The organism is Aminobacterium sp. MB27-C1 (assembly GCF_030908405.1).
GTDB lineage: Bacteria > Synergistota > Synergistia > Synergistales > Aminobacteriaceae > Aminobacterium.
This window is the reverse complement of the sequence record NZ_CP133089.1, coordinates 115,344-230,686: the sequence shown is the minus strand read 5'-3', so window position 1 is coordinate 230,686 and position 115,343 is coordinate 115,344. Positions and strand designations below refer to the sequence as shown.

The 115,343-nt window shown below is 41.2% G+C and carries 108 protein-coding genes and 1 riboswitch (2 of these 109 cut by a window edge); of the genes, 42 read left to right on the top strand and 66 right to left on the bottom strand.

The window, feature by feature from the left end; all coding sequences use genetic code 11:
• The 3 genes in view from RBH88_RS01090 to RBH88_RS01080 are tightly spaced (at most 59 nt apart) and all read left to right on the top strand, a layout consistent with a single transcriptional unit that may run on beyond the window.
• Nucleotides 1–961, top strand: partial view of a methionine ABC transporter ATP-binding protein gene (locus tag RBH88_RS01090; protein ID WP_213701812.1) — the 3' portion only. 53 nt of this gene lie to the left of the window's left edge; the window shows 961 of its 1,014 coding nt (coding positions 54–1,014); the start codon falls outside the window, past its left edge; its stop codon occupies nt 959–961.
• Complete coding sequence (locus RBH88_RS01085; protein ID WP_213699287.1) at nt 954–1,616, top strand: methionine ABC transporter permease; 663 nt, start codon at nt 954–956, stop codon at nt 1,614–1,616. Before RBH88_RS01090 ends, RBH88_RS01085 begins: the two co-directional genes overlap by 8 nt.
• Nucleotides 1,617–1,675: 59 nt before the next feature.
• Complete coding sequence (locus RBH88_RS01080) at nt 1,676–2,476, top strand: MetQ/NlpA family ABC transporter substrate-binding protein (protein WP_307879787.1); 801 nt, start codon at nt 1,676–1,678, stop codon at nt 2,474–2,476.
• Between the two features lie 67 nt (nt 2,477–2,543).
• On the opposite strand, the gene dgoD is transcribed toward RBH88_RS01080, so the two are convergent.
• The 8 genes from dgoD to RBH88_RS01040 form a co-directional block, all read right to left on the bottom strand.
• The gene (gene dgoD, locus RBH88_RS01075; RefSeq protein ID WP_213701815.1) at nt 2,544–3,695 is read right to left on the bottom strand and encodes a galactonate dehydratase; all 1,152 of its coding nucleotides are present in this window, start codon (nt 3,693–3,695) and stop codon (nt 2,544–2,546) included.
• Between the two features lie 15 nt (nt 3,696–3,710).
• Complete coding sequence (locus RBH88_RS01070; protein WP_213691941.1) at nt 3,711–4,739, bottom strand: sugar kinase; 1,029 nt, start codon at nt 4,737–4,739, stop codon at nt 3,711–3,713.
• A gap of 18 nt (nt 4,740–4,757) precedes the next feature.
• Nucleotides 4,758–5,420, bottom strand: a complete 663-nt coding sequence (gene eda, locus RBH88_RS01065) for a bifunctional 4-hydroxy-2-oxoglutarate aldolase/2-dehydro-3-deoxy-phosphogluconate aldolase (RefSeq protein WP_213691942.1) — start codon at nt 5,418–5,420, stop codon at nt 4,758–4,760.
• Entirely contained in the window at nt 5,420–6,208 is a 789-nt protein-coding gene (locus RBH88_RS01060) for an IclR family transcriptional regulator (protein WP_213691943.1), read from the bottom strand. The genes eda and RBH88_RS01060 overlap by 1 nt, the downstream gene beginning before the upstream one ends.
• A 24-nt stretch (nt 6,209–6,232) precedes the next feature.
• On the bottom strand, nt 6,233–7,507 hold the full coding sequence (locus RBH88_RS01055; RefSeq protein WP_213691944.1) for a TRAP transporter large permease: 1,275 nt from the start codon (nt 7,505–7,507) through the stop codon (nt 6,233–6,235).
• A gap of 1 nt (nt 7,508) precedes the next feature.
• Nucleotides 7,509–7,994: a TRAP transporter small permease gene (locus tag RBH88_RS01050; RefSeq protein ID WP_213691945.1), complete on the bottom strand. Its 486-nt coding sequence runs from the start codon at nt 7,992–7,994 to the stop codon at nt 7,509–7,511.
• Nucleotides 7,995–8,100: 106 nt separating this feature from the next.
• A complete protein-coding gene (locus tag RBH88_RS01045) occupies nt 8,101–9,096 on the bottom strand; it encodes a TRAP transporter substrate-binding protein (protein ID WP_307880068.1) in 996 nt (331 codons plus the stop codon).
• Between the two features lie 92 nt (nt 9,097–9,188).
• The gene (locus RBH88_RS01040) at nt 9,189–10,667 is read right to left on the bottom strand and encodes a UxaA family hydrolase (RefSeq protein ID WP_213701816.1); all 1,479 of its coding nucleotides are present in this window, start codon (nt 10,665–10,667) and stop codon (nt 9,189–9,191) included.
• Nucleotides 10,668–10,890: 223 nt separating this feature from the next.
• Here RBH88_RS01040 and RBH88_RS01035 point away from each other — a divergent pair, with 223 nt between their 5' ends.
• The 7 genes from RBH88_RS01035 to RBH88_RS01005 all read left to right on the top strand — a co-directional run bounded on the left by RBH88_RS01035 (nt 10,891) and on the right by RBH88_RS01005 (nt 17,475).
• Complete coding sequence (locus RBH88_RS01035; RefSeq protein ID WP_213691948.1) at nt 10,891–11,700, top strand: phosphate ABC transporter substrate-binding protein; 810 nt, start codon at nt 10,891–10,893, stop codon at nt 11,698–11,700.
• Nucleotides 11,701–11,798: 98 nt separating this feature from the next.
• Nucleotides 11,799–12,668, top strand: coding sequence for a phosphate ABC transporter permease subunit PstC (gene pstC / locus RBH88_RS01030; RefSeq protein WP_213691954.1), 870 nt, complete (start codon nt 11,799–11,801; stop codon nt 12,666–12,668).
• Complete coding sequence (pstA, locus tag RBH88_RS01025) at nt 12,665–13,516, top strand: phosphate ABC transporter permease PstA (protein ID WP_213691949.1); 852 nt, start codon at nt 12,665–12,667, stop codon at nt 13,514–13,516. Before pstC ends, pstA begins: the two co-directional genes overlap by 4 nt.
• A gap of 24 nt (nt 13,517–13,540) precedes the next feature.
• On the top strand, nt 13,541–14,299 hold the full coding sequence (gene pstB / locus RBH88_RS01020) for a phosphate ABC transporter ATP-binding protein PstB (RefSeq protein WP_213691950.1): 759 nt from the start codon (nt 13,541–13,543) through the stop codon (nt 14,297–14,299).
• Between the two features lie 36 nt (nt 14,300–14,335).
• Entirely contained in the window at nt 14,336–15,031 is a 696-nt protein-coding gene (gene phoU / locus RBH88_RS01015; protein ID WP_213691951.1) for a phosphate signaling complex protein PhoU, read from the top strand.
• Nucleotides 15,028–15,720 (top strand): response regulator transcription factor, encoded by a 693-nt coding sequence (locus tag RBH88_RS01010; RefSeq protein ID WP_307879786.1) that lies wholly within the window; start codon nt 15,028–15,030, stop codon nt 15,718–15,720. The genes phoU and RBH88_RS01010 overlap by 4 nt, the downstream gene beginning before the upstream one ends.
• 3 nt (nt 15,721–15,723) lie before the next feature.
• Nucleotides 15,724–17,475: an ATP-binding protein gene (locus tag RBH88_RS01005; RefSeq protein ID WP_213701817.1), complete on the top strand. Its 1,752-nt coding sequence runs from the start codon at nt 15,724–15,726 to the stop codon at nt 17,473–17,475.
• An 81-nt stretch (nt 17,476–17,556) separates the two neighbouring features.
• Here the strand turns inward: RBH88_RS01005 and RBH88_RS01000 are convergent, their stop codons facing one another.
• From RBH88_RS01000 to RBH88_RS00940, 13 genes are all read right to left on the bottom strand, one after another.
• Complete coding sequence (locus tag RBH88_RS01000; RefSeq protein ID WP_213695791.1) at nt 17,557–18,747, bottom strand: M20 family metallopeptidase; 1,191 nt, start codon at nt 18,745–18,747, stop codon at nt 17,557–17,559.
• A gap of 98 nt (nt 18,748–18,845) precedes the next feature.
• The gene (locus RBH88_RS00995) at nt 18,846–20,054 is read right to left on the bottom strand and encodes a M20 family metallopeptidase (protein ID WP_213701853.1); all 1,209 of its coding nucleotides are present in this window, start codon (nt 20,052–20,054) and stop codon (nt 18,846–18,848) included.
• A gap of 140 nt (nt 20,055–20,194) precedes the next feature.
• A complete protein-coding gene (locus tag RBH88_RS00990; RefSeq protein WP_213690257.1) occupies nt 20,195–20,881 on the bottom strand; it encodes a hypothetical protein in 687 nt (228 codons plus the stop codon).
• A gap of 19 nt (nt 20,882–20,900) precedes the next feature.
• Nucleotides 20,901–21,632, bottom strand: a complete 732-nt coding sequence (locus RBH88_RS00985) for a DUF5058 family protein (RefSeq protein WP_213695789.1) — start codon at nt 21,630–21,632, stop codon at nt 20,901–20,903.
• A 624-nt stretch (nt 21,633–22,256) separates the two neighbouring features.
• Complete coding sequence (locus tag RBH88_RS00980; protein WP_213691337.1) at nt 22,257–23,126, bottom strand: acetamidase/formamidase family protein; 870 nt, start codon at nt 23,124–23,126, stop codon at nt 22,257–22,259.
• On the bottom strand, nt 23,101–24,144 hold the full coding sequence (locus tag RBH88_RS00975) for a branched-chain amino acid ABC transporter permease (RefSeq protein ID WP_307879785.1): 1,044 nt from the start codon (nt 24,142–24,144) through the stop codon (nt 23,101–23,103). Before RBH88_RS00975 ends, RBH88_RS00980 begins: the two co-directional genes overlap by 26 nt.
• 12 nt (nt 24,145–24,156) lie before the next feature.
• Nucleotides 24,157–25,059, bottom strand: a complete 903-nt coding sequence (locus RBH88_RS00970; RefSeq protein ID WP_213691335.1) for a branched-chain amino acid ABC transporter permease — start codon at nt 25,057–25,059, stop codon at nt 24,157–24,159.
• Nucleotides 25,060–25,062: 3 nt separating this feature from the next.
• Complete coding sequence (locus tag RBH88_RS00965) at nt 25,063–25,770, bottom strand: ABC transporter ATP-binding protein (protein WP_213691334.1); 708 nt, start codon at nt 25,768–25,770, stop codon at nt 25,063–25,065.
• The gene (locus RBH88_RS00960; protein ID WP_213695788.1) at nt 25,764–26,567 is read right to left on the bottom strand and encodes an ABC transporter ATP-binding protein; all 804 of its coding nucleotides are present in this window, start codon (nt 26,565–26,567) and stop codon (nt 25,764–25,766) included. Before RBH88_RS00960 ends, RBH88_RS00965 begins: the two co-directional genes overlap by 7 nt.
• Before the next feature lie 73 nt (nt 26,568–26,640).
• Nucleotides 26,641–27,864, bottom strand: coding sequence for an ABC transporter substrate-binding protein (locus RBH88_RS00955; RefSeq protein ID WP_213691332.1), 1,224 nt, complete (start codon nt 27,862–27,864; stop codon nt 26,641–26,643).
• Between the two features lie 514 nt (nt 27,865–28,378).
• A complete protein-coding gene (locus RBH88_RS00950; protein ID WP_213695787.1) occupies nt 28,379–28,906 on the bottom strand; it encodes a folate family ECF transporter S component in 528 nt (175 codons plus the stop codon).
• A 68-nt stretch (nt 28,907–28,974) separates the two neighbouring features.
• A riboswitch (THF riboswitch) is annotated at nt 28,975–29,072 on the bottom strand.
• Nucleotides 29,073–29,106: 34 nt separating this feature from the next.
• Nucleotides 29,107–29,811 carry an aspartate/glutamate racemase family protein gene (locus tag RBH88_RS00945; protein ID WP_213691330.1) on the bottom strand — a complete coding sequence of 235 codons (705 nt, stop codon included), beginning with the start codon at nt 29,809–29,811 and terminating at the stop codon, nt 29,107–29,109.
• Between the two features lie 250 nt (nt 29,812–30,061).
• Nucleotides 30,062–31,201: a metallophosphoesterase gene (locus RBH88_RS00940; protein ID WP_213691329.1), complete on the bottom strand. Its 1,140-nt coding sequence runs from the start codon at nt 31,199–31,201 to the stop codon at nt 30,062–30,064.
• Nucleotides 31,202–31,369: 168 nt separating this feature from the next.
• Here RBH88_RS00940 and RBH88_RS00935 point away from each other — a divergent pair, with 168 nt between their 5' ends.
• The 7 genes from RBH88_RS00935 to ortB all read left to right on the top strand — a co-directional run bounded on the left by RBH88_RS00935 (nt 31,370) and on the right by ortB (nt 38,389).
• Nucleotides 31,370–32,164, top strand: coding sequence for an IclR family transcriptional regulator (locus RBH88_RS00935; protein WP_213691328.1), 795 nt, complete (start codon nt 31,370–31,372; stop codon nt 32,162–32,164).
• Nucleotides 32,165–32,183: 19 nt separating this feature from the next.
• On the top strand, nt 32,184–32,786 hold the full coding sequence (locus RBH88_RS00930; protein ID WP_213691327.1) for a TRAP transporter small permease: 603 nt from the start codon (nt 32,184–32,186) through the stop codon (nt 32,784–32,786).
• A complete protein-coding gene (locus tag RBH88_RS00925; protein ID WP_213691326.1) occupies nt 32,786–34,087 on the top strand; it encodes a TRAP transporter large permease in 1,302 nt (433 codons plus the stop codon). The genes RBH88_RS00930 and RBH88_RS00925 overlap by 1 nt, the downstream gene beginning before the upstream one ends.
• 93 nt (nt 34,088–34,180) lie before the next feature.
• Nucleotides 34,181–35,218: a TRAP transporter substrate-binding protein DctP gene (dctP, locus tag RBH88_RS00920; RefSeq protein WP_213691325.1), complete on the top strand. Its 1,038-nt coding sequence runs from the start codon at nt 34,181–34,183 to the stop codon at nt 35,216–35,218.
• 88 nt (nt 35,219–35,306) lie between these two features.
• Nucleotides 35,307–36,662, top strand: coding sequence for an aspartate aminotransferase family protein (locus tag RBH88_RS00915; RefSeq protein ID WP_213695784.1), 1,356 nt, complete (start codon nt 35,307–35,309; stop codon nt 36,660–36,662).
• A gap of 6 nt (nt 36,663–36,668) precedes the next feature.
• On the top strand, nt 36,669–36,986 hold the full coding sequence (ortA, locus tag RBH88_RS00910) for a 2-amino-4-oxopentanoate thiolase subunit OrtA (protein ID WP_307879784.1): 318 nt from the start codon (nt 36,669–36,671) through the stop codon (nt 36,984–36,986).
• Entirely contained in the window at nt 36,983–38,389 is a 1,407-nt protein-coding gene (gene ortB, locus RBH88_RS00905; protein WP_307879783.1) for a 2-amino-4-oxopentanoate thiolase subunit OrtB, read from the top strand. Before ortA ends, ortB begins: the two co-directional genes overlap by 4 nt.
• 107 nt (nt 38,390–38,496) lie before the next feature.
• On the opposite strand, the gene RBH88_RS00900 is transcribed toward ortB, so the two are convergent.
• The 3 genes from RBH88_RS00900 to RBH88_RS00890 are packed head-to-tail and all read right to left on the bottom strand — an operon-like array spanning nt 38,497 to nt 41,947.
• Nucleotides 38,497–40,098 carry an amidohydrolase family protein gene (locus RBH88_RS00900; RefSeq protein WP_307879782.1) on the bottom strand — a complete coding sequence of 534 codons (1,602 nt, stop codon included), beginning with the start codon at nt 40,096–40,098 and terminating at the stop codon, nt 38,497–38,499.
• A 20-nt stretch (nt 40,099–40,118) separates the two neighbouring features.
• Nucleotides 40,119–41,621, bottom strand: coding sequence for a sodium/pantothenate symporter (gene panF, locus RBH88_RS00895; protein WP_307879781.1), 1,503 nt, complete (start codon nt 41,619–41,621; stop codon nt 40,119–40,121).
• 14 nt (nt 41,622–41,635) lie between these two features.
• On the bottom strand, nt 41,636–41,947 hold the full coding sequence (locus RBH88_RS00890; protein ID WP_213691320.1) for a YhdT family protein: 312 nt from the start codon (nt 41,945–41,947) through the stop codon (nt 41,636–41,638).
• Nucleotides 41,948–42,086: 139 nt separating this feature from the next.
• Here RBH88_RS00890 and RBH88_RS00885 point away from each other — a divergent pair, with 139 nt between their 5' ends.
• Nucleotides 42,087–43,700, top strand: coding sequence for a PucR family transcriptional regulator (locus RBH88_RS00885; protein WP_307879780.1), 1,614 nt, complete (start codon nt 42,087–42,089; stop codon nt 43,698–43,700).
• A gap of 46 nt (nt 43,701–43,746) precedes the next feature.
• Here RBH88_RS00885 and RBH88_RS00880 read toward each other — a convergent pair whose 3' ends face one another.
• The 21 genes from RBH88_RS00880 to RBH88_RS00780 form a co-directional block, all read right to left on the bottom strand.
• Nucleotides 43,747–45,351, bottom strand: coding sequence for a gamma-glutamyltransferase family protein (locus RBH88_RS00880; RefSeq protein ID WP_307879779.1), 1,605 nt, complete (start codon nt 45,349–45,351; stop codon nt 43,747–43,749).
• A 36-nt stretch (nt 45,352–45,387) separates the two neighbouring features.
• Nucleotides 45,388–46,110, bottom strand: a complete 723-nt coding sequence (locus RBH88_RS00875; protein WP_213691317.1) for a FadR/GntR family transcriptional regulator — start codon at nt 46,108–46,110, stop codon at nt 45,388–45,390.
• A gap of 162 nt (nt 46,111–46,272) precedes the next feature.
• A complete protein-coding gene (locus tag RBH88_RS00870) occupies nt 46,273–47,268 on the bottom strand; it encodes a C-terminal binding protein (RefSeq protein ID WP_307879778.1) in 996 nt (331 codons plus the stop codon).
• A 31-nt stretch (nt 47,269–47,299) separates the two neighbouring features.
• Entirely contained in the window at nt 47,300–48,583 is a 1,284-nt protein-coding gene (locus RBH88_RS00865; RefSeq protein WP_213691315.1) for a TRAP transporter large permease, read from the bottom strand.
• A gap of 28 nt (nt 48,584–48,611) precedes the next feature.
• Entirely contained in the window at nt 48,612–49,115 is a 504-nt protein-coding gene (locus tag RBH88_RS00860) for a TRAP transporter small permease (RefSeq protein ID WP_213691314.1), read from the bottom strand.
• 95 nt (nt 49,116–49,210) lie between these two features.
• Nucleotides 49,211–50,224 carry a TRAP transporter substrate-binding protein gene (locus RBH88_RS00855; protein WP_307879777.1) on the bottom strand — a complete coding sequence of 338 codons (1,014 nt, stop codon included), beginning with the start codon at nt 50,222–50,224 and terminating at the stop codon, nt 49,211–49,213.
• Between the two features lie 91 nt (nt 50,225–50,315).
• Entirely contained in the window at nt 50,316–51,089 is a 774-nt protein-coding gene (locus RBH88_RS00850; RefSeq protein ID WP_213695621.1) for a glycyl-radical enzyme activating protein, read from the bottom strand.
• 14 nt (nt 51,090–51,103) lie between these two features.
• Nucleotides 51,104–53,527 (bottom strand): formate C-acetyltransferase/glycerol dehydratase family glycyl radical enzyme, encoded by a 2,424-nt coding sequence (locus RBH88_RS00845; RefSeq protein ID WP_213691311.1) that lies wholly within the window; start codon nt 53,525–53,527, stop codon nt 51,104–51,106.
• Between the two features lie 21 nt (nt 53,528–53,548).
• Nucleotides 53,549–54,718 carry a pyridoxal phosphate-dependent aminotransferase gene (locus RBH88_RS00840; protein WP_307879776.1) on the bottom strand — a complete coding sequence of 390 codons (1,170 nt, stop codon included), beginning with the start codon at nt 54,716–54,718 and terminating at the stop codon, nt 53,549–53,551.
• Nucleotides 54,719–54,752: 34 nt separating this feature from the next.
• Nucleotides 54,753–55,994, bottom strand: a complete 1,242-nt coding sequence (locus tag RBH88_RS00835) for a LeuA family protein (protein WP_213691309.1) — start codon at nt 55,992–55,994, stop codon at nt 54,753–54,755.
• Between the two features lie 83 nt (nt 55,995–56,077).
• The gene (locus RBH88_RS00830) at nt 56,078–56,833 is read right to left on the bottom strand and encodes an IclR family transcriptional regulator (RefSeq protein WP_307879775.1); all 756 of its coding nucleotides are present in this window, start codon (nt 56,831–56,833) and stop codon (nt 56,078–56,080) included.
• Between the two features lie 192 nt (nt 56,834–57,025).
• The gene (locus RBH88_RS00825) at nt 57,026–57,898 is read right to left on the bottom strand and encodes an oxaloacetate decarboxylase (protein WP_213695619.1); all 873 of its coding nucleotides are present in this window, start codon (nt 57,896–57,898) and stop codon (nt 57,026–57,028) included.
• Nucleotides 57,876–59,807 (bottom strand): TRAP transporter fused permease subunit, encoded by a 1,932-nt coding sequence (locus RBH88_RS00820; protein ID WP_213701638.1) that lies wholly within the window; start codon nt 59,805–59,807, stop codon nt 57,876–57,878. Before RBH88_RS00820 ends, RBH88_RS00825 begins: the two co-directional genes overlap by 23 nt.
• A gap of 79 nt (nt 59,808–59,886) precedes the next feature.
• Nucleotides 59,887–60,909, bottom strand: a complete 1,023-nt coding sequence (locus RBH88_RS00815; RefSeq protein ID WP_213701637.1) for a TAXI family TRAP transporter solute-binding subunit — start codon at nt 60,907–60,909, stop codon at nt 59,887–59,889.
• Nucleotides 60,910–60,953: 44 nt separating this feature from the next.
• Complete coding sequence (locus RBH88_RS00810; RefSeq protein WP_307879774.1) at nt 60,954–61,490, bottom strand: 3-isopropylmalate dehydratase small subunit; 537 nt, start codon at nt 61,488–61,490, stop codon at nt 60,954–60,956.
• Entirely contained in the window at nt 61,490–62,764 is a 1,275-nt protein-coding gene (locus RBH88_RS00805) for a 3-isopropylmalate dehydratase large subunit (protein WP_307879773.1), read from the bottom strand. The genes RBH88_RS00810 and RBH88_RS00805 overlap by 1 nt, the downstream gene beginning before the upstream one ends.
• A gap of 2 nt (nt 62,765–62,766) precedes the next feature.
• A complete protein-coding gene (locus tag RBH88_RS00800) occupies nt 62,767–64,152 on the bottom strand; it encodes an MmgE/PrpD family protein (protein ID WP_307879772.1) in 1,386 nt (461 codons plus the stop codon).
• A gap of 14 nt (nt 64,153–64,166) precedes the next feature.
• Entirely contained in the window at nt 64,167–65,546 is a 1,380-nt protein-coding gene (locus RBH88_RS00795) for an MmgE/PrpD family protein (RefSeq protein WP_307879771.1), read from the bottom strand.
• Nucleotides 65,539–65,865, bottom strand: coding sequence for a DUF4387 domain-containing protein (locus tag RBH88_RS00790; RefSeq protein ID WP_213691201.1), 327 nt, complete (start codon nt 65,863–65,865; stop codon nt 65,539–65,541). The genes RBH88_RS00795 and RBH88_RS00790 overlap by 8 nt, the downstream gene beginning before the upstream one ends.
• Nucleotides 65,862–67,262, bottom strand: a complete 1,401-nt coding sequence (locus RBH88_RS00785) for an MmgE/PrpD family protein (protein WP_307879770.1) — start codon at nt 67,260–67,262, stop codon at nt 65,862–65,864. Before RBH88_RS00785 ends, RBH88_RS00790 begins: the two co-directional genes overlap by 4 nt.
• Complete coding sequence (locus RBH88_RS00780; protein WP_213691199.1) at nt 67,262–68,650, bottom strand: acyclic terpene utilization AtuA family protein; 1,389 nt, start codon at nt 68,648–68,650, stop codon at nt 67,262–67,264. Before RBH88_RS00780 ends, RBH88_RS00785 begins: the two co-directional genes overlap by 1 nt.
• A 229-nt stretch (nt 68,651–68,879) precedes the next feature.
• Between RBH88_RS00780 and RBH88_RS00775 the strand changes: the two genes are divergently transcribed.
• The gene (locus RBH88_RS00775; protein WP_307879769.1) at nt 68,880–69,872 is read left to right on the top strand and encodes a DUF128 domain-containing protein; all 993 of its coding nucleotides are present in this window, start codon (nt 68,880–68,882) and stop codon (nt 69,870–69,872) included.
• 79 nt (nt 69,873–69,951) lie between these two features.
• Here the strand turns inward: RBH88_RS00775 and RBH88_RS00770 are convergent, their stop codons facing one another.
• Nucleotides 69,952–71,967 carry a methyl-accepting chemotaxis protein gene (locus tag RBH88_RS00770; RefSeq protein ID WP_307879768.1) on the bottom strand — a complete coding sequence of 672 codons (2,016 nt, stop codon included), beginning with the start codon at nt 71,965–71,967 and terminating at the stop codon, nt 69,952–69,954.
• Nucleotides 71,968–72,213: 246 nt separating this feature from the next.
• On the opposite strand from RBH88_RS00770, the gene RBH88_RS00765 reads away from it, so the two are divergent.
• Genes RBH88_RS00765 through RBH88_RS00710 form a run of 12 tightly spaced genes read left to right on the top strand, consistent with a single transcriptional unit; the run spans nt 72,214 to nt 85,441 of the window.
• Nucleotides 72,214–73,227 carry a Wzz/FepE/Etk N-terminal domain-containing protein gene (locus tag RBH88_RS00765; protein WP_307879767.1) on the top strand — a complete coding sequence of 338 codons (1,014 nt, stop codon included), beginning with the start codon at nt 72,214–72,216 and terminating at the stop codon, nt 73,225–73,227.
• 10 nt (nt 73,228–73,237) lie between these two features.
• Entirely contained in the window at nt 73,238–75,106 is a 1,869-nt protein-coding gene (locus tag RBH88_RS00760; RefSeq protein WP_307879766.1) for a nucleoside-diphosphate sugar epimerase/dehydratase, read from the top strand.
• Nucleotides 75,087–76,211 (top strand): DegT/DnrJ/EryC1/StrS aminotransferase family protein, encoded by a 1,125-nt coding sequence (locus RBH88_RS00755; protein WP_307879765.1) that lies wholly within the window; start codon nt 75,087–75,089, stop codon nt 76,209–76,211. Before RBH88_RS00760 ends, RBH88_RS00755 begins: the two co-directional genes overlap by 20 nt.
• 5 nt (nt 76,212–76,216) lie before the next feature.
• Nucleotides 76,217–76,879, top strand: coding sequence for a sugar transferase (locus tag RBH88_RS00750; RefSeq protein ID WP_213701630.1), 663 nt, complete (start codon nt 76,217–76,219; stop codon nt 76,877–76,879).
• Nucleotides 76,872–77,507, top strand: a complete 636-nt coding sequence (locus RBH88_RS00745; RefSeq protein ID WP_213699558.1) for an acetyltransferase — start codon at nt 76,872–76,874, stop codon at nt 77,505–77,507. Before RBH88_RS00750 ends, RBH88_RS00745 begins: the two co-directional genes overlap by 8 nt.
• A 12-nt stretch (nt 77,508–77,519) precedes the next feature.
• Nucleotides 77,520–78,746, top strand: a complete 1,227-nt coding sequence (locus RBH88_RS00740; RefSeq protein WP_307879764.1) for a glycosyltransferase family 4 protein — start codon at nt 77,520–77,522, stop codon at nt 78,744–78,746.
• 56 nt (nt 78,747–78,802) lie between these two features.
• Nucleotides 78,803–79,891: a non-hydrolyzing UDP-N-acetylglucosamine 2-epimerase gene (gene wecB, locus RBH88_RS00735; protein ID WP_307879763.1), complete on the top strand. Its 1,089-nt coding sequence runs from the start codon at nt 78,803–78,805 to the stop codon at nt 79,889–79,891.
• Between the two features lie 14 nt (nt 79,892–79,905).
• Complete coding sequence (locus tag RBH88_RS00730; protein WP_307879762.1) at nt 79,906–81,027, top strand: glycosyltransferase family 4 protein; 1,122 nt, start codon at nt 79,906–79,908, stop codon at nt 81,025–81,027.
• Between the two features lie 3 nt (nt 81,028–81,030).
• Complete coding sequence (locus RBH88_RS00725) at nt 81,031–81,804, top strand: acyltransferase (protein ID WP_307879761.1); 774 nt, start codon at nt 81,031–81,033, stop codon at nt 81,802–81,804.
• Nucleotides 81,805–81,838: 34 nt separating this feature from the next.
• Nucleotides 81,839–83,158 (top strand): nucleotide sugar dehydrogenase, encoded by a 1,320-nt coding sequence (locus RBH88_RS00720; RefSeq protein WP_307879760.1) that lies wholly within the window; start codon nt 81,839–81,841, stop codon nt 83,156–83,158.
• Nucleotides 83,159–83,174: 16 nt separating this feature from the next.
• Nucleotides 83,175–84,173: a Gfo/Idh/MocA family protein gene (locus tag RBH88_RS00715; protein ID WP_307879759.1), complete on the top strand. Its 999-nt coding sequence runs from the start codon at nt 83,175–83,177 to the stop codon at nt 84,171–84,173.
• 23 nt (nt 84,174–84,196) lie between these two features.
• Nucleotides 84,197–85,441 carry an O-antigen ligase gene (locus tag RBH88_RS00710; protein ID WP_307879758.1) on the top strand — a complete coding sequence of 415 codons (1,245 nt, stop codon included), beginning with the start codon at nt 84,197–84,199 and terminating at the stop codon, nt 85,439–85,441.
• A 2-nt stretch (nt 85,442–85,443) separates the two neighbouring features.
• On the opposite strand, the gene RBH88_RS00705 is transcribed toward RBH88_RS00710, so the two are convergent.
• From RBH88_RS00705 to gcvPA, 16 genes are all read right to left on the bottom strand, one after another.
• On the bottom strand, nt 85,444–86,580 hold the full coding sequence (locus RBH88_RS00705) for a glycosyltransferase (protein WP_307879757.1): 1,137 nt from the start codon (nt 86,578–86,580) through the stop codon (nt 85,444–85,446).
• Nucleotides 86,581–86,631: 51 nt separating this feature from the next.
• Entirely contained in the window at nt 86,632–87,738 is a 1,107-nt protein-coding gene (locus RBH88_RS00700) for an N-acetyl sugar amidotransferase (protein ID WP_307879756.1), read from the bottom strand.
• Between the two features lie 112 nt (nt 87,739–87,850).
• Nucleotides 87,851–89,182, bottom strand: a complete 1,332-nt coding sequence (locus RBH88_RS00695; protein ID WP_307879755.1) for a Coenzyme F420 hydrogenase/dehydrogenase, beta subunit C-terminal domain — start codon at nt 89,180–89,182, stop codon at nt 87,851–87,853.
• 29 nt (nt 89,183–89,211) lie between these two features.
• Nucleotides 89,212–90,399 carry a polysaccharide pyruvyl transferase family protein gene (locus tag RBH88_RS00690; protein ID WP_307879754.1) on the bottom strand — a complete coding sequence of 396 codons (1,188 nt, stop codon included), beginning with the start codon at nt 90,397–90,399 and terminating at the stop codon, nt 89,212–89,214.
• Between the two features lie 57 nt (nt 90,400–90,456).
• Complete coding sequence (locus RBH88_RS00685; RefSeq protein ID WP_307879753.1) at nt 90,457–91,911, bottom strand: oligosaccharide flippase family protein; 1,455 nt, start codon at nt 91,909–91,911, stop codon at nt 90,457–90,459.
• Between the two features lie 11 nt (nt 91,912–91,922).
• Entirely contained in the window at nt 91,923–93,167 is a 1,245-nt protein-coding gene (locus RBH88_RS00680; RefSeq protein WP_307879752.1) for a glycosyltransferase family 4 protein, read from the bottom strand.
• A gap of 25 nt (nt 93,168–93,192) precedes the next feature.
• Nucleotides 93,193–93,720 (bottom strand): ArsR family transcriptional regulator, encoded by a 528-nt coding sequence (locus RBH88_RS00675; RefSeq protein ID WP_307879751.1) that lies wholly within the window; start codon nt 93,718–93,720, stop codon nt 93,193–93,195.
• A 102-nt stretch (nt 93,721–93,822) separates the two neighbouring features.
• Nucleotides 93,823–94,758 (bottom strand): DMT family transporter, encoded by a 936-nt coding sequence (locus tag RBH88_RS00670; RefSeq protein WP_213690465.1) that lies wholly within the window; start codon nt 94,756–94,758, stop codon nt 93,823–93,825.
• 107 nt (nt 94,759–94,865) lie between these two features.
• Complete coding sequence (locus RBH88_RS00665) at nt 94,866–95,366, bottom strand: sigma-70 family RNA polymerase sigma factor (RefSeq protein WP_213695489.1); 501 nt, start codon at nt 95,364–95,366, stop codon at nt 94,866–94,868.
• Complete coding sequence (locus RBH88_RS00660; protein ID WP_213690467.1) at nt 95,363–95,731, bottom strand: D-Ala-D-Ala carboxypeptidase family metallohydrolase; 369 nt, start codon at nt 95,729–95,731, stop codon at nt 95,363–95,365. The genes RBH88_RS00665 and RBH88_RS00660 overlap by 4 nt, the downstream gene beginning before the upstream one ends.
• Nucleotides 95,688–95,885 carry a YvrJ family protein gene (locus RBH88_RS00655; protein WP_213690468.1) on the bottom strand — a complete coding sequence of 66 codons (198 nt, stop codon included), beginning with the start codon at nt 95,883–95,885 and terminating at the stop codon, nt 95,688–95,690. Before RBH88_RS00655 ends, RBH88_RS00660 begins: the two co-directional genes overlap by 44 nt.
• Before the next feature lie 70 nt (nt 95,886–95,955).
• Nucleotides 95,956–96,162: a DUF2922 domain-containing protein gene (locus RBH88_RS00650; RefSeq protein ID WP_213690469.1), complete on the bottom strand. Its 207-nt coding sequence runs from the start codon at nt 96,160–96,162 to the stop codon at nt 95,956–95,958.
• A gap of 82 nt (nt 96,163–96,244) precedes the next feature.
• Complete coding sequence (locus RBH88_RS00645; protein WP_213690470.1) at nt 96,245–96,460, bottom strand: DUF1659 domain-containing protein; 216 nt, start codon at nt 96,458–96,460, stop codon at nt 96,245–96,247.
• A 129-nt stretch (nt 96,461–96,589) separates the two neighbouring features.
• A complete protein-coding gene (locus RBH88_RS00640) occupies nt 96,590–97,720 on the bottom strand; it encodes an ATP-NAD kinase family protein (protein WP_307879750.1) in 1,131 nt (376 codons plus the stop codon).
• Nucleotides 97,721–97,726: 6 nt separating this feature from the next.
• Nucleotides 97,727–99,313 (bottom strand): aminomethyl-transferring glycine dehydrogenase subunit GcvPB, encoded by a 1,587-nt coding sequence (gene gcvPB / locus RBH88_RS00635; RefSeq protein WP_307879749.1) that lies wholly within the window; start codon nt 99,311–99,313, stop codon nt 97,727–97,729.
• 16 nt (nt 99,314–99,329) lie between these two features.
• On the bottom strand, nt 99,330–100,721 hold the full coding sequence (gcvPA, locus tag RBH88_RS00630; protein WP_307879748.1) for an aminomethyl-transferring glycine dehydrogenase subunit GcvPA: 1,392 nt from the start codon (nt 100,719–100,721) through the stop codon (nt 99,330–99,332).
• 206 nt (nt 100,722–100,927) lie between these two features.
• Between gcvPA and RBH88_RS00625 the strand changes: the two genes are divergently transcribed.
• From RBH88_RS00625 to arsM, 11 genes are all read left to right on the top strand, one after another.
• Nucleotides 100,928–101,593, top strand: a complete 666-nt coding sequence (locus RBH88_RS00625; RefSeq protein WP_213690473.1) for a GntR family transcriptional regulator — start codon at nt 100,928–100,930, stop codon at nt 101,591–101,593.
• A 246-nt stretch (nt 101,594–101,839) separates the two neighbouring features.
• Nucleotides 101,840–103,018: a saccharopine dehydrogenase family protein gene (locus RBH88_RS00620; RefSeq protein ID WP_213690474.1), complete on the top strand. Its 1,179-nt coding sequence runs from the start codon at nt 101,840–101,842 to the stop codon at nt 103,016–103,018.
• A gap of 175 nt (nt 103,019–103,193) precedes the next feature.
• Nucleotides 103,194–104,672, top strand: a complete 1,479-nt coding sequence (locus tag RBH88_RS00615; RefSeq protein WP_213695492.1) for a sodium:alanine symporter family protein — start codon at nt 103,194–103,196, stop codon at nt 104,670–104,672.
• A 22-nt stretch (nt 104,673–104,694) separates the two neighbouring features.
• Complete coding sequence (locus RBH88_RS00610; RefSeq protein ID WP_213690476.1) at nt 104,695–105,009, top strand: pyrimidine/purine nucleoside phosphorylase; 315 nt, start codon at nt 104,695–104,697, stop codon at nt 105,007–105,009.
• Nucleotides 105,010–105,092: 83 nt separating this feature from the next.
• Nucleotides 105,093–106,499, top strand: coding sequence for a Sapep family Mn(2+)-dependent dipeptidase (locus RBH88_RS00605; protein WP_213699165.1), 1,407 nt, complete (start codon nt 105,093–105,095; stop codon nt 106,497–106,499).
• 59 nt (nt 106,500–106,558) lie between these two features.
• Nucleotides 106,559–107,686: an MFS transporter gene (locus RBH88_RS00600; protein WP_213695495.1), complete on the top strand. Its 1,128-nt coding sequence runs from the start codon at nt 106,559–106,561 to the stop codon at nt 107,684–107,686.
• Between the two features lie 4 nt (nt 107,687–107,690).
• The gene (locus RBH88_RS00595) at nt 107,691–108,512 is read left to right on the top strand and encodes a pyrroline-5-carboxylate reductase (RefSeq protein ID WP_307879747.1); all 822 of its coding nucleotides are present in this window, start codon (nt 107,691–107,693) and stop codon (nt 108,510–108,512) included.
• Between the two features lie 42 nt (nt 108,513–108,554).
• Nucleotides 108,555–109,436 (top strand): DMT family transporter, encoded by an 882-nt coding sequence (locus tag RBH88_RS00590; RefSeq protein WP_213690480.1) that lies wholly within the window; start codon nt 108,555–108,557, stop codon nt 109,434–109,436.
• Between the two features lie 125 nt (nt 109,437–109,561).
• Complete coding sequence (locus RBH88_RS00585; RefSeq protein WP_213695497.1) at nt 109,562–110,635, top strand: AI-2E family transporter; 1,074 nt, start codon at nt 109,562–109,564, stop codon at nt 110,633–110,635.
• Between the two features lie 86 nt (nt 110,636–110,721).
• A complete protein-coding gene (locus RBH88_RS00580; protein ID WP_307879746.1) occupies nt 110,722–111,165 on the top strand; it encodes a MarR family winged helix-turn-helix transcriptional regulator in 444 nt (147 codons plus the stop codon).
• Between the two features lie 92 nt (nt 111,166–111,257).
• Complete coding sequence (gene arsM, locus RBH88_RS00575) at nt 111,258–112,070, top strand: arsenite methyltransferase (RefSeq protein WP_213695498.1); 813 nt, start codon at nt 111,258–111,260, stop codon at nt 112,068–112,070.
• Between the two features lie 63 nt (nt 112,071–112,133).
• Here arsM and RBH88_RS00570 read toward each other — a convergent pair whose 3' ends face one another.
• The 4 genes in view from RBH88_RS00570 to RBH88_RS00555 are tightly spaced (at most 14 nt apart) and all read right to left on the bottom strand, a layout consistent with a single transcriptional unit that may run on beyond the window.
• Nucleotides 112,134–113,219 carry an NAD/NADP octopine/nopaline dehydrogenase family protein gene (locus tag RBH88_RS00570; RefSeq protein WP_213690484.1) on the bottom strand — a complete coding sequence of 362 codons (1,086 nt, stop codon included), beginning with the start codon at nt 113,217–113,219 and terminating at the stop codon, nt 112,134–112,136.
• Nucleotides 113,220–113,233: 14 nt separating this feature from the next.
• Nucleotides 113,234–113,578, bottom strand: coding sequence for a GrdX family protein (locus RBH88_RS00565; RefSeq protein WP_307879745.1), 345 nt, complete (start codon nt 113,576–113,578; stop codon nt 113,234–113,236).
• A gap of 2 nt (nt 113,579–113,580) precedes the next feature.
• Entirely contained in the window at nt 113,581–114,891 is a 1,311-nt protein-coding gene (locus tag RBH88_RS00560) for a glycine/betaine/sarcosine/D-proline family reductase selenoprotein B (RefSeq protein ID WP_213695499.1), read from the bottom strand.
• A gap of 11 nt (nt 114,892–114,902) precedes the next feature.
• Nucleotides 114,903–115,343, bottom strand: partial view of a glycine/sarcosine/betaine reductase component B subunit gene (locus RBH88_RS00555; protein WP_213690487.1) — the 3' end only. 852 nt of this gene lie beyond the right edge of the window; only the last 441 of its 1,293 coding nucleotides appear in the window; its start codon lies off the right edge, out of view; its stop codon occupies nt 114,903–114,905.

Sequence of the window (115,343 nt, the reverse complement as noted above, 5' to 3'; positions counted from 1 at the left end):
TGAAGCTTTACGCAATATAACTCTCACTATTCAAAAAGGAGAAATATTCGGCATTATCGGTTTAAGTGGGGCAGGAAAATCAACATTACTTCGCACACTTAACAGACTTGAAGAGCCCAGTTCGGGAAATATCTTCATAGAAGGCACTGATATTACATGTCTTTCAACCCCTGAACTCCGCAAACTTCGACGTCATGTAGGAATGATTTTTCAGCATTTCAACTTGCTTACATCACGTACAGTTTCTCAAAATGTAGCATTTCCACTTGAAATAGAAAAATGGTCTTCTGATGCTATCTCTAAAAGAGTAACTGAAATGCTTGACATTGTTGACCTTTCAGACAAGGCAGAAAGCTACCCATCGCAACTCAGCGGGGGACAAAAGCAACGGGTTGGTATTGCCAGAGCATTAGCAAACAATCCAAGTGTTTTACTCTGCGATGAAGCAACAAGTGCTCTTGATCCCAAAACGACTCAATCCATACTCAGCCTTCTTGATGAAATTAATCGTAAGCTCGGCATAACTATTGTTCTCGTTACTCACGAAATGGGCGTCATTCGTCAAATTTGCCATAGGGTCGCCGTATTAGAACAGGGAGAAGTTGTGGAATTAGGAACGGTAAAAGATGTCTTTATGAAGCCGCAGTCTAAAACTGCCCGGGAATTTTTAAGTCACCTTCCGCGCACAACATACGATCATGAAAAACTTCCTCATGAAGCTGGGAAACCGGTCTTGACCTTCTCTTTCAATGGAGAGACGGCAAATCACCCCGTTATCTCTCAAGCCATAAAACAAAGCGGCGTTGAAATCAATATTTTATCGGGAGAGATTGATCATCTGCATAGCAGCAGAATTGGAAATCTTACTGTTCAGCTTTCAGGAACCCCCTCTGAAATTAACAACGCACTCTCTTTCATTCAATCTAAAAGTGTAGAAGTGGATGTGGTTTGGAATGGATAAAATTTTAGCTCTTACACACCTTATTGCTTCTCCAACATTAGAAACAATTTACATGGTTCTCTTCTCTACTCTTTTTGCCACTCTATTAGGTTTCCCCTTAGGGGTAGCCCTTGTTGTCACCGAAAAAGGAGGATTATTAGAGAATGAAACTATTTATCGCACCCTCGACAGCATCGTAAACATATGTCGTTCATTCCCATTCATTATTCTTATGATTGTTCTCTTTCCACTCTCTCGAATTATTGTGGGAACCACCATTGGAACAACAGCATCTATTGTTCCTCTTTCAATAGGAGCTGCGCCTTTTGTTGGACGAGTTGTGGAAAGCTCTCTAAAAGAAGTTGAAAAAGGACTTGTAGAAGCAGCGGTTTCTATGGGGACTCATCCTAAGGATATTATTTTAAAAGTTATGATACCCGAAGCTCTTCCCTCTCTCATACTGGGAGAAACTCTTACTATTATCAATATCATCGGCTATTCGGCCATGGCTGGTGCTATTGGAGGCGGCGGGCTGGGCGATCTGGCCATTCGTTACGGATTCCACCGCTTTCAAACAGATGTACTTGTGGCAGCTGTCATAGTAATTATTCTGCTGGTTCAAGTGATTCAGGGAGCAGGCAATAAAATAGCCCAACATGTAGCCCGTCATCGCTAGATCAGCAAACTGCGCGCGCAAAAAATTTTATAACAACATACAAAATGGAGGAATGGAACGTGAAAAAACATATTGGTATTCTTCTTTTAACAGTACTCTTTTCTTTATGCGTAACTCTCGCACCTACAGCCGTATCTGCAGAGGAAGTTATTAAAATCGGAGCAACACCCCTTCCCCATGCGGAAATATTGAATGTTATTAAAGATGATATTGCAAAAGAAGGGATAAAGCTTGAAATCATCGAATTTACTGATTATGTAAAGCCCAACCTCGCTCTTGATGACGGAGAGATCGACGCTAACTTTTATCAGCATCTACCTTATCTCGAAAGTTTTAATGCCTCTCATGGAACTAAACTGGCTTCAATTGGGGCAGTACACGTAGAACCCTTAGGGCTCTATTCAGAAAAAATAAAAGCTATTGAAAATCTTAAAGAAAAAGCACTTATCGCCATACCCAGCGACAGCGTAAACGGGGGGAGAGCATTGCTGCTTCTTCAGTCACACGGGCTTATTAAGCTCTCTGATAAAGCAGGCTTAGAAGCTACTGAACTCGACATTGTTGAAAACAGCAAGAAACTTCGTTTCAAAGCCATAGAGGCAGCACAGCTTCCACGAGTTCTTCCTGACGTAGATGGAGCTATCATTAATGGTAATTATGCTCTGGAGGCCGGTCTCAATCCGACAAAAGACGCACTTCTAATAGAGGGGAGCGAATCTCCTTACGTTAATATAGTAGCTGTACGGGAAGATCACAAAAATGATAAAAAATTTGAGGTTCTTATCAAATATCTACGCTCGGAAAAAGTCGCTGAATTTATTCTTTCAAAATACAATGGCGGAGTCGTTCCAACTTTCTAAAAGAGAAAAGAGCGAGGTGCCTCAAATGGGTGCCTCGCTCTGCAAATACAACATAGTTAATATAAATTTACCATTCGGCAATAGTACCGTCTTCAAGTCTCCAGATCGGATTTTTCCAAGCGAGAGCCTCGTCAGCTCGTTTTCGAACAACATCTTCGTTAATCTCTATTCCCAAACCTGGAGCCGTAAGAAGTTTTACATATCCATTCTCATACTCAAAGAGAGCTGGGTTTTCAAGATAATCGAGCAAATCAGCTCCCACATTATAATGAATGCTTAAGCTCTGTTCCTGAATAACAGCATTCGGCGTGCAGAAATCCACTTGTAAGCACGCTGCCAATGCAATGGGGCCCAACGGACAATGAGGAGCCAGAGCAACATCATACGCCTCTGCCATTGCAGCAATCTTACGGACTTCCCAGATTCCGCCAGCATGGCTTAAATCAGGTTGTATAATATCCACTGCTCCATCTGTTATAAGAGTTTTAAAATCCCATCGCCCAAAATTTCTCTCTCCCGTAGCAATAGGCATCGTTGCATGGCGACGTAATTCCAAAAATGCCTCTCTATTCTCTATAAGTACCGGCTCTTCCACAAACATAAGTCGATAAGGCTCAAGCTCTTTCATTAATATTCTGGCCATAGCCTTGTGAACACGACCGTGAAAATCAAGAGCTATGTCGATTTTCTCGCCAAGAACGTCTCGTATAGCCTGAACTCTAGCCAGAACATCGTCTACCTTTTTATAAGAATCTATCCAGCCCATCTCTTCTGTCGCGTTCATTTTTATGGCTGTCATTCCTGCCTGATACTTTTCCCGGGCCTCAGCTGCCACATCTGATGGTCTGTCTCCGCCAATCCATGAATAGACACGAATTTTTTGGCGCACAGCACCACCTAACATTTTATAGACGGGCAGCCCATATATTTTTCCGGTAATATCCCATAGTGCTTGTTCTATTCCAGAAATAGCACTCATAAGAACAGGCCCACCTCTATAAAACCCTCCCCGATAGAGCACTTGCCAGAGGTCTTCTATTTCCGTAGGATCCCGCCCCACAAGATATTCTTCCATCTCCCGAACGGCTGCAGCCACTGTTGAGGCTCGACCTTCTACGACAGGTTCTCCCCAGCCAACAACACCATCATCTGTGGTAATCTTCAAAAAGAGCCAACGTGGTGGAACTTTGAACAGTTCAAGGCGTGCGATTTTACTCATTATTCTCTCCGTTTATTAACGTTGAACTCGCCCGCTGGCATCTCCCCCAGCAAGCGTCATAACATCCTGTACTGATACTCTGTTGAAATCTCCATAAATAGTATGTTTCAATGCCGAAGCTGCTACTGCAAACTCCAGCGCTTCTTGTGGAGTCTCAAAGTGATTGAGCCCGTAAATCAGGCCTGAGCCAAAGGAATCTCCTCCGCCTATACGATCTACGATATGGCGAATTTCATACTTTTTACTCACATGCACTTCTCCTGGCTCAGCCAAGATAGCTGACCAGTTATTCCAATCAGCACTAACGCTCTCGCGCAAGCTTACGGCAAGATATTTAACGCTGGGAAACTGCTGCAACATTTTCTGACTTAGAACTCTATATTTATCGACATCAAGGGATCCGGAAGTTACATCTACGTCTGCCTCTATGCCTAAACACTTCTGGCAATCTTCTTCGTTGGCAATTACTACATCTACATACTTCATGAGTTCAGGCATAACTTCTATAGGCTTCTTGCCCCATTTCCACAGCTTTTTACGATAATTCAAATCGCAAGAAACTGTAATCCCCTTCTCCTTACATTTTTTGAGTGCCTCAAGGGTCACATCGGCTGTTCCTTCAGCAATAGCAGGAGTAATACCTGTTACGTGGAACCACTTGGTTCCTTCCAGAATAGTGTCCCAATTAAAATCGCCAGGTTTTACTTCTGCGATAGCAGAGTGCGCTCGGTCATAAATAACTTTTGAGGGACGCATACACGAGCCAGTTTCTGTGAAATATATTCCAAGGCGATCTCCGCTTTTACGAATAAAGCAAGTCTCTACACCAAAGCCACGTAGTTCGTGAATAACGCCCTCTCCGATGGGGTTATCTGGAACAGCTGTTACAAAGGCAGCATCCTCACCATAGTTGGATAAAGCGACAGCAACATTGGCCTCTGCGCCTCCAAAAGTTGCTACGAACTTAGGTGTCTGCAGAATTTTTTCATGATCAGGAGGCGTTAACCTCATCATTATTTCCCCAAAAGTAACAAACTTAGCCATAAAAACTCACCCTTCCTCTTACTTTAAACTCGCTCTGATCCTAGCTATTTCCTCTAAAACTTTTTCGGTAGTCTCTCGTACAGCATCGTAACCGCCATCAGTTCCAGAGGGTTTAGTCAAAGCACTTCCCAACCCGACAGCAAATGCTCCGGCCTTAAACCAATCTTTCATATTATCGAGAGACACGCCTCCCACTGGCATAATATTGGCATAAGGAACCGGGCCGTGAACAGCCTTAATGAACTGTGGCCCCAAGACACTTCCAGGGAAAGCCTTGACAACATCTACACCAAGCTCCATGGCATGCATTAATTCTGAAACCGTTCCAATGCCAGGCATACAAGGCAAACCATATCTATTACATGTCCGAACAACATCATCGTGAAGGCTTTGAGAAACAACAAACTCAGACCCGCTAACAATGCACATTCTGGCAGTCGCCTCGTCTACAACAGTTCCTGCCCCCACAAAGCGATCTTTTCCTTTATGTCGTTCAGCTGTCGTGCGCATTATATCCAAAGCGCCCTGAAAGGTCATAGAAACTTCAACGACCTTTAATCCTCCATCAAACATGGCATCAGCCATTGCGATGCCTTTTTCTATATTTTCTGTGCGTATAATTCCTACTATTCCCTGTTCCTCTACTGCCGAAAGGACCTCATACTTTTTAATACATGTCATTAGAATCCCTCCTTAATAGTTTCTAAATGACGCCGATTGATACGAAGAGATATTTTCGCTGTCTCTTGTGCCAGTTTACGGCCTAAAACTACGGCCTTTTTATCATCAAAACGATATGCCGGTGCAGACACACTCACTGCTCCCAGAGGGAAACCATTACTATCAACAATAGGAACCGCAACACAACGAATTCCCTCTTCATTCTCCTGATTTTCTTCACTATATCCACGTGTTTTATATATTTTAAGTTGCTGAATTAACTCTTCAGGATCGGTGATAGTATTTGTCGTTCGCTCTATTAAAACAGTTTTTTTGAGATACGATTCTATACGCTCAAGAGGTAAGGCTGAAAGAATAGCTTTTCCTCCTGCTGTACTATACAGAGGAAGCTCCGCTCCAACCTTAGACCGCATAACCAATGGACTTGGACTTTCAAGTTTTTCGAGATAATAGGCTCTCCCATTTTCAAAAACGAAAAGATGGATTGTTTCCCCTGAATAGTCCCTCATGATTTCTAAAACATCACGAGACATTTCAAGCAATCCCGATCGTCTGTTATAAGTCGCAGCCCACTTCACTACAGCAGGCCCGATCTGGTAGCGCCCATGAATATCCTTCATAAGGATATTACTCTCTACAAAAGTTGAAAGAATGCGATAAGCTGTGGTTTTAGAAAGCTCTGTCGCTTTTGCTACTTCTGTCAATCCTACTGGTTCTCGTCGATCTGATAGGTCTTCTAAAACGGCTATTGCTTTCTGAAGAACCTGTACCCTGTTTTTTTCAGACATTTACATCACCCCTTTATCTCTCACTTACATCAGAGAGGGAAGCCACAGAACAATCTGAGGCACATACGTCACCAACAACACAACGGCAAAAAGGGCAATATACATAGGGAGAAGAGACCGCACCAATGCTCCTAAAGATACTTTTGAAATGGAGTTTGTTACATAAAGAACCGTTCCGACTGGAGGAGTTATAAGTCCTACGCATAAATTAGTAACCATAATGACACCAAAGTGAATATCGTCAATTCCATAACTTCTGCACACCGGCAAAAGGATAGGAACAAGAAGGAACAATGCAGGTGTTAAATCGATAACCATGCCAACAAGGAAGAGAAGGATGTTAAGGATGAGCAAAAATGCCAACTTGTTTTCTGTGATATTCATTATTATATTCGTAAGAAGTTGAGGAACTTGCGCTACAGCAAGAAACCATGTTAAAGCCATAGCTGAAGCACAAACCAACATAACGACACCAGTATTCAAAGAAGCTCTTTTCAATATTTCCGGATAAGCAGACCATTTTACGTTGTATTGGAAATATGATACGACAACAGCATAAACGACGGCAACAGCTCCCGCCTCCGTTGCTGTAAATATTCCCCCCAAAATCCCCCCTAAAATAATAAGGGGAAGAATCAACGCCCATATGGTCTTTCTGAAAACTTTTAGGAAATCTCGGAACCCTACCTTTTCACTTACTGGGTAATTATTTTTACGGGCAACAAAATAAGAAACAGTTAAAAGGGCAATACCGATAAGAAGTCCTGGAATGGCACCACCAAGAAAAAGTTTTGCAATAGAAATTTGAGCTATAGATCCCAAAATAATCATGGGAACACTCGGTGGAATAATAGGACCTATGACAGAAGAGGCAGCAGTAATGGCTGTTGAAAAATTTCTGTCATATCCGCCTTTTTCCATCATGGGAATTTCCAGAGATCCCAAAGCCGCAGTATCGGCAACAGCAGAACCGCTTATGCCAGCAAAAAGCATACTTGCCACAACATTGACATAGGCAAGGCCCCCTTTAACTCGACCAACAAGGGCATTGGCAAAAAGCAAAATATCATGAACTAATCCAGCCTTGTTCATAATCTCCCCTGCAAGCATAAAGAAAGGAATAGCCAAAAGGGTGTACACATCTACTCCAGTAATCATTCTGCGCGCGAGAACCATAGGCTCAACTGTTCCCGTTACAAACATAAGTACCAACGCAGAAAGTCCTATTCCAAAACCAATGGGAACACCAACAATAGTAAATCCTAATAACGAACCAAGAAAAGCTAACAATACAACCATATCAGGCTTCCTCCACTTTCGAAGTCCAAATACGCATAATCTGACGAACCATTTCTAAAAGCATCATCACTGTTGCAATGGGAACAGCAGAATACTGCCACGCTACGGAAATAACAAGAATAGACGTCTTCTGAACGTAGATTCTTGAAATATAATCAATTCCACCCTTTAACAAGAAGCCAAGGAAAACAACAATACAAACAGATATAGCCGTTCGCAAAATCTTTCCCGCAACACCATGCGTATTTGTGACAAGAACATCAAAAGCAGGATGAAGACCTATGCGGAGTCCAGAAACTATAGCCATGAAAGACATCCATACAAAAGCAAAACGGCTCACCTCATCCACCCATGGGAAGGCCATATAAAAAAAGCGAAAAATGACATTTGTAAAAACAGAAAAAACCATGACCCCAAGCATGAAGATCGCCATACCATCTGCGAAGCGATACATTAAGCGATACAGGGCATTTATAACACTCTTCATATAAAAACGAGCTCCTCTCGCCATATTCTCCCTAATAGAAAATTCCGGCAGAAAAGATATGCAACTCACCTATTTTCTGCCGGGAAAAGTGACGTTTATTTACATCTTATTTTTCGAACTGTTTGCCTACCTCTCGAATCTGCTCAATGAAGGGAGCTGCTTCTGGGCAACTCTTAACATAACTGTCGATAATAGGCTGTGCACTTTCCACAAAAGGCTTCAGGTCAGGATATGTTACTTCGAGGCCTTTATCTATAGTTTTCTGTAAAACATCCTTTTCTTCAGCTTTTGTCAGTTTTGTGATCTCTGCGATAGAAGCTTTTGTTGCTTCATTAACGGCAGCCTGCTCTTCTGCAGAGAGCTTATCCCAAACTTTCTGGTTAATTACAAAATACTGGAAACCAAAAATGTGATTTGTCATAGCAACATATTTCTGAACGTCGTACCAACCTGCATAATAGGAGGTCATGAGAGGGTTATCCTGTCCATGAACAACACCCTGCTGCAAAGCAGTGAAGACCTCACTCATAGGCATAACGACAGTGCTGAATCCAAAACCCTGCATTAATTTAATAATAACTTCACCCTGCCAAACTCTGATTTTGATGCCCTTACAATCTTCGATGGAATTAATGGGCTTTTTGTTATTAGAAATCACTCTGAATCCTCTCGGGAAAGCACCAAGTATTTTTACACCGAGGGGCTTAAGGCTTTCATAAATTTTTTCTCCGATGGGGCCGTTAAAGACAGCGTCTGCATGTTCGTAGCTATTAAACATATAGGGAAGCTGAAGCAGCTTAAAAAGATCTACAGTATTTTCCCAAAGATTTCCTGTAAGAGCCATTTCAATAGTTCCGAGCTGTACTCCCTCTACAAACTCCTGCTCAGCACCAAGCTGATTGTTTGGGAAAACCTGAACCTGCAAAGAGCCATTGGTTTTAGCTTCAACCATAGGCTTAAAGACTTCAGCAAGTACTTTATTGGCTGGATGATCCACAGGAAAATAATTCGCTATTTTCAATGTGGTTGCGGCAAAAGCCATGGAGGAACACATGACCATCACTAATGCTGTAAGAATCATAGTACGAACGAATTTCATCATCTTCACGAAAAACATCCTCCTTAAAAATAGTGTACAAAAGCCTACCCTACTGCGTTATTCCCCTAATAAAGAATAGAACCCCCTTCCTCTTTTTATAAAATCACTCCGTGCTTAAAAAGACCGATTTCTCCTATATTCAAATGTTCATTACAGGTTGGTCGGCCATTTGAAACATTAATAACCATATCAATTAACTCTCCAAGTAAAGGTTGCCACTCCTCCCCTTCAAGAAGACGACCTGCATTAAAATCCATCCAATTTTTCTTCTTGTTGTAAAGAGCTGTATTCGTAGCAATTTTTATCGACGGAACAGCAGAACTGTATGGCGTACCCCGTCCCGTTGTGAAGAGAGTTAAAACAGCTCCGCTGGCAGCAAGAGATGTAACAGAAACGGGATCATTACCGGGGCTAAAAACAATATTTACACCTGGACGTTTATATTGTTCTCCATATCCTAAAACATCTGAAATGAGACCTGACCCAGTTTTTTCGACTGCACCCAAAGATTTTTCCTCCAAAGTTGTAATTCCGCCTTCTTTGTTACCAGGTGAAGGATTTTCATAAACCGGCTGATGATAAGACGTAAAATATTCTTTAAACCAATTGATCATTTCTACGAAACGCAGATAAACACTTTCATCTTCTATACGAGAAGTAAGGATATCCTCTGCTCCAAACATTTCAGGAATTTCTGTAGCAAGAAGAGTTCCACCCCAAGATGTAAGATAATCAGAGAAAAGCCCAACGAGAGGATTGGCTGTAATGCTCGAAAAGGCATCACTACCTCCACATTTCACGCCTACCACGAGATCTGAAAGAGGGCATTCCTGCCTCAAAACCTGACTTCTCTCTGCTAACAAATCAAGACGTGAAAAAAGAGCTTCTTGATCATCTGTTTCTTCTTGCAAAACGGTATATTCAACGTTAGGATGATTAGAAAGACGATCTTTCATATAAGAAATCTGTAAATTTTCACATCCCATACCTACAACTAAAACTCCAGCAGCATTCCCATTAAAAGCCAGGCCAGAAAGGGCACGTAACGTATATTCAAAATCATCACCAAGTTGAGAACAACCATATGGATGAGCTAAAACTCTGACTCTATCAACCCATTGAGGAGCTTCGTACTGAGGAATAAGATTTCGTAAAACATCGTTGATACAACTTACTGTAGGAATAACCCATAATTCATTTCGAATTCCAACGCGACCTGTAGAACGTCGATATCCCATAAAATTTTTTGTCTGAAAAGGAGGAGTGATCTGAGGGGGAACATAATGCCATCGTGAAGACCATTCAACTTCGAGAGCCGTAGAAAGATTATGGGTGTGGACCCAATCTCCGCTCTCAATGTTTTTTGTGGCTATACCAATAGAATGACCGTATTTTATAACGTTCTCGCCCAATTCTATTTTTTTTAACGCTACTTTATGTCCCGCTGGAATAGTTTTTTGAATCTGAATGGATAAACTATCGTTTATGAAGAGTGAATCACCTTTATGAAGTTCATGTGTTGTAACCGAAATCGTATCATTAATTCCTAACTTTAAACCTTGAAAAGACCCCATTCCCAAACACCTCGTTCCGCATTGAGGACCAACTAGCCGTCATGTGAACCTTATATGCTATTAAGACATGCTTATGGTTAAAAATCAAGGGGAAAAAGGCAAAAAGACACCTATGTTCTTAACATTATTGTTACAAATGCGAGACACGTTCGTTACATAAGGTCCTTATACTATGTCTCAACGTAACAAAAAGAAAAAAGACATACGAGGAGGTCTTTAAGAGATGAAGAAATTAATAGCCGGTGCAGCACTTGTTGCTGTTTTAGCCGTAAGTGGTGCAGCCTTAGCCGCAGAACTTGTTATCAAAGGTTCCACAACAGTTCTTCCCATTGCTCAATCCGCAGCTGAAAAGTATATGACAGCGCACCCAGAAGTAGCCATTACTGTCTCTGGTGGTGGAAGCGGTAATGGTATTAAAGCTATAATTGATGGAACAACAGATATAGCTGATTCTTCAAGATTCATAAAAGACACAGAAGTCAAAGCAGCTGTTGAGAATGGTGCTTATCCTGTTCCCTTCGCTGTAGCGATGGATGCACTTATTCCTGTAGTTCATACATCAAATCCTGTTCAAGACCTTTCTATAGAACAACTCAAAAAAATCTATATGGGCAAAATCAAAAACTGGAAAGAAGTCGGCGGCCCCAACAAACCAATAGCAGTTGTTAGCAGAGATACGAGCTCTGGAACATATGAAACGTGGGAAGAAAAAATTCTTCACAAAGAACGAGTGGACAAACGAGCACTCGTCGTCGCATCCAACGGAGCTATGGTACAAACTGTCGCTAAAAATGAGAATGCTATTGGATATATCGGTTTAGGATATATGAACGACTCCGTTAAACCTATCAAAGTAGAGGGAATTGAAGGTAATAAAGCAAATGCACTAAATGGAACATATCCTGTATCTCGCTATCTGTACATGTTCACCAGAGGGTGGCCGACAGGGGAGCCCCTAAACTTTATCAATTTCGTTCTTAGCGATGACGGACAAAAAATAGTCGGAGAAGCAGGTTTTGTGCCTCTTCGTTAATCATAAATAAGCACAACAAGAATTCGCCTGTTCCCGGCAGGCGAATTCTTGCCTGATTCTCAAGAGAATATATTCTCAAAAAAGGATTTGTGATGCCTATGAAAAAAGAACGAACACCAGCTATCATTATTATGTCAATTTCATCTGTCGGCATCTTTGTTATGCTGTTTATCCTTCTTTTTCTTATAAAGGAAGGACTTCCCGTGTTGAAAGAAACAACATTATCATCAATAGTGGCTGGAACAGACTGGTATCCTACAGAAACGCCACCAGCACTGGGGATGTTGCCCCTTATTGCCGGCTCCGTAGCAGTAACTCTTCTTTCATCACTCATAGCCCTTCCAATAAGTTTGTTCATTGCTATTTTTATTTCAGAAATAGCTTCTCAAAAAATGAAAAATATATTAAAACCGATTCTGGAACTTCTGGGCTTCCTCCCTTCGATTATTCTTGGATTTCTTGGCATGGTCGTTATTGCCCCTTGGCTTCAAAGCCGTTTTGCTATTCTCTCAGGTCTCAATCTCTTAAACGCATCAATACTATTGGGTTTTTTAATCATTCCTATCGTCGGATCCCTTGCAGAAGAAGCTCTTTCAGCAGTACCACGAGAGATACGTAACGCGTCATTCGCTCTGGGAGCTACTCGCTGGGAAACAATCAGCAAAGTCGTCTTTCCCGCAGCTCTTCCAGGCATTCTTTCTGCCTGCTTACTCGGAATTATGCGCGGAATGGGAGAAACGATGGTCGTCCTCATGGCTGCGGGAGGAGCAGCACTTATCCCTATCTCTCTTTTTGACCCCGTTCGTCCCTTGACCTCTACTATTGCAGCCGAAATGGGAGAAACCCCGGTAGGATCCACTCATTATCATGCGCTTTTCTTCGCAGGACTGATACTTTTACTCATTACACTCGGAATAAACCTTCTTTCAAGCTGGATTGAAAGTAAAAGGAAGGTGAAATCATCATGACCAAACGCAAGGCTTTAGACCAACTTATGACGATCCTGCTATGGAGCGCAACAGGGCTTATTGTTTTTTTGCTCCTGGCGATTATTACATATATATTCGTTAACGGATATCAGGTTCTTTCGTGGAGTTTCTTAACAGAATCTCCCAGGGATAATATGACTCGTGGAGGAATCAGCACCCCTCTTATAGGCACATTGCAACTTGTTCTTGTCTCTATGTTCTTTGCTCTTCCTGTTGGAATTGCTACAGGTCTATATTTAGCGGAATATTCGAAGAGAGGACGTTTTACTTCGCTTCTACGCCTGGCAATACGATCTCTTGCCGGCGTGCCTTCTGTCGTTTTTGGCCTTTTCGGTCTATCCCTTTTCGTTATATTGCTACGATTTGGTTCTTCTCTGCTCTCAGCTGGCCTCACATTAGGCTGTCTGGCTTTGCCCCTTATAGTAACCGCTTCGGAGCAGGCTTTTCTCGCTGTGCCTCAAGATTATAGAGACGCCTCCTATGCTCTTGGAGCATCCAAATGGCAAACTATCTGGAAAGTTGTTCTTCCTTCTGCTTCTTCCACCATCATTACAGGAGGGATTTTAAGCATCGGACGGGTAGCTGGAGAGACGGCTCCTATCATTTTTACCGGAGCAGCCTATTTCACTCCAAGTGTTGCGACAAGCCTTTTCGATGAAGTTATGGCCTTGCCCTATCATATTATGGTACTCGCTACAGAAGGTACGAACATTACACTCACACGGCCTATACAATATGGAACAGTACTCGTACTTCTGGCTTTTGTTCTTGGAATAAGTGCCATTGGAGTTATAATGCGCGCCCGTTTAAGACAAAGCGGACGCTAAATTGCAAGCAAGGAGTAGGTATAGATGACAAAACCACAACTTGTCGTTTCAAATCTTAACTTATATTATGGCAATAACCAAGTTTTACACGACATCAACATCGACATTTTCAGCAAAACAGTAACAGCTCTTATTGGCCCTTCCGGATGTGGAAAGAGCAGTTTCATACGTTGCCTTAACAGAATGAACGACTTTATACCAGGAGCAAAAATCGAAGGAAAAATTTTTCTTGAAGGGAAAGACATTTATGCCCTATCCACTGACGTTATTACACTACGCCGCCAAGTCGGCATGGTCTTTCAAAAACCTAACCCTTTTCCTATGTCAATATACGATAATGTTGCATATGGACCTCGCCTCAATGGAATAAAATCACGAGAAAAGCTTGATGATATTGTAGAAAAAAGCCTTTTAGGAGCAGCTCTCTGGAGTGAAGTAAAAGATAAGTTAAAATCTTCAGCGCTGGGTCTCTCAGGAGGACAACAACAGCGTCTTTGTATTGCGAGAGCCATTGCTACAGAGCCAGAGGTTCTGCTTATGGACGAACCGACGAGTGCTCTTGACCCAATGGCTACAGCCAGGATTGAAGAACTTGTGAGAACCCTTAAAGAAAGATACACTGTTATTATTGTTACCCATAATATGCAGCAAGCAGCTCGTATCTCAGATTACACGGCATTTTTCCTTATGGGTGATCTTATTGAATATGGAAAAACTCCAAAACTTTTTACATCTCCAGATGACAAGCGCACAGAAGATTACATTACTGGACGATTTGGTTAAACGAGAAAGCCCCTTGAGGGAAGGAAGTGACTAAGGATGAACCAGATTAATACCAGAAGACAACTTGAAACTGAATTGACAGAACTTATTAGGATGTTGACACGGTTAGGGAAAATGTCAGAAGAATCTCTTGCCAGAGCAGTCTGGGCTCTAAAAAACCAAAATGCTGATGTGGCACGAGAAATTATAAAAAGAGATGACGCCATAGATGACCTCGCCGCCGATATAGACATGGCCTGTATGCAATTTACAGCGCGTTTTCAGCCTCTCGGAGAAGATCTGCGCACGGTCTCTTCTTTGATGCACATGGCCGTTGATCTCGAACGATTAGGAGATTATGCAAGTAATATTGCCAAAGCAGCCATCGAAGTTGCAGATAAAGAGCTTATGAAGCCTCTTATCGATATTCCTCGTATGGTTGATATTCTTTCTGATATGCTCGAAAAAAGTCTTGAAGCTTTAGAAAACAAAAATGACGCTATGGCTTATCGGGTCTTTCCTCTTGACGATATTATTGACGATCTTGAAAAGCAGATCATGCGGGAACTCCTGCTTCTCATGATGGAACGACCTCAAAGAATAGAACAAGCTACACTACTTCTCAATGTAGCAAGAACTTTGGAACGTGCCGGCGACCATATTACAAACGTGGCAGAAAGAGTCGTCTATATCATTACAGGAAAGACTGTAAAAGCATCTGCATATAGACGTCCAAAGGAGCATAGACCGTGAATGATAGCAGAATTTTAATCGTTGACGATGAGAAAGGCATTCAAGATATAGTTTCTCAAGCTCTCAAACGACGCGGATATGAAACACTGGTCGCCTCTGATGGTGATACAGCCTTAGATTTGGCTTTTGCCTCTCGCCCTGACCTTATTATTCTTGATCTTATGCTTCCTCGCATGGATGGGTGGGAAGTCTGTCGACGACTTAAGAGCAGCAAAGAAACTGCTACTATTCCCATAATTATGCTCACTGCCAGGCGAGGAGAAATGGATGTTGTTGAAGGTCTGGAACTTGGCGCTGATGATTATATGAAAAAGCCCTTCTCTCTGGCAGAACTTGTTGCACGGGTCGGAGTACTTCTGCGCAGAAACCAGACAAGTCAAGAAATGCGGCAGATTACAAATAGAGAGTTAGCCTTGGATTTAGAGAGTCAGTCAGTTACTTTACGGGAAAAAACTCTGGATTTAAGCCCTACAGAATTTCGTATTCTTGAACTGCTCACTCGACGTTTCGGAAAAACTGTCAGTCGAGATGAGCTCTTAGGGAAAATATGGAATCTTTATGGCGGTGACACGCGCACACTAGACGTGCATATTTCTAGGCTTCGAAGAAAAATAGACGATGAGAAACGTCCTGTTCTCGAAATACAAACATTGCGCAGCCGAGGATATCGAATCGTTTGGGAGGATTAGGGCATGAACACCTTAAAGGGAAAAATTACAGCAGTACTCGCCATCGTTACCATCGCAGCCTTTGCTATCAGTTGGTTTTTGGTATCAGGCATAATGAAACAACAGCTCATAGATGACGCCACTGATCAACTTACGAAAGAGACTGCCGTTGTCGCTCACATAATACGCAGTGATGGATACAACGTTTTCCAAAGAGATTTTAAACAATGGCAAGAAACACTTGGAAGCCGAGTTACAATTATTAACACTAACGGACGTGTAATACTCGATAGCGCTACGGACACAGAGACCCTCGACAACCATAAAAATCGTCCGGAAGTTCGACAAGCTGACCAAGAGGGCGTCGGAACAATATCTCGGTACAGTCAAACGTTGGGAACTCATCTCGTGTATGTAGTGCGCAAAATAGAGGGAGACGAGGGACCTCTTTTTATTCGTATTGCACGTCCCCTGAATTCCCTGAAAGAAGCTCTCTTGAATGTACGTCTTCGTTTTCTATCGTACATTATTATCGCGGCCTTTCTTATCTTTGGGCTTGAGCTATGGATTATACGACGTTTTTTTGCTCCTCTTGAACGCATTGTCTCTGCTGCTCATTCAATTACCGAAGGGAAAGAAGCAAGTTTCCCTCTTATGGCAGATACTGAGCTTCAACGTCTCTCTGAATCTCTTCAAACGATGTCATCTCGTCTGAAAGGTGCGCTGGAAGAGCTCAACATAGAGAGAACAACTCTTTCCCGCATTGTTTCCTCTCTACCTGTAGGTGTTATTTTGCTCGATAATGACAATCGTTTACGGTATGCAAATAATGAAGCCCACAACTTACTTGGTATCAAAACAACGATGGAAGAAGGTCAGCCGATAGAACGTTTCCTTACTTGTGGTGATATCTACCCCCTTATTCAGGAATCCAAGGAAGGGATTGAACATGCAATAACGGTGGAAATGCCCGAGCTTGGCTCAGGAGGTCGCCACCTGAATCTCTATGCACGCCAAACAGTAAGCGGACCGTTGCTTGTCATTACAGACTTAACAGAAGAAGTTCGGCTAGAAGAGGCACGACGAGATTTTATTGCAGATGCTGGGCATGAATTTCAAACACCTTTAACGACCATTCGTCTTACAGCTGAATATTTACAGGAAGAATTTCAAGAAAACGAAGAGGTTCAAAATCATCTGCAATCCATCATTCAGCAACAGGAAAGAATGACACAATTAGTTGATGATCTTCTTTTACTTTCCCGCCTAGAAAGCCAACTTCCTCAGGAAAAAAAGGAAGAACTAGATTTATCTCTTATCATAAATACACTTCTTGAGGAATATGCACATCATCCATTAGGGAGATCGATACTCATAGAAAAAGAGATTCCTGAAAAAGCGCTCATGGTGGGGCAAAGCGGAGATTTATCAAGAGCAATACGAAATATTCTCGATAACGCAATAAAATATGTGCGAGAAAAATATGGAGATGGGCATGGAGGTCATATCAGAATCGACCTTTCAGAAAAAGATGCGCTGTGGGTTCTTCGAGTTGAAGATAATGGCATCGGAATTTCAGAAGAAGCTGCTGCTTCTATTTTCGATCGTTTTCGACGAGGAGACAGCCATCGAGCTCGGGGACAATGGGGTGCTGGCGGCTATGGATTAGGGTTAGCTATAGCGAAACGAATTTTTACAGCACACGATGGAGACATCGTTTTAATTTCTCCGAATGGCGGTCAAACCATCTTTGAAATCACTCTTCCGAAAAAATAGGAAATACAAAACAAGCAGGAATCAAATAAAGAATTCCTGCTTGTTTTTATTTATAATACCTAGCCTTATTAGTTTAAATACTTATTTCTGCCAGTTCAAAGCGAAATGTGCAAAAAGAGCTGACCCTATCCACAACGTATCTTCATCGATATCAAACTTCGAATTGTGGTGAGGATAGGTCTGTCCCTTTTCAGGATTGCTTCCGGCATGGAAGAAGAAGGTTCCAGGAACACGTTCGAGGAAATAAGCAACATCCTCGGCTCCCATTGATGGTTCGGGAATCTCCTTGGCTTTTTCCTCGCCGAGCACTTCTGCCACTGTGGCAAGAAGTTTATCGGTCATGGCACTGTCGTTAATGACAGGTGGCGGTCCAGGAATATATTCCACTACAGCTTCGCCCCGCATGCTGGCGGCCGTAGATTCTGCCAGCTCACGGATACGTTCCTCCATCATCTTCCGCGTCTCCACGTCAAGAACTCGAACTGTTCCCTCAAGAACGCATTCGCCAGGAATAATGTTATAGGCGGATCCGCCAGTTACACGCCCTATGGTAAGAACACCTGGGTCTACAGGGTTGACCTCGCGGCTCAGAATCGTCTGAAGACGGCAGATAAGATGCCCAGCCATAACGATGGGGTCTGCTGTAAGATGAGGTGTGGCACCGTGCCCACCCTTCCCTTTCAGGGTAATAAGGAAGCGGTCGGCAGAAGCCATCATGCCACCGTGTGAATACCCGATCTCCCCTGCCGCATATCCCTTCCAGAGGAGTCCCGAATGAAGACCGATCAGGGCATCCACTTTAGGATTCTCAAGCACGCCATCATCGATCATGGCCTTCGCTCCCACAACATTTTCCTCCGCCGGCTGGAAGATGAACTTCACGCTTCCCTTCAGTTCGTGACGGTGTTTCATAAGCAGCTGTGCCGCCCCCAATGCCATGGCCGTATGGACATCGTGAGCACAGGCGTGCATGCAACCGTTGGTGGCTGCAAAGGGAAGTCCCGTCTCTTCCTTGATGGGCAGAGCGTCACAATCGGCTCGAATAGCCAGAACAGGACCAGGCTCGTCTCCCTCGAGAAGGGCGGCTACTCCATGCCCTCCGATTCCCTTCCGAATAGACGTGGAAGGAAATCCCATCCCCTCAAGAGCCTGTACAATGTAAGCCTCCGTCTCGGGGGTCTCGAGACCAAGTTCCGGATTGGCATGAATATGGCGCCTCCACTCTATGATCTCAGACAAAATCGCTTTCGCTTCGTCTTGGATGTTTGTCATGATACAGTATTCTCCTTTCCCAAAGTTTTCAATGTAGAATACAGTATAGTTCGGATAAAAAAGAGGCAGGCTGTGTAAAGCCTGCCTGTAATCACTTTTTATTTATGGTTCTTCAGCCACTCCATAGCCATGGTGGACATTACAGCCGAACCAATCCACAATACGTCTTCGTCAACGGCGAAACGAGAGTTGTGGTGAGGATAGGTCTGTCCCTTCTCCTCGTTGCAGCTGGGGTGGAAGAAGAAGGTTCCGGGAACCTCTTCAAGGAAGAAGGCGATATCTTCTCCGCCCATGGAGGGATTCTTGATTTCCTTCACATGCTCTTCGCCAAGAATGGCTACGGCCACCTTGCGAAGCTCCTCTGTGACCTCGGCATTGTTGACGACTGGAGCTGGTCCTTCCCAGCCATAGTGGAACTCGATGTCTCCACGCATGCCCTGAGCGACTGTACGGGCGATCTCTTCGATACGTGTTGCCAGGAATTTACGGGTATCGTTGGTGAGAGCGCGAACCGTTCCGCTGATACGGCACTCGCCGGGGATGACGTTGAAGGCTGTTCCTGCATGAATCTCACCGATGGAGATAACTGCGGGCTCTACAGGATTCATCTCACGGCTGACAATGGTCTGAAGTTCGCTGATAATCTGGCAGGCAATGCTGACAGGATCTATGGATCCGTGAGGATAGGCACCGTGGCTGCCCTTCCCCTTCACGAGGAGGTCAAAGCGATCCATGCAGGCCATGATGCCGCTGTAATGATAGCCGATATCTCCAGGTTTGAAGTCTTCTTTCCAGATGGCTCCAGTGTGAAGGCCGACGATAACGTCGGGACGTGGATTGTCGAGAGCACCGTCGTCGAGCATACGTTTGGCTCCGCCGTATCCTTCCTTGCATCCCTCTTCGCCAGGCTGGAAGATGAACTTGACTGTTCCTTCAAGCTTGTCTTTATTGTCAGCCAGGATCTTGGCTGTGCCAAGGGCCATGGCTGTGTGGACATCATGTCCACAGGCGTGCATGCAACCATTCTTGGAGGCAAAGGGAAGATCTGTCTCTTCTTTAATGGGGAGACCGTCGCAATCGGCTCTGACGGCGAAAACCTTGCCAGGTTTCGCTCCTTCAAGTACGGCGACAACGCCGTGACCGGCTACACCCTTGCGATAGGGAATACCCATTTCGTCAAGACGGGCACAAATATAGGCCTCGGTCTGCACTGTATCCATCTGTGTCTCTGGCATCTGGTGCAGATCCCGTCTCCAGGCTACGATCTGTTCCTGCAACGCGAGTGCTTGTTCTTTCATGGTTTCCATAAGGGAAAACCCCCTTTATACGTTGGTAAATTGTGACGCATCACACACTCATGATACGTACCGTAACAAACAAAAGGCAACGAAAGAATCGCAGCGCTGCATCCTTCAAGGATGCGGCGCTGCGGTTGATGTTTAAATTCCTAAAGCAGGCCCTTCTTGTAGAGAAGACGGCCTACTGCTATCGTTCCAAAAACGGAAGCAACGATAACAATCCAAGTCTGAGTCAAAAAACCGAGACCAATTTTAGGCGCTACTATATAAATAAGCAGAGGAATAGCAATTCCAGCAACTGCCAATTTGGGATATTTCAGGGTGAACTGTCCAAAAACAGCACCGAAGATAGCGGCTACAGTGTACTGTTTAAAGGCGATAGCGATAGGTTCGGGGAAGACAGCCAAAAGAGCTGTACCAGCAATAGCTGCCAACGTTGTGAAGAAAAGGTTGGTAACAACAGAACCGGTAAGCCCCAATGTAGAAACTATTTCAGCCTCAGGCGAACCGGCTTCTACGCCAACAACTTCCTGAGCTACTGCGGAACAAGGAACACGAAGGTTACCGATATTTCCGCTCAAGAAGGAAATATATGTTCCTGTCAGACCGAGAATAGGATAGTATGAAACAGGTTCAACAACATAAAAAGCGCCGAAGATAGCTGCAATCATGCCCCATGACTTCAATGCCACAGAAACGGGTGGAAATGCTCCGTAACGTAAATAGAGATAGATATTTGGCAAGAAGCACATTAATGTCGGGATAATAACAGTGATAAAACCAATTTTAACTGCTGGTTTTTTCCATATATTTTCAAATTCGTCGTGAGATACCATAATGAGATCCCTCCTTCAACTAAACAAGAATGACGGCTACAGCCATTCCGATAAGCATGGCTATTCCGAGAGTATACTCTCTGAGCCAGGTCAGCTTCTTGGCAAGGCAAAGCATTAAGACCATACCGAGAAGACCGCCGATGGCTGCATAAAGAGGGCCGCCGCCACCAACAGTACCAGCCTGGAGGCCCTTGAATCCAGCCATGATATTTCTGGAATTGAGGAATCCGAAGCAACCGAGCATGGCTCCACCAGAAACGATGGCAAGCCATTTGGCATCTCCACCGCCGATTTTTTCTCGAAGGCCTTCGAGCTTATGTGTAAACAGGGCTGTAACAAGAAGCCAGCCTGTTCCATTAATGGTCATGGTCCACCAAGAGGTAGCCAGGGCCTGAATATCATAATCTGCAGAACCGAATTTAACACCGAGAGCCTCAGCTCCAACTGTTGCAGCGGTGAGCTCTGTGGGAGCAGCACCGATAATGGAAAGACGAAGCCATGTGATAGGTCCACCAACAACGGACATCATACCAACCATAACGATAAAAACGGCAATAGAAGGACCAATAGCTGAAATGGCACCAGCACGAAGGCCCTGAACACATTTTTCTTTTGGAAAACCGATTCTCTCGGCTGTACTAAAAGAAAGGCGTATGTACAGAAGAGACTGAATAAGAACTATAACTACGATTGCGATGGCTATGGCCCATACGACCCAGTCATTCGCTGCGCGGAGTACTGCTTCCGGCATACTAACACCCCCATAGGATAATGTTTGAAAAGAAATATGAATCAAAAATTACGCATACTACGTGTGATCTGTTACAAAATAGCAATGACAAGATATTTTATTCACATATCAGGCGACAATCACCCCCCTCACTATCCTCTCTTCGTTTAAAGTACGAAGGCATGAACATAGACAACCTGCGGTTTTACATGGCGCAAAACCTTCACAGTTTAGGGAATATCGATCAAAAGCGACTTTAATTGGGAACACAGCCTGGGGAACACTTGCTTAAGAGGCACTACTTTCTGAAGAGGCACTTCTCTCTTAACACATAGAACTCTCTCAACAAAAACCTCTTTACATGGAAAACAAACCTCATCGATCGCCCGTATTAAAAATAGACTGTGTAAAACTCATTTTTCTAAGCTCTACATTCAGTGACGGGAACAGTATAAGTAAAGGGGGATAGGCTGTCAAGAATATTATATTTATGAATATTTTGTAAAAAATGTGCATTTTTTGCTTTTTTAAACATTATTCTCTATACGTTTTTTTCTCAATGCAATGGATATGCTGAAAAAGTCTCACATCAGCCATATTTGCATACAAAAACATAACAGCCGATGTGAGACCTAATTAGCCTTTTTATTTACAAATTTTTACTTTTACTGTTTTGAGAGGATTGACTACCTGACTGATAGAAAGATCACAGGCTACACTGGCATACATATATGCTTGCGCCCACGATAAATTTTTAAGCTTCATTATAAAGGGAACTGCTTCTTTGAGAGCCCTCTGAATAGCTACTTCCAGAGTTTCCCCACTTGCCAAGATAAAGAAAGCCTCTTCATTTTCTAATACAGGGGTTGCCTGGTTAACTCTTTTTTCCAGATCAATGCTCAAAGTCACTTCTCCTCGTATTTCCACTCCTGTGCCACAGACTTCTCCATCTGCCATAATGGCATGAAGGTCTCCCAAGGCCAATTTAGCCCCTGGAACAAAGACAGGCAAGCGCAGAGTTGCGCCTTCCGTCATTTGAATAGTATCAAGATTACCGCCATGCACACCAGGAATTCCACAGGCAATTTCCTCTTTTTCAGGAGCAACACCAATAACTCCAATCATTGGGCGAAGAGGCAATTCCATGCCGCAAAAAAATCCTTTCCTGTCAGAGACCGGAACAATTTCTGTATGACTCTCAACTACATCGCCACCTAAAGGTCCCCAGCCCGGAAACACTTCTACAACTCCCTGTTTATCAAGAGTTATTTTATCAATATGAATTTTTAAAACATCGCCAGGCTCTGCATCTTCAATCCAAAGAGGGCCTGTCGCCGGATTGACAATAGAATAATCAAAATCACTTGAAAGCTTTTGATCTGGTCGGGTAATCTTATGGCTGAAACAATCTTCTGTTTCAAAAACAACCTGACTTCCTGCCTTAACAGACGCCACAGCTTCGTTAGCATTCGACATGGCATAAACAACTTTATCCCTTGATATTCGAATTACCATTACTGTTACCCTCCTTTTTGGAAAAACATATAAAGCTGCCAATTTCTCTTCCATTCATAAGACCACGAGGTTTAAATATCATAATAACAATAAGCAAAAGAGCCATAAATACATTCACGAAGCCGAAAATAGGCGGAACGGTACACCCTAAAAAAGTGAAACCTTCCTGCACAGGGGCTAGAAGTTCCGTTCCAATGGTGAGTATGGCTGCGCCAATAAGTGGACCTGAAAGAGTACCGATTCCACCAATAGCAAGCATTGCTACAACCTGGAAAACATAAACAAGGCTAAAAGCTTTGGGATTCATGGTCAACACTAAGTGAACCCATAAAGAAGCTCCTACACCTGTGATAAAGCTTCCTATCGCAAATGAAATGATTTTGTATTTAACAACTGGAACTCCCATAACACTTGCTAATTGCTGATCTTTAGAAATCGCTATAAGTCCTCGGCCGAATCGAGAATGGACAAGCCTATGAATAGCATAAATGACGAGCAGTAGAATTCCATACGCCCACCATATGTTCGTATAGGCAGGAATATTGCGAAGCCCCATGTCTCCATGGGTAATTCCCCTAAGGTTCTCCGCCAGGTTTCCCATCACTATATTAATTCCCATAGATGCCAATATAAAGTACTGCCCTTCAAGCCTAAAAGCTGGAAGAAGCAAAATGATACTTGCAACAACAGCCAATAACCCGGCAATAACTAAGGCCAAAGGGAAGGCGACCTGAAGTTGCTCAAGCCATAGAGGCAAATGAAGCACTGCCTTTTTATAGGCTGGAGGAAGAGTCATCAATGCCGTAGCATAACCAGCAACCATCATGGTTCCGCCAAAACCTAGAGAAAAGATATTTGTATATCCATTTGTCACGTTAACACCTAAAGCTACAATTGATGTAATAGCAAAAAGGATAACAAGACGCAAATAGTACCCTCGTAAAAAAGTATTAGCCAGAAAAAGCAAAATAGCCAAACACAATAGAGAGCCAATAAGAGTATATGTTTTCTTATTCATCTCGTCTGCCTCCTATTGGATTTTCACGTTTGGTCGGAAGAGACCAGACGGTTTTATAAAAAGGATGATAAAAAGCAATGCCCACACAAAAAGAGGACGAACAGCCGACCAGGCAGGAGGAAGAAAGGCAACAAACAATATCTCTCCCAAACCAATGATATATCCGCTGATAGCTGCCCCAGGAACGTTTCCGATTCCTCCTAAAACTGCCGCTATAAAACCATTTAGGCCGATAAGATAGCCCATGCTCGGATTAACGATACCAAAACTGATACCATATGAAACGGCAGAAATACCAGCCAGGGCAGAACCTATAATGAAAGCCAGTAATACTACAGTTTTGCTATTGACGCCAACGAGCTGAGCAGCAGTAGGATCGTAGGCAACAGCACGCATAGCGGTTCCGATTCGGGAGTATTTTATAAAGAGGGTAACGACAACCAGCAATATAAGCGTTACTGCCAAGATAAGAAGATCCTTAACATTTAAAAAGAGTCCACTTTCTGTAATAATTATTCCTTCAAGATATTCTGGCGTCGGGAAAGCCCTCCGTCCATCCCCAAAAATCATGACAAAAAGATTCCGTAACCCTAATGAGGCTCCAAAGGAAGCGATAAAAACGGTTAAAACTTCAGGGTTCTTTTTAAGGCACGGATCATAAACCAACTTTTCAATGAGAAGACCTATAAGAACGGATCCACCAACAGCCCCAAGAAGCCCTGTCCAGAAACTGGCTCCCGAAAAGCTCACCAAGAGATATGAACAAAAAGCACCAATCATAAAGATTTCTCCGTGGGCGAAGTTAATGAGCCCTAAAATACCGTAGATCATGGTGTAGCCAATGGCAAGAAGCGCCAAGATACTGCCGTATGAAAGACCATTGATTAGCTGTTGAAGAAAGTAAAGAACATTCATTGGCTATTTCACCCCCAAATAGGTCTGTTCAATATACGAATCTTTTTCGAGCTCAGAACTTTTTCCGCAGAGACGTATCTGTCCACTCTCCATCACATAGGCACGAGAAGATATTTCAAGGGCAAGACGAACATTTTGCTCAACAAGCAGAATAGAAGCACCCTCATGACTTATTTCCTCTATCTTTTCGTAAATCTGATCAACTACAACAGGGGCAAGTCCTAATGAGGGTTCATCAAGAAGCAGCAGACTTGGTTTTGACATAATAGCCCGACCGATAGCCAGCATCTGCTGTTCTCCTCCACTAAGAGATTCCGCCAACTGGTCACGCCTCTCCCAAAGCTTGGGGAAAAGACTGTATACCCACTCTAGTTGCTCTTTATAGAGTTGCTTTCCATGTATGAGATACCCGCCCATTTTTAGATTTTCATAGACGGAGAGGTTTCCAAAAACGTTTCGTCCTTCAGGCGAACAACAAATCCCCAAATTTACAATCTGATACGCCGGTATTTGAGAAATATCTTTTTCCTTATACGTTACCAAGCCTTGCTTTATTGGAAGCTGTCCTGTAACACAACGAATCGTCGTCGTCTTTCCTGCTCCGTTGGGACCAACGAGAGCCACAACTTCTCCAGCATCAACATACAACTCTATACCATGAAGCACTTCCGCTTTCCCATATCCCGCAACGACATTTTTGATCTTTAACATACCTCTTCCCCCTTTTCAGCCTGAACAGCCTGTTTTTTCCATGCTTTCTGTCCGAGGTATGCTGTAATTACTTCTTCGTTGTTTTGTATTTCCGACGGAATTCCCTCTGCAATAAGAGCTCCCTGATTCATGACAAGAATACGTTCACTCATTCCCATAACAACTTTCATATTGTGCTCTACAATAATGATTCCCATTTGAGAATGCTCGTGAATTGACTGTATGATCTCTATAATCTCGTCTGTTTCCGTAGGATTTAAGCCTGCGGCCGGTTCGTCCAACAAAAGAACTTGTGGTTTAAAGAGAAGAGCCCTGGCCAACTCGGCCTTTTTTTGAACGCCATAAGGTAAATCATCAACTGAAATAGAGGCATGGTCTTCCATATGAAGCATAGCCAGAGTCTGAAATATGGATTCTTCTATTTCTTTCTCCTCTTTCTTATAACGAGAGGAAAAGAAAAAAGCATCTTTATAACCATAATCAAGAGAAACGTGAAAGGCTATTTTCATATTTTCTAAAAGAGAAAGTCCCTTCATTAGCCTCAAATTTTGAAAGGTACGAACAATTCCATGTGATGTAATCACATGGGGAGCTTTGTTCGTCAAATTTTTCCCTTCTAAGGTAACACTCCCTGATGTTGCTTTGATAACACCAGTTAGCAAATTAAAAACTGTCGTCTTTCCTGCCCCATTAGGACCAATGAGGCCCAGAAGCTCTTTTTTATTCAGCGAAAAGCTTAGATTATTAACAGCACAGAGTCCGCCAAAGCTTTTTGTCAAATTATCAACTTTCAGCATAGTATCAGCTCCAAACGTAGTAATATGTGCAGAGAACGCACAAAGCGCCCTCTGCACTACGGACCCTTATAACTTACAGTTCCTCTGGATAGAGTATGCCCTTATAAACCCGCTGGCCGTTCTTAAACTCTTTAAAGACAACAGGTTTTAGTGGCACGCGCGGATACTCCACCATGGAAGGATCTGGATAGGAAATAGGCATTGTGGTTGTTGTAAACTTATGGTTTTGAATGGTATCTCTCAAAGCAACACGCTGCTCTTCAAGAGACATAGCATCCCATTTTTCTTTTCCTATTACTTCAATAGATTCAATCATCATCTGAACAGCATCGAATCCGAGACACTCGAATGCGCCTGGTTCACTGTCATATTCAGCTCTATAGGCTTCAACAAACTTCTTGGCATTCTCTGTAAGGGGATACTCAGCCGCAAAGTGAGTAGAAACAAGGGCGCCTTCTATAGAAGGACCACCGACTTCAATAACAGACTGGTCATCTGCGCCATCGGTAAGAACGATAGGAAGTTTGATTCCTAACTTATCAGCCTGTTTCGCAATGATAGGACCATCCTGGGGAAAAGGAGGAGTAATGACAATCCCATCAATTTTTTCTTTTTGTACTTTCATCTTTAAACGGGTAAGTTGAGCCATAAAATTTACGTCGCCTGTCTGGTAAATTTCCTGATGGGCTATAGCCTTTTCATCACCTACGTATGCTTTAAAAGATTCCATAAAAAAATTGGACAAATCTGTGCTGTAGGCACTGGCATTGTCCCAGATAACAGCCACTTTTTTCCATCCCAGAGTATCGACACAATATTTAGCAACAGCCTGTCCTTGATAATTATCTCCAAAAGGAGTCATAAAAATAAAATCTCCGATTCGAGGTATGGTGGGTGTGGTCGCCGTTCCATCAAGAAAAACAGTTTTACCCTCTTGAAAAATGGGACCAGCTGCAGAAACAAGCGAATCGTCAGTCAATCCGCAGGCAGCAATTACCCCAACTTCTTCAACCAATCTTATGGAAGCATTTGATATGACAGTAGGGTCACTCTGCCCATCGATATTCTTCAGATCTACACTATGCCCGACTACGCCACCACGTTCATTTGCCAACTTTACAGCAAGTTGGCTTCCACGAAGACCCGCCTGACCTAATGGCGCCGCTACACCAACCTGGCTCCAAATTGACCCAATGATAATCGATTCATTCTCTGCAAAGGCTTCTGGCACACAGATAAAACAAAAGATAAAAGCAAAACATACCACCATAAACTGAAAGACTCTTGAATGCTTCATAGACAAAGCACCTCCATAAAATAATATATACAACGATACACACCCTCTCATAAAAACAGGGAGTATAAAGCTCTATGGAACAAGCTTCTGCACAAAATACGAAAGCTTCTATTAAATTGAATTACAATAAATGCAACTGTTGAAAAAGATAAATGCTAAATAAATTGATTAAGGGGGAAACTATCTAGTTATTGTTGATGTTGATGTTGATGTGCACGTGCATGAAGAAATACTTGATGAAGTGGTACCTGATGAAAGGGTAATACCTGAAAAGGATAAACGTTCGAGAAACTGTATTTCATTTCTTTGGAGGAACACATTGCAACCCGCTATATCATTGTGCCTCATTGGGAAGACCTCTCTTTCAGATGTGAATTTATTTTTATATATTTTAAGAGTTTAAATTTATTAATAAGAGGATTATAAAGTGGATCTCCGTTTTGTCAAATCATTGCAGAAAAAAGTGGTCAGTTTTTAATATCTAATCTTCTGACCACTTTGGTTTGTACACGCTTTAGAAGGCAAGAGTAAGACGTTTCGCGATCCCTCTAACGAACATGGCATAAAGAGGTACTTGAATTACTTGTGCCTGTATTTGAGCTGGAATCGTCGTCAGAAAGGGTATTCCGTAAAGCATGTGTAAAAAATATGGAACGAGAAGAACAGACGTTATAAACTGTCCAATTCCTATAGCAATTAGCAATTGCCAGAAATGATACTGCCCTCTACTTTTAAAAATCTTTAAAATAAGAGCTGGAATAATCCCCGTCAAAGCAGCTGTCAGAGTGAAATGAGGCATGTAGGCTCCCATGGGATTGATCCAGAATCCGACAAAATCTCCAACGGCACCTACTACCCCTCCCGATTTCGCACCAAAATAGTAACCTGCCAAAATAACAGGTACAGCGCCAAAACCTATACGAATTGTTTCGATGCCAGCAATTGGAATTCGTATGCTTGCCATTCGCGTCAATACAATATTCAAGGCGATAAGAAGGGAAAAACAGACAATTTCCTGCACAGAAAAACGACTCTTTTGCATAAAAAAACCTCCTACGATATGGGCAGTTCTGCCACATCATAGGAGATTTTATTTTCTGCTATCGACGTGACAGCGAACGCGGAGCTTCACCGCAAGTTCTTTTGAACTTTTCGTCTCAAGGCAACGTCCCATCCTTAAGCACTTCACGCAAAGCCCCTACTCTGCCTTATTTTCTTGTTCAGCATATTATAGCATCAGTTCTATTTATAAAGGCATCTCAAACACGCTTCAGTAAGCGCTCCCAAACTCGAAACCATACCTTCTTCTGGTAAATCGGAAGCATCGTAAGCCAAAGGCAACTCAGTACACGCTGCAACAATAGGAACCTCTCGCTCCTTCCACAGCTTCTCTACAACTCCTTGCAATAACGTACCGGCTTCTCTTAAACGATTCGCCTTTACCAAAACAATACTCTCCTGAACTTTTGCCTGATCTTCATCTGTTGGAAATAGAAACGGATAACCAACTTTCTCAGCATATCGCTCGTACATCCCACTCTGCTTTGTTCCACTAGTTGCCAAAAGCCAGGCTCCTTCAGGACTTTTTTCTGCTGCCAATCCAACAGTTGCCTCAATTATATGTATTAAGGGAACAGGTAACTCTTGACGAAATCTGTCAATAAAATAATGAGCCGTATTACATGGAACAGCTAATATATCAGATCCCCAATCAGCTAAGGTACGTAATCCTTCTTTCAATACTGGAGTAGGATCTTCCCCCTTCCCAAGAATGGCACTACTGCGATCAGGAATTTGAGGATTTGAAAGCACATATAATTTAGGGTGTTCCTGGTCGCATGCAGCTGGTGCTTTAACTGCAAGAAGCCTCAAGAATTCTGCTGTTGCCGCTGGCCCCATCCCGCCAAGGATTCCAAGAACTTTAGAAGGTTTCTTTGAAGAACTCATTTGGTCACGTCCTTATCTTTCAAGTTTGTAGCAACTTTGGATATTATACCTGCGAAAACCACGAACAAAACCCATAAATACGTAGTTTAGCTGAGAGAAACTACCGTAAAAGTAACGGATGTACTTTGGTGCTGTCAGTGTAATATATAGTCGCACAGTAACACAATAGTTTTAATCCTCCTGTTGTGTGTGCCCTATAAGTTAATAAATCTCCCTTTTTTGCAGAGGCCCACCCCCCAAGGGCCTCTGATTATTTTTTGTCTTTCTTTCGAAAAATATCAATAATGGCAACTTCAGACGATGTCAAAAAACGCATTGGAGGTCCCCATGTTCCTGAACCACTGGAAACCCAAAGGGAGCCCCCTCCAGGCAAAGAATGAAATCCCGCATGCATAGGATAAACTATTCTCGTAATGAGTGTGAAAGGCCATATTTGCCCTCCATGCACATGACCAGACAGCTGCATATCATAAAGATGCATCGTTTCTTGCATAATAACCGGTCGATGTTTTAAAAACAGACGAAAGCGATCGAAAGGAAGAGCAGAAAGAATATCCCTTTCAGAAAAAGGAAGAATCTCTTCAACCATTTTTATGTCAGGATCATCAATACCTGCTAAAATGACGGGCCCTACATCTACCGCTTGATTTCGAAGCATACGAAAACCACACGCCTCAATAAAAGATATTGCCTGGTCAAGCCCAGCGTAAACTTCGTGATTTCCTGTTACCGCATATTTCCCAAGAGGGGGTGTCAGACGACTAAAAAGTTCAACTTCTTTCTCTCGTCCATTCATTATGCCGTCTACAAAATCGCCTGTGCAAACCACAAGATCAGGATTGGCTTCCTCAATAACTTCAACAATTTTAAGCAACTGTTCTTCACGAACAAGAAGGCCAAGATGAATATCAGAAATGTGGACAATACGAAGAACCGGCCATTCAGAGGGCAATTTCCATGTTTCCATTTCCATATGCAGAGGATGAATAGTGAGGGCCTGTCTATACGCAAAAAGACTGCAAACAAAAGCTATCAATATCACCATGCAAGAAATGAATCTACCTGCAAAATCACTAAGATTTATTCCTAATATCCAAAAAATAAATCGCAGCACAGAAAAAAAGAGGAAAATACAGAAGGCAAAAAAGACAAATCCCATCCACACATAACTAATGAGAGCAAGCCAATGACGAATCTCACTGTATCCTTCTCCCTCCCATATTCTGAGAAATAAAGGAGACAAAACCATAAGCACTCCCCATAAGAAGCTTGCTGAAATTAAACCGAAACCACGAATACGAAAAGCACGAATGAGTGAAGAAAGGGTAACCCAGGTCATTCCTCCATAAATGCTTAAATAAAGAGCAACAACTAGCCACAGACGAATCATAGAACTCCTCCCCAAAGGAACTCAAAAAACATATGGGCCCTCGAGATTATGCAGAATTTTACAAATATTTATATTGACACAATTATCTGCATAATATAGTATCTCTACAATACAGAATTTTGTTTACTATGGCAAAATTCTTTTTTGCATATCAAAGGGGGTGAATCATTGACAAAGGAAAAAAGAAATCAATCTGTATTTTCTGTCATCAAAGCTTTTCAGATTTTAGAGCTACTAAATCAAAAGGGCTCTTTAACCATCTCTCAGATTCACTCCACTCTTCACTTCAATAAAAGCACTATATCCAGACTACTAAACACTCTTACTGAACTTGGCTATACACAAAAAATATCTCGTAATGCTGGCTATGTTAACACATTAAAACTTTTTGAAATGGGGAACAGAGAAGTCGAACGGTTAGGAGTGCGACGAATGGCACAACCATATTTGAAACATTTAGCCTGCGAAACAAAAGAAACCATAAACCTGGCTGTTTTATCTGGAATGCACTTAATATACATAGATAAAATTGAAAGCCCCGATGCCATCAGAGTAGGGTATGGTTCAAGCAAGAGAATACCTGCCTATTGCACGGGGCTAGGAAAAGCTATTCTGGCTTTTATGTCTAAAGAAAAACAAGAAAAACTGCTTGTAAACGCTGAATTCGTTCGTTTTACTCCCACGACAATCACTTCTCAAAAATTATTTAAAAAAGACCTCGACGAAACAAAGAAACGTGGTTACGCCTATGACAACTGCGAATATGAAGAGGGCTTAGCGTGTGTTGCTGCTCCAATAATAAATGCAGGAGGAGAAGTTATTGCCTCTATAAGTATTGCATATCCACGTGCTCGATATGTAAATAACCCTGAAGAAGAACAACGATTTGCCCATTTAATTTGTACTGCCGCCCGGTCCTTATCTCTCGACCTGAGCTATATGGGAGACAATCTTATTTTTTAAAAGGAGGCGTGGGAAAGAAATGAGAGGGGTATTTTATTTTATTTGGTTTATTTTGGGGAAAATACAACGTTACATTATGGTTTTAACATCTCTTGTTCTCGTCGGCCTCGTCATTACACAAGTTCTATTGCGTTATATTTTTAAACTGCCAATTATGGGAATTGAAGAGCTTGCCTGTTTGGTCGGCTTCTGGATGTATATGACTGGGGCCGCTAATGGTTCAAGAGAAAGAAGCCATATTCAAGCTGATTTGCTTCACGTTCTCATTAAAAATTCTCGCGCTTTTGCCTGGGCCAAAACTTTTACATCCACTCTCGTCACTATTCTCGCATTTATCATGACATCTTGGGCATGGAACTATGTTTCATGGTCTTTTAAAAGCTGGGAACGCTCTCCTGCCTTAATGATTCCCATGATTTTTGCACAAGCAAGTCTTTTGATCAGCGCATCGCTCATGAGTTTTTATTTTTTAATCATAACCATCGATTTCGCGCGCCGTGCATTAGGAAAGCCCCCGCTATGTCTCCCTAACGAAAATTATGACTGGCAGGCCTTTAAAAAAGAAATTGCTATGGAAAACAACCTTGACAGTAATTTCTGTGAAAAGGAGGAAACATACTAATGCACATCATAATAGACCTGCTTATTCTTATAGTAACGATCATTATTGGTATTCCTGTTCCCTTCTGTTTTATGGCTGCAGCTCTTTATATGGGGCTTGTCTTTTTCCCCGATTTCTCCTTTTTAATGACAGTGGGATTCAGAGGTCTTAATTCGCTAACGTTACTCTCCATTCCCTTTTTCATAATGGCCGGAGCCCTCATGGGATCTGCTGGAATAGCCGAAAGGTTAACTAACTTTGCCAATTCAATGCTTGGGCGTATCAGAGGTGGAATGGGAGCCGCTACAATCGTAGCTTGTGCAATATTTGGAGCCATTTCCGGAACAGCATCCTCCGCTGTCGCCTGTATTGGAACAATAATGATTCCGCGATTAGAAGAATTAGGCTATCCAAGACAATACAGCACAGCCATGGTCAGTTGTTCTGCCGTTCTTGGGCAACTTATACCACCGAGTGTCCCCATGATTCTTTATGGCTGGGTTACTCAACAATCAGTAGCTGCTTGCTTCTTATCAACAGTGGTTCCGGGTATCCTCACCATGACCCTTTTCTGTATTATCAACTATTTCATGTGTAAGAAATTTCCCAATCTGCAAGTTAAAGGTAAGGTTCCACGAAAAGAACGCAATCAGGAAATTTTCATAGCAACGAAACGTGGATTCTGGAGTTTACTCATGCCTTTCATTATATTGGGAGGTATATATGGCGGCATTACAACACCTACCGAATCTGCAGCAGTTGCCGTTCTTTATGCCATCATCGTTGGGTTCTTTATCCATAGGGAACTTAACAAAAACATCTTAAGTGATGCCCTCCATTCCTCTGCAACTACGAGCGGCGTTATTATTCTTATGCTCTTCTTCGTCACCATACTTGGACGCCTCTATACAATGCAACGTGTCCCCATGCTCATTGCAGACTTTCTTCTCGGTGTTTCTGATAATAAATACGTTATTTTGTTCATGGTCAATATTTTCCTCATCATCATAGGAATGCTTATGGACGATTTGAGCGGAACAATGCTCGTCGCTCCCCTTCTCATGCCTCTCATGCTGAAAATCGGGGTCCATCCTATACACTTTGCAGCAATACTGGGAACCAACCTCGGGCTGGGGAACGTTACGCCTCCAACAGCTCCCATCCTTTATCTTGGCGGTCGTATAGGAGGAGTCAACATCGATGAATATATTAAGCCAGCTCTCATTTTCATGATCTTCGGATCTGTACCCATCGTTCTCCTTACAACATATTTTCCCGAACTCTCTATGTTCCTGCCTAAATTAATTATGGGAATTAAATAAAGGAGGTGGTTGCTCTCTGTATAGGGCATAAAAAGATTCTAACGCGGCTCGTAACCAATAGGCAATTTCACAAGATGAAACGGAGGTGCGATTATGGCCCACAGGAAACGTTGGTGTCTTCTTTTCGTTTTACTATTTGTCGTTGCCACTATCTTTACAGTTTACACGCAACAAGCTGAAGCAGCCAAACCTAAATATCGTTGGCGCATGGCCCAGGTTCACCCAGTAGACAGTGATTTTGACATTCGCGCAAAAGAATTTGCAAGAAAGGTTTCAGAAAGGACAAATGGCCAGATTCAAATTGATGTTTTTTCTGGCGGCGTTCTCGGAGATTGGACAGAAACTTTTGAAATGCTCATGCGGGGAACAATAGAACTCAACATGGCCCAAGCCAATGCTAACTTCGATCCCAAACTCAATCTTGCATACTACTTCCCATACATCGTCAAAGACATTGAAGAAGCAAAGAAAGTATATGGACCAGATGGATGGGCTTTCGACATTATTAAAGACCTCTGGGCAGAACATAACATAAAAGCTCTAGCCGTCATGCCTATAGGGATGTCTGGTGTATCTCTGAAAACAAAACCTGCAAATTATGCAGATCCATCAGAAAGCAAAGGCATGAAAGTCAGAGTAATGCCAATAAAACCCTGCGAGGCAACATATGAAGCTTTAGGATATATTCCTACCCCCATACCCTATGCAGAAGCTTATAGTGCTATTCAGACAGGAATAGCAGATGGGCAGATGGGAGGACCTCCCTTCCAGGCCTGGCAGTTCAAAGACGTCAATAAAGTATGGATTCAGTACAACGATTACTTTGAATCGTGGTGGGTAGCCATCAATATGGATGTATGGAATAAATTAACTCCCGAAGAACAGGAAATTTTACAACAAGCGGCCAATGAAGAGTCTGTTATTCGTTGGGAAAACGTAGCTAAAGAAGACGAAGAATACCGTCAAAAGCTAAAAAACGAATACGGCTGGGAAATCGTTATGTTAACGCCGGAAGAATTAGATACATGTGCTACTGCGATAAGAGAAAAAGTTTGGCCTGAAATGGAAGAACTTGTAGGTAAAGAAATAATGGATCGTGTTTATGAGGGATCAGGAGTTTCTCGTAAGTAGAAATCCGTAACCCCATTTTAACAAGAGAGCTTTACAGTGAAATATAGACTGTAAAGCTCTCTAAAACATATATAAGGGGATGAATATTATGGCTTTGAATATACCCAAATGTTTAGAGCTCGTGAATATTGATAAGGGAATGACATCTCCTGCTGCAAAAGTTCCATACTACCCCCTTGTTGTTGATCGGGGGAAAGGTGCAACTGTTATAGATGTTGACGGGAATCACTATATAGACCTACTTTCCAGCGCAGGAGCCGTAAACACAGGACACTGCCACCCTAGAATTGTCGATGCCATAAAGAAACAAACTGAAAATCTTATACTTTATACCCCTGTCTATATGTATCATGAACCACTTATACAACTCTCGCAAAAGCTGTTTGACATAACACCTGGAGAATATAGGAAAAGGGTCTTTTATGGTCTTTGTGGTTCTGACGCCAATGACGGAACAATAAAAATGGCCAGAACAGCTACAAAAAGGAAAAAAATCATCTCTTTCTACCGCGCCTATCATGGAAGCACATATGGTGCTCTTTCTTTAAGTGCCGTCAGTCTGCCCATGCACCGAGGGCTCGGACCACTTCTTCCCGAAATTCACCACATCCCATATCCAGATGTATATCGTACTCCGTACAGTGGAATGGATGAAGATGATGTAACGAAGTATTGCGTAGAAAGAATAAACGAACTTTTTAAAACATGTGTACCAGCTGAAGAGGTCGCAGCCATATTCTTCGAGCCTATACAAGGGGACGCCGGTCTTATTGTTCCTCCTAAAAGCTATGTTAAAGCCCTAAGACAAATCTGTGATACCTACAACATTCTTTTCGTCTCGGAAGAAGTGCAACAAGGCTTCGGACGTACCGGGAAATGGTTTGGTATAGAAAACTTCGATGTAGTTCCTGATGTTGTTGTTATGGGTAAAGCTATTGCTTCGGGAATGCCTCTGGGGGCAGTGGTTGCAAAGGCAGAATTGATGGAACAATGGGAAGCTCCTGCACACCTTTTCACTGCAGCTGGAAATCCCGTATGTTGTGCTGCAGCATGTGCAACTGTCGACGTCATCAGAGATGAAAAGTTAAGAGAAAATGCAACAGCTATAGGAGCCTATGCTCTCGCAAGATTGAAGGAAATGCAGAATCGTTTCGAATTTATTGGAGATGTACGAGGGATCGGGCTTTCCATTGGAGTAGACCTCGTAAAAGACAGAGAGACAAAAGAAAGGAATACAGAAGCTGCCGCAAAAATATGTTACCAAGCATGGCAAAAGGGGCTTCTACTCTCTTTCTTTAGTGGTTCTGTGTTGAGAATACAACCTCCGCTCGTTATTTCGAAAGATCAAATGGAGAGTGCACTTTCAAAGATAGAAGAGGCTTTTGAAGATTATGAATCTGGAATTATACCTGATAGTGTATTGGAGACAGTGAAAGGTTGGTAAGAGGAAATGGATGAAAAAATTATAAAAAAAGGAAGCTGGGTTCAAATTCATTATATCGTTCTTCAACCATCTGAGCGGGCAGACAATGTACCCCAAGATACTAAACAAGTTCCTCTTGAACTCTGGGTCAAAGGTTATTTAGATAATGACGCTCCCATAGGGAGCAACGTCACAATAACAACAATGACAGATAGGAAAGTGCAAGGAACCCTCGTTTCTCAAAATCCTCCGTATACTCATACCTTCGGACGCCAGATTCCAGAACTTCTTTCTGTAGGAAAAGAATTACACGCCCTCATATCGAAGGCAGGTGAAAAGGCATGAACTCCGTATTCGACTCTGTTGCTGAGAGAAAGAACGAAATACTAAAAAAGGCTCTGGGAATTGATTACTCTGAATTTGAACTTCCCGGTGTCGCTTTCGACTATGAAGGCATGATGGGGAAAATAGGATATACACTCGATGAAATTCGATCTATTCAAGCCGAGACAAATATTGGTAATACTCCCATGCTGGAGCTACGCAACCTTACAGCAGCAGCCCGAGCTCTAGCTGGACCAGGCAAAGGAGCCCGCATTTTTGTAAAAGATGAAGCAACAAACCCTTCTGGCAGTTTCAAGGCACGACGTGCGGCCATGTCATGTCATTACGCTCAACAAAGAGGATATGCCGGTGTTATAGCAGCGTCAAGCGGAAACTACGGAGCAGCTGTTGCATCTCAAGCAAACATGAGGAATCTAAAAGCCATTATCGTACAGGAACTCTTCGACAGCCATCATGTCGGACAACCTGAAATTCTAGAAAAAGGCAGAATTTGCGAAGCCTTCGGAGCAGAAGTTGTTCAGTTGACAGTAGGACCTGAACTTTTCATAGAATTTTTACGCCTTCTTGATGAAACGAGTTATTGCAGCGCCTCGCTATATTCCCCCTTCGCTATAGCGGGTATAGAAACACTGGGACACGAAATAGCAGATCAGGTAAGAAGTATGTGTAATAGAGATCCCGACGCTGTCGTTATTACAAATGCCGGCGGAGGAAACCTGACGGGAACAGCCAGAGGCCTTGAAAAAGCTGGGTGTACAAACACGAAGGTCATAGCAGCCAGCGTAGACATTACAGGACTCCATATGGCAAGTGACAAGGCTTTTAACAGAAAATCGTTCACCACAGGACACACTGGTTTTGGCATGCCCTTCTCTACATGGCCAGATAGAACAGACGTTCCAAGAAACGCAGCACGGAGTCTTCGCTATACAGACAGATACGTTACAGTTACCCAAGGTGAAGTTTTTTATATGACAGAAGCTCTGGCCCAAATAGAAGGTCTGGAAAGAGGCCCTGCAGGCAACACCTCTCTTACAGCAGCATTTTCGCTTGCACAGGAAATGGATAGAGATCAGGTAATCGTCGTTCAAGAAACTGAATACACTGGTGCAGGAAAACACGTAACAGCCCAGCTCTCTTTTGCACGGGAAAAATTAGGTATCAATGTAAGAAGAGGGAATCCGAAAGAACAGATTCCAGGAGAAAATATTATCATTCCAGAAGGCCCCGAACTCGTAAAAGCTCAAAATGTTGATCTTGACGACCTCAAACGCTCGTACTGCAAAAACATTTTGAAGATGAATAATATGTCAAAAGAACAATTGACAGAGGAGGATATACAATTTATCGCCGAAGACACAAAATCAACAAAAGAACATATAAAAAAGCTATTTGTCCTTTAGCTTGTACAGATTCAATAATAGAAGGAGCAGGAAGCCACAAAATGGCATCCTGCCCCTTTAGTGTTGGAATGTATTGGAATATATATTTTCCCTAATCCTAACTATAACTATCTTTTGCGCAGCACCTTTCCATTCGTATGTCCGGTAAAATTGCCAAACTCCATTGTTTTTACTCCATTGACAATTACATATTCAATTCCCACCGGCTCTTCGAAAGGATGTTCAAAGGTTGCCTTATCATCAACAGTATCTGGATCAAAAATAACGATATCAGCATCCATTCCCTCTCTGAGAATGCCCTTAAATTGAAGCCCTAAACGGGATGCCGGAAAGGCTGTCATCTTCCATATTGCGTCTTCCAGAGAAATACAATGTTTGTCTCTTACGTATTTTCCCAAAACTCGAGGGTTAGTTCCAAAGGTTCTGGGATGGCTCTTTGCTCCTGGTGCCGGTGGAATAGAGTCTGAAATAACCATGACATTGTTGTTTTTCAGAACATATTCCACATCATCTTCACACATCATCGAATAACAAGCTGCATCGTCTCCCTTATTGGCAGCAATAATATCCATTGCTATGTCAAGAGGATCTACGCCTGTCATTTCTGCAATTTCTTTCAACGACTTGCCTTCATACTCTGGAGTCTGAGGAGAATATATAACTGTCACTCCGCTAGCTCCTCCAGAATTTTGGTAGTAATTATCCCAAGTGACATCTTCTTCTATCTCTTTAATAATTCGACTTCGAAGAGACTTATCTGCCAATCTTTCAATAACGTTCATAACTCCCCCTTCATGAACCCATGGAGGTAAAATTGCCCGTAGAGTTGTACTGGCAGATGTGTAGGGATATTGATCTACAGTCACATCAACACCACGTTTCCGCGCATCTTCAACTAAAGCAAGTGTCTTTTTCACAAGTCCCCAAGCACTTCTTCCCAATGCTTTATGATGAGAAATCTGGGCTGGAATCCGATTTTCTTCTGCAATACGAATAACTTCTTCAACTCCCTTTACAACATCTCGTCCTTCATTTCTCATATGTGATTGATACAAACCATTTTTCGAGGTCATAGCAGAACATAACTCAACAAGCTCCTCTGTTGAAGAATAGACTCCGGGAGGATAAACAAGTCCACTCGTTATACCGTAAGCCCCTTGCTCTATAGATTCAGAGACTAATTTTTTCATCTCTGCCATTTCATCGGAAGAAGGCTCTCTATTATCAAAACCAATAACAGCTATTCTGATAGTTCCCTGCCCTGCAAAAGCAACTATATTTGTTCCCAGATTCAGGTCTTCCAAAACATCCAGCCACTCACCGAAACTTCTCCAATTCCAGTCAGCGTGAGTTCCCGCCTTAATGAATCCAGAATAAATATCAAGTTTTTCAACTTGCTCTGAAGAAATGGGAGCTGGGCTTATTCCACATTGACCGATCCCTTGTGTCGTTACTCCCTGTTTCAATTTTGATTGCATTACCGGATCTCTCAACAAAAGGAAATCAGAGTGCGTATGAACATCAATAAATCCAGGGGCAACAATATGATCTTTAGCATCGATAACTTCAAACGCATCTGCTGCATACTCAGGAAGATCACTGCCTACATATCTGATTTTGGAATCTGTAATGCCAACCCCCCCTCGATACCATGGAGAACGAGTGCCGTCAACAATTCGTGCATTTTTTATGTAGATATCGAATCTCATAAATCGTTTCTCCTTTCAGACTACATTTTTATTTCTTTGGGATAAACTCGACCAAACCACTGCATAATAATTCCCTTAGGAGGTTTCGGCGTTATGAGGCTTACTCCCACAGTAAGAACAAGCGAAACGATAAGAGATATAACGATTGCATGCATTCCAAAAGTAATAGGAAGATATTTCCCGGCAGCTAAAATATATGTAAGCAACCCACCAAGCATACCTGCAGCTCCTCCATATTCATTGGTTCTCATCCAATACAAACCTAAAAGAAGGGGCCAGAAAAAGGCAGAGGCAAGACCTCCCATAGAGAAAGCAATCATCCACTCTAATGCATGAGGAGGCTTTATAGCAGCTATGAAAATGAGAATGCAGGTTATTACAGTCGTAAGCACTGTCACTTTTTTCAACTTTTCATGCGAGACATTGGGGTTTATATAAGCCTGATATGCGTCTCTCACAATGCTTGAACTAATAACGATAATCATTGCTCCCACTGTTGACTGAATAGCACCAGCAACTCCGGCAAGAGCAATACCAGCGAGCCAAGGGGGCAACACTGTCATGGCAAGAATAGGTACAGCATGATCTACCACTTTAAGGTCAGGATAAATTGCGCGAACCATGTTCCCCATCCAAATAAGCATTACTGTCCAGAGAACAACGAAAATGACACCTAAAATAATAGCTTTGTGCATAGCCTTTGTATCTTTATAAAGAAGGGTATTCATAGCCGCATGAGGCATTCCTATTGAGACGAGACCAAAAATAATCCACATTGAAGACTGGATTTTAATATTCCATGTCCATGGAGATATAAGCTTGGGATCTAGCTCTCCTATGCTCCGAATAGCTGGCTCAAGAGGACCTATGTGAGCGAGGGCCCCAAAGAATAAAGCAAATACAGCTGCCGTCATAACAATTCCCTGAAGAACAACAGCCGTCGTTACGCCCTTAATTCCACCAAATGCAGCTACAACAAGAACAACAACTGAAAACAAGACAAGTCCCAGCAGATATGACAGCCCCGTCATCGATTCAAAAAGTCGGGCCCCTCCCACAAATTGAGCCACAACATAGCTTCCCAAGAAAAGGACGATAGCAATAACGCCGCCAATTCCTACCATTTTGTTATGGTTATAACGATACAAAAATAAATCCAGATAAGATTGCGCATTGATTCTACGAGCAACAATTCCTACCTTTTTCCCTATCTCTCCCAAAACGCAAAAGTTCATAAAATTTTGAGAAAGAGCCGCAAGAACCCAAGTCAGGCCGGCACTATAAGCAAGCCCCGGACCGCCAAGAAAAGTACCGGCACTACATAACCCTGCGGCTATCATGAGAGCAATGACCAAAGCTCCCATTCCCCGGCCTCCCGTATAAAATTCTTCAACATACTTATCCACAGATGTTTTATCCATTGCTCGCTTGGAATAAAGGCCAATTGCAAGCATAGCAGCAGAATACAAAACAAAAGCAGCTATAATCGCAAATCTAGCTTCGTTATTTACTGTGAATTCCATTGCAATGCTCCTCCTTATTTATTAAGAGATCCTTCGTCTGTTAAATCCATATCTTGAAAAACAAATTTTGTAATGAATATAACCAGAGCTGTAAAAAGCAAACTTATCAGAATAGCCATAAACCACCAGAGAGGTAGACCTGCAACATATGTATAATCTTGCACATCTCCACGTCCTAACAAATACGAAACTCCAATGGAAATTACTGCGAAAAGAATCCAAACAAGAAAAGTAATTTTCATTTCTTTGGCGCAACGAATGAAACGAGGGTCAACTTCAATGTCATCGAAACTGTAATTCCGGTCATAGAATTCTTCTTTGTTCATTATTTCCCCTCCCGTCTAAATATTTAAATAAAAACAACAATGTCTACATATTACTCAAGAATAATCAAAAAAATTTTGTTAAAATAAACAAAAAAGTTTAGTTTTTTTATTCAAAAAAATAAATTTGGGGAGGTTACCTATGCAAGTAAAAAATCTTTTTGATATTCCCGAATTAAAAGGAATCAAACTCCTCTCTGGAACAAAGGGGTTAAAACGCAATATTGAATCGGTCACAATTTTTGATGCGCCAGATCAGGCTTCATGGATTAAAAAAGGTGATCTTGTTTTAACAACTGGATACATTTGGTATCAAAATCCCAATATAGAAGAAATAAATAAGTTTTTGAAAAAAATATCTGAAAATGAAGCTGCCGGCCTTGGAATAAAGCTCGGACGCTTTATAGAAGAAATTCCTGAAGAAATTCTAACTTTCACCGAAGCACTCAACTTTCCCCTTTTCTCTTTTCCAATGCATCTTCGGTTTGTCAATATAATTTCTCCTGTCCTCACAAGACTCGTTAATTCGCAAGCAGAGACACTTAATAAATCTATAGCTATACATTCGTATCTTTCAAATCTCGCTATCGAAACAAATGACACCACAGAAATATTGACAGCGCTAGAAAAAATTTTGCAGCGCCCTATAGCTTTTTTTGACAGACATTTTGATAAAATTTTTCTTTCATCCTTTCGTAAGGATTCCTTTCCTCATCTTATAAACAGAATGTCAAATTCAGAGACAAACTTAGAAAAGATAATCAGTGGATATCCTCGTGAGCCTCTATATATCGGGGGAAAACATGTTGGTGACATTCTTTTTTCTTCATCAAAAGAAAGCAATTTAAGTGAGGTATTGGTTAAAAATACTCTCAATCACGCAAGTACTCTTCTAAAATTCGACATTCAAAAACGGATATCAATACAGCAAAATGAACAAAAATACCGAGATGAATTTCTTCTGGACCTTATATTCTCTGAAACGATAGAACTTGAGGGAATAAAACTGAGAGGCCAATGTTTCGGATGGGATTTAGATAAAGGAGTTGTTGTTGTCGCGATCAACTTCAAACCATCAATACACCCCTATTCAAATATAAACGAAGATATTTTACGAGGCCTTCGAAACGCCTGTTTCTCAAAAATCAAAAGTATTATGAAAGAAGTGTGGGAAGCTTCTTATTACACAATCGTCAACCAGACCATTTTATTTGTCATCTCCTTACATAAAGAAGACTACTCTCATTTCAAGCAAACACTAAAAAAACGACAACATGAAATCGATAGTATTGCGCAACGTCAACACTGTTATCTTAATGTCGGAATTGGAGGCTATAAACAATCTTCAAACCTTACTCATGCAAGTTATAAAGAAGCTTTTCAAGCATTGTTATATTCTGAGAAAAAGGAACATTCCGATACGGCTCCGTTCACTTTCTGGGATGAAATGGGAGCATATCAAGTATTAATAAAACTCTCTGCAACAGCAGATGGAGAGCGCTTTTGGAGATCTATGTTAGAAAAGATAATAAAAAACGATAATACTTACCGAAGTCACTATTTCGAAACCCTTTCCAATCTTCAAAAAAACAACTGGGATATGAAAGAAACAGCCCATAAAATGCACGTTCATCCTAACACTATTGCATATCGAATTGCCCGAATAGAAGAATTATTTGACATAAATATAAATACAAGCGATCAGCGCCTTTTGCTGGATCTTGCTTTAAAGCTTAAAGATCTATCAAGCAAATAGTTAAGACAAAAGCCAGGTCTTTTTTAAGAGACCTGGCTTTATTTCTTTACCAAGCAGCAATTGAACCATCAGCCCGAGGCTCGGTTGCTCCTATCAACGTTCCTTCAGAGGTTTTCAAGATAATTTCTCCCCGCCCAAAGGTATTTGAATCAAGAGCCATACGAATATGATGCCCCATTTGTTGTAATTTTTGCGCTACCGAAACGGGAAACCCCGGTTCAATAGCTACATCCATATCGCCAACCCACTGCCATCGTGGAGCATCAAGAGCCTCTTGAGGATTCATTGCGAAATCCAGCATATTCATTACAACCTGAACATGCCCTTGCGGTTGCATATATCCCCCCATCACACCAAAGGGACCTAAGGGGTCTCCATCTTTCGTTATAAAGCCAGGAATAATCGTATGATAAGGACGTTTACCAGGAGCTAATACATTGGGATGGGCCGGATCGAGAGAAAAGCCCTTTGCCCTGTTATTTAAGGCAATGCCAGTTTGCGGAATCACAATACCTGACCCAAAACCGGTGTAGTTACTCTGTATAAATGAAACCATATTTCCCTGTTCATCAGCAGTACACAAGTAAACCGTTCCGCTCGCTTCAGGATTTCCTGCTTCAGGTATAGACGCCTGGTCGTGAATGGAATTGCGCCGTACATCACCATAATGATCAGAAAGCATTTCTGTTACAGGAACATGGCTAAACCGTTGATCGGCCACATAACGATGGGCATCAGCAAAAGCCAGCTTTATTGCCTCAATCTGTTTATGACAGGTCTCAGCACTTCGCTGAGAGAAGGAAAATCCCTTCAACATATTGAGGGCCATCAAGACTATAATTCCCTGGCCATTAGGAGGAATCTCCCATATATCGTATCCTCTGTACTGCACAGAGATGGGATCAACCCACTCTGGGGAATGTCGCTCAAGATCTTCAGAGCTATAAAAACCACCAGTCTGATTTGAGAAATCTAAAATTTTCTCGGCAATCTCCCCAGTATAAAAGGCTTCTCCTTCAGTTTTTGCTATGAGATCAAGGGTATAGGCCTGCTCTCCACAACGCCACAATTCACCTGCACGAGGAGCCCGGCCTTTCGGACAAAAGGTTTCAAACCAGGGATTAAACTCTTTTCCATGAAGTAGCTTTACATATTTTTCGTAAGCCAAGCGCCAATTATGAGCCACTGTTACAGCCACTGCATGCCCATTACGTGCATACGTTATAGCAGGGGCCAAACTTTCAGCCAACGAAAGATTTCCCATTTTACGAGCAAGAAGCGCCCATGTTTTAGGTGCTGCCGGAACCGTAGCGGAAGCCCATCCCTGCTCTGGAACCTTCTGCCATCCCCGCTCTCGAAAAGCATCTGCATCAAAAGACAACGGAGCAGCACCACTACCGTTTATGCCGTGGAGAGCTCCATCTTTCCAGATAAGAGCAAAGTTATCGCTCCCCAAACCGTTACTTGTAGGCTCTACAACAGTTAAAGCTGCTGCCGTAGCAATAGCTGCATCAACAGCATTTCCACCTTTTTTCAATATATCTAACCCAGCCTGAGCAGCTAAAGGATGGGATGTAGCCACCATCCCTCTGGAACTATAGACAACATTTCTTCGCGACGGATACTTATAGTGGTAAGGATCAAAATTCATGTTTATCACCTCAAATCCATTATGAAGTATATCCTTTTACGCCTTCTCTCGCACCTCTCTATCAAATTCATGTTGCGAAACAACATCCAACGTTTCAGATACGTTTTTAAAATGTATCAGCATTTCCCTTTCAGCTAAATCAGGTGCCCCCATGTCTATAGCGTTAAGAATGGCTTTATGAATAGTTGTAGCTTTCTGAATTTGTCCAGGATTTTTTACAAGTTCTATATTCGACTCTAAAAGCAGCGGCTTCATGCCTTGAAGCATATCAACCAAAAGAGAATTCTGTGTTGCTTCGGCAAGAGCTTCATGAAAAGCATAATCAGCTATAACATACTTTTCATTTTCATCCTGGCATGAAAGAGATTCTTCAAAAATAGAATGCAAGGAAAGCTTAGCTTCCTCTGTAGCTCGCTCTGCAACAAGGCGAACAACACCTACTTCTAATATTTTCCGTACTTCCACGAGTTCCATAAAGGAGAATTTTTTCAATAGATAACTAAACTTCAAATGGTCAGCAAGAATATTAATATTATTGTTCAGATAAATACCATCATTTGATCGTATATCTAATATCCCCATATATTGAAGTGCCCGTATGGCCTCTCTGACCGAAGATCTGCTTACAGAAAAAATTTCAGCCATCTCTCTTTCCGGCGGAAGTTTTTCCCCAGGCTTTATTTCTCCTCTTAAAATTATTTCTTTTATCTGTCGAATAATCTGTTCTGAAATAGTACTCTTCTCTATTTTTTGTAACATTGCAAACTCCTTCGTCTAGGAAAAATAATATCAACGGCCGTTGTCTTCATAATGTGTTCGCTTTGAAAAATAGGCAGAAACCTCAAATGAACACGAGATTTCTGCCCTTCTCTTCTATAACATTATTTAAAAATCCGAAACGTTATTTTAATCTTAAAAAACTTATTTATAGGCTTTCGCTGTCTCTATAGCAGCTTTATTTAAAATATTAAAGGGCTTTTCTCCAGAAAGAACTTTGCATGCAGCTTCTGCTGTTTTTGTTTTCAAATCTGCAAAAGATTCATTTGACTTGTATCCAACGTGGGGGGTGAGAACTACATTTTCGAAGGAGAAAATTTCCATACTTGTATCTTTAAGAGGTTCTCCCTCGATAACATCCAGTCCTACTGCTCCTATTTTATCCTGCTTTAGTGCGTCAACAAGGTCATCGTAAGAAATAATGGGGCCTCGTGCAGTATTGACTATCAGCACATCGTCTTTCATCTTATTAAAAGCTTCAGTATTTAGCAAATGGAATGTATCCTCCGTACAGGGGACCATAATAGAAATAACATCAGAAATTTTGTAGAGTTCATCGAGATTCACACGCTTAACATTATTCTCTTCAAATACAGTGTCAGGAAGAAAGGGATCATATGCAACAATGTCAAAACCAAAAACTTTTGCATATTCTGCTGTCTGGCGAGCAATTCGACCAAACCCGACAAAACCAAGGATTTGTCCTTTAAGTCTCTTTATGGGATAACCAACAGAATCGTCCCATCTGCCACTACGGATAGCTCGATCATACAAAGCTACTTTTCTTTCCAAGGCAAGGATCAGAGAAAAGGCGTGACTGGCTACTTCTCCCACACCGTAATCTGGAACATTGCAAACGAGAACTCCATGTTTTGAACAGGCGTCCATATCTACTGTATCTACACCAACACCAAAGCGGACAACAACCTTACACTTCGGCAACTTCTGTAAAAGGCTCTCTGTAATATCAGAATAAACCACCAGAAGGCCATCGGCATCTTTAGCCTGTTCTGCCAATTCCTCTTCATTACGGCAATTTAAAATCTCAAAATCAAAACCATACTGCTCACAAACTTTTTTGGGTAAATCAAAGGTTTCTCCAGGATAACTATATCCATCGGTTACAACTATCTTAGTCATTACATTTCACCTCTTAAAATAATAAGACTCTCTATTTAGCAAGCATTTGCGGCAATAGAAGAGATACCGCAGGGAAAATAACAATAATCAACAATGTAACCATAAGCACCAACAACCACGGAATGATGGCCTTGGAAATCTTTTCCATTGAAATATTTGCAATACCGCACGTTACAAAGAGGTTGACGCCAAGAGGCGGGGTTATGAATCCAATAGCGAGGTTAACAACCATGGCAATACCGAAGTGAACAGGATCGACACCTATGGCCGTCACCACCGGAAGAAGAATGGGAGCCAAAATAATGATGGCTGCAAGAGTTTCCATAAAGCATCCTACGAAAAGCAACAATAGCATAATCAGAGACATAACCACAAACTTGCTGCTTGAGAAGGATATAATAGCCTCTGCCAAGCGTGTAGGAATCTGTTCAAAGGTAAGAATTCTGCCAAAGCTCGTTGCTGTTCCTATAATGATCATAACCGTAGCCGTTACAAGTGCAGCAGAAGCGATAACGCTAGGAACGTCTTTTAAAGAAAGATCTTTATAAATAAAAACTCCAACGAAAAATCCGTAAATAACTGCAACTGCTGCCGCTTCTGTGGGAGTGAATATGCCACCGTAGATTCCTCCAAGAATAATTACAGGAACCATAAGAGCCCATTTGGCCTCATTGACAACTTTCCATTTTTCCTTAGAGGTGTACTCGATTTTTTCTCCACAATATCCGTGCTTTTTCGAGTAAAAATATGTCCATCCAATTAATGCCAACCCAATAAGCATTCCCGGGACAAAACCTGCAATAAACATAGTACTTACAGAGACGCCTGTTGATACGCCGTAAATAACCATGGGAATGCTGGGCGGAATAATAACGCCAATACTTCCAGCTGAAGCAATAAGTCCAGAGGTAAATCCTTTATCGTATCCTCTGCGAAGCATCTCTGGAACCATAATGCCTCCAATAGCAGCAACTGTTGCCGGCCCGGAACCGGATATGGCCGCAAAGAACATACATGCCACAACTGTAACTATTCCAAGACCTCCTGTATATTTTCCGAAGAAAATATTCGCTACTTTAAGAAGTCGTCTTGATATGCCGCCTTTCCCCATAAGTTCGCCTGCCAAGATAAAAAAGGGAACGGCCATTAGCGGGAAAGAATCTGCAGAGGTTGTTAAGCTTTGAGCCAAATAGCTTACGCTCACGTCTCCGCTATAGACAATTGTTGACATAGCTGCCAACCCCAAGGCTATTCCTATGGGTGTATTTAGTATGAGGAATATAACAAAACTACCAAAAAGAATAAGAGATACCATCGTAAATCCTCCAATCAAACCTTCTTGCTTACTCTGCTGCCGTCACGCTATCCGTCTTTTCAGAGAAGTTGCGTATCTTGCGAATAAGGCTCTGAATCAATCGGATACATACAAGAGAGAATCCCACCGGAACAGCCATATAAACAATCCACATGGGAAGTTCCATTCCAGGAGACAACTGTCCCAGATTCTGAATGGTATTGCTTACTTCAAAGCTCTTGATAACGATAATGACGGCAAAGAACAAGAAAAGTAGATCAGAGATAATAAGAAGAACCTTTTGCCAAAAAGAAGAAAGAACTGTTAAAACCGCCTCAATTTTGACATGCTTGTCTTTTTTAACACCGTAACTTATTCCTATATATATCATCCATATAAACATATATCTGGCCAACTCTTCAGACCATGAAAGGGATGATTTCAAAACGTATCTCATGAAAACTTGAATGCCTATGATGATGCTCATCCCGGCAAGAAGAATGATGACAAGTATTTCCTCGAAATAGTCATCTAAAAAACGAAACAATTTCATAGGGAAAATCTCCTCTCATTTAAAAGCCTTCCGCAGAGAGCCCTCTTTCTATTCCCTGCGGAAGGTATATTTCTAATGCTTAGCCGCAATAAGGTTTATTTTGACGAACCAACGAAAAGGTCAACTATTTCAGCACTTGCCTTTTCTTTCACCATATCTGCGACTGGAAGGAGTTTCTCTTTAAATTCGTTTCTCTGCTCATCGTTAAGTTCAACGATCTCATTACCAAATTCAACAAGTTTCTGTTCAGCATCCACATCATTCTTCATGGCTATTTCACGTTCATAGTCAACAGCTGCTTTAGCGGCTTTATCGACAATCGCTCTATTTTCGTCAGACAGCTTGTTATAGAAATTCTTGTTAATAACCATGACGTATGTTGTGTAGATATGCTGAGTTTTGGTGATATATTTCTGAATTTCATTGAACTTCGCTGCATGGATAAGCTCGAATGGGTTCTCCTGACCATCAACGGTCTTTTGCTGCAATGCTGTGAAAAGTTCTCCAAATGCCATGGGGGTGGGGTTAGCACCAAGAGCCTTCCATGCTGCAAGATGAACGGGGTTTTCCATTGTTCTTAATTTAAGGCCGTCCAAATCAGCGGGAGATTTTACCGGATTTTTACTATTGGTCAAGTTTCTGAAACCATTCTCAAAATATCCAAGTCCCTTAAGATTGAACTTATCAAGAGTAGCAAGCAAAGTCTGACCGGGATTACCATCAAGCATCTGATAGGCATCGGCTCTATCCTTGAACAAAAAGGGAATGTCGAGAACAAAGAATTCTTTGTCAAAAGCAGCAAGAGGAGAATTTGATGGAGCTGTCATCGTAAGATTGCCCATCTGAACAGCTTCTATTAACTCTCTGTCACCGCCAAGCTGCTGATTAGGATAAATTTTAACGGTCATTTTCCCGTTCGATTCAGCTTCGATAACCTCTTTAAACTTAACCCATCCCTGATGCATTGCATTTGATTCAGGAACACCATGCCCTACGCGAATCTCCAATTTTTTGGCAGCCAAAGCTGCATCAACTCCGGTAGTTGCAAGAAATGCGAAGACGACAAATACACATAAAATTCCCCAAACCATATTTTTCAAATTTTTCACTTGTCATTCCTCCTGGCCGAAATCGATTATCAGCACTCTACTCTGCTGAAAAACCGTCTGTATTTTCATTTTGTCTTGCAGTATTTTCCTTTTACGAAACTAACACCTCAAAAGAGAAGCGCTCTTTCAATCTTTTCGCTTCTGCTTCCACTTGCTCTTTCTCAGGAGCCACTACATCGTTTAAAGAATATGTGCGCCCCAATTTGGTATATTTGGATACTCCCAAACGATGATATGGAAGAAGATGAAGTTCACTGGCTCCTATTTCTTTAGCAAATGCTGCGGTCTCATCCAAATTGCAACCATCGTTATAGCCTGGAATCAGTGGAAGGCGAATAATTATTCGTCTTCCACTTTTGGCTATTTTCTCTGCATTCGCAAGAATAAGCTCGTTGGGAGCCCCTACAACTTCTTCGTGGCGGCTTGAATTCATCATTTTGATGTCAAAAAAGACAACATCCGTTTTTTCAATAACAGGAGCCATAAGGTTCCATTTTTGAAAACCAGATGTTTCTATGGCCGTATTGAAACCATGCTCTTTAGCGACAGTCATCAACGCTGTTGAAAACTCCGGCTGCATGAGCGGTTCCCCTCCAGAAAGGGTCATTCCCCCTCCAGATCTTTTGTAGAAAACACTGTCTTTCTCAACAACACGAATAACGTCATCAACCGTAACCACTTTTCCGACCATTTCCGACCCCATCATCTCAGGAGAAGCATTCTGAGACTCTGGGTTAGCACACCAGGGACACCGAAGTGGGCATCCTTTCAGAAAAACAATAGTCCGAATTCCCGGTCCATCGTGAAGGCTATATCTTTGTATATTGAAGATGCATCCGTTAAGCGTACGAATTGAGTTATCCACAGCCCTCATCACCATTAGACCGTCTGGTGTTCTGTTCTTCGAATAATGTCGTCTTGAAGTTCTTTATCCAACTCGACAAAACGAGCACTATACCCTGCTACGCGAATGACCAGATCTTGATAGTTTTCAGGATGCTTCTGCGCATCTCGTAACGTAGCTCCATCTACAACGTTAACCTGAACTTCCTGACCTTTAAGATCAATAAGATATGCGCACACAAGGTCTGCAAACTTGTGAAGGGCTTCATCCCCATCCAAAGCTGTTCTGCTAAACTTTAAATTCAGGACGTTGCCTTCCATAAGTCGTGTCTGATCGATCTTGCTCGCAGATTTAAGAACCGCCGTGGGGCCTTCTTTATCTGCACCATTCGATGGAGACATGGAATCAGATACGGGCATTGTAGCTTTTCGACCATCTGCCGTAGCTCCTGTCTTCCAACCATGGGGAACTGTAGCCCCCAAGGTCAAAATCATCGATGTGTAGGGTCGACCATCAATATCCTTATGTCTTTCAATCTCATCGAAAGTAAGGTTGGTCATTGTCTGAACCATGGCGTCAGCATCTTCATCGTCGTTGCCATACTTAGGTGCATCAAGCAACATCTTCTGAATTTTTATCCCGTTTTCCCCAGCGAAGTCACTATCCTGAGCACTCTTTAGTTCCGCCATAGTTATTTGTTTATCGTCAAAAACCACTTTCTTCACAGCAGCCAGGGAATCGGAGGCCGTTGCCATCCCCACGTGAAGAATAGGTGTGGCGCCCCAAAGAGATCCACCCCATGTCATATCCTTACCGCTCTCAATACACCCCTCGATCAGAGCTGAAAGAAACAAATGAGGAGTTAGATCTCTTTGGACCATATCGACTACTGCTGCGTTGATAACCTGTTGAGTCACAAAATAGTTCATCTGGGCTTTCACTGCATCAATGACACTATCAAATGACTTGAAGTCGTTGATATTGCCAGTTTTAGGTCCAATCTGTTCTCCAGTAAGTCTATCAACGCCATTGTTAAGAGCTAAATCAACAACTCGGGCAACGTTAAGGAAGCCACCATTTACACGCCCCTGGAAGCCGCGAGGAGCAAGCTCAACGCAACCTACAATTCTAAAGTCTCGAACTCTATCAAGAGGCATATCGGGAAGTGTTCTATGAATGGCAGCCATACAGGCATCATCACCGAACATGGCAGGAACACCTGTTCCAAGTCGTACGATTTCAGCAACCCTCAAAATAAAATCCTGAGGGGTTTTCTCATTGAAACGAACTGTAAACTGAGGGTTCGTCAAACGGATATGCTCCTGGCTGTTCAACATAAGATAGCTCAGCTCGTTAACGGCATTTTCTCCTTCAGGAGTCTGCCCGCCGATAGTCAAATTCGGAGTCATCGGGAAACCCGGATGAATACGAATAGACTCACTATCCTGAACTTTGATAATCTCGTTGAATTTGAGCCAGAGGCAGTCAAGTAATTCTTGTATTTCGTCGATGGTATAACGACCATCGGCTATATCTTTTACATAGTAGGGATAGAGATATTGATCTAATCTTCCCGGAGAAACGGAATCTCCGCTAGTCTCTGTCTGAATGATCAGCTGCATAAACGCAACGGCCTGAATAGCATCCCAGATATCACGGGCAGGATTCTCAGGAACCCATGAACAGACATCGGCAATCTTTTCAAGCTCACTCTTCCGAGCAGCATCTTTTTCTTCTGCAGCAAGACTTCTTGCCTTTTCCGCATACCGTCTGGCATAGCCGATAACGGCATCGCAACATACAAGAAGGGCTTCATAGAAAAGTCTCTTATCAAGATCTTCTGCTGTCGTTAAATCAAGTTCGCTCAGCTTCTGACAAATCTCCTCTTTAATTCCTTTAAGCCCGACCTTCAAAAGCTTGGGAATATCGTAGGCTACGTGACCATATCCGTTACGCTCAAAGAGATCACGAGTGAACATATAGGCATCGCGCACCCGTTTCGTCTCTTCGGGAAGCATGGCACGATACCGCTCATGAAGAGTTTTTCCATGCCAATATGGGAAAATTCCCTTAAGATCGTCTTTTACTTTCTGAGGAACTATAAAGGTATCCTGAGTTCTTGTCTCAAGCATCTCGTCTATCTCTTCTTCGAGCCATGCCGTTGCATACTCAGGGAAGAGTGGCGCAGATCGTCGCCCGTTACTACCATGGCTACCGACTATCAATTCGCCATCCCAGATGTTTTGCGTCATATGATCCATTATTTTCTTAAAAACCAGCGCTCTTCTCATAACCCGTGGAGTATTTTCAGTTTCCTTATATGCCTCTGTAACAAGCAAGGCGCGCTCGCTGCACAGAATCGGCTTGGCGGAAACCACATCTTTACGCATATGGGCTATACGAGGGCTTATCTGTTTTCTAAAAACACTTTCGTCATAGGAAATCTCTGACCGTGTCATCAATATGCCTCCCCTTAGGAGTTAAGCATTAACTGTGCAATACTTTTCAACGTACCGTCCAATACGGCGAACAGCTTCTTTGAGGTTATCCTCAGATGTTGCAAATGATATCCGGATAAAGCCCTCTCCCATTTTTCCGAAGTAGGATCCGGGAACAGTAACAACCTGCTCTTTATCGAGAAGATCGATAGCAAATTCTTCTGATGTTTTACCTAATGCGCTTATATTCGGGAAAGCATAGAAAGCGCCAGCCGTTTTAGAACAGGAAATTCCAGGTATCTCATTGAGTCCGTCAACAACAATATCTCTTCTGCAAGTATATTGTTTCAACATATCCAGAGTGGCTTCCTGACTGCCAGTCAAAGCTTCCGCTGCTGCGTGCTGTATAAAGGTAGGAATACAGTCTGTCACAGCCTGCTGAAGGCAGCACATATTATTGATAACCTCTTCAGAAGCAACGGCATACCCAATGCGCCAGCCTGTCATAGCGTATGTTTTGGAAAGGCTGTTAACGATGATGACATTGTTGCGTATCTCGGGGAATTGCGCAGGAGACACGTGCATGGCTCCATCGTAAAGAATGCTCTCGTAGACCTCGTCAGAAATAACCATAAGGTCATGCTCTCTTACTACCTTTACGATTTTGCTCATGGTATCATAATCAATAACTCCTCCTGTTGGGTTGCATGGGGAGTTCAATACAAGGGCGCGAGTTTTAGGTGTGACGGCCTTCTCGACGTCCTCTGCCTGGAGCCTGAACTGGTTCTTTTCGTAAAGGGGGACCAACACAGGTTTCAGGCCTATTACATGAAGCTGCGTTAAGTAGTTTGAGTAGTATGGGTCTGTAACAAGAACTTCATCGCCAGGATTGAAGTTTGAAAGGAAAGCAAGGAAAAGTGATTCCATACCGCCTATAGTTCCAATGACATTCTCCGGCTTAATTTCCAGTCCCATCTCTCTTTTGTACTTCTCAACAACAGCCTCTCTAAATTCAATGGCGCCAATATTACTTGAATAATGGGTCAAATTTTCATCAAGAGCTTTTTTAGCTGCTTCCTTAACATGTGCTGGCGTATCAAAATCGGGTTCGCCAAAGGCTAGGAAGATCACATCTTTATACTTTGTTGAGAGTTGTGCCATCTTCCTGATGCCAGAAGCAGGAAACCCTTCTAGAACCTTCGGTGTCTTCATTTCTTTCACGTCCTTAGTAATACTGAATATGGTGCTACTTTTTAAGAATCTTACGTGCTATTTCTTCAAACTCTCGAAGCTCGAGAAGATCACTCTTTTCGAAGGCCTTCGCTTTTACAGCGTTAACTATCTCTAACTTCAACTCTTTATCATCAGTAGAGAGTCCCAACTGTTCAAGGTAAATATCTACTGTCGGAATCCCGCTCATCTTGCCGATAGTTACTTTCGCATCAGGATGTCCTGTTAAACCATAGAGATAGGGAGACAACTCCAAAGGAGCCTCTTCAGCTGCGTTCTTATACCAGCCTGCAACGATTCCAGACTCGATATCAGCCACATGATCTCCGACGATTCCACGGTTCTGGCGAACTGTAAGGCCTGTCATATCACGAAGGAACTTAGAGAGGGGGTACATCTTATCGTAATTCAAGCCTGTATCTACGCCATACATAGTGAGAAGAGCCAAAGCAACATCTTCGTAGGGTGCATTTCCAGCCCGTTCGCCTATTCCGGAAATAGTTGTGTGAGCTATATCCGCTCCAGCGGCCAAACCAGCAATTGTATTAGCAGCACCCAAACCATAATCATCGTGGAAGTGAATTCCGATTGGTTTATCAGGAATACGCTCCTTAACCTTATGAATCAAATAAGGAACTGCGTGAGGATTCAAACCACCCATAGTATCGACTACGGTGAGTTCATCCATATGACCCTCTGTAGCAATCTTCTGAATCAGGTTGAGGTAATCGTTAATATCAGTTCTGGTTCCATCAATTGTGAAGAACGAAACATACATCCCGTTTTCATGAGCGAATAACGTCGCATCAATAGAGAGATCAATTGTCTTCTGCATATCCCAACGGTAAGCATATTTCACTAAGTGATCGCTTGTGGGAACCTCCATAACGATATGCTTTACGCCACAATCCAAAGCCTTCTGAACATCAACTTTCATGCAACGGGCAAAAGCAAAAATAGTTGGGCCAAGATTTCTCTTTACGATCTCACGAATAGCAGCTTCATCCTGATCTGAAACAGCAGGCATACCAGCTTCAATACGATGAATACCAAGCTCAGCCAACTTCTCTGCCAACGCAATCTTCTGATCTTTATTGAAGATCAAACCAGACTGCTGCTCTCCATCCCGAAGGGAAACGTCATGAAACTGAAGATTCTTAGAAAACTCGACCCCCTTTCTGGCCTCTTCGGAAAAGTTCCACGGACTCGTGTACCAATCTTCCGTCATCCACGGTGTTTTTGTTTCCAGAAATTTCATAAAAAACGCACCTCCTGTTTTAAAATGTAACGATTAATAGACCAATAAAAGTTAATGGTCTGACCATTAAAAACTACCTTTATTTACGCCCCAAACTTCGCCGATATTGCCGCAGTTACTTCACGAAGTTTTCTTCCAACTAACGCTGATTTTTCGTCATCAAAACGGAATGCTGGAGCAGATACGCTTATAGCACCTATGGGATAGCCCTTAGAATCACAGATAGCAGACCCTACACAACGAATTCCCGGCTCGTTTTCTTCTATTTCTTCGCTATAGCCAAGCTTTCTCCATTTAGCAATCTGATCGCGCAAGACCTCTTTGTCAGTTATGCTGTTGGGAGTACGGGGAGTAAATTCTATTTTTTCCATAAACTCGTTAAAAACATCTAAAGGAAGAGCAGCTAAGATAGCTTTCCCAGCGGATGAACTGTGAAGTGGTAATTTGGACCCTACTGCTGAACGGGTGATGAGAGGCTGAGGACTTTCAACTCTTTCGAGATAATAGCCTTCTCCATTTTCGAATATAAAAAGATGAATCGTCTCTTCTGTAAAAGCTAATAATTCTTTTAAGAAGGGAGCACTTACTGCTGATAAGCCAGAACGTTTTCTATAAGAATTAGCCCAAAGAAGAACTCCAGGACCTATTTGATATTGGCCACGCTCGTTCTTGAGAACGAGACTATAACCTAATAGAGTATTCAAAATTCTATGAACTGTCGCTTTCGATAACTCCACCGAACGGGCTATTTCAGAAACTCCAATAGCCTCTTGTTTTTCAGAAAGAAAACCCATTATTGAAACTACTCTATCAACTAATTGCAAACTATTTTCTGCCATTTTCTCACCTCCTGGTTCCGCTCAGAGAAACGCATGTCCATTCAGTGGTACAAGACAAGGGTACACCCAAAGATTTCTTTTTGTCAAGGGTATAAATCCAAGGCAAACTTTTAACACACTAAAAAAGCTACTGGGAAGCTGAACTAATCAGCATTTCCAGTAGCTTAGTTTCTCTACGTCAACTTTTATAGGCTAGATATCTTTCTCTAACTGCCTGAAAAAGTTAAAACCAACTACATCTTTAAACTCCCCGAAAGGAACTACTAAATCATCTCTACCTTCAGCCAACTTTCCTCCTGCTATCGCTTCAAGATATGCTTGCATTCCTTTCATGGCGCCAAACAACGGCCCTACTGGAATACTTACACGCCCCACACCCATCTCTTTCAACGTTTCGATTGGGATAAGCGGCGTTTTACCTCCACTCACTGCATCAAACAAATTGACACTAATAGGAGCCTTTACCTCTTTTATTATTCGCAAAATATCTTCTTTCGATTGAGGCGCTTCGACAAATATCAAATCTGCCCCTGCATCCGCATAAGCATTAGCTCTGTTGATGGCATCATCTATGCCGGTAACTGCAATAGCATCTGTACGAGCATTGATCACGAAGTCAGAATCAAGTTCATTCCGAGCTTTCACGCAAGCTTTCAGCTTTATAACCATCTCTTCCATGGGAATAATTTGTTTTCCCTCTAAATGGCCACATCGTTTAGGGAAAAGTTGATCTTCAATGTTCATGCCGGCAGCACCGATCCGGATAAGTTCCTTTGTTACATGCATGGCATTAATACTGCTTCCAAATCCTGTGTCTGCATCGGCCATAACTGGAATCTCAACAGCGTTAACTATATTCCTCGTAAATTGCAACATCTCTCCAAAGGAAAGAAAAGCCATATCTGGCAACCCTAACCATGTTGCCGATAATCCAAAGCCACTCACCTGAAGAGCTTCAAACCCCGCTCTTTCAATAAGTTTTGCAGAAAGGGCATCGTGTGCTCCAGGGCAAACAAGGGCACGACGCTCAAGAATCATATGTTTAAGCTTCGTTGTTTTTTTCAACTCTTACCCCTCCATTAAAATTAAGGCGTTCTCTTTTAAGAATCAGTCTATTCCAGAAGAAAGCAACGCATACACCGACTATTCCAATCACAGAAAGCTTCACGTCAGGGAAAAGAAGTAATATTCCACTGACAAAAAAGAGCACTCGGCTGATCTTCGCCATAATGCTATTTCCAAAACCAAAGAACCCGTAAGCTATGGAAATTGCCCCGATAAACCCAGTTAAACCGTGACTCAAAATAGAGAGAGACGTTCCTCTTCCGACAAGAGAGGGGTTTAAAGCAAAGAAGTATGGCAATATAAAGGCAACAGCCCCGAGTTTTACGGCATTAAAACCTGTTTTTACCCAATTCCCCTTAGAAATACTTGATGCGGCAACTGCTGCTGTACATGTAGGCGGAGTTACGCCTCCAAGAATGGCCCAATAGATAAAGAAAAGGTGCGCTGCAACCTGATCAATGCCTATCTTCAAGAGAGGAGGAACGAGAATGGAAACAGAGAGAACGTAAGTGGGCACAACAGGGAGGGAGGTTCCTAGAAGAAAGGGCACGATAGTAGCGACAAGCAACGCTATAAAAAGATTAGACCCTCCATAATCAAGAATCAGGCCACTTATTTTAGGAGCGATTCCAGTTATTCCAATAAGATTCACAAGCATACTCACTGAAATAAGAATGGGAGCGATACGGGCAACGTCAGAACCTGCCTCACTGAGAGCTGACAGTATTTTTTGGGGCGTTTCTTTGATTTTTTTCTTTAAAGCATCGCTGATAATCAAAACAACAATAGATGAAATACAGGCATAAAATCCCGCTTTCAAAAGAGGTTGTCCTGTGGCGATGAGGTATAGAAGGAGTGCCGTCGGAATAAGCAATCCTGCCATTCGCTCAAAAGTCAGAATTTCTTTCCAACGTGGAATTTCATCCTCTGGAACCGAGGCCAGTCCTCTCCGTTTCGTCTGGAAATGTACGCCACTCAAAACACCTGTATAAAAAAGCAAACAGGGTAAAAGGGCGTAGCCGATAATATTCAAATACGAAATATTTAAGAACTCGGCCATCATAAAAGCCGTAATACTCATAATAGGAGGTGTAATTCCGCCTCCTGTAGAGGCAATAGCTTCAACGGCTCCGGCAAATTCTGGACGATATCCGAGTCGTTTCATTAGGGGAATGGTATAGCTGCCCGTTACCATAACATTAGCAACCGAACTTCCTGAAATACTGCCAAAGAGAGCACTTGAAATAACGGCTGCTTTTGCCGGGCCACCAACGAAACGGCCAGTAAGAGCCAGCGCTAAATCAATGAATGTCTTTCCTCCTCCGGTAGCAGAAAGAAGAGAACCGAAGATAATAAACATTGCAATAAAGGTAGCAGACATGCCTGTTACACTACCAAACAAACCAAGGGGAGAATAATATATAGAATTCATGACAAACTCAAAAGATAAGCCTCGAATCTTCCATAAACCGCCTAAATAAGGAGCCACATAGATATAGCTAAACAGAAGGGCAACAAGTATGGGTATAGCAGCACCAACAGTGCGACGAGCCGCTTCAAGAACTATAACCATAAGAGCTGTTCCCAAAAGCAGATCAAGAGAAGTAGCCCCTCCGGGGTTCATATATACATCAAGCGCTTTCAAAACAATATTGACGCACGCAACAACAATAACAACGATAAGAAAGATATCCCAAACGTAGGAACGCTCGCTATCGTCACCCTTTTTTCGAAAGGGAAAGTTCAGCAATGCAATAGAAACACCTAACGCTACGTGAAGAGCCCGAACTTGAATATCAAGTAAATGTTGAAAATAGATAGGAACGATAAGTTGTGTTAAAGAAAAGACAATGCCGCTCCAAAATAAAATGCTGCCTATATGCTTCTTAAAGAAATTCTGTACGTTCACCCTCTCTCCCCCCTCTTCTTATGTTATATATCGAGGGTGCAGGAGGTGAAGGAATCTCCACCTCCACGCTTTATACGACCTATTTTTTATACTCAGGTGGAATAAAGTATTCAGGAACCTCTATCCCTTTTTCTTTCGCATAACGAATCAACCCTGGATGGGCTGGAATGAAAGCATCTTCTGATGCGAATTTAAAGTAATCTGCAACAGGATCCCATCCTTTTATGGGAGCGTAAGCGGCTGCGACCTCTTCGATTCCTTCCATATATGCCTTAATGAGGTTATATGCCACTTCTTCAGACATACGAGTACTGGCAACTGCTCCAGCTATGGGGCACTCTTCCCAGATCGGTCCGATATCTGGAAGTTGAGAAATTGTTCCTTTTTTAGTGGTCATGAAACTCATGCTTGGAATGTCTTCACGAATCTTTTTCACATCTTCTTCGGAGTAGCCAATAACAGCGAGAGGGGTAGATATATTCACTTCTATAAGAGAGGCATCCATCGAGTTAAGCCCGCTTGATTTCTGAAGCCCAACAATACGCCCTTCTTTAAGGGCATTTACAGCATCTCCGTAGGCCATGGGCATCAATTTGATGCCAGTTCCCAAAATATCGTTATATTGCATTACATACGAAGCTGAAGCTGAACCAGGAATGCCTGGGCAAAATCTTTTACCGGCAAGATCTGCGAAAGTTTTGATATTGGCATCTTTACGCACGTAAAGCCGATCGGCAAAAACATTTCTTAAAAAGAGCCAGCGCACATCTGTGTAGGGTTTCTCTCCCTTAAAAGTGCCTGTGCCTTCATAAAGCTGAAGTGTAGAAGGCAAATCGATACAAAGAGCAAAATCAAAAACACCGTCACGAACTTTCTTAAGGTTATCAATTCCAGCTCCGCTTTCAACAACAGTAACATTTAACCCCGCATCTGCCTTATTGATAACATTGGCAGCGGCCACACACCATGCATATACGCCAGAAGATGATGAGGTGCTGCCCATATTCAAACTGGTCTCCTGTGAATAACCTGCTCCTGCAATTCCTAAAGAAAAGATCACCAGCAGACATGTAACAAATAACCACTTTCTATGTTTCTGCATTGTGTTTCCCCCTTTTCTCTCTACAGAAGTATCTTCAGTTATTTCTACATTACGACTATTTTCGTTATGCGCGTCCCTCCTTTACCTGGGGCTTTTTTAAATGTCTTGAATTTTTTCAAGTAGGGAGTTAACCCACCTTCGGAAAGAATCTGGATCATTACATCAGGAAGTGGCTCAATTGTGAGTATTTGATGTGTTGTGAGGTTATAAATTTTCTGGTTGGTTAAATCAATTTCCAACTGATCTCCATCGTGGATTTCATCAGTATTACAAATAAGTGCTGGAATTCCGAGATTGATAGCATTTCTAAAAAATATTCTGGCAAAAGATTTTGCCAAAACTGCCCCGACTTGGGCATATTTCAAAGCTACAGCAGCCTGTTCTCGCGAGGAACCGCATCCAAAATTGCGACCGGCAACAACACAATCGCCAGGCTTCACCTTCTGACTAAACCCCGGAGAAATGTCTTCAAAGAGATGACTAACCCAAACGGAATAATCAAGGGTTTTCGTATATTTACCGGCAATAATGTAATCTGTATTTATGTTATCGCCAAAAAGGTGTGCACGTCCCTCAATCATTACGCATCCCCCATTTCGAGAAATTCCCGGGGATCACTTATACATCCCCTCAAAGCAGATGCTGCGCATGTCATTGGTGAAGCAAGATAGATAGAGGCTTTATTGTTACCCATACGTCCCTTAAAATTCCGATTGGCTGTAGAAAGAACCTTTTCGCCATCCCCAGGAACCCCTAAATGTGTTCCTGGACAAGGTCCGCAGCCAGGTGGAATAATAGTAGCCCCCGCCTGAAGTAAAACTTCTATAGTTCCTTCACGTATGGCCTCTCGCAAAACCTCACGAGATGCAGGACCAACAATGAGCCGACAGCTCGAACTAATATGTTTATCGCGCAAAATCGAAGCCGCAGCTCGCAAATCTTCAAGCCTGCCATTGGTGCATGTACCAATAAAAATCTGCTGGATCTCTGTTCCTTCAACTTTCTTTACGGGGCAAACATTATCCACAGCATGGGGAAGGGCTATCTGTGGTTCTAAAGCACTAATATTAATTGTTATAGTATCACGGTAGAGGGCATCTTTGTCGTCAAAAACAGGTAAAATTTCCATTTTTGACCGACCAGAAAGATATGCTTTTGTCTTATCATCACACTCCATCATGCCAGCCTTCGCCCCGCATTCGATAGCCATATTGCACATGGTTAAACGATCGCAGATCTCCATGTTTTCTATGGCTTCACCTGTAAAAGAAAGGGCCAGATAATCAGCCCCGTCAGATCTCAACTTGCCAATAGTAAAGAGCATTACATCCTTGGCACTTACTCCCTTTTGCATCTTTCCCTCATAAATGAGCTTCAGTGTTTCAGGAACTTTCAGCCAAAGCTGACCTGTAAGTAACACGCCACTCATATCAGTAGAACCGATACCAAAAGAAAGAGCATTCAAAGCTCCATAGGTACAGGTGTGAGAATCACACCCCACCACAATATCTGAAGGTCTCACAAGACCCTGTTCTGCAAGCAACTGATGACAAATTCCTTCTCCTGCTTCGAAAAGATGCGCTTTCTGCTCATGAGCAAAGTCGCGAATCATCGAATGAAGGCGACTCACCTGCTCATTAGGGCTGGGAACAGCATGATCGAGTACAAAAACCAAACGGGAAGCATCCCAAACACGAGGCTCTTCATACTGTCGAAAAGCTTGAATAGCCAAAGGAGCAGTGCTGTCATGGGCCATAGCCAAATCCACATTGACAACGGCAAAATCCCCAGCATATACATCCTGCCCGCAATGAGATGATATTATTTTCTCGACAATGGTCTTCCCGCGAGCCATTCTTATGCCTCTTTTCTCAAAAGGCTTGTGAGTGTCTGAATATTATCTAGTTCTTCAAGGTTAAGCACGGCTTCAACAATATTCTTGCGCCGTTCTTCGTCGGTAAATACTTTTCCCGCAAGAGAGTTGAATTTCCAAAGTAATTCATCTTTCGTGAACGGGTTTTTCGGATGTCCCTTTGGGTACTCTGTTTTCATGGCATATTTTTGACCGCTATTCAGTTCCACTTCCACATTTACTGTGTAACGAAGAGCTCGTGGAAGCTTTTCTATCTCTTCATCGGTGTATACTTCAACTTTTTTGGCAAAATCAAGAATTTCTTTATTACGAATTTTCTCTTCGGTAAACTGGTCTACAAAGGCATTTCCTTCAAGCATGGTTACAGCACATACATAGGGATGGCTCAATTGAGCTGCTACAACGCTGGTAATGGCGTCAGCATCAACTGAATATTTATGGGTAATCGAAGTTGTTCCCACTCTTATTTTCTTAATATCTTCAGGTTTAACTTCCGGATGTTCCTGTCTGAATCTGCGAAGGGTGTCGATGGTAGAATGCTTGCTGCGACACGTTGAATAGAACTTCAAACCTATGCCAAGCAACTCCCAACGATCTCCAAGCTCACCAGCCGTTCGTTCTATGTTATAGACATCATCGGTGAAACAATTATAGAAACCACCAAATTTATTCTCGAAAACATCTTCTATGCCGGTAAATCCTTCCTTGGCCAAAAGACAACCAACAATGGCCCCTTCAGAAGACTTCGACGGCACAATACGTTTTGCCATAGACGCAAATTGAACAGCCTGAAGACCGCTCGACCAGTTTCCCGTAATGCCCATAGCGTGAATTACCTGTTCTTTAGTCAGCCCCAACATTTTAGCTACTCCGGCAGCCGATCCGAATGGGCAACACGTACCGGTGTTATTAAATCCCTGATGTGCCAGCTCTGTACCGATAGGAGCCGCGACACGACAAGCAATTTCAAAAGCTAATACCGCGGCTGTCAGAAAATCTTTTCCAGATACAGTTCCAAGACTTTCTGCAAAAGCAGTAATACATCCCAAAACTCCCGTGGAAACGTGAATAATGCCATCTGTATGAGTATCATCAAGCTCAAAAGAATTGATGGCAGAACCGTTAAGCATCATAGCCGCCGTAGTGGATGTCTTTTGATTCGTTCCCCAAATTGTGGCCTCTTGTCTGTCTGTCATTTTCAAAAGTACATCTTTGTAGATTTTCATCCACGGTGTTGCTGAACCAAACAGACCACATCCATAAGAATCAAGCAGAATATTTTTTAGGTGGAACGTTACTTCTGGGGGAATATCTTCGTATTTGAGATCAAAAATGAACTGAGAAATACTTTCATTAATTCTATCTGCCATCTCGATTCTCCTCCTTATCCCTCATTCACTGAGAGCATAGCCATAAGATTACGAAGAGTCTTCTTCGTCGGTTCTTCATTCATAATCCAATTCATTATTTCTTCTTGCTGTTTATCTTCGAGAAGCGTGTGGGTAACATCTTTAAATTTTTCTCGTATGTCATCATCTGACATGGGGTTTAGTGGGTCTCCTTTGGCATAATCTACAGTTGAAGAAAAGGTCTCTCCGCGCTTATCTGTTATTTCCACAATAGTTGTTCGTTTTTCAGGATAATGTTTCTGTATTTCAGCATCTTCTTCAATTGCGATCTTCGATGCCAAAGCTCTGACTCGCTCGTCTTTAATACTATCTTCCGTGTATTCCTGAAGACCGGCTTTTCCTCGAACGATCATTGATCCCATTCCATACTGCAAACTGAGCCGAGCATGAAGAACTGTCTGGTAATCGGGAATATCAGACCCCTGTTTTGCATTCTGATGGGTTCGAACCCGTATAAAATCGATATCGTCGGCCGCAAAAGGATGTTCTTTCAAGATATTTTCAACAGCTTCAACAGCGTAGTGAACATATCGACACGAGCAGTAGGGCTTAAAGTATATTTTTAAGAACTCCCACATTCCACCAAGGTCTTCATAAAGAATTTGTGGAACAAATGTATTGGAAAAACAGTGAGCAAAACCCAATCGCCCTTCAATAATTTCCCCTGGCCCCGTGAAACCATTTTCTGCAAGACGGGTTGCAAATATGCCGTTTCTCGCGGCATTCCCCGGATGAAGATGTTTCACATACGAGCCGTCAATCTCGTATTGATTAATACCCGATGCCAGGCTTCCAGCAATACCGAGAGCCGACGTAATGCCATCAGCATCTAATCCCGATAAACTGGCACTTACAATAGTCGTGCCGAAAGTTCCCACTGTCCCGGTAGGATGAAAACCCTTTAAATAGTGAGAGGGATTCACCGATGTACCAATACGCAATGAAACTTCATATCCTAAAGCAAGGGCAAGAAGCACATCGCCTAATGTAGCTTCCTGCTCTTCTGCCAAGGCCAAAGCAGTGGGAATCATAGACGCTCCAGGATGATATGTTGCATATTTAGAACCATCATCAAGTTCTAAGGCATGGGCAGCCACTCCATTGGCAAGAGCAGCGTAAGCCCCTTCCACCTTTTGAGATGTTCCAATAACAGACGCTTTCCCTTGCGGAGCCATTTTCTTCACAAATTTTTGTATCGCCTTCGATGAATCAGCCATAGCCGAACCGGCAATAATGACACCAACAGTATCGAGAAGACATCGCCGTGCTTGATGAACAACCTCTTTAGGAAGATCTGAAAAAGTTGCGCCGGCAGCAAATTCGGCTAATTTCCTTGCATAAGGCTTGTTACTCATCCCATGGAACCTCTAATGAAAAGAGTGGCGCGTACTGCTGACACCCGTATACATCTGTCTCAGATGGCCCGCCACTGGCTATTGAACGACGGAGATTGGCCTTTATACCCATTCCAGGATCAAAAAACATAAAATCAAGCACTTTATCTGTAGAAACATCGTAGACACGGGCGATAGCCTCCTGAGTTACCACACCGCTTTTTTTCACTTTCTCGTAGACAGAACGATCGTCAAAAATAATCTCAAGAGTAATCATGAAGCTCCCTGCATTTTTGCTTCGAACCGTTCTGGCCAGGTCACATATATTTTTTGTTTTCATGAGTGGAACCTCCCAAAATGATCAACAATTTCCCCATAGGAGACAGAGTCTATGGGCCTTTCCACACAAATCTGCCATAAGCCGCTTAAGAACTCTTCTGGATAATAGACATTCACCATACCCTTGAGTTTTTCCAGAAGATCACTGTCAGATACTGGATTTTCAGGTTCTCCCTTCGCTACGGGAATGTACTTTTCAAAAGAGCGCCCATCATGCAGATCTATCTTCATCCAGGCCCCTCGCTCCTCTGGATAAAGGCGATTCATAGCTTCATCTTCTTCAACACGTATTTTGAGTGACGCCTGCCGAAGAACCTCATTATGTAAAGATTCATTGTCGTAATCCTGTAGGGTTACGTGTCCTCGTTCAAGGGCCAAAGTTACGGAAAAGGGAAGGCTGAACATAGCCTCTTCAAAGGTCTCTGGAACAAAGATCTGACCGACTTCGACAATGCCTAAAGCATATGTCTTCACATGAATCGACTGAATATCGTTAAGGCTCAAACCTAATGTTTTTTTTGCCTCCTTCGCCAGGTCGATAGCTGCGTGACAATGCCGACAGGTAGGATATAACTTGGTATAGGTCTTCATGATTTCCCAACGAGTTCCCAGATCTCCCATGAGTGCATCTTCGGAAAACTCGTTATGACACATGGCTTTGAGCCATCCATGCTCTCCTTCAAAAAGAGATCGAGGCCCCTTTGCCCCACCTCTCACCAGATCTGCTGCTAAAACGCCGGCAAGGGCTGCCTTTCCTGGCTGAAGAGGTTTTACTTCAGGATGATCGTGAAGCATCTCTTGCAAACCTGCGCTTTGTAATCCCCCGAGAGATACGGCGTAAGCAAAGGATTCGGCATCAAGGTTATGAAGGCATGCACATGCAGCAGCGGCACCGAGAGCTCCGCATGTTCCCGTCGAGTGGAAGCCCCTTCTCAAGTGAGATGGGTTGATAGCTCGCGCAGCGCGAAGCATTACATCATACCCAACGACAATAGCTCTCAAAAGACGTGTAAAATCGGCTTTTTCCCTTTCTGCAACGGTCAATGCTGCCGGGATAATAGCCACTGCAGGATGGCTTGTTCCCCATCTATGCCCATCATCTAATTCGATTGAATGGCCTAAGGCACCAAGAGCCAATGCTCCATGAAGAGCCGGAACTTTCTTGCCGTAGCAAAGAATGGTTGCTTCCGGCTTTCCACCGAGAGCCAAAAGATATGTAGTGCAAATAGCGGGGAAAACTCCCGTTTTATACCCCGCTGCAACTTCGGCAAGAAAATCGATAAGTACACGACGGGCTTTCAGAAGCACATCTTCAGGAATAGCCGATGCGTTACTATCTGCGTAGAACCGGCTCAATTTTGAAAGATACGTGTTGTTTAGATCGAGGGGAACTTTCATTACGACTCCCCTACCATCTCGAAATGATATTTAAAAATGCCGCTATCAAGGGGATCTTTAAGACTCAATAAATGGTCGATAGTCCAGCGATAACACTTATTCTGTGGGTAGAGAGGTTCATCAGTGAGAAGGGCAACAGAACCGCCAGAAGAGTTCATTTGACCAGGATAGCTCATATAGAAAAAGCGGAATTTAGCACATTTCGCAACAGTGGTAGCTAATTCCAAATCATGCGAAATAACTTCAATAAAAATTCCCAGTTCGTGAGATTGTGTTTTCAAAATAGGTTCGTACTCTCTCATAACGGCATTGCGTCCATAAACATGGAAGAAGAGCTCATAATCTTTATCTCTGGAAGGGCCGATAATATGAGACACTTTTTTTCTCGTGTCTTCTATAATCGTGTCAATATGTTCAATGGCTCGGGGATCGCGGATTCCTACAAAGTGATAGACTCTGTGTCCGGCTTCGCCAGCCCCTTCTAGCTTTACTTTGTAACTTCTATCGGGAGAGGTAACAAATTTGCTTCCTGAAACCTTGGCAATACGATCTGTAACAGACTCATACACGCTTTCGTGCATATCGAGAATTCCACCAGGCAGCCCCTGAACAAAGGGATTGGTTCGCTCGTACATAGAATGAGCGGCCAAGCTATGGGGCGTAGCTCGCTGATTCGGGTGCATCGGTTCAATAGTAAAGTGATCTGGATGAACGGTGGCAATAATAGACTCTTTAACCATCTGAGGCCAACAAACAAGAGAGGCACATTCGGCGGCCTTCCCCATATGAAGACTGATTCCTCTATCAAATCCCCTAAATACGGGGTAGGCTGCTAATACAGCATCGTCACAAGCACGGCCAGCCATAATTACATCGGCACCTTGTTCCAGTGCATAAACAATCTGTTCCACACCCATACTGGCTGTAACATTTGTCGTTTGATCTATTACTTCTTTAGTTAGAGGAAAATCTGCTTCGAGAGGTTCTGTTTCTCCATTTTCAGCTCGTTTCAAGAGCTCATTTTTATCAACTTGAGAATAGATGAGGGCCATTTTAAAGGGTGCGAGATGATGTTCTTTGGCAATATCACGAATAAGATCTGCGTAGAGATCTACTGTGCGATCTGTTCCGGTAGTGCTACATGAACCTACAATCATGGGAACCTTTTTCTTTCTCGATTCGACAAGCATAACTTCGAGATCGTGTCTTTCCCATTCAATTGGGTTATGAGGTTTGTTTGCACCTAAAAAAGTAGGACCTGCGTCGGCGGTTCCCGCATCGGCAGCAAAACAATCAATATGGTGCTTTACCCCTTCGTAGAAAGATTCTTCTTCAATAATGTTGTCACCCAAATTGCCGGTAGACACGAGAAGTGAACATTTTTCCACAACATTCCCTCCTCTTTTTTCGGAAGTTGACTTCCGTTTTGTCATAGGTTAATATAATCAATGTATTTTGTCAACATAAACTTTTTTCTATTTTCACTCAAAAAAACTAGCAAAAAGCAGCCTAAAAGACTAAAACACTTGCTTTTTTCTTTATAGATCATTAATATTCAGGATAGCAATTCGGACAACAATCTCCGAAAATACGCCAAGCAAAAAAGGAGTCTTTTTTATGTTTGCCGACGAAAAATATGCAGCGACAGTAATAGAAATACTTCGCATTCTTTATTTTTCTGAAGGATTACAATCGTCAGGACATATACGAAAACAGCTTGAAGAACGTGGCTATCACCTCGATTCAAGAACGATACGATATCACCTCTCGAATATGGAAACAGAAAACCTTATTACGAGGAAGGGAAACAGGGGGGCCCATCTTACAGAAAAAGGTATTAACGAAGCAAAAATGCTCTTCGTCTTTGATCGTATTGGCACATCCTCTTTTGAAACAGAAAAACTCTCTTCTTACTACTCTTACGATCTATTAAAAAACAAAGGAAGGATTGTGGTCAACTGCCTGCTTCTCGAAAAAGACAAGCTTGAAAAAGCCCTGAAGGAGTTAAAACAGGCTGTTGAAGTTAATATATGTGTTTCTCCATTGATTGGTATAGCTAAAGAGCCAGAAAAGCTTTGGAATTGCAATATCTCTAAAGATTATGTAGCACTTGTATGCGTTTCATCTCGAAACTATGACATCGCTTTTCAAAAAATGGGAATTTACGTAGAAACGTCAGCAACAGGGCTCTATCGCCTTGAGAACTTCACTGCATGTGGTTTTACTGAGATCATTTCTCATACCGGAACAACCTTAAGCCCTGGTGAAATTCTTATTCGGGGCAAATATACCTCTGTGAGCAAACTTGTAGAAACGGGGAATGGACTCGCTACTGCGGCCATTAAAATTTTTCCTTCATTTCTGTATAAAGAGTTGCAAAATGCTCTTAAAAAACTTACACCGTCAATATTCTCCGGTCTTATTTCGCATGGTGGCATTATTTCCCCTTCATACAGAATAAGCTCAAAAGACAGGAATAAAGGCTATATGATCATCTATGGAGGAGCCAACCTTTTTGCCCCCCTCATCGAGAAAGGAATCGCCACCAATCTCTCTATTGCCAGCAGTCTATTCGATGTAGAAAAAATGACCGATATACGAAATTATTAAGGCAGGAAACCTCGCGTCTTACTCTTGAGGTCTCCTGCCTTTTTTCTCGTCTTTTGCAGTTTTTTTAGCTACTCTTCAATTACGCTTGCGCCATAAGAGCCGTGCTTTCTTCTAACGTAAACTCTTCCATAATATTCTGAGTTTCCTCGGCCTGAGACGACATTCTTTGAGCCTCTATGGCTAGCTGTTCTCCCGCACGAGCCGTATCTTCAAAGGCCTGGCTGATCTGACGTATTGTCTCTAACAATTCCTCAATACGTCGTGTAGACTCGTCGGTGTTTTTGCTTAAAGTTTGAGCCTCTGTTGCCTGCCCATAAGACAGCTCTACTATATTCTGCACCGCCTCATTAATCTGGGGCAACATATCACTCGTTTCCCCCACCTTTATCTGTGTATCTTTTATACGCTGAGATGCCTCTTGAAGAATGCCTATCACCGCTTCTGCCGCTTCATTAGTCTTACCCGTATCGGTCACTATCACATCAGTAATAGAGCGAACCTGCTGAGCTGCCTCGGCCGACTCTTCTGCCAATTTTCTAACCTCCTCGGCAACGACAGCAAAACCTCGCCCCGCTTCTCCTGCTCGTGCCGCTTCAATAGCCGCATTTAACGCCAAAAGGTTCGTCTGGTCTGCAATTTTCGTAATAGTCTCTACGAAGATCTTTACCTTATCAATAGATCCCAACAATTGGCGAGAGGCTTCGCCGTTAACAGTTGCCTGATGCACAGCGTTATCTATATTCAACACAATAGAGGAGCTTAGCTCTCGAACCTCTTCTGTAAGAGACTGCGCCTGCTCAGTCAGCGACGCTATCTGCTGAGTTTCTTTAGCCACATCTTGAGCGGTTTCTTCAGAAGAATGAACTACATTTGAAACGGAAGTGGCCGCTTGGAGAATAGAATTAATAGCTAGCTCTGCCTCGTCTACCGAAGCTTTTACTTCTTCCATGGAAGCCGATGTCTCTTCAGAAAGAGCACTAAGGGCCTGTGAACTGTCTAAAGTCTGCCGAGCCTGACGACGCCCTATACCCATAGCATCTCTCAATGAATCTATCATTTTATTTAACTCCGTAGCTATAACACTCATTTCATCGTTACCCTTCGCAAAGCAGCGAACAGCTAAATTTTTCTGGCCTAATTCTTTAACATCAGATGTAAGCATATCTACAGAACGGTTGATTCCAACAGAAATCCACCTTAAGACAATTAAAAGAAGCAAAAAGATACCACCGGCAATATAGAGCAACTGGCGAGTAATAGCACCAACTTGGTTTTTTATTGCCGATGTGGGAAAAGTAACGCCAAGAGAAAAACCGTGTCGGGTGGGAGCAAAGAAAGCATATTGCTCCACACCATCTTGCATAAATTTATCCATGCCGGATTCCCCTTTAATCATGCGGTTTGCAATACCTCGAAGAGACTCAGAAAACTGATGGTGAGTTGCCATGTTGGCCTTCATAACATCCTCTTCATGAGAACTTGCCATTATCAATCCATCTGGAGTCAAAAGGAAGCCTGATCCCTCTCCGCCAATTCTCAAACTAGCCACGAAATCACTTAAGGTAGTAATATCAATATCGCAACCGACAACACCAATCAATTTAGAGTCTTCATAAACGGGAATAGCAGCAGTTGTTACAACACCGCTTGTAATAGAATCAATATATGGGCGTGTAAAAATCGCTTTATTCTGCTCTACAGCTTCTTTATACCACGGTCTTTCGCGGGGATCCCACCCTTCAGGAGGAACCCAGTCGCTTCCCACAACAAACCGGCCGTCGTCTTCCGTTCCCAAATAGACAGCCATTACCCCATCCTTCGCCATTTTCGTCGTCATTTTTTCTAAAGCAGGTTTCAAAATTGAATCAAGACGATAGGATTGTTCCGCCGTAGAGGCCGCCGCATCCATGAAGTTTTCGTATTTCTCGAAAAAAGCCCCTACAATCCGAGCATCTGCCGCAATTGTTTCCATACCAGATGCCTCTAAGTAACGGACAAAAAAACGTTCAGATCTTTGGTTCACAACAAACAGCGCCATGGAAAAGAGAATAAGGACACATACACTAACACCAAGCAACTTCTTTCGAATGGTCAAAACCCTTCCCCCTCCCCAAAAGGTTTGAATTTTGTAACTATTGTATATCATCTTTCTTTTAAACATTAAATATGGAGGGCGCTGTATAATGCATTCATTTTCAAAACCCTATGAGCTTATATTCTAGAGACCCATCGCAGGCAGGCACGAGGAACTCTTTCTTCTTCCTAATTTTTATGTAATATATTGATAGAATAGGTATAATACCCGTGATGATTGATAAACAAGAAAGGGGCCTCTCTAGTTATGGAAGAACAGTTTCACTATTCTCAGAACCCTCAGCCTTATGCTGATGAAGACGAAATTGATATTCTTGATCTTCTGCTTGTACTAGTAAAAAATAAATGGCTTATTATAGGCATTACTTTTCTTTTTGCCTGTGGAGCTCTTATTGCAAGTTTTGTAATGACTCCCGTGTATAGATCATCAACTACTGTTTTTTTATCCAGATCAGATCAATCTGTCTTTATAGACAAGAACACTGATTATGTGCGTAGTGTCTCAACGTTTACCCCAGAGCTTATTACGAAACTATTTTCAACAAACGACGTTGTCAGTAAGACAAAAGCCAACCTGCCACAATCAGAAGCTATCTCATCAATTACCCTTCAAGCAACCGTGGATAACAAAACCCAAATTATCACTCTTAGCACCACAGCAAGCACTTCTACTCTTTCTGCTATGGCTGTGCGAGAAGCTATAAACGTAGCCCAATCTGAATTAGAAACACTTATCGAAGATAAAAATAGTGAGTTTGCTCAGCTTGAAAATGCACTAATTTTCGAGATAAACGAGGTTCAAAAACAGCTTTCAGAAAAGGAAGAAGCTTTAGCCCGCTATATTAAACAAGTAGCCTCTACGCAACAAAACGCACAACTACTTTACCCCTCTTCGTCATTTGAAGCATCCCAAAAAGCCTCTTCACTTTATGCACTGCCAGATGGAGGCCTTGAATATTTACGTCATCTGCGAGAAATAACACTTCTTGAAGATCAATATCGAATGCTTCAACAACGAAAAGCGGCTCTTTCTGAACTGAAACGACCAATCTCTATATCAGCTCTTGGAAAAAATATCTCATCGTCACTTATAAAACCTAAGCGAACGTTAATGGTAGTTCTTGCTACTATACTGGGACTTTTCTTGAGTATATTTGCAGCGTTCATTAGAGAGTTTATGTGTAATGCAAGCAAAGACCCAGAACGTGCTCTTAAGCTTGCAGAGATACGAAATCATTTTTTTCACACGAACCCAAAGTGATCAGGGATGAATGATGTCGAAAAGTAAACGTATGCTTCTTATTAAACTTTGCATAGATGTTTTTCTCGGAGCGTTATCTGCTTATTGTGCCTTTGTTCTTCGTATTGGCCTACCTTTAGATAAATACGCCCCTCGGGCTTTTACTTATATTTATTTAAGTGTTTTCATCAAAATTGTACTCAATTATTACTTCAAGCTACACCGCCAATCGTGGCGAACTGTTGGAACACGCGATGCCCTTGTTCTTGCCAAATCAACTGTAACTTTTGCTCTTGTGGCCTCTTCTGTCGCTTTTATGTTGGGATCTATCTATAATATTCCTCGCAGTATCCCCCTTATTGACGCCTTTGTGTACGCTGTCTTTATGGGAGCAAGTCGATTCGCCTGCCGAATGGTTTTTGAAGAAGTGGTTGGACGTAAAGTCGGCATAAACAAGAAAAGAACGCTCATCATAGGAGCCGGTGATGCGGGAACCATGATAGCTCGCGAAATGCTTCGTCACCCAGAATCAGGTCTTGTTCCAGTGGGCTTCCTTGATGATGACCCTATAAAACAAGATACTCGCTTTTTAGGGCTTGATGTATTTGGGAAAATTGCAGACCTTCAAAACGTTGTTCACAATCACGGCATAGAAGAAGTTGTTATCGCCATGCCATCAGTCCCAGGCTCAACAGTACGCAGAATAGTGGAAATAGCAAAAAAGACAAAAGTTCAATATAGAATTATTCCTGGTATATATGAAGTGTTGAGCGGTAAAGTGTCGATTTCGCTTCTACGACCTGTAGAAGTAGAAGACCTTCTTCGCAGAGAACCTGTCAAACTTGATCTTGACTCTATAGCGGGGTATATTGCAAATAAAGTTGTTCTCGTAACAGGTGCCGGCGGATCTATTGGTTCTGAAATATGTCGTCAGGTTTGTCATTTTTCACCCAAGCTTCTTATTCTTCTTGGACGCGGAGAAAATAGTCTTTTCAACATAGAAAGAGAGATAAAAGAACAATTCAATGCCATACCGTATAAAATTCTTGTAGCTGATGTTCGTAACAAAAGTAAAATGGAAAAGCTTTTTGAAAAATACAAACCGGAAGTCGTTTTTCATGCAGCTGCCCACAAACATGTGCCCATGATGGAATGCAACCCCGATGAGGCTATTTTAAACAATATCGGGGGAACACAAAACCTCGTAAAAAGCGCTCTTAAATTCAATACGCATTACTTCGTTAACATATCTACAGACAAAGCAGTAAACCCCACATCTATTATGGGAGCCTCTAAACGGGTTGCAGAAATGGTGGTGCGAAAAGCTGCCATAGAAGCCAAAGAAGGGCAACACTTTATATCTGTGCGCTTCGGTAACGTTCTTGGTTCTCGCGGCAGCGTTGTTCCCATTTTCAGAGAGCAAATCAGAAAGGGTGGTCCTATAACAATCACCCACCCTGAAATGACACGATATTTTATGACAATACCCGAAGCGGCACAGCTTGTTTTACAAGCGGGAGGAATGAACAAAAACGGACAGGTTTTCGTTCTCGACATGGGCGAACCTGTTAAAATCGTTGATTTAGCTAAAGACATTATTCGCCTTTCAGGCTTTGAATCTGAAGAGGTCGAAATTATCTATACTGGCGTACGCCCTGGCGAGAAGTTGTATGAAGAACTTCTTACAGCGGAAGAAGGCACAACAGCAACTCATCATAAAAAAATATATGAGGCAAAAAGCAATGATTTGCCAAACGATATGGAAGGCAAACTTACATCTTTGTTTGAAGCGGCTTCAAATTGCAACAAACAAGAGATTGTTTCAACTCTAAAAGAAATTGTGCCACGCTGTAAATTTAAAGAAACAGAAGGTGTTATTCATGACTCCATACGAGAATAAAAACAGAATATATCTTTCTTCTCCTCACATGAGCGAAGAGGGATACGAAAAACAATATGTACAAGAAGCCTTTGATACTAATTGGATTGCCCCTCTTGGAGAGAATGTTAATCAGTTTGAAAAAGAACTGGCAACGAAAGTTGGTTCACGATATGCTGCAGCACTTAATTCTGGAACAGGCGCCATTCATATGGCCCTAAAAGCAGCGGAAGTCGGCAAAGATGATATTGTTTTCTGCCAAAGCCTAACTTTCTCAGCAACAGCAAACCCTATTATCTACCAAAATGCAACGCCTGTCTTTATCGATAGCAATTACGAAACATGGAACATGGATCCTCAAAAGCTTGAAGAAGCTTTTGAAAAATATCCCCATGCAAAGGCTGTTTTAGTGGTGCATCTGTATGGTCTTTCTGCAGATATGGATAAAATAATGGATATTTGCAAGAAACACCATGCAACAGTTATAGAAGATGCTGCAGAATCTTTAGGAACTCGTTATAAAAGCAAATATACAGGAACTTTTGGTAAGTATGGCGTATTTAGTTTCAATGGGAATAAAATCATAACTACATCAGGTGGCGGCATGCTTGTCTCAAACGATGAAGAACGAATTCAAAAAGTGCGCTTTTGGGCAACTCAAGCCAGAGATACGGCAAGACACTACCAGCATAGCGAGCTTGGATATAACTATCGTATGAGTAATATTGTTGCTGGCATTGGCAGGGGCCAATTAAAGGTACTCGACCAACGAATTGCCAAGAAAAAATACATTTTTGAATTCTATAAAGAACACCTGGGGCAATTAGACGGTCTTCGTTTTATGCCAATAAACACATGGAATGAACCAAATTATTGGTTATCATGTCTAACTTTATGTGGAAAAGTGAAGCCTCTCGATATTATCGAAAGCCTTGAGAGAAACAATATAGAATCAAGACCTCTTTGGAAACCAATGCATATGCAACCATTCTTTGCGGACTATGATTATATTGGAACAGATGTATCAGAAACGCTGTTTGAAAATGGTGTTTGTCTTCCATCTGATACAAAGATGACAGATGACGACTTAAGTAGAGTTGTTAACATTATTAAAAGCCTGTGGTAAAAAGTATGAAAACGCATAGACACAGAATATATCAACGTTTTTTCAAAAGACCTTTAGATTTTACTTTAGCATCACTATCTATACTATTGCTAAGTCCTGTTTTTTTAATAATTGCAGTGCTAGTCAAAATAAAACTTGGTAGCCCTGTCATCTTTAAACAACAAAGACCAGGTCTTAACGAAAAGATATTCACTATGTATAAGTTTAGAACAATGACGAATGAAAGAGATGCTAATGGAGAGTTGCTTGCGGATAGTGAAAGGCTTAAAAAATTTGGGAAATTTCTCAGATCAACAAGTTTGGACGAGTTGCCAGAACTCTTCAATGTTTTAAAAGGGGATATGTCAATAGTAGGGCCTCGTCCACTTTTAATTGAATATACTCCCCTTTACGACGAACAACAACGGAAACGTCTTAATGTCCTTCCGGGAATAACGGGTTGGGCCCAAGTAAATGGCAGAAATGCTTTAACATGGGAAGAAAAATTTAAATTAGATACGTGGTACGTAGAAAATTGGAATTTTATACTTGATCTAAAAATAATTGTAAAAACGATTCTAGTGGTGCTAAAGCGTGAAGGAATATCAGCGCAAGGTGAAGCTACAATGTCACGTTTTACTGGGAATATTCCAGCACTAGAAAAGCAAAGGAAAGATCATTATGAATAAAGTAAGTGTTATTGGAGCTGGTGGGCATGCAAAAGTTGTTATTAGCACTTTACAAGCTTGTGGTTATGCAGTTGAGGCTGTCTACGATGATAATACGGCTCTATGGAATACATCTATTTGGGGCGTACCGATCATTGGAGGGATACATCTTTTAGAAGGAAAAAACGCTAATGCTCTTATCGCCATTGGAGACAATAAAATTCGTCAAGAGATCGCTTCTCGTTTACCAAAAATAAAATGGATAACAGCTATACATCCTTTTTCGATGGTTCACTCTTCTGCTTCTATCGGAGAAGGGAGTATCGTTTTTGCAGGAACGGTAATACAACCAGATGTCGCAATAGGAAAACATGTTATCATCAACACAAGTGCATCGATAGATCATGATTGCAATATTGGGGATTTCGTACATATCGCTCCCGGATGCCATTTAGCTGGTAATGTACAAGTTAAAAGAGGCTCCTTCCTCGGGGTGGGAACAACTGTCATTCCCAATATAACAATAAATGAATGGGCTACAGTAGGAGCTGGAAGTAATGTTATTACTTCTTTAGGACGCAATAACATTTATTATGGCAATCCAGCTAGAAAAAATCAAATAAATAGAAAAACGGGCTTAACTCAATAAAGGCGGATAAAAATGCATATTATTTATTTACATCAATATTTTGTGCCTCCTGAAGGAATGGGCGGAACAAGAAGTTTAGAAATGGCTCGTAGAATAGTAAGAGCAGGACATAAAGTCACTCTTATAACTTCTGATGCCTATTTTCCCAAGGAAGATTATCATCTAAATGAAAAAGTAAACTACCTTACAATTGAAGGAGTAAACGTTATCGTTATAAAAAATCCATACTCCAATTCTATGTCTTTTACCCAGAGGATTTGTTCATTTTTAAAATTTGCTTTTTTCGCAACCACCGTTGCTTTAAAGACAGAAAAAGTTGATGTTGTCTTCGCCACGAGCACACCTTTAACTATAGCTATCCCTGGAATTATTAGTAAAAAAATTCTTAGATGCCCTATGGTTTTCGAAGTTAGAGATCTATGGCCAGAAATTCCTATTGCCCTTGGTTTCTTAAAAAATCCGATAAATAAATTTTTGGCACGTGCCCTTGAAAAAATCTCATATGCAAATTCGTCACATATTGTCGCTTTGTCTCCAGGGATGAAAGAAGGGATAATAAAGCAAGGATATCCTCCCGTACAAATCACTGTAATACCTAATTCCAGTGATGTTGAACTTTTTAGTGTGAAAAATGAAATTGGAGCTTCTTTTTTAGAATTACATCCTTTTCTGAAAGGGAAAGCTCTCCTTTCCTACGCGGGAACTATCGGGTATGTAAATGGACTTGAATATTTAGTAGAAATAGCTTCTTGTTTGAAAAAGCTAGACCCCGAAATAAAAATCGCCATTGTTGGAGAAGGAAAAGAAAAAGATAATATCATAAAAAAAGCACGCGACAAAAAAGTACTGGGAAAGAATCTTTTCATACTACCAGCCTTAAGGAAAAAAGATATTCCAGCACTTCTCAATGCCTCTACGATATGTTCCTCATTCGTAATTAACAAAAAAGTACTTTGGAATAACTCTGCAAATAAATTTTTTGATGCTTTAGCAGCTGGGAGGCCTATTTTAATTAATTATTTGGGGTGGCAAGCTGACATTATAGAAAAATATAAATGTGGTCTAGTTGTCCCGCCAGATGATCCGATAAAAGCCGCAGAATTAATTTTAAACTACGTGTTGAGTTATAACAACATACGAGAAGCCGGAGAAAATGCCCAAAAAGTCGCTCGTACTATTTATGATAGAAACGTTCTTGCAGAAAAACTAATAAGAGTATTAGTTGATAACTCAAAGTAAAATCAACTTTCCAAAAGTACAAAGGAGATTTCATATGGTTAGGAGCGTTCAATAGATTGAATAAAGTTATTTCACTCGTAGGCGCACGTCCGCAATTTATAAAAGAAGCCGTTATAGCATCTGAAGTATATAAAGCCAACGCATGGAACCATGTCTTGGTTCATTCTGGCCAGCACTATGATGCCAACATGTCAGATCTTTTCTTTCAAGAGCTACAAATTCCAACTCCTCGATACTTTTTAGGAATCGGATCTTCTAGCCACGGCAAACAAACTGCAGCAGTGCTAGATAAATTTGAAGATATACTTCTTAAAGAAAGACCTGATATGATTCTTGTATATGGAGATACAAATACCACTGTAGCTGGAGCATTAGCTGCTGCTAAACTTAAGATTCCTGTAGCTCATATTGAAGCAGGAATTCGGCAAAAACCTAAAGATATGCCTGAAGAGATAAACCGAGTCGTAACAGACCATATGTCTTCTCTTCTCTTTTGTTGCTCTGAGCTTTCCAGTCAAAACCTTAAGCAAGAAAATATAACAAAGGGGGTTTTTATTTCTGGAGATATTATGTACGATCTCTTTCTCAGGATGAAACCTCATTTTTTAAAGGAGAAAATGCTACATGATTTCAATCTTCAAGAGGGCAAATATACGCTTATAACTCTTCATCGAGACTTTAATGTAGATAATAAAGAAAATCTCGTTTCCATTCTGGAAGGGCTCAAAGGTTTTACAGAAGAAACGAAACTCTCTGTGATTTTTCCAATGCACCCAAGAACCCGAAACCGCATAGAAGAATTTAACCTTACTAAATATCTAACTTTTATGAATATCATTCCACCCGTCGGTTATTTAGAACTTATGGGACTTCTGGAAGGATGCACAAATGTAATTACAGATAGTGGCGGCCTACAAAAAGAAGCCTACTTTGCAGAAAAACAAGCCGCTGTAATTATGCCCGATACAGGGTGGAGAGAAATCATAGAATCAGGCTGGAATCAACTTGTGCCAGCAAATAAGGCAGAAGAACTATTGCCTTGTATCTTAGAAAACAAGTCTATTATATATCCCGAGAATCTTTACGGAGATGGAAAAGCCGCTAAAGTTATCATTGAAAACATTATGTCATATTTAAATAAATGAGGTCTTCCAAAACAATGGGAAAAAGAATCTGTCACATTACAACCGTGCACTCTGCAAACGATACTCGAATTTTTATAAAAGAATGCCAATCATTGAGTCAGTCAGGCTATGAAGTGTTTCTGATTGCCCCAGAAACTTCTATGCCTCTATCAGACGTTTCTGTGAATATAAACTTCATACCCAAAGAACATAGTCGTTTTCTCCGTCTGGCACGTGGTCAATGGCATGCACTAAAAGAAGCTCTTAAATTAAAAGCATCTCTTTATCATTTTCATGATCCTGAACTTATCCTTATGGGGCTTATACTTAAACTTATGGGGAAAAAGGTAGTATACGACGTGCATGAAGACCTTCCTCGCCAAATATTAACAAAAGGTTGGCTTCCGCTATGGAGTCGAAAAATTGTTGCTTCTATAGCTGAATTTATTGAATGGGTAGGAACAAAATTTTTTGATGGAGTAATCGTCGTAACTCCATTAATACAAAAACGTTTTCCTTCTTACAAAACGATATTAGTTCAAAATTTCCCACTACTAGGAGAATTGGCTTCTATAGAGACTAAAAATTATGCAAATCGACATCCTTATTTTGCCTACATAGGTGGGATAACTACCATTCGCGGCATCAGCGAAATGATAAAAGCAATAGAACACATAGAATCAACTCATGTAAAACTTATACTTGGCGGGAAATTTAGCCCAGAAAGTTTATATGAGCAAGTTAAATCTCTTAAAGGATGGAAAAAGGTACAGTATGAAGGTTTTGTAAGTAGGGGAAAAGTTGTCCAAATACTGGAAGAAGCAAGAGCAGGGCTCGTCCTATTTCACCCAGTTCCCAACCATATTTCAGCGCAACCCAATAAATTATTCGAATATATGTCTGCTAGTATTCCTGTTATAGCGTCAGACTTCCCTTTATGGCGTCAGATCATAGAAGGAGCTCAATGTGGATTACTTGTAAATCCTCTGTGTCCCCAAGAGATTGCCGAGGCAATGGAATGGATTTTAAACCACCCAAATGAGGCAGAAAAAATGGGGGAAAATGGGCTTAAAGCTGTGCAAAACACCTATAATTGGGAAAAAGAAAAGGAGAAGCTTCTGGCTTTTTACAAGAAACTGCTCGGAGAAGGAGCGTAAAATATGGAGAATAGTAAATATAAATTAATCTCTCCTCAGGCACAAATAGGTACAAATGTATCTTTAGGCCACAACGTCATCATAGAATCAAATGTCGTTATAGAAGACAACGTTGAAATCGGGCATAATGTCATCATTCATTCAGGTGTACATATAGAAAGCTTCTGTAAGATAATGGATAACGTCGTTTTAGGCAAAAAACCGGCAAAGGCCTCTCTTTCTGCTACAACAGGTGAAGAACGAGAACTACCTCCTCTTATTTTGGGAAAAGCCGTTACTATTGGAGCCGGATGTATTGTTTATCGAAGCGCTGTTCTTCACGATCAAGTTTTTGTCGGTGATATGGCTTCTATTCGAGAAGATGTCGAAATAGGTGAGTTCACTATTATTGGACGAGGCGTTACCGTTGAAAATAAGGTTTCTATTGGTCGAAAATGCAAAATAGAAACAGAAGCATACATAACAGCTATGTCAACTATAGAAGATTATTGTTTTATTGCCCCTGAAGTAACTTTTACAAATGATAATTTTCTTGGGCGAACGGAAGAACGTAAAAAGTATTTTGCAGGCCCTATCCTTCGTCGTGGGGCACGAATAGGAGCCAACGCAACCTTGTTACCTGGTCTAGAAATAGGGGAAGACGCTCTAATAGCAGCTGGATCTATTGTTACAAAAAATGTTCCGCCTCGGGTTATCGTTGCCGGAACACCTGCTAGATACTTACGAGACGTTCCAGAAGAACAGCTTATAGAAAATCAAATCTTTTTTGATAAATAGATTAAACTTCGTTTTTGCATATAGAGGTGTAAATATGACGTTACTTCAAAAAATTCAATCAAAAACTGCTTCTGTTGGTGTTATTGGCCTTGGTTATGTTGGCCTTCCTTTAGCAGTTGAAAAAGCAAAAGCCGGATTTCACGTAACTGGTTTTGATATTCAATCGGAGAAGGTCGAGAAAGTAAACAAGGGAGAAAACTACATAGGGGATATTATTCCCCAAGAGCTTAAAGATTTAGTCGCTTCGGGGCACTTGCGTGCTACCAGTGATTTTGTTGATATTGGCAAATGTGACGTCATTGCCATTTGTGTACCTACTCCATTAGATGTATTTAAACAGCCAGATCTTTCTTTTGTGGTGAGTTCTGCAAAGTCTGTTGCTGCCCACATACATAAAGAAATGCTTATAGTTTTAGAATCAACAACATATCCTGGCACAACAGAAGAAGTGCTTTTACCTCTGTTTGAAGAAAAAGGTTTAAAAGTAGGTGAAGACTTTTATTTAGCTTTTTCTCCAGAGCGCGTTGACCCCGGGAACCACTTATATAAAACTAAAAACACGCCTAAAGTTGTTGGTGGATGCACACCCTTATGCACAGAACATGCAAAGGCTTTATACGAAGCAGTACTCAATGCTCCTGTTTTTGCTGTTTCTTCTCCTAAAGAAGCAGAGATGACGAAAATTCTTGAAAATACATTCCGTATTGTTAACTGCGCTCTAGCTAACGAAATGGCTATAGTATGCGAAAAAATGGGTATTAATGTTTGGGAAGTTATTAATGCTGCTGCCACAAAACCCTTTGGCTTTGTTCCTTTCTACCCTGGGCCTGGAGTCGGTGGGCATTGTATTCCCATAGACCCTTTCTACCTAACTTATAAAGCAAGGGCTTATGATTACCATACTCGTCTTATTGAACTCGCGGGAGAAATTAACGACTCTATGCCTGAACACGTTGTAGAACGGCTTATGAACCTTCTTAACGAACAGGCTAAGCCCCTAAAAAACAGCACTGTTCTTCTTTGTGGTGTAGCTTATAAGGGAGATATTGACGACCTTCGAGAATCTCCAGCCCTAAAGATTTGGCAGCTTCTTGAAAGAAAGGAAGCTATCGTTAGTTATTATGACCCTTGTTGCCCCTCTGTAATGTGGAATGGCAAAAAAGTACTTTCTACACCTCTTACAAAAGAAGTTATACAAAAAGCAGATGTAGTAATCATCACAACAGCTCATAAAGAAAATGTTGATTATCAGCTTATTGCAAAGAATGCTCAATTAATCTTCGATACTAAGAATATTTTGAGTCAGGTTCTTAATATAAAACCAGAAGCATTAGAAACTTTGCATATTTTATAAAAAGGAGTTATCCATTATGTATAAATTTGCCCTGCTTGGCTGCGGCCGAATAAGTAAAAATCATATAGAAGCTTTAGCAAAATTAAAAGAAGAAGGCAAAGCAGAAATTGTTGCCTGTTGCGATCTTGTTCGAGAAAAGGCCGATACTGTGGCTTCTCAAACAGGGTGCGTTCCATATTATGATTATGCATCAATGCTCAACGACGGAAAGTTTGACATCGTTTCGATTTGCACTCCTTCCGGTCTTCATCCAGACCATGTGACAATGGCAGCACATGCAGGGAAACATGTTCTTAGCGAAAAACCGGCAGGCACATCTTTAAAATCAGTAGATGCAGCTATAGAAGCATGTGATAAAGCACACGTCTATTATCTTGTAGTGAAACAAAACCGTTTTAACAAAACCATTCAACTTTTGCGTAAAGCTCTTGAAGCCAATCGCTTTGGTCAGATTTATATGATTACATCTAATGTATTTTGGACCCGCCCCCAAGAGTACTATGACCAAGCTAAATGGAGAGGAACTTGGGATTTTGACGGTGGATGCCTTTCAAACCAAGCTGCTCATTATGTAGATATGGTTCAATGGATGGGAGGCGCTGTAGAAAAGGTTAGCGCCTTCAGCTCTACTCTTGCGCGACGCATTGAAGCAGAAGATACTATAGTTGTAAACATCAAATTTAGAAGTGGCGCACTTGGCTCTATAAATGTCACCACCCTTACCTACCCTAAAAATCTTGAGGGCAGCATTACTATTCTCGGAGAAAAGGGAACTGTACGAATTGGTGGGGTTGCCATGAATAAAATTGAAACGTGGCAGTTTTCCGATAACGATCCCATGGATAAAGCTATTAATGACGTTAATACTAAGCCCAAGAGTGTCTATGGTTCTGGACACCTTGATTACTATGGTCACGTTATGGATGTTCTAGATGGCAAAGCGTATCCCATAGTTACAGGACGAGAGGCGCGAAAGACTGTGGAGATTATTGAAGCTGCTTATGAACGGTACTAAGAAAAAGGAGTCTTTAGGGGAAAATGGATTTAACCCAATTATTAAAATACAATTTTTGGCTTGTTATCATAACTAGTTTTTGGGGAGCTAATTTTCTTTCTATTAATATAGGAAGAGTTCGTTTTTTCCCTTTTAGATTTTTTTTTCTTAACATGATCTTTATTCTAATTGTAAATTTATGCGCAAAAAACAAAATTCGTTTAGATATATTAAAAAAATATAAATTTCTTGTTCTTTTCTTTCTTTTTTGGTTTTTTTATGCTTTTGTTAGTTTTTTTTGGGTGCCCTCAATTACATTATGGATAAAAAATATTGCTTTTTTGTTTATGGGTATGATTTTAATTTGGGGATGTATTTATCATCTTAAAACCTTTAAAGATTTAAAAATATTTTTCTTTATTTGGACAGTGATACTTTTTTGTTTAAATTTAATCGGATTTTGGGAAATAGAAACAGGAAATCACCTCGTTGTTTCTGGATTAAGATCTCTCGTACTCGTACCAACATCAGTTTTTCGCAACCAAAATGATTTTGCAACTTTTTTATCTTTATCCATATGTTTTCTACTTCCACTTATAAAAAACAATAAAAAACTTGTTGTTCGCTTTTATGGGGTAATCTTATTAGGCTCATCCTTGTATTTGTTAATTACAACAACATCAAGAGCTAATATTATAGCTATTGTTGTTGCCTTTATCTGTTGGATTTTTACCTTTTTTAAAAATTACACTGCAAAGGGCAAATTATTCTTCTTTATACTTGCTATTCCCCTATTGGGGATCTTTATAAAATTCTTTATTTCAACATCATCCATCCAAACCTTAGTTTTTCAGCTAAGCCACAGGATTGAATCCGGAGGGATACGAATAAATTTAATAAAAAATTCTCTCGTTTTTTTGTATAATTCTTTGGGTTTTGGCGTAGGTGCAGGTAATATTGAATGGTATATGCAAAATAAAGCCATTTTTGACACTCAGGGGATACTAAACGTCCATAATTGGTGGGTAGAATTATTAGCTAATTACGGAATAATCATTTTCTCCCTTTATTGTTATCTCTATATGACTACCATGCGAAAAGCTATCAAAAAAATTAAGAAGGCCACTTCTCTTTGGGACATAACTTTTGCCGAAACTATTTTTCTAGGGGGAATCACTTTCTTTTTGGCAAGCATTAGTTCTAGTTCTATAATGGCACTTAATTTTCAATGGCTATTTTGGGGATTTACCTTCTCCTATTTAAAAATACGCAAGGGAAATCGCCTCTAAAGTTAATAAACTAGAATCTCTTTAAAAATTTTTATAAGCTCTTTTGAAATATTTTCAGGAGAAAATCTATTTTTCGTTTCTAAAGCTATTTTCTGTTTATTATATTTCTCGTTGTGTTCGTACATATATTTCATAGCAAAAACCAATGCCTCTTCATCATCCACGGGAATTAATAATCCATTTCTCTTATGAACAAAACATTCAGGCCCCCCGCATTTTGTCGCAATGACAGGAACACCCACAGCTAAAGCTTCAATATAGGCAACTCCAAACGTTTCAAAACGAGAAGGTAAAACAAAACAATTGCTTCTTTTCAACTCTTTAGCAACATTAGTTCGAGGTTGTACGCCCAAAAGCTTTACTCGGTCACCCAGCTTATATTTACTTATGTACTTTTCTATCCTTTTTCGTTCTGAGCCTTCACCCAAAATCGTTAAACTAACATGAGGATTATCGATAAAAACTTTATAAAAGGCCTTTACAATTAAATCCATTCGCTTACTATAAATTAAATTCCCAACAGAAATAAACCGAAATACTTTATTTTCCACTTTATCCGCAGTGTTAAAATTAAATATTTCTGTATCAACTATATTAGGCACAAATCGAGTTTTTATTTTAAATTTGTCTTGAATAACTTTCGCCAACGAAGGACTAACTGCAATAACAGCTTCAGCATTAGAATATGCTTCTTTTGCTATTTCGAAAACTCTTTTGCCCAATACTGGTTGAACAAGAGCTGAAGAGTGTTCTGTTATCACTAGAGGAACATCGATACGTTTTTTTAATTGAGCTGCTATATACCCCATATTAGTAAAATGAGCATGCAACACATCCGGTTTTCCAAACTCCCTAAAGACCTTCTTATAAAGACTTTGTAAACCATATATTGAAATTTTACGCAAAATAAATTTAGGAAGTCTACCTAATGGTATATTTACACAAAAAACATGTACCCCAGCTACATCGTAGCGTTCATATCCCCATTTTCGCCATCGCCTCAAGGAACGAACATCTACAGCAACATAAACCACCTTTATACCGGCATTAGCCAACGCCTTCGCTTGATCAAATTCGAAGATCCCATTACCCCTATACTTATTTGAGGGAATCCCTCCTGCTATAACCAACACATACATTCCTAATCACACCTAAATTTCAGTAATCTTCGTTTTTTGCACATATTTAAATTAATAACCTCTTATTTTTCTATTAAGTCGAGAAATATGTATCCAAGGAGATATTTTATACTCATCATGTTTGTGCGGTACTTCAGACATTATGCTATAAAACTCTCCCTTTGATATATTTAAACAATCTAAAATATATTCCAAATCTTTCTCCATCTCAAATTCGTCATAAAGTGGTTTTTTCAACTCTGCTAAAGCATGGTCACGTGTCATTTGTCCCGAAACTATTAAACTTGAAAAATGAGATTTTCTCTTATCAACTTTAAATTTTTTAGGCAAATAATAGACTTGAATAAATTTTGTCAATATCGATTCGTAATGTTTGCCACCATAGTAATTAAAGTCACAAAACGCCTTAAGTTCTGATATAGCTTTTTCTTTCTGGTAGAGAATATAATTAAGAGGTCTCTCTTCTTGTATATTAAATAAAACTTTATTACTAATCTTACGTTCAAAACTAGAAATAAGTTGTAATTTATCTATAGAGGCGTTACCAAATCTCTTATTAATATCAATGATGTGTATTTTATCCAAAGCAGAATGTGTATTTCCCTTTTGTAAAATACACTCTAATGAAAAATTACCTCCAGAAAGAAAATATCTTATTTTATTTTTTTTCGCATATTTGTGTAAATAACTCAAAATAAGATTATCTTGGGGAATAGCAATATTAGGGACACCTGCACGTATAAAGGCCGCTGTCAGATTACAAAATTGTTCTCTATCAGGTTTTTCTACAACAACATCAATACTACATGCTTCCGATAATTTTTTTATATTATCTATTGCCACAGGTGAATTAAAACCATCATCAACGTGTATTGCTAAAATACGCAACTTATACTTAGATGCCAAGTAAGCAAGATATGAAGAATCTAACCCCCCAGAGAATCCCATAATGCAATCATATTTCAGACCTTGTCCTTCTTTTTTTATTTTAAGCATCATATGATCGAAGTATGTTTGTCCCTCTTCTCCAGGGAAATATACTTTATCCTTAGCCCGAAAAGCTTCATTACAATAATTACAATAGCCTTTTTCATCAAAATATATAGTATTATCAGTAATATTGTCCATAACGCATCTATTACATACCTGATAATTCATATTAAAATAACTCCCTTTCTCCCACATAAATGCTTCAAGCTAACCTTTGCATAATATTTGTCTATAAAAATTTTTAGAACCATTTAACAAAAGAAGCCATGCGCAGGCATCCCTATTTGTACCTTATTTTAAGCTTTCTTAATGCATATCTGAGGCATTTCTTAGGGAAATTGATTATTTTTTGAATTTTCATTCTATATATTGCTTTCCTGCTTGCGCTGGTAATGACTTTGATATAACGTTCACGGCTACTTTCTAAATATATTTCTTTACTATGTCTTAAGCGTAATTCTATTTCTTTATATTTTTCCTTTGACGCTTTTTCATAAGAAGAAATATTTTTTAAATTTTCTACATTAAAAGGAGGCATCAAGTCTTTTTGTTGTGAAATTTCCATAACAGTAAAAAATTGCGTCTTTAACCTATCATTTACAGTTTGTCCTTTAATAATATTTTCAACAGGCAAGTTCTCAACATTAATTATGCCATCTCTAAAAGCAGCTTCAATAAGAGATTTCCCTTTCTTTGTTCTAGCAATAATTATAGAGTTCCCTTCCTTAACAGATTTATTTGTTATTCCCCAAGGATCCCCCACTGTAATATCAGAAAAAATATTCATTTGGTCGAAACAAAATAAACATCTATGTACTTCAAAGACAGGTTTTAACACTTGTCGTATTGTTTTGTTCAAAACATATTCTTGATTTGTAGTAGTTATTCTTGTATTTCCAGGCCACCCTCCATGTCTTTTATCTCTAAACCTAAATTCAGTTACATCCTGTTTACAACATCCTGCTTCTTGCATTAGCTGATCTATGTAATTCCCCGAATATTGCCCTGCACAAACTAATCCAATCAAGTATTTAGGCAATACTATTTCAGGATATTTTTCCCTAATTAATTGAAGACATTCCCCTTGACACCCTAAAATTACTGCAGCTGTTTTTTGATTTTGATGTTTTAGCACTTCATTTACGACTGAGGATTGAGAATAATAAGATCCTGAGCTTTCTTTAATCCCTTCTATTTCTTTTTCAAAAAAAGCTTCTGGCCTTTTCGTTTTTTTATTAAATTTATTAACGACAGCACCGTCGATAACATGGCAGTCTATGAGATAACATAAGAGGGCTGTTACTATTCCTCCGCTTTGTGACTGTTGCCTAATTTTACTATCTGTGGCATATCCTACATAACTTCCAAGGCACTCTCCATGGAAGATATCTACATCACATTTATTTATTTTCGGCGTATTAGCCATAACACTTGGACATATCTGATAGCACTTTCCGCAATTAATACATCTATCAAAATCAATCTTTGCCACTTTGTAACCAGCAATGTTTTCTTCTAAAGAAATCGCGCTTACTGGGCAAACGCTATAACACCCTCCACAAGCTGAACAAAGAGCGTTATCTGCAATATATTGAATATTTTTATTACCCATAAATATCGATCCCCTTCATAAATATTATCTCATTTACAAAACATTTCTTTTCCTACATTTATTAAATTTTCTTTAACCGAAGGGAAATGCTCTTTTATTATCATTCGATTCTCTTCTCGTTTATACCAAAATTCATTAAACATCGAAATCAATTTATCTGACGTACAATTTTCATTGGATATCAACCATTTACGTTGCCCATACAAATCAAGAAGTTCCTCATATTTATAATGCCACCCAACAACAAGCACAGGTACCCCCGAAGAAAGAGACGCCACACAAGAATGATACCTGCTAGCAACAACAACTTCACAGGCTGCTATCTTATTTTTCAACTCCTTGCTACTTATATTAGTTACATCAAGAATGTCCACTAGATTCTCCGTTTTCAACAAAAATTTTATTTGTTCTGCTACATGAACATCACTATAGGAACCATCCATCGAAATTTCATTCGGAATAAATACAACCTTACAACCTGTGAATGAATAGATATGCTCTACAAGATTCACTATGCAATCAATATATTTTTCATTAGAGTTCCACTGCCGTATTACCTGGTGACTTATTGAAATACCAACTATTTGTTCCTCTTTATCAACACGACTATAAGGCATTACATTTGCTAAATCTGGAGAAACTGAAATTTCTTTCTTACTTACTTTTTCTATTTGTTTTTTACTTTCGTTTTCTCTTGCAACCATAACATCAAAAATTCTATTTACAGAAAATTTCGAACCTACTATATCCATCTTTGAAGTTATAGGCCCATAACTAGCTGTACATTTTACTGATTTGATACCATACATTTTTGCAATAAAATTTATAGAATACTTACCTATAACCATTTTAATAGCTCTAACATAACTGTATTTCCCTTTATCAAAGTTACTCGAATAGTTTATTCCGAACAAATTCGCTACTATATCTGAACTTTTTATTTCTTTCAGGAATTTATATTTCTCATCCGATTTAGGCCTGAAACCATACTTAAATTTAAGTGCATCTATAAGTAATTCGTGTATCCTTTTATAAGGAATTTGATACACTGGGAATTCCATATCTTTTATAGCAATATCTACAGGTCTAGAAGATTGATAAAAAACTATTTCATAATCTTTGTTGACATTTTTAATAACTTCCCTCGCTCCGTGCATCAATGATGGCCCACCAAAATTATTCTCCGGCATTACGCCATACATCAATATTTTTGTCATATCTTAAACCCCACAATCTATATGTTGTTTATAAAAAATAACTATCCCTTAATCATTTTAATTACTACTCAAAGTTTTCCATTTTATTTTTAGCAATTTGTAGTTAATAAAAAAGTAGATTGTCCCCCAAATTACGCCCAAAAAAATTGACTCAACTACCTCCCCCAATAGAAGTTCACAAGGGAGAACACTTTTTATCATAGCGAAAAGCCCCCCCAAACAAATGTTTATAATAGTTATGTAGCCAATTTCTTTCCAAGGGAAAACATGTGCAAAAGGAATCTCCACCTCTTTAGCAGTCACCATAAGCTGATATACAGCACTCACCGATGTTGCAAATAATGTAGCAATTGCAGGACCGATGAAACCAAAAATATGATAAAAAAGAAAATTCAAAACAAGGTTTAAAATCAAGGATAATATTGCGCTATAAAAAATAACCTTAGTTTTCCCTATTGAGTTTAAAACCATACCAAAATATGTACTCCTAAAAAGCAAAACTATCGCATAAACTCTAAAGACAGCAGAGCCAGAGATGTATTTCTCCGAATACAACAAACTCATTACATCGGGAGCATACACAAAAAAGCCAGTTGCTAAAAAAGAAATGATAATGTAAGAAAATAAAGTTGCATCTCCCCAAAGACTTACAGCCTCAACTTTTTTATTTTCTTTTAACATCTTTACCATTTGTGGCAATAAAACTGCAGTAACAGAAGAGGCAATTACGACAACAGGCATTTCCCGAGCAGCATTTGTATAAATGGCTAATGATTCCGTATTATAAAAACCCGCTATAACTAACTTATCTAATTCTTTTTTCAAAGTTCCAGCAACAGTTGCTAATCCCATAGGAATAGAAAATCTCATTATTCTTCTAATTAAGTTCGTGTTTAAAGATAACTCAATCTTCCCAACAATCTTTCTTACTAATAAATATACAGAAAAAGCAAAAACGACCTCCACGCCAACAAATAAAGCCATATACATATCAAAACCCAAATTAAACAATTTCGTTATCAATATAATCAATAATAAAAAAATACTGTTTAGGATTCGAAACATCATAAGATAATTTGCCTTTTTATATACTATTAATATATTATCAATACTTGATAAGGTAATTTTTGCCCATGGGAATATCGCCAAAATATACAAAAAATCTTTTATTAGATTATTATTAAAATATCGTACTATCAATGGCATACTTATAATCAATAGCAAGCCCGTTGAAAAACTCAGGATTGTAGATAATATGTAATATGTTGATAAAAAATGTTTTCTTTCTCTGATATCATTCGTTTGAGCCAAAAAGAAGTTAATACTATTAGGCAATCCCATTATAAAAATTGTAGTAACTAAATTAATAATTAATAATATTTGGGAATATGTGCCATATTCTTCAAGGGTACGAAAACGAGATAGCAACATTGCACATACCATTGAAATTGCCATCGTAATGATCTTTGAAGTTGTTAGTTTAATAGCATCTGTAGCTAGTGATGGTTTCACTCTCACTACTCCTAATGGGCATCGTATTTTTTATTATTACCAAAATCCCAACCATCATATAATTTATCAACTAGATCTAATTCAGCCTTCATACGCTCGTGCCAATCCCAAAAATGAACTTGGGCATATCGTTTCGCATTATTTTCGAGCATTTCTGCGTATTTGCTGTTATCAATTATTTTATGAATATAATGAGGGATTTCGTTTAATTGGGATAATTCTAAGATAACTCCATTTTCATTGTTTTTTATTAAAGAAGCCGTATCTCCTACATTTAACGTGATTAGGGGTTTTCCTCGCGACATTGCCTCTAATAAGGGATTCCCCACATTACTTAAGTCGTATAATGATAAAAAAACATCTGCTAAATCTAAATAATTTTTTATCTCCGTTTGATTGACAGCGCCAACAAACAATACGTTTCTTGCTATATGTAATTTTTCGACTAAGGTTACAAGTTTTTGTTTTTCTTTTCCATCCCCAACAATAACCAGTTTCACATTCGGCTTTTCTTTTATAACAGTGGCTAGAGCCTCAATCGCTCTGTCAACTCTTTTCCAAGAAACCAAACGAGAAATAGTTAATAAAACTTTCTCATTTTGTTTTATACCCAAATGTCGCTTTATTTTTTCTATTTCTGCAATGTTTTTACAATCTTCTACATTTATATCAACACCATTTCTCCAAAACTTAATAATTTCAGAGTCATTTTTCAATTTTCCTAAAACAATATCGCCTTTCGTCCCATCATCCGTCATTATTAGAATGTTTGCCCTTGTTTCTAATGCTTGAAAATGTGGATATCTTTTCAGTCTATTAAGCCAATTATCGTTTACTTGCGCTAATATCGTTCCTTGAAACCTAGTAACGAATGGAAGGCTATATTTTCGAACCAATTTTTCCCCTGCACAAACACTATTCACCTCATAAGAATAAATACATGCCTTATAATTATATTTTTTTAAAATTTTTTCTCCCAATTTATATAAAATATAATTGCCATAAATGTTGTGAAATATACGACCTAAAAAACCAATTTTTTTCATTTTTACTAAAGGGTAAAATATTGGTTTAAAAGTAATTTGGTTCAATCCAGCTAATTTAGGCGTAACACCATTATCGTATTTAGGATTTATTAAAGTAACGTTCCACCCAGAGTTTATATATGCATCAATGGTTTTATAAAATGAAGGAGCGCCTTTGTTCTTATCCATAGACCATAAATTTAAAAAAGTTAAAAAAATAATATTTTTCATAAGCATATACCTTCTTTTTAAATCTTCAAAATTCCCAAATCACAAGCACGTGCCCTTCAAACCTGTCTCGTAACGCTTGCAACTCATCCCTTTTCAGCACTAGCACTCGTATCTTCCGCTCAATTATTTTTTCAAGCTTATCTATTAGACTTTGCAGGTAAGCTCTGTCAATTTCACCAACCAAAACAAGGTCGATAAGGCCAGAGTCAATGCCATTTGCGTAGTCTCCCGTTATGAAGGCAAGTTCTACATTTCCGAGGCGTTTTATAACTTGATCTACAAGCTGGTCGATTCCGAGAGTTTTTGTAACGATGGCTCGTATTTCGGGGAAAAGCGGATGTTTGGTATTGGCCTTATACAGCTTTGTCCGTCCTTCGTCGTGGCTCTCTAAAAGCCCCGCATCTGTAAGGCGATTGAGCTCAACCCGCACAGAATTCGTCGACTCGCCAAATTCATCGGCAAGTTCTCGCAAATATGATCTATTCTCTGGATTGAGAAAGAACTTTAAAAGCAATTTAACTCGTGTTTTCGATGTAATTAAAGAATCTATCATAAAGATATCTTTTTCCTTTCTCTATTTCGAGTTATTTTATTACTCATAAAGAGTAAAGTCAAATAAAAGAGCGCTTGTAAAAAGCGCTCTTGATCTTTACTATTACACGTTATTTTGTCTGGGGGTTCGTTTGAAGCGGCGTTGAAAGAGATCGGGTGGCAATGCTGCCAATACAATGGCAAGAACGATTATAGTGCTTCCCGCTAATTCATATGCCGTTGGCAGTTCTTTACTCATAAAAGCAGCAAGAGTAATACCTGTAACTATTTCAACTGTGCAGACGAGGCTTGCTGCTGTTGCCGATATATAGCGCAGAGCAGTGTAATATGCTGCGTAGGCAACAAGACTACCTACACAAGAGAGTAAAGCTATGGCTCCCCACGACTTAAGTGTCAATAGGGGCACATCTGCCCATCCATGCGAAAAATGCTTAATGGCAATCATACAGAGACCACCCCAAACATGGGAATAAAAGATGAGGCTCTCTCGTGATATTATGTTTTCTCGTGCGATTTCACGACCGAGAAGAGATTGTCCGGCCATGCCAGCCACAGCAACGAGGCCCCATAAAATACCTGCCAAAGGCAGCGCCTGTGTTGCATCCTTACCCGAAAACATTCCAACCCAGACACCAAGAAGAATCAAGAATGAAGAAAGAACCTGTGCCAGTGTAGGGCGTTCTTTCGTAATAATAATTCCTCCCATAAGGGTTACAAGGGGGAAGGTGTAGTGAATAATAAGGGCTGCTGAAACAGTAAGGTATTTCAACGAATATAAAAAACCTGTGTATGTACAAACCACAGATAGAAGCCCGTAAATAAAAAGAGTACATTGATTCTGTAAAGTTACTCGAAAATGTTGCGGGGTTCGTAACACCATAAAAAGTCCGCACCCAATAACGACTAAAAAAGTACGCAATAAGATCACGGTTGTCATATTGACACCCTGAAGAGCAAGAGTTCTGCCGATGGGGCTTACTATCCCCCACGAAATGCCAGTTGCCAACGCTAAAAGAATGCCTAAGAAATGCTTATTCAATGCTATCACCTTGTATACGTTATACGTGCTTATTGAAACAATAGATGCGATTATAGCCCATTTGCGAGAAAAGAGGGAGTGGCTAAACTCCCTCTTTAACAAGCCCTCTAAAATTCATAACGCCTAAGAAGTTCGTCAAGGCGTTTTCTTATTTTCTTTATTCGATAGTGAACACATTGCTGCGTTCTATTAATCTTTTTCGATATTTCTTTTTGGGTGTATCCGTAAAAAAGATGCCGGATAATAAAGCAATCAAGTTTAGAAAAATTGCGCTCTATTAGATCGATGAGATCCACAGGCAGGTGTTTCGTCGGAGCGGGAATAGAAACTTCGTGAGCTTCAGTAAGGGCACAATTATGCTCTTCATACCTATGCCGGCGAGCTGCATCTCGTACTCTACCGGGAAGTCTTTTTCGTAAATATTCACCTATGTCGTTACATGATTCGAGGGGACGTTTTTGAACTAAATGAATCAGTGCCAGACAAGCTTCTTGCTGTAAATCTTCAAAGTCTGCACCACGGCCAGTATAACGACGAGCTGTTTTTTCAATAAGATCAATGTTCTTTCGTATAATATTTTTCAGTGTTAAAGATTTAGAATCAGTCATTCACGATAACTCCTTTCTGTCTTTAAGGCTAAATGAACGAAGTTTCTTTTTCCGTAGGCTATGATGCTTGTAAATCCTGCTTTTTTAGCCAACTTGCAAAAAAATGTCTGTCGAGATTTCATTACAACAACGTCAACTGCACGCCCCTGAGTGTGAAGACTATGCGCAACACCTCCTACCTTTTTGTTATGGCGCAAACATCGAAAACCACTTGTAATAACTAAGGGGTTCTTCCAAAAAAGTCGCAACGCTTCGAGATGATGAAGAAGAGGTGCCCATATTTTTACGTGGCAACAACATTTGCATTGAAACTCGCTAAGATTAAAATGGGGCGTGAGCTGCATTAAATTGACTTTGTTTTTCATAACGTTTCCCTCCTCCCAAATGAGTAATTGCACTTTCCAAACTTCTGATGGCACCGGCCAGATCATCAAGCCTCTTTTCCATGCGCACAAGCAAATATGCCGCTACAGCCACCGAAAAACCACTTTGAATACACGATGCCAATAAGTCTTCCATACATTTCCCCCCTTTTTTTAAAACACGAAAAAACGGCCGGAAGTGCATTCCGGCCGCATAAGGCCACGTTTTATCCCTCGATAATAGGGGTTACAGTAGTCTCTACAAGTTCAGCCCCAAGAATAGCGGCTAACCCTTTTACAAAGATGTTGTTGTCTATTAAGGATTGCATTGCTTCCTTTACCTCTGTATCTGTAACATCTTCACGTGCATAGCGAAGAGAGAGGGTTCGGTTTTTTCCATCTGCGGTACCAAATTTAAGACGAAGGGTTTTCACTAAAATCACTCCTTTCTGGAAAAAACGGGAGCGACATCTTTTAAGGATGCACCCCCATCATATAGTATTTTGCGTTTCTTCTCTACTCCACAACGTCTGTATCTACTTTTCGTGTCTCTGCTACTGGATATTCGAGAAGAGATTCGAGCACTGTTGAAATTGTTGCTACCTTTTCAGCTTCAACATCAGAAGAAACTCCTGAAAAGTTGATGGAACGAAGAATCGGATCTCCGCTTTCATTAGAACCGATGTTAACTCGAAGCTGCAGGCGACTTTCTAATGGAAGATAAGCTGCCATTCTTTTTCACCCCCCTTCACCTATATAAGTGTGTTGAAAGGGCGCAAAAAACAAAAAGGGAATAAAAAAAGGCGGCTTTTACGCCGCCTTGAGGTTTTTCTTTCGCTTGAGCATCATTACGTTTATCTATTACATTGCACTTATGGCGTACATCACGAATTCGTTGAACCCGGTAACGATACGTATATAGCCTGATAAAATCTGATCTATAGTCGCATCGCCAGTATCCATAAGCAATGGAGCCCCCTCCAATGCATGTAGTTTTGCCGGCGTAGAGAGAATGAAAATATCGTTGCGGGAGAAAAAGCAAAGAACACGAGGGCTGATCTGCTGATTTCCCCTTCCGAAAAGGAACCCCTGCCCTCCGATAGGTGTAACGATAAGTTTTATTTTTTTATACCGCGAGCAAAGCTTAAGAAGCGTTTCTTCAGAAACATCTTTCGCTATAAGTTTTCCGTTATACACAACATCGACTCCAAGAAGGGTAAAGTCGAGGCCAAGTTCTATCATTAACGCCCTTGTGGTTGTTCCAGGCCCTACTATATAAAGCGTATCAGAGTACATCTCGTTACGAGCCATATAGGCTGCTATAGCCTGTTGAGAAACCTGTTCTGACAGGGCGCTTCCCGCTTTGAGCCTTTGCACTCGTCTTTTCTCAAAGGGAATATTTAGATACCCAAAGAGTCTGGCTGTAACTATGCCCTTCCTAAAGAGTGTTTCATCAATATCCATAACCTCAGCGAGCTTTTCTTGAGTGCTTTCATTATTCAGATACAACTTAGCAAGCTCCCCTGCCTGCTGGGGTGAACAGCCAAAAACAGCTGAATGAATTTTTACACCAGAGGGAATTCCAAGTGCTGTAAGTTCAGTTCCTACACTTTCATATATATCTCTCGCAGTACCATCTCCACCCGCAAAGAGTAAAAGGTCTACATTTTGCTTCAGCGCTTCTTTTGCTGCTAAAAGGGTATCTTCACGAGCTGTTACATGCTCGGAAATAGATTCTCTTAAAAGCACCTCTGGAGAAAAACCACACTGCATGGCAACTTTTTCCCCCATATTTCCCGGAAAGGTTATGAGACGTATTTCATCTTTTATTTCAAGAAGATGCGATAGCGCACACTCTGCACGACTAGGGGAATGAGGAGTCGCCCCCATCTCCCTGGCCCGTGCAATAATATCGGGGCCATCTGTTCCCTTCAGTCCAACCTTACCCCCCATACCAGCAATTGGATTGACGATGAGCCCCAACTTTTTCATAATTTGCTACTCCTTTAGCTCTTTCTTTTCGAAATAGCCATTATATTTTTTCTTATAACTTCTCCACGTAATGGCCCACTTCTCTGGATCGTCAAGATAGGCGTGATCAACATGGTGAATAGTGCTCTTGTGTGGAGCCGTCTTTACCAATTCAGGATTTTCATATGCCTCTTTGACAATCTGCTCAGTAATGGCGATAAACTCGTCTAATTCTTGCTTAGAGTATGATTCTGTAGGTTCGATGGTGAAAGGTTCCGGAACGAGCCATGGTTCGTGGCTTGTCCAATAATGAACGCCAAAGTCAAACATTCTATTTTGAATGTCGCTTGTCGTTACGCCTGTCTCCTCTTTCAGCTTCTGCCAACTGTAACGTACCTGTTCAATACGATGTTCCCCTTCGGCATAAGGTGCGGAAGCTCCGCGAATAGACAATATTTTTCTAAACATGTAGTTATTATTCAAAACAGCAACTCTGGCTGCTTCTTTTACTCCATCAGCACCAAGGGCTCGAATCCAGGCATAGGCCTTCAGAATCGCAGGAACTGTTCCATAAAAGTTCTTAATCTTACCTACTGAATAGGGAAGATCATCTTTAAGATAGAAACGTTGTGTTTCACTATCTTTTTCCACAATTGGAACCGGCAAGAAGGGTTTCAATCGTTCTGTTACACCAACAGCGCCACTACCGGGGCCACCACAGCCATGAGGTGCAGAGAACGTTTTATGCAGGTTGAAGAAACACATATCGAAACCGGCCTCTCGCGCCCGGGTAATGCCCATTATGCCGTTGAGATTTGCCTGATCGTAGCTGCAAAGACCGCCTACACTATGCACCAAGTCTGTAAACTCTTTAATTCGAGAGTTGTATATACCTATATCTTCAGGGTTTGTAATCATAAGTGCTGCTGTTCTTTCAGAGACAGCATTTTTAAGAGCTTCAAAATCTGGACGACCATCTTTCCCAGGATAAATTGTAATTATTTTGAACCCCTTCAATTTAGCTACAGCAGTGTTTGAGGGATGTGAATATATTGTGGTAATAATTTCATCTTTTGTTTCAGCCTGCCCCGTCTCTTCAAGCCATGCTCTGATGATAGAACCAATAACGTAAATAGCCTGAGATCCGCCTCCGCTTTGAAGGGAGAAGGCATCCATTCCCGAAATGGCACGAAGAGCGTGATCCATGTTATAGATAACTTCGAGCACACCCTGAACCGTTGACTCATCCTGATAGGGATGAAGTTCGCTCACTTTTGGATTCCGTGCCAGCACTTCATTTATTTTGGGGTTATATTTCATGGTGCATGTTCCTTGTCCAATATCAATATTCAGATCAGCACCCAAGTTTTCTTGAGAAAGCCGCAAATAGTGCTTTAAAACTCTCATCTGTGACATTTCTGGAAGATCCGCCCTATCTGAACGAATCATATGAGAAGGAAGCTTTTTCGTATCTTTAACAGTTTCACGTATTCCATCTTCTACTTTAGGCAAAAGGACACCGCGCTCACCTTGTGTGGTGAGTTCATAAATGATGGGCTCATCCCATCGAGCCTGATGGAAGTCTCTCAATTTTGTCTGCATATTCATACCCATGAGCGTTCCTTCCTTTCTACGCAAGAATTTCGCCAAGAGCCGCGATGAGAGTATCCATATCTTTCTGTGTAACGCACTCGGTTACGCTATAAAGAGCACTCTCTCCGCACCCTGGGAAAAGAGTTGAAAGATCAAGTCCACCGAAGATATGTCTATCTAAGAGGGCTTTGTTAATCTCTTTCACTGTTTTGCCCGTACCGTCAAAATTAACAATAAACTCTTTAAAATGAGGTGTTGCCTGAAGAGGAATTTTTACTCCTGGCAGAGCGGCCATTTTCTCCATAAGATATTGACAGCGCATATATATGTTCTCGCCCAATTCCTTCATGCCTTCAGGCCCCATGAGAGCTAAGTACACACCAGCAGTAATTCCCCAAAGGGCTGCCGCCGTTCCAACATATTCTTTGGCATTTTCGCGCTCTGCAAAAGAAGTGCGTTCCCACGCTACGTCTCCGAATCCCCACTCTTTATGAGTTGTAGGGGTAATACCGAAGAGACGAGACGGATACTCTCTTACAAAAGTTTCGTCATCTTGAACAGCCATAAAGCCGCCTCTGGCACCGCCATAATAGAGATGCATTCCCAACGGTTGTAAATCACCACATACGATATCGGCACCATAACGAGATGGAGGTGTTAATAAACCCATGGATGAAGGGTCAATGCCTACAACCATAAGAGCACCGGCATTATGAAGAAGTTCCGCAATTTTTTTGCCATTGACATCAATGGTTCCGATAAAAGCGGGATTTTCAAAATAGAAGACTGCCGTTTTTGAAGAGATAAGACTTTCAAGTTTTTGAAGATCGACACATCCTGTTTCTGGATCACAGGGAACATATGTAATGTAAAGATCTGGATTGCTATAATTTTTTATAACAGCTTTTGTTTCCGGGTGAATACTTTCTGCCACAAGCACTTCATCACGTTTGGTAATGCGAGTAGCCATTCTGATTGATGTTGCAGCTGCCTGTGCCCCATCGTATGTAGGAACATTGACGACATCCATATCAACAAGTTCGGCCATCATACTTTCAAATTCGAAAAGGGCCTGGAACCTTCCGTGGTCTTCATATGGTTCACCTGCGTAGGCTGTAAGAAACTCTGAGCGCTGATTTATTTCATCGCATATAGCCGGCACGTAATGATTCCAGCAACCGCCACCTAAGAAGCTGATATTCTCTGACGTTGTAGCATTTTTCGAAAGAACTTTTTCAAAATGCCGCTTAAGCTCAACTTCAGAAAGAAGCGGTTCAGGAAGATCTAGTGGTTTATTTAATTTTAATTCATCTGGAACGCACTCAAAAAATTCATCAATGCTTTTCGCTCCAATGGCCTTCAACATTTCTTCCTGAACGTGAGAAACAGAGTTCGGGATATACGGATAGACAACTTTATTCTTATCCATGAGCTTCCTCCTCTTTCTTTGCTATAATACTAAAAGTATTCAAAGAATACATAGTATTCATAGTCTATTTTTTCTGCGCTGTCAAGTTTATGAGCTAAACAAAATTCAATGAATACATTGAATTCTTTAACATCGCTACTATGTAATGTATAATGTGAATTATTCATTTCTGTTGAGAAAATAAGAGGAATAGGGAGGAATTGCCATTGAGAAATGTTTCTCAAGCACGGTCTTCTGTGGATTACGTATATAAGGAATTACGCCATAAAATCATGAATAAAGAGTTTAAGCCAGGCCAGCGCCTTCCCGAAATATCCATAGCAGAACAACTCGATGTTAGCCGTACTCCTGTACGAGAAGCGTTTCGAAGGCTCTCGAACGAAGGTCTTATTAACATTGTTCCTAATGAAGGAGCCAGTCTGGTCGATCCTTCAAGAGAAGAAATTGAAGACACATTTGAGATGCGCGCATATCTAGAATGTCTTGCTATTAAAAAAGCCGTGCATCGTATTACTCCTCTTCAGCTTTGTATGTTAGAAGAAGAAATTCAGAAAGAGGAAAATATTTTTGTCGAAAAAGACCTCGATAAGTATCTGGAAATCAATAATGCCTTCCACAGAATTATCGCTGAAGCCAGTGGTAATGTCGTTCTTTACGATCTTATCATAAGCGTTCTTTCTCGTTCTTTAGTCTATCTTGTGTTATTTGAATCCTTTTTTGATTTCAGCGGGAACCCAAGTCTCGACGAACATCGAGCCATTCTTGAGGCACTAAAAGAACGAGATGAAGAAAAAGCCGAGGCATTAATGAAGTCGCACATACTTACTGCCGCAGAAGATGTTGGCGGTGCAAGAATTTCTGAGCCCAAATAATAGCTTATAAAACCGATTCACAGCAAAGGGAAATAGGCGAATTTTTAGTGGTGGCCCAAAGCTGCCACTTTTTTATTTTAATTTGAAATGAAATGGCCGTTGACAGAAACTTTTTTTCTGATATTATTTGCTGTACACAATGGATTCAATGAATTCAATTTATTGTCGTGCGACGTTCTTTCTTGTTTTGACTTCTTTTCTGCGCGTTTAACGCAAAACCTATTATTCAGAAGGGAGTTTTATAATATGGCTAAACGTAAAGCACTACAAATTGGCGCCGGGATGGTCGGTCGTTGTATCGTTAACGATATTATTAAAGACTTCGACGTTACCGTTCTTGACATGAGTGATTCAAACTTAGAAGAAACTAAACGTCTCTTCCCAGATGCCAAAACCGTTAAAGGCTCTGCCCTTGACGAAGAACTTTTTCAAGAAGTTTCTAAAGATGTCGATATCGTAACTGCTGCAATGCCTGGAACAGTCGGGTATAAGGTAACCGAGATCGCAATGAAATACGGAAAGAAACTGGCAAGTGTTTCTAGTATGCATGGACGTTCTGATGAACCTTACGACAAGATCGGGAAAGAGACTGGCGGTCTTGGAATTTCCATGATTGGCTTTGAGCCTGGTATGAGTAACTTCTTTGCGGGCCGTGGTTATCACCTCCTCGATAAGTGTGAAGAAATGTATGTTTATGTTGGTGGTATTCCTTATAACCCTCGCCCTCCTTTTAACTATACCACGACATGGTCATTAACAGACAACCTTAACCAGTTTGCACAACCAAGCACTGTCGTTCGAGATGGACAAGAAGTAGTTCTCAAAGCATTAAGCGAACTTAAAGACTTCCAAATTGAAGATTACCCCACAATGGAAGCCTTCACAAGCAACGGACTCGGAAGCCTTTTCCGTAGTTTTCATGATGTCCCCAATATGGCAGCCTATACCGTCCGTTGGCCAGGACTCACCGAACAGATGCGTTTTTTGGTGAACCTTGACCTCTTCGATTGGGAACCTCGTAAGATTGCCAAACATGATCTTGTTCCCCGCGAGATTCTTTTCAGCCTTTTCGCTGACAAATATAAGAAACTTCCCGGAGACCTCGATCTTTCTATCATGCGCATTATCACCAAGGGATACAAAGGTGATGACGCAGTTCAGCACACATGGGAAATAGCCCAGGTTGAAAAACCCGAGAGTGGCTACACTTCTATGGCTTGGTGTACAGCTAGCACATGCGGCATTTTTGCTCGCGCAATGTGCGAAGGAAGAATCAAGGGATGCGGCATGGTTTCTGCTGAGAAACTCGCTGCAGATGATGATTTTTACAACTGGGTTATGGCCGAACAAGACAAACGAGGCGTTCATTACAAACAGAAAATTGATATCAAAAAAGACGCCAAAAAGAAGTGGAATCGCGGATAGGAACCAGCACCACTTGTTTCCAACTTTAAGATCTTAAAAATTGCTTGAGCTCGTTATGGATTGAAACAGACACGACTTTTTTTGAATAGCCTTGGTTATTACAGCGCGGATCTTTTCTTTTTTTCCGCGCTGCTAGTTCCTGTAGTGCCATATTCTAAGGAGGTGCCTGTCACCCATGGACGTTACACAAGTGACAAAATTACTAGAGTTCTTTGCTTGGAAAGTGCTTTGGAATCCATATTTTCCAATTATCTTCATTATTTTAGGAATATATTTAACTGTAGGAATGCGTTTTTTCCAATTCCGAAGAGCAAGTGACATTATCTACAACACGATAGGAACCCTCTTCCGAAAAAAGAAGAAGGAAAAAGATAGTAAAGGGAATCTCATCAGTTCTTTTGGAGCTTTTGCTACAGCACTTGGCGGTACTGTAGGAACAGGTAATATTGCTGGCGTTTCTAGTGCTATTGCTATTGGTGGTCCCGGTGCTCTTTTCTGGATGTGGATAGCAGCGCTGGTAGGCATGGCCACAAAGATGGCTGAAATAATTTTGACACAGCACTATAAACAGCGTTATTCAGACGGAAGCTCTTACGGAAGTGCCGCTTTTTATATTGAAAAAGGTCTTGTTGAAGAACGAGGCTGGAAGTGGTGCAAAATTCTTGCTGTCGTATTTACGATCTTTATGATCGGCTCTTTTTACGTTGCTCCTGGTCCCTACACGATTATGGAGTCTTTTCAACGTTCCTTTGATTTATCAAAATATGCGGCAATCGGCATGAGTATTGCTTATACGCTCCTTTGCTACTATATCGTTCTTGGTGGTATTCCCAGAGTCGTCAAGTTTGCGGAAAATGTTGTTCCGGCAATGGTTTTGCTTTATTTAGCTGCTGGTCTTTATGTTATATTCCAAGATCTTACCGCCCTTAGAACGGCTATTGCCAGTATCTTTACTTATGCATTTAAACCATGCGCTGCTATCGGCGGCTTTGCCGGTGTTGCTGTTATTAAGGCCGTTCAGATAGGCGTTGCCCGGAGTGTCTACAGCAATGAAGCAGGGTGGGGCAGTTCTGCCATTATCCATGCAACAGTGGATGTAGATCATCCAGGACGACAGGGAATGTGGGGAGCATTTGAAGTTGGTGTTGATACGCTGTTAATTTGTACTATTTCTGGTCTTATGGTTATAGTTACCGGCGCATGGAAGACGGGACACGGTGGAGCCGGTGCCGTTGGAGATGCTCTAACAGCAGTATTCGGCCCCTTTGGAGCATATGCCCTATCATTTTTTATGTTGATCTTCGCCTTGACAACAACAACAGGCTGGTTCTCGTATCTTGAATCATTAATTGTTTATTGCACTCGAAACAAAACTCGTGAACAACGTATTAAATATATACAGTTTGTTCGATTTACTGGACCCGGTGTTCCGTTGCTCTTTACGCTCTATGCTTTCTATAACAATATGGTTCCTTCAGTGGTATGGATGCTGTTGGATATTCAATCTGCAGTTCCAGTGTATGTGAACGTTGTAGCCTTAACGTTGTTATCTCCTCTTATTTTCCGTCTCACGAAAGAATTTGAAGTTGGTTACCTTGATCCGGAAAAGGCCGCTCGGAAAGCTGCCAGGAGAGCTGCGGCTATAGCTAAATAAGGGAATGAGGAGGAGACTTCACATGGCTGAATTCTTTGACTCCGTCAAAGTATCGATACCCGTTAATATTTTCTTTGATGGGAAAGTTCAAAGTCGAACATTAGTTTTTCCAGATGGAAGCAGAAAAACCCTCGGAGTATATCTTCCCGGAGATTACGAATTTCACTCCGATGGTCCTGAAAAGGTTCTTATGACAAAGGGTTCTGTGGAAGTTCTTTTCCCCCAAGACTCTGATTGGAGAAGAATCAATAAAGGTGAAGTGTACATGGTTCCCCAAAATACGAAATTCAAAGTTCGATGCTCGGAGATTTCGGAATATATCTGTGATTTTCTTTAATCAGCAATACAAAGTTCTGCCGCTTCAAAGCGGCAGAACTTCATCTCTCTTTACACTATATAAAAGAAGCGGAGGTTTAGAGAATGAAAAAACTCGACGAACTTGTGTTGGCAAACGCTGATAATTTAATAAAAGTTGTGCAGGAAAGCGTTCGAATTCCAAGCATATGTTCTGAACCTACATCACAACATCCATATGGAGAAGAAATTGCTAATGCTCTAGATCACGCTTTAAACGTGGCCCAATCTATGGGATTTCGTACTACTAATCTCAACGGGAAAGTTGCTTGGGCAGAATATGGCGATGGAGAAAAAATAGTTGGGGCAATGGGGCATCTCGACGTTGTTCCTCCTGGAGAAAACTGGAGTTTTGATCCTTTTTGTGGAGATATTGTAGACAACCACATACGAGGAAGAGGAACTCAAGATGATAAAGGACCTCTTTTCAGTTCTCTCTTTGCACTAAAAGCTCTCGCTGATTCTCACGCACCGCTAAAGCACAGAGTAAGAATCATTTTCGGTCTAGACGAAGAGAGTGGACAGATGAGAGATGTTGCAACATATCTTGACTCTGAGGGGCCGCTTCTCATGGGCTACACTCCTGATGGAGAGTATCCCGTGGTCAATGCCGAAAAGGGAGCTCTTAAATTTACTGGTTATTGCAGCTTTAATAATCTTCTGCCTGGCAAGATTGAACTTGTCTCTTATAAAGGTGGAGAGGGAACAGGTTCAGTTCCTGCTAAAGCTAAGGCCACTCTCAGCGGAGCAAAAGAAGACCTAGAAAAAGCATCTACACTTCTTACAAAAGAGGCGACAAAGAATAACTGGCCTTTTTCTCTAAACTGGGAAGGACCTCTTCTCAGCTTTTCAGTAACAGGCAAAGCAGCTCATGCTACGTTGCCCGGGTTAGGCGTTAATGCTATTGGTCGTCTCTGCACTCTATTGTCATTATTGGACATTGCGGAAAATTATCGGCGCTTTTTCTCGTTTATTGGTGAAAATTTCGCCTTTTGTCCCGATCTCTCTACATTAGAATTGGCAGCGTCTCATCCTCACACAGGGAATATTACCTGTAACTTAGCTACTCTTGAAGGCGACAGAGATAGCGCCTCTTTTTATGTAGGAATATATATTCCAGCGCAAACACTTTCTTTTGACGACGTTTGCTCTAAGATTGCAGCTGCCTGCCTTGATGAACACATTGATCTTGATATCAAGACAAAGATTCCACCTTTATACGTATCTCCTGATAATCGCTTAATTAAGGCTTTAAGCAGAGGGTATGAAAATGCGACAGGAGAAAAAAGTCGACTGCTTGCTATGTGTGGAAGCACGTACTCCAAAAAGATGCCCAATATGGTTCCTTTCGGTGGAACCTTCAATGGGGAGCCTGACTTTGCCCACGGAGCTGACGAAAGAGTGCTTATAGATAGGTTACTCCGTAGCACGTGTATCATGGCTCATGCTCTTAAGGAATTGGCAAACGATTAGAGATGAGATATAGCCCGGTAGTATTCCAACTTCTTTTTATAACATTTGCAGCCGCAACAATGGATAGCGGTTACTATTTTTTGCCTGCATATTTTGATGGAATGGGGTTTTATGCAGGTCCTTGGCTGGGTTGGATAATGGGGGCAGGATATGGGATATCGGCATTATCACGTTTTTTTGCCCCTGCAGTAGCTGATCGAATCGGGCTCGATCGTTCTCTCAAAGTCGGTTTCACTCTATTGCTTACTGCATCTTTGGCAATAGCCTTCGGTCCTCTCAAAGTATGGACCGTCATTTTATATAAAACTCTTTTGGGTTTGGGAATGACTCTTCAGGGAGTCGCAATGATTGCCTATCAAATGGTTATGGTACCTGAACAAACGAGGGGTAGAGATATAGGGCTCATCTCTCTGGGCTATGTTTTACCCTCATTAATCTTAGCCCCTATTCTCGAATGGATTCTCTTAAAGGGATACCCTCGCACCTATGCGGTTATTCTCGTAGCGATTGTTTCAGGTGGCTTACTAATGTGTTATGGCTTTAAGGGCGAACAAACGATGCCCGTTCTTTCAAAAAAAGAGACAAAAAGTGCCAGTTATAGAGAAATATTTTCAATGCGCCCAATTTTAGGTTTTATGGCTGTTATGGCTGTTTTTTCATTGGTAGACGCCATGCAAATAACGTTTGTCTCTCTCGCTTATGAACGAAAGCTTATAGCCACGGCATTCTTTCTTCCAGCTGCAATCACTTCATTGATGATTCGCACCTTGGGAGGATCTTTTCTCAATCGGTTCCCTCGTCGATTTATGGCGGGAGCTACCACATTTATCACTGCTGTGGGTATTTTCGGCACCAGTTTTGCGACATCTTCTTTTCAACTAATAGGTTTAGGGGTTTTTTTCGGTTTAGGCATGGGAGTGGGATTTCCTGCAATGACATGTCTTATTGGAGATTTGGGAGATGATAGAACTCGAACAAAATTGGCAGCCATCTATGGACTACTGTACTCTGGCACCTTCTTTATCATGCCAGCAGTTATAAGCTCAATCGCCGCATATGCGGGATATTCAAAAGCCTACCGTTTGGTGGCAATTGTTTTAATCGGCCTGAATGTTGCTGCTTTCCACTGGAGCTACCGCATACAGAAAACTGCAACTTCACAAAATATAGAAATATCGGAGGTATAAAATTATGAAAATCGGATTTATTGGTTCTGGTCTCATCTGCGAGATTATCACTCAAAACATTTTGAATAGCGGGCTTGTTAAAGCTGAAGATATTCATATTACAGACATCTTCAAGGCTCGAGAGAACGAAATGCACGAACGCTACGGTCTTACTGTTGCCGCAAGCAAAATTGACGTTATTAAAGCGGCAGATATAGTTTTTGTTTGTGTACGTTCTGACAACGCCATGGATCTTGCCGGGGAACTTCGTGAGATTCAGCCCGATTTCAGCAATAAGGTTCTTATCTCTATCTCTTCTGGTATTCCCATGAAACTCTATGGAGATATCTTCCCTGACCTGGCAATAGCCAGAGCTCTTCCCAACCCTCCCAGCAGAATTGGACATGGGGTTGTTGCTGTCGCTTTTAATAAGAATGTTTCTGATGAGCAGAAAGCAATGTTAATGCAACTTTTCGATTCTATGGGAAAAGCCTACATGCTTGATGAAGAGAAAATCAACGTCGCTACTGCAACTACCGGACCTGCTCCAGTTTATGCATTCTTCCAGGCCATGGTTGAATCAGCACTACTTCTTGGCATTGACTATAAGAGTGCATCACACATGGCATTCGGAACAGTCGAAGGTTGCCTAAAGGTATGGGAACGCCAGATCGACGATATTGCTGGACTTCTTCGTGAGACAAGCACTCCTGGCGGTATTTCTGTTCGTCAGCTTTACGCACTGGAAAAACGGGCTTTCAAAGCCATTGTCAAAGAAAATTACGAGGAAGGCTGGAGCCGCACTAAGGCCTACAGTGATGCAATTAGAGAAAGCTTAAAAAAGTAAATTTTTTTACTTTACTGAATAAAATCGAATGAAGGTATCGCTGTGAATATACTTGGAGTTTTTTATAGCCTTCTCGTCGCTTTTGTATGGGGAAGCGCACCAATCATTTATCGTTATTGCATCAACAATAGTTCTGCGTTGAAAATGCAAGCTATACGCAGTATTGGTTTTCTGGGATGTGGACTCATTATTGCTCTTATCTCTCCAAATGTGCTGCATGTAGCTTCACATTCTGCTCTTATGGTTTCAATAGGTGGGCTCTCCGCTCTTCTTATTGGTGACTCACTTTTTTTCCATGGGATTAGACTTATAGGTCCCGGTACAGCGACAGCCATTACAGGTACCTATCCGTTTTTTGCAAGTGTTGCTGCAATACTTTTCCTTGGCGAAAGGGCAACTACAGCTACTATTGTCGGTACCTTCTGTATCTTTGTAGGGCTTGTAGTCTTTCGAATGAAACGAGAGGAGCCAAAACAAAAATCTCTACAGGGAGTTCTTTTATCTCTTTTTGCAGCATTCTTTTGGAGTGTTAACTTTGTTTTGACCCGTTGGGGAATGACTATCGGAGATATTTCTCCCCACGCTCTTGTTTTTTGGCAATCGATATCTTTTTTCATAGCCATTTGGATATGTTGGGGTATTTCTTGGCAAAGAAACAATCGCCAGGAACCATTATTCAGGATGCCTCTCAAAAATATGGTCATGATGATAACAGTTGGTGTTCTCTCTATGGGATTAGGTGGTTTTCTTACATCAGAAGCAATGCGATATGCTCCGGCATCTGTCGTTACTCCCATTACCGCTTCAAGCCCCCTCTTTGCAGCGTTTTGGGGAAGACTTCTCTATAGAGAACCTATTCTCATTCCTCAATGGATTGGAATTGTTCTGATTCTTACAGGTGGAGTAGCCATCAACTTTGGGTAAGCTAAAGGGGAAAACCTTAAAAAATGAGGTTTTCCCCTTTCCTCTATTTGTCGCCACGTATCCCTTAAAATAAGGTATGATTTATATATTGGATTTCGAAAGATTATGATCGTTGGAGGCAAATCATGAGTTCTCCTTTTGAAAAAGACAACGGCCAAGATACAAAAGAAAAAGTTCCATTTATTGGTCGATATGGTATACGAAGTCAGATATTTTTCTTGGGCTTTTTAAGTATTGTTGCTGGTGGCATGGTATTACGCTTTGCTAGAGGCGTTGTAATGCCTCTCGTTGTCGCTTGGTTGCTTTCGTATATTTTTAAACCGATTATCCAGACACTTGAGCGCAAAAAAATACCGCCCATCCTTTCGATTACGGCCCTAGTAGCCATCTTCCTTGGACTCTGCCTACTAGGTTTTACCTTCTTATATAGGCGTCTGGTACCTTTCGTAAATGCTTTTCCCTCGTACTACGACCAGTTTTTAGTTCTCGTAGAAGAGATTGGCAAAGCTAATGATATCCCTACAGATTTACTCTTTGAATTTGACTGGGGGAGTCGTCTCACGACGTGGCTTCTGACCCTGCCTGGAACAGCTATTTCTCTCGTGAGCAATTTGTTTCTGGTTATTGTCTTTCTTATTTTTATTTTACTGGGGTCTCCCGCTTCATCTGGGAAGCTTAAAAGAGCATTCTCTCCAGGAACTGCCTATCGATTTCAACATATTATTGATAAAATTTCTAAACAAATAGGGCGTTATTTGGCAACAGCCGTCATTATAAGTTCTTTGACAGGAGTCGCTGTCTGGTTGGCTCTCAAGTTTATAGGCGTTGATTTCTCTGTAAACTGGGGTGTGTTAGCCTTCTTGCTTAACTTTATTCCCTACATCGGTTCTATATTGGCATCAATTCCCCCCATTCTGGTTGCATTGGTAAAGTTTTATCCTGACTTCACACCTGCCATCATAACGAGCATTGCTTTGTTGACTATCCAGGTTGGTATCGGAAATATTTTAGCTCCCAAAGTTATGGGAGATGCTCTCGATATAAATCCTATTATCGTGCTTGTCTCCCTTCTTTTCTGGGGCTGGCTGTGGGGCGGCGTAGGTGCTGTTTTGGCTGTTCCTATTGCTGTGGTTATAAAGATCGTGTGCGAAAATGTTCCTTCTCTTCGTCCCGTAGCAATTATCATGTCATCGAAATAAGAACACACATATTTTTCTAAATACATATTTACAAAAGAGGGCCCCATCTCATATAATTGATTTTATCAACTATATGGAGGTTCTTCATGTTACATCAAACCCAAGATCTGGCAATTTTAATAGAAGACATTGTCTGGCAATTTAGCGGAAAAAGCTTCAACGAAGAGTGTTGTGGCAATCTTTCTTATGGGGAATATCGAGCTCTCTATTTCATTTACCAACACGGGAACATTTCTATATCCGAATTATCAGAAAAACTTGTTCTCACAAAAAGTGGGGGGACTCGCCTTGTAAACAGACTTGAAGAGAAAGAATACGCCGAAAGAAAACGGAACTCAAGGGATGGACGCGTTTGCTGCGTAGGTTTGACAGCCAAGGGGGAAGGAATGGCACAATCACTTCATCAATCTTTTATTTCACGTATCGATAACACATTAAAAACTTTAGATGACCCTCTTCGTGACGTAGTTATTGCCGGATTTAAGATTTTCAAGAAAGCACTCTCAGAAAATGACGAAAATAATATTTGATTATTTCAACCTTAGTTAATTCCAAACACATATTTTGCACAATGAAGCCCTCCAATATAGTACAAAGCTAATACATACTTAGGGGTGAAAACATGTCTGAACAGGCAAAACAAAAAAGTTCCGATGAAATTCGAAGTAAAGTTCGTGAACGATATGCGAAGATCGCTCAAAACCCAAATATGCAATCGGGATGTGCATGTTGCAGCGGTTCCTCTTCCTGTTGCTCAACGTCACCTGAGACTCTTATTTCTAAAGAATTAGGATATTCTTCAGAAGAACTTTCTGTTACTCCAGAAGGCTCAAATATGGGGCTCGGCTGTGGCAACCCCCAAGAGAGTGCAGAGTTACAAGCTGGCGAAGTCGTTTTAGACTTAGGAAGCGGCGGCGGTTTTGACTGCTTTTTAGCAGCCCAAGTTGTCGGTGAGAATGGACATGTGATAGGGGTCGATATGACTCCTGAAATGGTCAGCAAATCCCGCGTAATGGCTGAAGAAGAGGGATATTCCAATGTTGAGTTCAGACTTGGGGAAATAGAACATCTACCTGTGGCTGATGCTTCTATTGATGTCGTTATTTCAAACTGTGTTATTAATCTCTCCCCAGAAAAAGAGCAGGTATTTTCAGAAATATATCGTGTTCTTCGAAAAAATGGGCGTGTAGCTATTGCAGATGTCATAGCATTACAAGAACTTCCCCAAGAAATAAAAAATAATTTAGATGCTTATAGTGGCTGTGTCGCAGGAGCTATTACTGTTCAAGAAGTAGAAGAAATATTAAAACGTGTTGGTTTTAAAAGTTTTAAAATTACTATAAAAGAAGAGAGCCAAGAGTATATAAAAGATTGGTTTCCTGAAAGCGGCGTAGAAAAATTTGTCCGCTCCGCGTATGTTGAAGCAGTAAAATAAAGACAAGAAGGGCCTTGCTCTATTGTTCAGCAAGGCCCTTCTTGCTTTGACTTCATATTCCTTTTATATATTGAGAATTTCTTCGATGGAAAGATCTGCGATTCCCAATGTTTCAAGTGTTGTGCCATTCTTCAAATAATCGACATCGTGAAGTTTGGAAGCCAGATCGATGGCAAGCTTTACTGTTGTAGCATCATATCCTGCCTTCTGGGCAAGAAGATAGGCCGGTACAAGTACACCCGGTACATCTTCTGTCAAATATCTTCCTTTAATATTATGGCCAACTAAATCGACGTAAGGCGACTCCGGACTCTGCACATACTCATAATATGTGTGAGCTTCGTTTTCTCCATAAAACATTTTCAACTGATCAAGAGCGCCTATAAGGTGTACTCCAAGGGCTTTACCAATAGCTATGCGCTCTTTTTCTAACTTTTCCATGATTTTTGCTATTTCAGGAGTAATTCCGTCCATATAGTGCCTGAACCCCTTAGGATTCTTTTCAATGGCACCATAGTTCAAGAGTACTGGGAATGGATGCAACGTAAAATTGATATTGTCAAGATCAATGGCAAGCAGGTTGTCAGCTGGAATATATTCAACATATCCTTCAAAGATGTCTTGAACAATGCGATGTACTTCTTCTGTATCGGATACTGGAGACGTAGCCATCTGTAATTTGAATTTCTTTTTGAAGATCATAACCGTATCGTAGCTGCTGATTCTGCATGCATAAGGCATAGATGCTGTTTCAGAGATAGATACCTTTACATCAATACCTTCCTCTTTCATTATTTTGCGGAATCTGAAACCTGCATAGTTTCCGGGAACAACAACGATATGCTGACCATCTTTAAGATGGGGAAGCATCTTTCTGAAGATAGGTTCATGAGCAAAGGAGGGAACCACGACGAAAAGGACCTTTGCTCCATCCATTGCCTCTTCAATATCCATAGTTACTCCAGATAAAGTTCCTTCTATATTAATATCTCCCTTGAGATGCATCTTTTTCTCTTCGCGAAGACGTTTGTAATCTTCGGTCGCTTCGAGAGGCTCCCACATCACAACATCGTACCCTTTAGCTGCAATCTGTGCGCAAAAAGCCCGTGCTCCATTTCCACTTCCAAGTACTGCAAATTTATGATTCATAGTTAGTCCTCCCCTCAATGTATATGGATCATAGATAGAAATAAATCGAAATCGATAAGACTGTAATCGTCACTTTTCGAGCTATCTGCATCGAACTCTCCACGGGAAAGACGATCTAAAGCATCTTCTATCCAAAGGACTGACCGGACACATATTTCATTGTGGCCTTCTTCAAGGGCAACGGAACGATATGGATTTCTACAGAGGCGGGCGTTACCTGCCAAAGGATGTCCGTAAAGCGTATATCCTGTATAAATGTATCTTTGTGCGGCTTCGAGAACCTGAATCGCCGTACCCTCAACTGACTCTACACATGAATAGGCGCTGATCACCCGAGGATTATTCGATAGAACCAACATAGTTATTCCTCAAAAATTGTTTGTTCTGAAATAGGAGTTGCCAATGCCTTGAGAGCTCTTTCTAGCAGACATTTTCGAATATAGAGTTCTTCTGCGGGCTCTTCAGAAGGAGCACCTACAGGGTAAGGAATAGCTACCCCGCGAATAATCCGATTGGCTCCGACAGTGAAGGCAACAGATGGAATAGCCGTAATAAGCACTGCTGGCAAACCTACGCGTTCAATTTCGCGAGCGAGCGTTGCACCGCAACGAGTGCCTGTTCCTCAGGTTGAAGTGAGAATTACGCCCTGCACCCCTTGGCTCATCAGCATTTCTCCCATTTCTTTTCCATAGCGCTCTGCTGATTTTACGGCGGTAACATTTCCCACAGTTACTGGATATTCATTATGGAGTCGTGCAAAGGCCTTTTCTTTTTCAAGAACCCGTGCTGCGTCAAGAGGTAATACGCGATTGGGATTCTCATTGGCTGGCACTGGATCATATCCGCCATGGGCAACTTCGTAATCGCCCTTTTTCAAGCTTTCAATGCCTTCTATGGAATAGTGACACCACTTAGATGCGTTATGAGCTTCAATACGATCAGGGTTGCCGCGAGGAACTATTCCTCCCTCCGTACCTATGGCAATGATTGCGTCACTCATATCAGAGACAGGCGGAGCCGGAGGAACTGTATCAAAAACCGGCATGGGGAGCTCTGTTGTGAAGGACTCGTTATTCATTTTCTTAACGAGCATATCCACTGCCCGACGAGAACCTCTTTTAGCTTTACGAACGTTTATCCGTATGCCCCTCGGAATGTATCCCTCTTCTTCCGGGCCGCCAATAGGCTCTTTATTGAGCACTTTGTCAGCAAGGCGAATCATTTTAGGCACAACTGATGAGATTTCTCGCGCCGAGTCGCCCGTTTCGACAATAAACATATCTTTCTTGGCAATATCAACGCCAGGATTAACTGGATGCATTGCACTTATTGCCGGAATACCCAATTCCGTTATAACTGCCTGACATAAAGTTCCACATGAAGTGCCATAACGACCAGCAGCAAAAGCGGGACCTGCAATAAACAGATCTGGATTTTCTTCTTTAATCCATTCAAGAACCTTTGCTTTTACTTCTTCAAGGTTTTCTGCCGCGTAGTTATCTCCGCAAATAATGGTTTTCACGATAACGTAGCGATTATTCGATGCAAGTTGAAAAACGTTACCAATACCTACTGGATCGTTTGTCGCAAAAGGAGGAATACCAGCTTTGTCTTCCCCTCCTATTTGTCCGAAGAATTGATTCATGTAATGAACTACTCTAACCTTAGTCATCGTCTGTCCTCCTATATGGCCCAAGTGGTGAGGTTTTCTGTTCCTAATTCGTTCGTCGACCCCATGATGCCAGCTATTTCCATAGCAACTGACCCATCAGGAAGCAAACTTCCCGAATGACCGCCAGTAATTACATCAACACATTCAATGTGCCCAATAACTTCATCCATAGGAGGAAGAATTACTCGCTCATTACCGTTTCCATTCGTCACAACAGCATCAGCTTCAGGCGTTACATCGGCGAGACCGGCAGAAGCGCCATCAGAGCCAGCATATTCATCTGTCACCAACACAGTTTTTATGCCATTCTTTTCAAAGAGTCTCGTGAGCATCATAAGATCAGCTTCAGGATTGCCGCCTCCATCTTCAGAGACAATGGCTCCTTCCGCTCCTATCATCTGAGCTATCTTAAAAACCTGATTACAGATTCTTTCCTTTTCCACAAAAGCAGT

Coding starts and splice junctions, on each gene's coding strand:
- RBH88_RS01085 (WP_213699287.1), top strand. CDS start 954: ATGGATAAAATTTTAGCTCTTACACACCTTATTGCTTCTCCAACATTA.
- dgoD (WP_213701815.1), bottom strand. CDS start 3,695: ATGAGTAAAATCGCACGCCTTGAACTGTTCAAAGTTCCACCACGTTGG.
- RBH88_RS01070 (WP_213691941.1), bottom strand. CDS start 4,739: ATGGCTAAGTTTGTTACTTTTGGGGAAATAATGATGAGGTTAACGCCT.
- eda (WP_213691942.1), bottom strand. CDS start 5,420: ATGACATGTATTAAAAAGTATGAGGTCCTTTCGGCAGTAGAGGAACAG.
- RBH88_RS01060 (WP_213691943.1), bottom strand. CDS start 6,208: ATGTCTGAAAAAAACAGGGTACAGGTTCTTCAGAAAGCAATAGCCGTT.
- RBH88_RS01055 (WP_213691944.1), bottom strand. CDS start 7,507: ATGGTTGTATTGTTAGCTTTTCTTGGTTCGTTATTAGGATTTACTATT.
- RBH88_RS01050 (WP_213691945.1), bottom strand. CDS start 7,994: ATGAAGAGTGTTATAAATGCCCTGTATCGCTTAATGTATCGCTTCGCA.
- RBH88_RS01045 (WP_307880068.1), bottom strand. CDS start 9,096: ATGATGAAATTCGTTCGTACTATGATTCTTACAGCATTAGTGATGGTC.
- RBH88_RS01040 (WP_213701816.1), bottom strand. CDS start 10,667: ATGGGGTCTTTTCAAGGTTTAAAGTTAGGAATTAATGATACGATTTCG.
- RBH88_RS01035 (WP_213691948.1), top strand. CDS start 10,891: ATGAAGAAATTAATAGCCGGTGCAGCACTTGTTGCTGTTTTAGCCGTA.
- pstC (WP_213691954.1), top strand. CDS start 11,799: ATGAAAAAAGAACGAACACCAGCTATCATTATTATGTCAATTTCATCT.
- pstA (WP_213691949.1), top strand. CDS start 12,665: ATGACCAAACGCAAGGCTTTAGACCAACTTATGACGATCCTGCTATGG.
- pstB (WP_213691950.1), top strand. CDS start 13,541: ATGACAAAACCACAACTTGTCGTTTCAAATCTTAACTTATATTATGGC.
- phoU (WP_213691951.1), top strand. CDS start 14,336: ATGAACCAGATTAATACCAGAAGACAACTTGAAACTGAATTGACAGAA.
- RBH88_RS01005 (WP_213701817.1), top strand. CDS start 15,724: ATGAACACCTTAAAGGGAAAAATTACAGCAGTACTCGCCATCGTTACC.
- RBH88_RS01000 (WP_213695791.1), bottom strand. CDS start 18,747: ATGACAAACATCCAAGACGAAGCGAAAGCGATTTTGTCTGAGATCATA.
- RBH88_RS00995 (WP_213701853.1), bottom strand. CDS start 20,054: ATGGAAACCATGAAAGAACAAGCACTCGCGTTGCAGGAACAGATCGTA.
- RBH88_RS00990 (WP_213690257.1), bottom strand. CDS start 20,881: ATGGTATCTCACGACGAATTTGAAAATATATGGAAAAAACCAGCAGTT.
- RBH88_RS00985 (WP_213695789.1), bottom strand. CDS start 21,632: ATGCCGGAAGCAGTACTCCGCGCAGCGAATGACTGGGTCGTATGGGCC.
- RBH88_RS00980 (WP_213691337.1), bottom strand. CDS start 23,126: ATGGTAATTCGAATATCAAGGGATAAAGTTGTTTATGCCATGTCGAAT.
- RBH88_RS00975 (WP_307879785.1), bottom strand. CDS start 24,144: ATGAATAAGAAAACATATACTCTTATTGGCTCTCTATTGTGTTTGGCT.
- RBH88_RS00970 (WP_213691335.1), bottom strand. CDS start 25,059: ATGAATGTTCTTTACTTTCTTCAACAGCTAATCAATGGTCTTTCATAC.
- RBH88_RS00965 (WP_213691334.1), bottom strand. CDS start 25,770: ATGTTAAAGATCAAAAATGTCGTTGCGGGATATGGGAAAGCGGAAGTG.
- RBH88_RS00960 (WP_213695788.1), bottom strand. CDS start 26,567: ATGCTGAAAGTTGATAATTTGACAAAAAGCTTTGGCGGACTCTGTGCT.
- RBH88_RS00955 (WP_213691332.1), bottom strand. CDS start 27,864: ATGAAGCATTCAAGAGTCTTTCAGTTTATGGTGGTATGTTTTGCTTTT.
- RBH88_RS00950 (WP_213695787.1), bottom strand. CDS start 28,906: ATGCAAAAGAGTCGTTTTTCTGTGCAGGAAATTGTCTGTTTTTCCCTT.
- RBH88_RS00945 (WP_213691330.1), bottom strand. CDS start 29,811: ATGAGTTCTTCAAAGAAACCTTCTAAAGTTCTTGGAATCCTTGGCGGG.
- RBH88_RS00940 (WP_213691329.1), bottom strand. CDS start 31,201: ATGATTCGTCTGTGGCTAGTTGTTGCTCTTTATTTAAGCATTTATGGA.
- RBH88_RS00930 (WP_213691327.1), top strand. CDS start 32,184: ATGAGAGGGGTATTTTATTTTATTTGGTTTATTTTGGGGAAAATACAA.
- RBH88_RS00925 (WP_213691326.1), top strand. CDS start 32,786: ATGCACATCATAATAGACCTGCTTATTCTTATAGTAACGATCATTATT.
- dctP (WP_213691325.1), top strand. CDS start 34,181: ATGGCCCACAGGAAACGTTGGTGTCTTCTTTTCGTTTTACTATTTGTC.
- RBH88_RS00915 (WP_213695784.1), top strand. CDS start 35,307: ATGGCTTTGAATATACCCAAATGTTTAGAGCTCGTGAATATTGATAAG.
- ortA (WP_307879784.1), top strand. CDS start 36,669: ATGGATGAAAAAATTATAAAAAAAGGAAGCTGGGTTCAAATTCATTAT.
- ortB (WP_307879783.1), top strand. CDS start 36,983: ATGAACTCCGTATTCGACTCTGTTGCTGAGAGAAAGAACGAAATACTA.
- RBH88_RS00900 (WP_307879782.1), bottom strand. CDS start 40,098: ATGAGATTCGATATCTACATAAAAAATGCACGAATTGTTGACGGCACT.
- panF (WP_307879781.1), bottom strand. CDS start 41,621: ATGGAATTCACAGTAAATAACGAAGCTAGATTTGCGATTATAGCTGCT.
- RBH88_RS00890 (WP_213691320.1), bottom strand. CDS start 41,947: ATGAACAAAGAAGAATTCTATGACCGGAATTACAGTTTCGATGACATT.
- RBH88_RS00885 (WP_307879780.1), top strand. CDS start 42,087: ATGCAAGTAAAAAATCTTTTTGATATTCCCGAATTAAAAGGAATCAAA.
- RBH88_RS00880 (WP_307879779.1), bottom strand. CDS start 45,351: ATGAATTTTGATCCTTACCACTATAAGTATCCGTCGCGAAGAAATGTT.
- RBH88_RS00875 (WP_213691317.1), bottom strand. CDS start 46,110: ATGTTACAAAAAATAGAGAAGAGTACTATTTCAGAACAGATTATTCGA.
- RBH88_RS00870 (WP_307879778.1), bottom strand. CDS start 47,268: ATGACTAAGATAGTTGTAACCGATGGATATAGTTATCCTGGAGAAACC.
- RBH88_RS00865 (WP_213691315.1), bottom strand. CDS start 48,583: ATGGTATCTCTTATTCTTTTTGGTAGTTTTGTTATATTCCTCATACTA.
- RBH88_RS00860 (WP_213691314.1), bottom strand. CDS start 49,115: ATGAAATTGTTTCGTTTTTTAGATGACTATTTCGAGGAAATACTTGTC.
- RBH88_RS00845 (WP_213691311.1), bottom strand. CDS start 53,527: ATGACACGGTCAGAGATTTCCTATGACGAAAGTGTTTTTAGAAAACAG.
- RBH88_RS00840 (WP_307879776.1), bottom strand. CDS start 54,718: ATGAAGACACCGAAGGTTCTAGAAGGGTTTCCTGCTTCTGGCATCAGG.
- RBH88_RS00835 (WP_213691309.1), bottom strand. CDS start 55,994: ATGAAATTTCTGGAAACAAAAACACCGTGGATGACGGAAGATTGGTAC.
- RBH88_RS00830 (WP_307879775.1), bottom strand. CDS start 56,833: ATGGCAGAAAATAGTTTGCAATTAGTTGATAGAGTAGTTTCAATAATG.
- RBH88_RS00815 (WP_213701637.1), bottom strand. CDS start 60,909: ATGCAGAAACATAGAAAGTGGTTATTTGTTACATGTCTGCTGGTGATC.
- RBH88_RS00810 (WP_307879774.1), bottom strand. CDS start 61,490: ATGATTGAGGGACGTGCACACCTTTTTGGCGATAACATAAATACAGAT.
- RBH88_RS00805 (WP_307879773.1), bottom strand. CDS start 62,764: ATGGCTCGCGGGAAGACCATTGTCGAGAAAATAATATCATCTCATTGC.
- RBH88_RS00800 (WP_307879772.1), bottom strand. CDS start 64,152: ATGGCAGATAGAATTAATGAAAGTATTTCTCAGTTCATTTTTGATCTC.
- RBH88_RS00795 (WP_307879771.1), bottom strand. CDS start 65,546: ATGAGTAACAAGCCTTATGCAAGGAAATTAGCCGAATTTGCTGCCGGC.
- RBH88_RS00790 (WP_213691201.1), bottom strand. CDS start 65,865: ATGAAAACAAAAAATATATGTGACCTGGCCAGAACGGTTCGAAGCAAA.
- RBH88_RS00785 (WP_307879770.1), bottom strand. CDS start 67,262: ATGAAAGTTCCCCTCGATCTAAACAACACGTATCTTTCAAAATTGAGC.
- RBH88_RS00775 (WP_307879769.1), top strand. CDS start 68,880: ATGTTTGCCGACGAAAAATATGCAGCGACAGTAATAGAAATACTTCGC.
- RBH88_RS00765 (WP_307879767.1), top strand. CDS start 72,214: ATGGAAGAACAGTTTCACTATTCTCAGAACCCTCAGCCTTATGCTGAT.
- RBH88_RS00760 (WP_307879766.1), top strand. CDS start 73,238: ATGATGTCGAAAAGTAAACGTATGCTTCTTATTAAACTTTGCATAGAT.
- RBH88_RS00755 (WP_307879765.1), top strand. CDS start 75,087: ATGACTCCATACGAGAATAAAAACAGAATATATCTTTCTTCTCCTCAC.
- RBH88_RS00750 (WP_213701630.1), top strand. CDS start 76,217: ATGAAAACGCATAGACACAGAATATATCAACGTTTTTTCAAAAGACCT.
- RBH88_RS00745 (WP_213699558.1), top strand. CDS start 76,872: ATGAATAAAGTAAGTGTTATTGGAGCTGGTGGGCATGCAAAAGTTGTT.
- RBH88_RS00740 (WP_307879764.1), top strand. CDS start 77,520: ATGCATATTATTTATTTACATCAATATTTTGTGCCTCCTGAAGGAATG.
- RBH88_RS00730 (WP_307879762.1), top strand. CDS start 79,906: ATGGGAAAAAGAATCTGTCACATTACAACCGTGCACTCTGCAAACGAT.
- RBH88_RS00725 (WP_307879761.1), top strand. CDS start 81,031: ATGGAGAATAGTAAATATAAATTAATCTCTCCTCAGGCACAAATAGGT.
- RBH88_RS00720 (WP_307879760.1), top strand. CDS start 81,839: ATGACGTTACTTCAAAAAATTCAATCAAAAACTGCTTCTGTTGGTGTT.
- RBH88_RS00715 (WP_307879759.1), top strand. CDS start 83,175: ATGTATAAATTTGCCCTGCTTGGCTGCGGCCGAATAAGTAAAAATCAT.
- RBH88_RS00710 (WP_307879758.1), top strand. CDS start 84,197: ATGGATTTAACCCAATTATTAAAATACAATTTTTGGCTTGTTATCATA.
- RBH88_RS00705 (WP_307879757.1), bottom strand. CDS start 86,580: ATGTATGTGTTGGTTATAGCAGGAGGGATTCCCTCAAATAAGTATAGG.
- RBH88_RS00700 (WP_307879756.1), bottom strand. CDS start 87,738: ATGAATTATCAGGTATGTAATAGATGCGTTATGGACAATATTACTGAT.
- RBH88_RS00695 (WP_307879755.1), bottom strand. CDS start 89,182: ATGGGTAATAAAAATATTCAATATATTGCAGATAACGCTCTTTGTTCA.
- RBH88_RS00690 (WP_307879754.1), bottom strand. CDS start 90,399: ATGACAAAAATATTGATGTATGGCGTAATGCCGGAGAATAATTTTGGT.
- RBH88_RS00680 (WP_307879752.1), bottom strand. CDS start 93,167: ATGAAAAATATTATTTTTTTAACTTTTTTAAATTTATGGTCTATGGAT.
- RBH88_RS00675 (WP_307879751.1), bottom strand. CDS start 93,720: ATGATAGATTCTTTAATTACATCGAAAACACGAGTTAAATTGCTTTTA.
- RBH88_RS00665 (WP_213695489.1), bottom strand. CDS start 95,366: ATGACTGATTCTAAATCTTTAACACTGAAAAATATTATACGAAAGAAC.
- RBH88_RS00660 (WP_213690467.1), bottom strand. CDS start 95,731: ATGAAAAACAAAGTCAATTTAATGCAGCTCACGCCCCATTTTAATCTT.
- RBH88_RS00655 (WP_213690468.1), bottom strand. CDS start 95,885: ATGGAAGACTTATTGGCATCGTGTATTCAAAGTGGTTTTTCGGTGGCT.
- RBH88_RS00645 (WP_213690470.1), bottom strand. CDS start 96,460: ATGGCAGCTTATCTTCCATTAGAAAGTCGCCTGCAGCTTCGAGTTAAC.
- RBH88_RS00640 (WP_307879750.1), bottom strand. CDS start 97,720: ATGAAAAAGTTGGGGCTCATCGTCAATCCAATTGCTGGTATGGGGGGT.
- gcvPB (WP_307879749.1), bottom strand. CDS start 99,313: ATGGGTATGAATATGCAGACAAAATTGAGAGACTTCCATCAGGCTCGA.
- gcvPA (WP_307879748.1), bottom strand. CDS start 100,721: ATGGATAAGAATAAAGTTGTCTATCCGTATATCCCGAACTCTGTTTCT.
- RBH88_RS00620 (WP_213690474.1), top strand. CDS start 101,840: ATGGCTAAACGTAAAGCACTACAAATTGGCGCCGGGATGGTCGGTCGT.
- RBH88_RS00615 (WP_213695492.1), top strand. CDS start 103,194: ATGGACGTTACACAAGTGACAAAATTACTAGAGTTCTTTGCTTGGAAA.
- RBH88_RS00610 (WP_213690476.1), top strand. CDS start 104,695: ATGGCTGAATTCTTTGACTCCGTCAAAGTATCGATACCCGTTAATATT.
- RBH88_RS00605 (WP_213699165.1), top strand. CDS start 105,093: ATGAAAAAACTCGACGAACTTGTGTTGGCAAACGCTGATAATTTAATA.
- RBH88_RS00600 (WP_213695495.1), top strand. CDS start 106,559: ATGGATAGCGGTTACTATTTTTTGCCTGCATATTTTGATGGAATGGGG.
- RBH88_RS00595 (WP_307879747.1), top strand. CDS start 107,691: ATGAAAATCGGATTTATTGGTTCTGGTCTCATCTGCGAGATTATCACT.
- RBH88_RS00585 (WP_213695497.1), top strand. CDS start 109,562: ATGAGTTCTCCTTTTGAAAAAGACAACGGCCAAGATACAAAAGAAAAA.
- RBH88_RS00580 (WP_307879746.1), top strand. CDS start 110,722: ATGTTACATCAAACCCAAGATCTGGCAATTTTAATAGAAGACATTGTC.
- arsM (WP_213695498.1), top strand. CDS start 111,258: ATGTCTGAACAGGCAAAACAAAAAAGTTCCGATGAAATTCGAAGTAAA.
- RBH88_RS00570 (WP_213690484.1), bottom strand. CDS start 113,219: ATGAATCATAAATTTGCAGTACTTGGAAGTGGAAATGGAGCACGGGCT.
- RBH88_RS00565 (WP_307879745.1), bottom strand. CDS start 113,578: ATGTTGGTTCTATCGAATAATCCTCGGGTGATCAGCGCCTATTCATGT.